The sequence below is a fragment of the Methylobacillus sp. genome (assembly GCF_036844465.1).
Lineage (GTDB): Bacteria > Pseudomonadota > Gammaproteobacteria > Burkholderiales > Methylophilaceae > Methylobacillus.
On sequence record NZ_DAIUFW010000003.1, the window covers coordinates 140,487 to 253,957 of the forward strand.

Annotated in this window: 118 protein-coding genes (1 of these 118 only partly in view); 63 read left to right on the top strand and 55 right to left on the bottom strand. The window is 54.4% G+C overall.

The window, feature by feature from the left end:
* Together V7Z75_RS05025 and V7Z75_RS05030 are read left to right on the top strand one after the other, a co-directional pair.
* The coding region (locus V7Z75_RS05025; protein ID WP_334107527.1) for a Fic family protein at positions 1–289 on the top strand (289 nt) is incomplete at its 5' end.
* Entirely contained in the window at positions 290–1,768 is a 1,479-nt protein-coding gene (locus tag V7Z75_RS05030; protein ID WP_334107528.1) for a class I SAM-dependent DNA methyltransferase, read from the top strand.
* An 82-nt stretch (positions 1,769–1,850) separates the two neighbouring features.
* On the opposite strand, the gene V7Z75_RS05035 is transcribed toward V7Z75_RS05030, so the two are convergent.
* The 6 genes from V7Z75_RS05035 to V7Z75_RS05060 all read right to left on the bottom strand — a co-directional run bounded on the left by V7Z75_RS05035 (position 1,851) and on the right by V7Z75_RS05060 (position 6,651).
* Positions 1,851–3,023 carry a pseudouridine synthase gene (locus V7Z75_RS05035; protein WP_334107529.1) on the bottom strand — a complete coding sequence of 391 codons (1,173 nt, stop codon included), beginning with the start codon at positions 3,021–3,023 and terminating at the stop codon, positions 1,851–1,853.
* 69 nt (positions 3,024–3,092) lie between these two features.
* Positions 3,093–3,644 carry an SMC-Scp complex subunit ScpB gene (scpB, locus tag V7Z75_RS05040; protein ID WP_334107530.1) on the bottom strand — a complete coding sequence of 184 codons (552 nt, stop codon included), beginning with the start codon at positions 3,642–3,644 and terminating at the stop codon, positions 3,093–3,095.
* 3 nt (positions 3,645–3,647) lie between these two features.
* Entirely contained in the window at positions 3,648–4,448 is an 801-nt protein-coding gene (locus tag V7Z75_RS05045) for a segregation and condensation protein A (protein ID WP_334107531.1), read from the bottom strand.
* A 65-nt stretch (positions 4,449–4,513) separates the two neighbouring features.
* Positions 4,514–5,155, bottom strand: coding sequence for a site-2 protease family protein (locus V7Z75_RS05050; RefSeq protein WP_334107780.1), 642 nt, complete (start codon positions 5,153–5,155; stop codon positions 4,514–4,516).
* A gap of 2 nt (positions 5,156–5,157) precedes the next feature.
* The gene (locus V7Z75_RS05055; RefSeq protein ID WP_334107532.1) at positions 5,158–5,787 is read right to left on the bottom strand and encodes an L-threonylcarbamoyladenylate synthase; all 630 of its coding nucleotides are present in this window, start codon (positions 5,785–5,787) and stop codon (positions 5,158–5,160) included.
* A gap of 6 nt (positions 5,788–5,793) precedes the next feature.
* Positions 5,794–6,651: a 3',5'-nucleoside bisphosphate phosphatase gene (locus V7Z75_RS05060; protein WP_334107533.1), complete on the bottom strand. Its 858-nt coding sequence runs from the start codon at positions 6,649–6,651 to the stop codon at positions 5,794–5,796.
* A gap of 109 nt (positions 6,652–6,760) precedes the next feature.
* On the opposite strand from V7Z75_RS05060, the gene V7Z75_RS05065 reads away from it, so the two are divergent.
* From V7Z75_RS05065 to V7Z75_RS05110, 10 genes are all read left to right on the top strand, one after another.
* Positions 6,761–7,306, top strand: coding sequence for a septation protein A (locus V7Z75_RS05065; RefSeq protein WP_334107534.1), 546 nt, complete (start codon positions 6,761–6,763; stop codon positions 7,304–7,306).
* Complete coding sequence (locus V7Z75_RS05070; RefSeq protein WP_334107535.1) at positions 7,306–7,608, top strand: YciI family protein; 303 nt, start codon at positions 7,306–7,308, stop codon at positions 7,606–7,608. The genes V7Z75_RS05065 and V7Z75_RS05070 overlap by 1 nt, the downstream gene beginning before the upstream one ends.
* Before the next feature lie 13 nt (positions 7,609–7,621).
* Positions 7,622–7,900: a BolA family protein gene (locus V7Z75_RS05075; RefSeq protein WP_334107536.1), complete on the top strand. Its 279-nt coding sequence runs from the start codon at positions 7,622–7,624 to the stop codon at positions 7,898–7,900.
* A gap of 53 nt (positions 7,901–7,953) precedes the next feature.
* Positions 7,954–8,763: a peptidylprolyl isomerase gene (locus V7Z75_RS05080; RefSeq protein ID WP_334107537.1), complete on the top strand. Its 810-nt coding sequence runs from the start codon at positions 7,954–7,956 to the stop codon at positions 8,761–8,763.
* Positions 8,764–8,845: 82 nt separating this feature from the next.
* A complete protein-coding gene (locus tag V7Z75_RS05085; protein WP_334107538.1) occupies positions 8,846–10,600 on the top strand; it encodes a M61 family metallopeptidase in 1,755 nt (584 codons plus the stop codon).
* Between the two features lie 48 nt (positions 10,601–10,648).
* Entirely contained in the window at positions 10,649–12,583 is a 1,935-nt protein-coding gene (locus V7Z75_RS05090) for a cytochrome c/FTR1 family iron permease (RefSeq protein ID WP_334107539.1), read from the top strand.
* 557 nt (positions 12,584–13,140) lie between these two features.
* Positions 13,141–13,491, top strand: coding sequence for a DUF3147 family protein (locus V7Z75_RS05095; protein ID WP_334107540.1), 351 nt, complete (start codon positions 13,141–13,143; stop codon positions 13,489–13,491).
* 141 nt (positions 13,492–13,632) lie between these two features.
* Positions 13,633–14,178, top strand: coding sequence for a hypothetical protein (locus V7Z75_RS05100; RefSeq protein ID WP_334107541.1), 546 nt, complete (start codon positions 13,633–13,635; stop codon positions 14,176–14,178).
* 85 nt (positions 14,179–14,263) lie between these two features.
* Positions 14,264–14,593, top strand: a complete 330-nt coding sequence (locus V7Z75_RS05105; RefSeq protein ID WP_334107542.1) for a hypothetical protein — start codon at positions 14,264–14,266, stop codon at positions 14,591–14,593.
* Positions 14,594–14,694: 101 nt separating this feature from the next.
* The gene (locus V7Z75_RS05110; RefSeq protein ID WP_334107543.1) at positions 14,695–15,174 is read left to right on the top strand and encodes a hypothetical protein; all 480 of its coding nucleotides are present in this window, start codon (positions 14,695–14,697) and stop codon (positions 15,172–15,174) included.
* 111 nt (positions 15,175–15,285) lie between these two features.
* Here the strand turns inward: V7Z75_RS05110 and V7Z75_RS05115 are convergent, their stop codons facing one another.
* The 6 genes from V7Z75_RS05115 to sucC form a co-directional block, all read right to left on the bottom strand.
* Positions 15,286–15,666: a VOC family protein gene (locus tag V7Z75_RS05115; RefSeq protein ID WP_334107544.1), complete on the bottom strand. Its 381-nt coding sequence runs from the start codon at positions 15,664–15,666 to the stop codon at positions 15,286–15,288.
* A 126-nt stretch (positions 15,667–15,792) separates the two neighbouring features.
* Positions 15,793–16,131, bottom strand: a complete 339-nt coding sequence (locus tag V7Z75_RS05120) for a P-II family nitrogen regulator (protein ID WP_334107545.1) — start codon at positions 16,129–16,131, stop codon at positions 15,793–15,795.
* A gap of 44 nt (positions 16,132–16,175) precedes the next feature.
* Complete coding sequence (locus V7Z75_RS05125) at positions 16,176–17,783, bottom strand: NAD+ synthase (protein ID WP_334107546.1); 1,608 nt, start codon at positions 17,781–17,783, stop codon at positions 16,176–16,178.
* Between the two features lie 48 nt (positions 17,784–17,831).
* The gene (locus V7Z75_RS05130) at positions 17,832–18,785 is read right to left on the bottom strand and encodes an ankyrin repeat domain-containing protein (RefSeq protein WP_442919874.1); all 954 of its coding nucleotides are present in this window, start codon (positions 18,783–18,785) and stop codon (positions 17,832–17,834) included.
* A gap of 37 nt (positions 18,786–18,822) precedes the next feature.
* Positions 18,823–19,701 carry a succinate--CoA ligase subunit alpha gene (gene sucD / locus V7Z75_RS05135; protein ID WP_334107547.1) on the bottom strand — a complete coding sequence of 293 codons (879 nt, stop codon included), beginning with the start codon at positions 19,699–19,701 and terminating at the stop codon, positions 18,823–18,825.
* A 3-nt stretch (positions 19,702–19,704) separates the two neighbouring features.
* Positions 19,705–20,868: an ADP-forming succinate--CoA ligase subunit beta gene (gene sucC / locus V7Z75_RS05140; RefSeq protein ID WP_334107548.1), complete on the bottom strand. Its 1,164-nt coding sequence runs from the start codon at positions 20,866–20,868 to the stop codon at positions 19,705–19,707.
* A gap of 159 nt (positions 20,869–21,027) precedes the next feature.
* On the opposite strand from sucC, the gene serB reads away from it, so the two are divergent.
* Positions 21,028–21,894 carry a phosphoserine phosphatase SerB gene (serB, locus tag V7Z75_RS05145; protein WP_334107549.1) on the top strand — a complete coding sequence of 289 codons (867 nt, stop codon included), beginning with the start codon at positions 21,028–21,030 and terminating at the stop codon, positions 21,892–21,894.
* Positions 21,895–21,904: 10 nt separating this feature from the next.
* Positions 21,905–22,459, top strand: coding sequence for a peptidylprolyl isomerase (locus tag V7Z75_RS05150; protein ID WP_442919875.1), 555 nt, complete (start codon positions 21,905–21,907; stop codon positions 22,457–22,459).
* A gap of 61 nt (positions 22,460–22,520) precedes the next feature.
* On the opposite strand, the gene V7Z75_RS05155 is transcribed toward V7Z75_RS05150, so the two are convergent.
* From V7Z75_RS05155 to fabA, 3 genes are all read right to left on the bottom strand, one after another.
* Entirely contained in the window at positions 22,521–23,945 is a 1,425-nt protein-coding gene (locus V7Z75_RS05155; RefSeq protein WP_334107550.1) for an aminotransferase-like domain-containing protein, read from the bottom strand.
* Positions 23,946–24,013: 68 nt separating this feature from the next.
* Positions 24,014–25,237, bottom strand: coding sequence for a beta-ketoacyl-ACP synthase I (gene fabB / locus V7Z75_RS05160; RefSeq protein ID WP_334107783.1), 1,224 nt, complete (start codon positions 25,235–25,237; stop codon positions 24,014–24,016).
* A 62-nt stretch (positions 25,238–25,299) separates the two neighbouring features.
* Entirely contained in the window at positions 25,300–25,815 is a 516-nt protein-coding gene (gene fabA / locus V7Z75_RS05165; protein WP_334107551.1) for a 3-hydroxyacyl-[acyl-carrier-protein] dehydratase FabA, read from the bottom strand.
* A gap of 262 nt (positions 25,816–26,077) precedes the next feature.
* Here fabA and V7Z75_RS05170 point away from each other — a divergent pair, with 262 nt between their 5' ends.
* The 6 genes from V7Z75_RS05170 to V7Z75_RS05195 all read left to right on the top strand — a co-directional run bounded on the left by V7Z75_RS05170 (position 26,078) and on the right by V7Z75_RS05195 (position 31,438).
* Entirely contained in the window at positions 26,078–27,097 is a 1,020-nt protein-coding gene (locus V7Z75_RS05170; protein WP_334107552.1) for an AAA family ATPase, read from the top strand.
* Entirely contained in the window at positions 27,094–27,954 is an 861-nt protein-coding gene (locus tag V7Z75_RS05175; protein ID WP_334107553.1) for a DUF58 domain-containing protein, read from the top strand. The genes V7Z75_RS05170 and V7Z75_RS05175 overlap by 4 nt, the downstream gene beginning before the upstream one ends.
* Before the next feature lie 77 nt (positions 27,955–28,031).
* Entirely contained in the window at positions 28,032–28,943 is a 912-nt protein-coding gene (locus V7Z75_RS05180; protein WP_334107554.1) for a hypothetical protein, read from the top strand.
* Positions 28,944–29,924 (top strand): vWA domain-containing protein, encoded by a 981-nt coding sequence (locus V7Z75_RS05185; protein ID WP_334107555.1) that lies wholly within the window; start codon positions 28,944–28,946, stop codon positions 29,922–29,924.
* Positions 29,915–30,451, top strand: a complete 537-nt coding sequence (locus V7Z75_RS05190; protein WP_334107556.1) for a hypothetical protein — start codon at positions 29,915–29,917, stop codon at positions 30,449–30,451. The genes V7Z75_RS05185 and V7Z75_RS05190 overlap by 10 nt, the downstream gene beginning before the upstream one ends.
* Before the next feature lie 9 nt (positions 30,452–30,460).
* Positions 30,461–31,438: a vWA domain-containing protein gene (locus V7Z75_RS05195; protein ID WP_334107557.1), complete on the top strand. Its 978-nt coding sequence runs from the start codon at positions 30,461–30,463 to the stop codon at positions 31,436–31,438.
* 185 nt (positions 31,439–31,623) lie between these two features.
* Here V7Z75_RS05195 and V7Z75_RS05200 read toward each other — a convergent pair whose 3' ends face one another.
* Positions 31,624–32,208, bottom strand: a complete 585-nt coding sequence (locus tag V7Z75_RS05200; RefSeq protein WP_334107558.1) for a DUF488 domain-containing protein — start codon at positions 32,206–32,208, stop codon at positions 31,624–31,626.
* Positions 32,208–32,417, bottom strand: a complete 210-nt coding sequence (locus V7Z75_RS05205; RefSeq protein WP_334107559.1) for a DUF2945 domain-containing protein — start codon at positions 32,415–32,417, stop codon at positions 32,208–32,210. Before V7Z75_RS05205 ends, V7Z75_RS05200 begins: the two co-directional genes overlap by 1 nt.
* A 347-nt stretch (positions 32,418–32,764) precedes the next feature.
* Between V7Z75_RS05205 and V7Z75_RS05210 the strand changes: the two genes are divergently transcribed.
* The 5 genes from V7Z75_RS05210 (at position 32,765) to V7Z75_RS05230 (ending at position 35,536) form a co-directional block, all read left to right on the top strand.
* On the top strand, positions 32,765–33,760 hold the full coding sequence (locus tag V7Z75_RS05210) for a DnaJ C-terminal domain-containing protein (protein ID WP_334107560.1): 996 nt from the start codon (positions 32,765–32,767) through the stop codon (positions 33,758–33,760).
* Positions 33,761–33,783: 23 nt separating this feature from the next.
* The gene (locus V7Z75_RS05215; RefSeq protein ID WP_334107561.1) at positions 33,784–34,101 is read left to right on the top strand and encodes a chaperone modulator CbpM; all 318 of its coding nucleotides are present in this window, start codon (positions 33,784–33,786) and stop codon (positions 34,099–34,101) included.
* Positions 34,102–34,197: 96 nt separating this feature from the next.
* Complete coding sequence (locus V7Z75_RS05220; protein WP_334107562.1) at positions 34,198–34,722, top strand: hypothetical protein; 525 nt, start codon at positions 34,198–34,200, stop codon at positions 34,720–34,722.
* A 27-nt stretch (positions 34,723–34,749) separates the two neighbouring features.
* Positions 34,750–34,950 (top strand): class I SAM-dependent methyltransferase, encoded by a 201-nt coding sequence (locus V7Z75_RS05225; RefSeq protein WP_334107792.1) that lies wholly within the window; start codon positions 34,750–34,752, stop codon positions 34,948–34,950.
* A complete protein-coding gene (locus V7Z75_RS05230) occupies positions 34,892–35,536 on the top strand; it encodes a class I SAM-dependent methyltransferase (protein ID WP_334107563.1) in 645 nt (214 codons plus the stop codon). The genes V7Z75_RS05225 and V7Z75_RS05230 overlap by 59 nt, the downstream gene beginning before the upstream one ends.
* 31 nt (positions 35,537–35,567) lie before the next feature.
* Here the strand turns inward: V7Z75_RS05230 and V7Z75_RS05235 are convergent, their stop codons facing one another.
* The 7 genes from V7Z75_RS05235 to V7Z75_RS14190 form a co-directional block, all read right to left on the bottom strand.
* Complete coding sequence (locus V7Z75_RS05235) at positions 35,568–36,005, bottom strand: DUF1841 family protein (RefSeq protein WP_334107564.1); 438 nt, start codon at positions 36,003–36,005, stop codon at positions 35,568–35,570.
* Positions 36,005–36,859, bottom strand: coding sequence for a bifunctional hydroxymethylpyrimidine kinase/phosphomethylpyrimidine kinase (gene thiD, locus V7Z75_RS05240; RefSeq protein WP_334107565.1), 855 nt, complete (start codon positions 36,857–36,859; stop codon positions 36,005–36,007). The genes V7Z75_RS05235 and thiD overlap by 1 nt, the downstream gene beginning before the upstream one ends.
* On the bottom strand, positions 36,860–37,948 hold the full coding sequence (locus tag V7Z75_RS05245) for an FIST C-terminal domain-containing protein (RefSeq protein ID WP_334107566.1): 1,089 nt from the start codon (positions 37,946–37,948) through the stop codon (positions 36,860–36,862).
* Positions 37,945–38,604, bottom strand: a complete 660-nt coding sequence (gene nth, locus V7Z75_RS05250; protein ID WP_334107567.1) for an endonuclease III — start codon at positions 38,602–38,604, stop codon at positions 37,945–37,947. The genes V7Z75_RS05245 and nth overlap by 4 nt, the downstream gene beginning before the upstream one ends.
* Entirely contained in the window at positions 38,601–39,257 is a 657-nt protein-coding gene (gene rsxB / locus V7Z75_RS05255) for an electron transport complex subunit RsxB (RefSeq protein ID WP_334107568.1), read from the bottom strand. Before rsxB ends, nth begins: the two co-directional genes overlap by 4 nt.
* A 117-nt stretch (positions 39,258–39,374) precedes the next feature.
* Positions 39,375–40,073, bottom strand: coding sequence for a flagellar brake protein (locus tag V7Z75_RS05260; RefSeq protein ID WP_334107569.1), 699 nt, complete (start codon positions 40,071–40,073; stop codon positions 39,375–39,377).
* Positions 40,074–40,242: 169 nt separating this feature from the next.
* A complete protein-coding gene (locus V7Z75_RS14190; protein ID WP_442919876.1) occupies positions 40,243–40,473 on the bottom strand; it encodes a hypothetical protein in 231 nt (76 codons plus the stop codon).
* 91 nt (positions 40,474–40,564) lie between these two features.
* Here V7Z75_RS14190 and V7Z75_RS05270 point away from each other — a divergent pair, with 91 nt between their 5' ends.
* The 5 genes from V7Z75_RS05270 (at position 40,565) to V7Z75_RS05290 (ending at position 45,046) form a co-directional block, all read left to right on the top strand.
* Positions 40,565–41,341 (top strand): elongation factor-1 alpha, encoded by a 777-nt coding sequence (locus tag V7Z75_RS05270; protein ID WP_334107571.1) that lies wholly within the window; start codon positions 40,565–40,567, stop codon positions 41,339–41,341.
* A gap of 85 nt (positions 41,342–41,426) precedes the next feature.
* On the top strand, positions 41,427–41,978 hold the full coding sequence (locus V7Z75_RS05275) for a YqiA/YcfP family alpha/beta fold hydrolase (protein ID WP_334107572.1): 552 nt from the start codon (positions 41,427–41,429) through the stop codon (positions 41,976–41,978).
* A 165-nt stretch (positions 41,979–42,143) separates the two neighbouring features.
* Entirely contained in the window at positions 42,144–43,016 is an 873-nt protein-coding gene (dapA, locus tag V7Z75_RS05280; RefSeq protein WP_334107573.1) for a 4-hydroxy-tetrahydrodipicolinate synthase, read from the top strand.
* Positions 43,017–43,045: 29 nt separating this feature from the next.
* The gene (gene bamC, locus V7Z75_RS05285; protein WP_334107574.1) at positions 43,046–44,248 is read left to right on the top strand and encodes an outer membrane protein assembly factor BamC; all 1,203 of its coding nucleotides are present in this window, start codon (positions 43,046–43,048) and stop codon (positions 44,246–44,248) included.
* A 24-nt stretch (positions 44,249–44,272) separates the two neighbouring features.
* A complete protein-coding gene (locus tag V7Z75_RS05290) occupies positions 44,273–45,046 on the top strand; it encodes an MBL fold metallo-hydrolase (protein ID WP_334107575.1) in 774 nt (257 codons plus the stop codon).
* 138 nt (positions 45,047–45,184) lie between these two features.
* On the opposite strand, the gene V7Z75_RS05295 is transcribed toward V7Z75_RS05290, so the two are convergent.
* The 3 genes from V7Z75_RS05295 to V7Z75_RS05305 form a co-directional block, all read right to left on the bottom strand.
* On the bottom strand, positions 45,185–45,412 hold the full coding sequence (locus tag V7Z75_RS05295) for a hypothetical protein (protein ID WP_334107576.1): 228 nt from the start codon (positions 45,410–45,412) through the stop codon (positions 45,185–45,187).
* Between the two features lie 185 nt (positions 45,413–45,597).
* On the bottom strand, positions 45,598–46,410 hold the full coding sequence (locus V7Z75_RS05300; RefSeq protein ID WP_334107577.1) for a secretin N-terminal domain-containing protein: 813 nt from the start codon (positions 46,408–46,410) through the stop codon (positions 45,598–45,600).
* 64 nt (positions 46,411–46,474) lie between these two features.
* A complete protein-coding gene (locus tag V7Z75_RS05305) occupies positions 46,475–47,638 on the bottom strand; it encodes a cupin domain-containing protein (RefSeq protein WP_334107578.1) in 1,164 nt (387 codons plus the stop codon).
* Positions 47,639–47,718: 80 nt separating this feature from the next.
* Between V7Z75_RS05305 and V7Z75_RS05310 the strand changes: the two genes are divergently transcribed.
* Both V7Z75_RS05310 and V7Z75_RS05315 read left to right on the top strand, forming a co-directional pair.
* The gene (locus tag V7Z75_RS05310; RefSeq protein WP_334107579.1) at positions 47,719–48,180 is read left to right on the top strand and encodes a peroxiredoxin; all 462 of its coding nucleotides are present in this window, start codon (positions 47,719–47,721) and stop codon (positions 48,178–48,180) included.
* Positions 48,181–48,194: 14 nt separating this feature from the next.
* Positions 48,195–48,674: an FKBP-type peptidyl-prolyl cis-trans isomerase gene (locus V7Z75_RS05315; RefSeq protein WP_334107580.1), complete on the top strand. Its 480-nt coding sequence runs from the start codon at positions 48,195–48,197 to the stop codon at positions 48,672–48,674.
* A gap of 120 nt (positions 48,675–48,794) precedes the next feature.
* Here V7Z75_RS05315 and V7Z75_RS05320 read toward each other — a convergent pair whose 3' ends face one another.
* Both V7Z75_RS05320 and mutS read right to left on the bottom strand, forming a co-directional pair.
* On the bottom strand, positions 48,795–49,043 hold the full coding sequence (locus V7Z75_RS05320; protein WP_334107581.1) for a hypothetical protein: 249 nt from the start codon (positions 49,041–49,043) through the stop codon (positions 48,795–48,797).
* 96 nt (positions 49,044–49,139) lie between these two features.
* A complete protein-coding gene (gene mutS, locus V7Z75_RS05325) occupies positions 49,140–51,665 on the bottom strand; it encodes a DNA mismatch repair protein MutS (RefSeq protein WP_334107784.1) in 2,526 nt (841 codons plus the stop codon).
* A gap of 318 nt (positions 51,666–51,983) precedes the next feature.
* On the opposite strand from mutS, the gene V7Z75_RS05330 reads away from it, so the two are divergent.
* Positions 51,984–53,354 carry a histidine kinase gene (locus V7Z75_RS05330; RefSeq protein ID WP_334107582.1) on the top strand — a complete coding sequence of 457 codons (1,371 nt, stop codon included), beginning with the start codon at positions 51,984–51,986 and terminating at the stop codon, positions 53,352–53,354.
* Positions 53,326–53,964, top strand: a complete 639-nt coding sequence (locus V7Z75_RS05335; protein WP_334107583.1) for a response regulator transcription factor — start codon at positions 53,326–53,328, stop codon at positions 53,962–53,964. Before V7Z75_RS05330 ends, V7Z75_RS05335 begins: the two co-directional genes overlap by 29 nt.
* A 215-nt stretch (positions 53,965–54,179) precedes the next feature.
* Here the strand turns inward: V7Z75_RS05335 and V7Z75_RS05340 are convergent, their stop codons facing one another.
* The 3 genes from V7Z75_RS05340 to V7Z75_RS05350 form a co-directional block, all read right to left on the bottom strand.
* A complete protein-coding gene (locus V7Z75_RS05340; RefSeq protein WP_334107584.1) occupies positions 54,180–54,821 on the bottom strand; it encodes a response regulator transcription factor in 642 nt (213 codons plus the stop codon).
* Positions 54,818–56,176 carry an ATP-binding protein gene (locus V7Z75_RS05345; RefSeq protein WP_334107585.1) on the bottom strand — a complete coding sequence of 453 codons (1,359 nt, stop codon included), beginning with the start codon at positions 56,174–56,176 and terminating at the stop codon, positions 54,818–54,820. Before V7Z75_RS05345 ends, V7Z75_RS05340 begins: the two co-directional genes overlap by 4 nt.
* Positions 56,177–56,569: 393 nt before the next feature.
* On the bottom strand, positions 56,570–57,376 hold the full coding sequence (locus V7Z75_RS05350; protein WP_334107586.1) for an inositol monophosphatase family protein: 807 nt from the start codon (positions 57,374–57,376) through the stop codon (positions 56,570–56,572).
* 123 nt (positions 57,377–57,499) lie between these two features.
* Here V7Z75_RS05350 and V7Z75_RS05355 point away from each other — a divergent pair, with 123 nt between their 5' ends.
* The 10 genes from V7Z75_RS05355 to fdx all read left to right on the top strand — a co-directional run bounded on the left by V7Z75_RS05355 (position 57,500) and on the right by fdx (position 65,688).
* Complete coding sequence (locus tag V7Z75_RS05355) at positions 57,500–58,252, top strand: RNA methyltransferase (RefSeq protein ID WP_334107587.1); 753 nt, start codon at positions 57,500–57,502, stop codon at positions 58,250–58,252.
* 38 nt (positions 58,253–58,290) lie between these two features.
* Positions 58,291–59,043 carry a serine O-acetyltransferase gene (gene cysE / locus V7Z75_RS05360; protein ID WP_334107588.1) on the top strand — a complete coding sequence of 251 codons (753 nt, stop codon included), beginning with the start codon at positions 58,291–58,293 and terminating at the stop codon, positions 59,041–59,043.
* Between the two features lie 99 nt (positions 59,044–59,142).
* Positions 59,143–59,613: a Fe-S cluster assembly transcriptional regulator IscR gene (gene iscR, locus V7Z75_RS05365; protein ID WP_334107589.1), complete on the top strand. Its 471-nt coding sequence runs from the start codon at positions 59,143–59,145 to the stop codon at positions 59,611–59,613.
* A gap of 20 nt (positions 59,614–59,633) precedes the next feature.
* Entirely contained in the window at positions 59,634–60,782 is a 1,149-nt protein-coding gene (locus V7Z75_RS05370) for a cysteine desulfurase family protein (protein ID WP_334107590.1), read from the top strand.
* 11 nt (positions 60,783–60,793) lie between these two features.
* The gene (locus tag V7Z75_RS05375; RefSeq protein WP_334107591.1) at positions 60,794–62,011 is read left to right on the top strand and encodes an IscS subfamily cysteine desulfurase; all 1,218 of its coding nucleotides are present in this window, start codon (positions 60,794–60,796) and stop codon (positions 62,009–62,011) included.
* A gap of 119 nt (positions 62,012–62,130) precedes the next feature.
* Positions 62,131–62,532: a Fe-S cluster assembly scaffold IscU gene (gene iscU, locus V7Z75_RS05380; RefSeq protein ID WP_334107592.1), complete on the top strand. Its 402-nt coding sequence runs from the start codon at positions 62,131–62,133 to the stop codon at positions 62,530–62,532.
* Between the two features lie 12 nt (positions 62,533–62,544).
* Complete coding sequence (gene iscA / locus V7Z75_RS05385) at positions 62,545–62,868, top strand: iron-sulfur cluster assembly protein IscA (protein WP_334107593.1); 324 nt, start codon at positions 62,545–62,547, stop codon at positions 62,866–62,868.
* A 66-nt stretch (positions 62,869–62,934) separates the two neighbouring features.
* Positions 62,935–63,468: a Fe-S protein assembly co-chaperone HscB gene (gene hscB / locus V7Z75_RS05390; RefSeq protein ID WP_334107594.1), complete on the top strand. Its 534-nt coding sequence runs from the start codon at positions 62,935–62,937 to the stop codon at positions 63,466–63,468.
* A 7-nt stretch (positions 63,469–63,475) separates the two neighbouring features.
* Positions 63,476–65,344 carry a Fe-S protein assembly chaperone HscA gene (hscA, locus tag V7Z75_RS05395; protein ID WP_334107595.1) on the top strand — a complete coding sequence of 623 codons (1,869 nt, stop codon included), beginning with the start codon at positions 63,476–63,478 and terminating at the stop codon, positions 65,342–65,344.
* A gap of 2 nt (positions 65,345–65,346) precedes the next feature.
* Positions 65,347–65,688 carry an ISC system 2Fe-2S type ferredoxin gene (gene fdx, locus V7Z75_RS05400; protein ID WP_334107596.1) on the top strand — a complete coding sequence of 114 codons (342 nt, stop codon included), beginning with the start codon at positions 65,347–65,349 and terminating at the stop codon, positions 65,686–65,688.
* A 33-nt stretch (positions 65,689–65,721) separates the two neighbouring features.
* Here fdx and V7Z75_RS05405 read toward each other — a convergent pair whose 3' ends face one another.
* Positions 65,722–69,102: a bifunctional diguanylate cyclase/phosphodiesterase gene (locus V7Z75_RS05405; RefSeq protein ID WP_334107597.1), complete on the bottom strand. Its 3,381-nt coding sequence runs from the start codon at positions 69,100–69,102 to the stop codon at positions 65,722–65,724.
* A gap of 392 nt (positions 69,103–69,494) precedes the next feature.
* Here V7Z75_RS05405 and V7Z75_RS05410 point away from each other — a divergent pair, with 392 nt between their 5' ends.
* Positions 69,495–70,160, top strand: coding sequence for a carbonic anhydrase (locus V7Z75_RS05410; RefSeq protein ID WP_334107598.1), 666 nt, complete (start codon positions 69,495–69,497; stop codon positions 70,158–70,160).
* 174 nt (positions 70,161–70,334) lie between these two features.
* Here V7Z75_RS05410 and V7Z75_RS05415 read toward each other — a convergent pair whose 3' ends face one another.
* The 3 genes from V7Z75_RS05415 to prfB form a co-directional block, all read right to left on the bottom strand.
* On the bottom strand, positions 70,335–70,883 hold the full coding sequence (locus tag V7Z75_RS05415) for a bactofilin family protein (protein WP_334107600.1): 549 nt from the start codon (positions 70,881–70,883) through the stop codon (positions 70,335–70,337).
* Between the two features lie 402 nt (positions 70,884–71,285).
* Positions 71,286–72,812: a lysine--tRNA ligase gene (gene lysS / locus V7Z75_RS05420; RefSeq protein WP_334107601.1), complete on the bottom strand. Its 1,527-nt coding sequence runs from the start codon at positions 72,810–72,812 to the stop codon at positions 71,286–71,288.
* 2 nt (positions 72,813–72,814) lie between these two features.
* Positions 72,815–73,919, bottom strand: a protein-coding gene (gene prfB, locus V7Z75_RS05425; protein WP_334107602.1) for a peptide chain release factor 2 whose coding sequence is annotated in 2 segments (ribosomal slippage) — positions 72,815–73,837 and positions 73,839–73,919 — 1,104 coding nt in all. Because the reading frame shifts where the segments join, the coding sequence is not laid out codon by codon here.
* A gap of 217 nt (positions 73,920–74,136) precedes the next feature.
* Between prfB and V7Z75_RS05430 the strand changes: the two genes are divergently transcribed.
* The 4 genes from V7Z75_RS05430 (at position 74,137) to pstB (ending at position 77,961) form a co-directional block, all read left to right on the top strand.
* Positions 74,137–75,159: a PstS family phosphate ABC transporter substrate-binding protein gene (locus V7Z75_RS05430; protein WP_334107603.1), complete on the top strand. Its 1,023-nt coding sequence runs from the start codon at positions 74,137–74,139 to the stop codon at positions 75,157–75,159.
* Positions 75,160–75,251: 92 nt separating this feature from the next.
* The gene (gene pstC / locus V7Z75_RS05435) at positions 75,252–76,193 is read left to right on the top strand and encodes a phosphate ABC transporter permease subunit PstC (protein ID WP_334107604.1); all 942 of its coding nucleotides are present in this window, start codon (positions 75,252–75,254) and stop codon (positions 76,191–76,193) included.
* A 4-nt stretch (positions 76,194–76,197) separates the two neighbouring features.
* Complete coding sequence (gene pstA / locus V7Z75_RS05440; RefSeq protein ID WP_334107605.1) at positions 76,198–77,136, top strand: phosphate ABC transporter permease PstA; 939 nt, start codon at positions 76,198–76,200, stop codon at positions 77,134–77,136.
* A 45-nt stretch (positions 77,137–77,181) separates the two neighbouring features.
* Positions 77,182–77,961, top strand: a complete 780-nt coding sequence (gene pstB / locus V7Z75_RS05445) for a phosphate ABC transporter ATP-binding protein PstB (protein ID WP_334107606.1) — start codon at positions 77,182–77,184, stop codon at positions 77,959–77,961.
* Positions 77,962–78,025: 64 nt separating this feature from the next.
* Here the strand turns inward: pstB and V7Z75_RS05450 are convergent, their stop codons facing one another.
* Both V7Z75_RS05450 and V7Z75_RS05455 read right to left on the bottom strand, forming a co-directional pair.
* On the bottom strand, positions 78,026–79,276 hold the full coding sequence (locus V7Z75_RS05450) for a D-amino acid dehydrogenase (protein ID WP_334107607.1): 1,251 nt from the start codon (positions 79,274–79,276) through the stop codon (positions 78,026–78,028).
* Between the two features lie 85 nt (positions 79,277–79,361).
* Entirely contained in the window at positions 79,362–80,555 is a 1,194-nt protein-coding gene (locus tag V7Z75_RS05455) for a glycosyltransferase (protein ID WP_334107608.1), read from the bottom strand.
* Between the two features lie 109 nt (positions 80,556–80,664).
* Between V7Z75_RS05455 and V7Z75_RS05460 the strand changes: the two genes are divergently transcribed.
* Complete coding sequence (locus V7Z75_RS05460) at positions 80,665–81,363, top strand: hypothetical protein (RefSeq protein ID WP_334107609.1); 699 nt, start codon at positions 80,665–80,667, stop codon at positions 81,361–81,363.
* Positions 81,364–81,367: 4 nt separating this feature from the next.
* Here the strand turns inward: V7Z75_RS05460 and V7Z75_RS05465 are convergent, their stop codons facing one another.
* The gene (locus V7Z75_RS05465) at positions 81,368–81,736 is read right to left on the bottom strand and encodes a diacylglycerol kinase (protein ID WP_334107610.1); all 369 of its coding nucleotides are present in this window, start codon (positions 81,734–81,736) and stop codon (positions 81,368–81,370) included.
* 146 nt (positions 81,737–81,882) lie between these two features.
* Between V7Z75_RS05465 and V7Z75_RS05470 the strand changes: the two genes are divergently transcribed.
* Positions 81,883–82,701, top strand: coding sequence for a zinc dependent phospholipase C family protein (locus tag V7Z75_RS05470; protein ID WP_334107611.1), 819 nt, complete (start codon positions 81,883–81,885; stop codon positions 82,699–82,701).
* Between the two features lie 607 nt (positions 82,702–83,308).
* On the opposite strand, the gene V7Z75_RS05475 is transcribed toward V7Z75_RS05470, so the two are convergent.
* From V7Z75_RS05475 to rlmE, 5 genes are all read right to left on the bottom strand, one after another.
* Positions 83,309–83,848, bottom strand: a complete 540-nt coding sequence (locus V7Z75_RS05475; RefSeq protein ID WP_334107612.1) for a phosphatase PAP2 family protein — start codon at positions 83,846–83,848, stop codon at positions 83,309–83,311.
* 107 nt (positions 83,849–83,955) lie between these two features.
* Positions 83,956–85,317, bottom strand: a complete 1,362-nt coding sequence (glmM, locus tag V7Z75_RS05480) for a phosphoglucosamine mutase (protein WP_334107613.1) — start codon at positions 85,315–85,317, stop codon at positions 83,956–83,958.
* A gap of 39 nt (positions 85,318–85,356) precedes the next feature.
* Positions 85,357–86,196 carry a dihydropteroate synthase gene (gene folP / locus V7Z75_RS05485; protein WP_334107614.1) on the bottom strand — a complete coding sequence of 280 codons (840 nt, stop codon included), beginning with the start codon at positions 86,194–86,196 and terminating at the stop codon, positions 85,357–85,359.
* A gap of 79 nt (positions 86,197–86,275) precedes the next feature.
* Positions 86,276–88,171 (bottom strand): ATP-dependent zinc metalloprotease FtsH, encoded by a 1,896-nt coding sequence (gene ftsH, locus V7Z75_RS05490; RefSeq protein WP_334107615.1) that lies wholly within the window; start codon positions 88,169–88,171, stop codon positions 86,276–86,278.
* Between the two features lie 71 nt (positions 88,172–88,242).
* Positions 88,243–88,866 carry a 23S rRNA (uridine(2552)-2'-O)-methyltransferase RlmE gene (rlmE, locus tag V7Z75_RS05495; RefSeq protein ID WP_334107616.1) on the bottom strand — a complete coding sequence of 208 codons (624 nt, stop codon included), beginning with the start codon at positions 88,864–88,866 and terminating at the stop codon, positions 88,243–88,245.
* A 42-nt stretch (positions 88,867–88,908) separates the two neighbouring features.
* Between rlmE and V7Z75_RS05500 the strand changes: the two genes are divergently transcribed.
* Positions 88,909–89,196 carry a YhbY family RNA-binding protein gene (locus V7Z75_RS05500; protein WP_442919878.1) on the top strand — a complete coding sequence of 96 codons (288 nt, stop codon included), beginning with the start codon at positions 88,909–88,911 and terminating at the stop codon, positions 89,194–89,196.
* Between the two features lie 70 nt (positions 89,197–89,266).
* On the opposite strand, the gene V7Z75_RS05505 is transcribed toward V7Z75_RS05500, so the two are convergent.
* From V7Z75_RS05505 to carA, 4 genes are all read right to left on the bottom strand, one after another.
* On the bottom strand, positions 89,267–89,725 hold the full coding sequence (locus V7Z75_RS05505; RefSeq protein ID WP_334107617.1) for a DUF4149 domain-containing protein: 459 nt from the start codon (positions 89,723–89,725) through the stop codon (positions 89,267–89,269).
* Between the two features lie 11 nt (positions 89,726–89,736).
* Positions 89,737–90,213, bottom strand: coding sequence for a transcription elongation factor GreA (greA, locus tag V7Z75_RS05510; protein WP_334107618.1), 477 nt, complete (start codon positions 90,211–90,213; stop codon positions 89,737–89,739).
* A 138-nt stretch (positions 90,214–90,351) separates the two neighbouring features.
* Positions 90,352–93,558, bottom strand: a complete 3,207-nt coding sequence (carB, locus tag V7Z75_RS05515) for a carbamoyl-phosphate synthase large subunit (protein WP_334107619.1) — start codon at positions 93,556–93,558, stop codon at positions 90,352–90,354.
* A gap of 5 nt (positions 93,559–93,563) precedes the next feature.
* The gene (gene carA, locus V7Z75_RS05520; protein WP_334107620.1) at positions 93,564–94,694 is read right to left on the bottom strand and encodes a glutamine-hydrolyzing carbamoyl-phosphate synthase small subunit; all 1,131 of its coding nucleotides are present in this window, start codon (positions 94,692–94,694) and stop codon (positions 93,564–93,566) included.
* A gap of 459 nt (positions 94,695–95,153) precedes the next feature.
* On the opposite strand from carA, the gene V7Z75_RS05525 reads away from it, so the two are divergent.
* The 4 genes from V7Z75_RS05525 (at position 95,154) to V7Z75_RS05540 (ending at position 99,600) form a co-directional block, all read left to right on the top strand.
* Positions 95,154–95,474 carry a c-type cytochrome gene (locus V7Z75_RS05525; protein WP_334107621.1) on the top strand — a complete coding sequence of 107 codons (321 nt, stop codon included), beginning with the start codon at positions 95,154–95,156 and terminating at the stop codon, positions 95,472–95,474.
* A gap of 112 nt (positions 95,475–95,586) precedes the next feature.
* Positions 95,587–96,453, top strand: coding sequence for a PEP-CTERM sorting domain-containing protein (locus tag V7Z75_RS05530; RefSeq protein ID WP_334107622.1), 867 nt, complete (start codon positions 95,587–95,589; stop codon positions 96,451–96,453).
* Positions 96,454–96,519: 66 nt separating this feature from the next.
* Positions 96,520–97,257: a PEP-CTERM sorting domain-containing protein gene (locus V7Z75_RS05535; protein WP_334107623.1), complete on the top strand. Its 738-nt coding sequence runs from the start codon at positions 96,520–96,522 to the stop codon at positions 97,255–97,257.
* A 132-nt stretch (positions 97,258–97,389) separates the two neighbouring features.
* Entirely contained in the window at positions 97,390–99,600 is a 2,211-nt protein-coding gene (locus V7Z75_RS05540; protein WP_442919887.1) for a TonB-dependent receptor, read from the top strand.
* Positions 99,601–99,692: 92 nt separating this feature from the next.
* Here the strand turns inward: V7Z75_RS05540 and V7Z75_RS05545 are convergent, their stop codons facing one another.
* The 5 genes from V7Z75_RS05545 to V7Z75_RS05565 form a co-directional block, all read right to left on the bottom strand.
* On the bottom strand, positions 99,693–99,935 hold the full coding sequence (locus tag V7Z75_RS05545; RefSeq protein ID WP_334107625.1) for a hypothetical protein: 243 nt from the start codon (positions 99,933–99,935) through the stop codon (positions 99,693–99,695).
* Positions 99,936–100,079: 144 nt separating this feature from the next.
* Positions 100,080–100,883: a 4-hydroxy-tetrahydrodipicolinate reductase gene (gene dapB / locus V7Z75_RS05550; RefSeq protein WP_334107626.1), complete on the bottom strand. Its 804-nt coding sequence runs from the start codon at positions 100,881–100,883 to the stop codon at positions 100,080–100,082.
* Between the two features lie 38 nt (positions 100,884–100,921).
* Positions 100,922–101,725, bottom strand: a complete 804-nt coding sequence (locus V7Z75_RS05555; RefSeq protein ID WP_334107627.1) for an outer membrane protein assembly factor BamE — start codon at positions 101,723–101,725, stop codon at positions 100,922–100,924.
* 118 nt (positions 101,726–101,843) lie between these two features.
* Positions 101,844–103,502: a DNA repair protein RecN gene (recN, locus tag V7Z75_RS05560; protein ID WP_334107628.1), complete on the bottom strand. Its 1,659-nt coding sequence runs from the start codon at positions 103,500–103,502 to the stop codon at positions 101,844–101,846.
* Positions 103,503–103,521: 19 nt separating this feature from the next.
* Positions 103,522–104,385: an NAD kinase gene (locus tag V7Z75_RS05565; protein ID WP_334107629.1), complete on the bottom strand. Its 864-nt coding sequence runs from the start codon at positions 104,383–104,385 to the stop codon at positions 103,522–103,524.
* 169 nt (positions 104,386–104,554) lie between these two features.
* Here V7Z75_RS05565 and hrcA point away from each other — a divergent pair, with 169 nt between their 5' ends.
* The 7 genes from hrcA (at position 104,555) to V7Z75_RS05600 (ending at position 112,070) form a co-directional block, all read left to right on the top strand.
* On the top strand, positions 104,555–105,577 hold the full coding sequence (gene hrcA / locus V7Z75_RS05570; protein ID WP_334107630.1) for a heat-inducible transcriptional repressor HrcA: 1,023 nt from the start codon (positions 104,555–104,557) through the stop codon (positions 105,575–105,577).
* A gap of 65 nt (positions 105,578–105,642) precedes the next feature.
* Entirely contained in the window at positions 105,643–106,686 is a 1,044-nt protein-coding gene (hemH, locus tag V7Z75_RS05575; RefSeq protein ID WP_334107631.1) for a ferrochelatase, read from the top strand.
* Between the two features lie 84 nt (positions 106,687–106,770).
* A complete protein-coding gene (rfaD, locus tag V7Z75_RS05580) occupies positions 106,771–107,754 on the top strand; it encodes an ADP-glyceromanno-heptose 6-epimerase (RefSeq protein ID WP_334107632.1) in 984 nt (327 codons plus the stop codon).
* A 20-nt stretch (positions 107,755–107,774) separates the two neighbouring features.
* Positions 107,775–108,341: a D-sedoheptulose 7-phosphate isomerase gene (locus tag V7Z75_RS05585; protein WP_334107633.1), complete on the top strand. Its 567-nt coding sequence runs from the start codon at positions 107,775–107,777 to the stop codon at positions 108,339–108,341.
* 18 nt (positions 108,342–108,359) lie between these two features.
* Positions 108,360–109,829, top strand: coding sequence for a bifunctional D-glycero-beta-D-manno-heptose-7-phosphate kinase/D-glycero-beta-D-manno-heptose 1-phosphate adenylyltransferase HldE (hldE, locus tag V7Z75_RS05590; RefSeq protein WP_334107634.1), 1,470 nt, complete (start codon positions 108,360–108,362; stop codon positions 109,827–109,829).
* A complete protein-coding gene (gene waaF / locus V7Z75_RS05595) occupies positions 109,829–110,872 on the top strand; it encodes a lipopolysaccharide heptosyltransferase II (protein WP_334107635.1) in 1,044 nt (347 codons plus the stop codon). The genes hldE and waaF overlap by 1 nt, the downstream gene beginning before the upstream one ends.
* A 4-nt stretch (positions 110,873–110,876) precedes the next feature.
* The gene (locus V7Z75_RS05600) at positions 110,877–112,070 is read left to right on the top strand and encodes an O-antigen ligase family protein (protein ID WP_334107636.1); all 1,194 of its coding nucleotides are present in this window, start codon (positions 110,877–110,879) and stop codon (positions 112,068–112,070) included.
* Between the two features lie 49 nt (positions 112,071–112,119).
* Here V7Z75_RS05600 and V7Z75_RS05605 read toward each other — a convergent pair whose 3' ends face one another.
* On the bottom strand, positions 112,120–113,178 hold the full coding sequence (locus tag V7Z75_RS05605) for a CgeB family protein (RefSeq protein WP_334107637.1): 1,059 nt from the start codon (positions 113,176–113,178) through the stop codon (positions 112,120–112,122).
* On the bottom strand, positions 113,175–113,471 hold the 3' portion of the coding sequence (locus V7Z75_RS05610) for a glycosyltransferase family 9 protein (RefSeq protein ID WP_334107638.1). The gene runs 762 nt beyond the window's last position; 297 of the gene's 1,059 nt are visible here — the last part of the coding sequence; its start codon lies off the right edge, out of view — the gene reads right to left on this strand; the stop codon is at positions 113,175–113,177. The genes V7Z75_RS05605 and V7Z75_RS05610 overlap by 4 nt, the downstream gene beginning before the upstream one ends.

Genomic DNA, 113,471 nt, shown 5'->3' on the forward strand with positions numbered 1-113,471 from the left:
AGTAACCGAACAAGTAACCGAACAAGTAACCGAACAAGTAACCGAACAAGTAACCGAACAAGTAACCCGCTTGTTGTCCACTTTGAGCACAAGGGCCATGGGCACCAAAGATTTACTCAAGCAACTTGAGCTGAGCCATCGCCCAACGCTTATCCAGAATTACTTGCAGCCTGCTTTGGCACAAGGCCTGATCGAAATGACCCAGCCTGATTCGCCGCGCAGCCCCACGCAAAAATACCGTTTAACCGAGCAAGGCAGGCAAGCGCTTGCCGATAAGGATCAGTACTGAATGAATGCGTCTTCCATTGTTTCCAGAGTCTGGAGTTTCTGCACCACCCTGCGTGATGACGGCGTGGGCTATGGCGACTATTTGGAGCAGCTCACTTACCTGATCTTTTTGAAGATGGCGGACGAATACGGCAAACCACCCTACAACCGCGATATGGGCATTCCGGCGCGCTATTCGTGGCAGGCGCTGAAAAACACCAAGGGCGCCGCGTTGGAAGTCTTGTATGTGGAAATGCTGCGCGAGCTGGGCAAGCAACGCGGGATGTTGGGGCAAATTTTCACCAAGGCGCAGAACAAGATTCAAGACCCGGCCAAGCTGTACCGGCTGATCGACATGATCGACAGCACGGGCTGGCTGGTGATGGGCGCGGATGTGAAGGGCGACATCTACGAAGGTTTACTGGAAAAGAACGCCGAGGACACCAAATCCGGCGCGGGGCAATATTTTACGCCCCGCGCCTTGATTCGGGCGATGGTGGAATGCGTGCGCCCGCAACCAGGAAAGACCATTGCCGACCCGGCCTGCGGTACGGGTGGTTTCTTCCTTGCTGCATATGACTTTCTTGCGGTGCAGCCGCTGGATAAGGAACAAAAAGCGTTCCTTAAGCACCACACCTTTTATGGTAACGAGATTGTCGCCAACACCCGCCGCCTGTGCTTGATGAACATGTTCCTGCACAATATCGGCGAGATGGACGGCGACAGCCTGATTTCTCCCAACGATGCGCTGATTTCCCCCAGCCCGGTGAGCGTGGATTATGTTCTGGCCAATCCGCCATTCGGCAAAAAAAGCGCCATGAGCTTCACCAACGAGGACGGTGAGCAAGAAAGCGACGACTTAACTTACAATCGGCAGGATTTTTGGGCCACCACATCCAACAAACAACTTAACTTTGTGCAGCACATTCGCAGCATGTTAAAAACCACTGGCAAGGCTGCCGTGGTAGTACCGGACAACGTGCTGTTTGAAGGCGGTGCGGGCGAGATCATTCGCCAAAAACTGTTGGACAATACTCGGCTGCACACCATCCTGCGTTTGCCCACCGGCATTTTTTACGCACAAGGCGTCAAGGCCAATGTGCTGTTTTTCGACAACCAGCCCGCCAGCCCGGAGCCTTGGACGAAAGAAGTCTGGTACTACGACTACCGCACCAACATTCACCACACATTGAAGAAAAAACCACTACGCTTCGAGGATTTGGCAGAGTTCATTCAGTGCTACAACCCGCAAAACCCTGCCGACCGCGTCGAGACTTGGCACGCAGAGAACAACTCCGAAGGGCGCTGGCGCAAGTACAGCTATGAAGACTTGATCGCCCGCGACAAGACCAGTCTTGATCTGTTCTGGCTTAAAGATAAAAGCCTTACTGATTTGGACAACCTGCCGGAGCCGGATGAGTTGGCAGAAGCCATTATCGAAAATCTAGAGGCTGGCTTGAACAGCTTTCGGAAAGTACTCAGCGGGCTTGCTGCAAAATAGCGCCAACTCACCTGATACATACTTGCACGTGAGTAAAAAGCGGCCACAAAGGCCGCTTTTTAGTGTGCTCACAGTTTGATGCCTATCTGCTCCTTCGCTTGGGCGCGGCAGGAATATCCGACGCCTGGCGCACGCGACGGCGCTGAGGTGGCTTTGTTGTCCGGGAGCTTGCTGGCCTGGCTGTACTTTCACGGCGTGCTGGGTCTTCACTGGCCTGCCTGCCTTCCCCGCGTCGGTTTCTGCTATTCCTGCGGCTTTCCGGCGTTTGCTGGACGAACTCCTCGCGCATGGCTTCTTCCCGCGTCTTGGTCACGCGGTGCGGGCCGCGGGCTTCCAGTCTGGTTTCAGGGTCGAAGCGGGATTTTCTGGCCTTGGGCGTGAAGGTTTTGCCGAGGTTTTCCTTTTCTCTGGCAGAAAGTTGTCGTGGCGGGCCTTTCGGCAACTCCAGTTCGGCCCATTCCATCAGGCCAGTAATTTCTTTAGGGCTCAGATGCATCATCTGGCCACGCTTGAGGCGCGGCGGCAGGCTGACGGGGCCGAAGCGTACACGAATGAGGCGGCTCACGGGCTTCTGGAAGGCTTCGAACAGGCGGCGCACTTCGCGGTTGCGGCCTTCGCGCAGGATGACTTCATACCAATGATTAGCACCCTCGCCGCCTTGCGGCCTGATGCTATCGAAATTGGCGGGACCGTCGTCCAGCTCAATGCCATAGGTCAGTTGCGCCATTTCGCCTTCGGTCAGCTCGCCGAAGATGCGCACGGCATATTCGCGCTCGACCTCATAGCGCGGATGCATGAAGCGGTTGGCAAGCTCGCCCGAAGTGGTGAAGATGAGCAGGCCGGAGGTATTCATATCCAGGCGGCCAATGGCAATCCACTTGCCGTTGCGGATGCGCGGCAGCTTCTCAAACACGGTGGCGCGTTTTTCCGGATCGTCCTGGCTGACGATTTCGCCTTCCGGCTTGTGGTAGAGCAGCACCTGCGGCAGTTCGGGTTCGAAAGGCAAACGCAGCGGACGGCTATCCAGCCGGACGACATCGCTAGGCACGACGCTTGCGCCAACTTCAGCAGTCTTGCCATTGATGGTAATGCGCCCGCTGGCAATCAGGGTTTCCATTTCGCGGCGCGACCCCAGCCCAGCCAGCGCCAATAGCTTGTGCAACCGTTGCGGCACGGCATTGGGATCAGCTGCTATAGGCTGGCTGGGACGGGAAAGACGGGGATTGCGTGGTTGTTGCTTGAACTGACGTGCCATGAGGTCGACCTTGAGGATATTGCGCGTATTATAAGCCAGAGCATGGCTATTCCGCCGGCCTGATTCAGATTAGTTATCGAGCGGGATTTCCTGCTGCACGAAATGCTGCATGGGCGGCAACTCGGACAAGGAGCGCAAGCCGAGATCATCGAGGAAGGTTTTGGTCGTGGCATAAAGCGAAGGCCGTCCCGGCACATCACGCTGGCCGACCACGTCGATCCAGTTGCGCTCGATGAACTGGCGCATGATATTGGGGTTGACCGCGACACCGCGGATTTCCTCGATATCGCCGCGCGTCACCGGTTGGCGATAGGCAATGATCGCCAGCGTTTCCAGCGCAGCGCGGGAATAGCGCACTGGCCGCTCGGGGTTGAGTCTGGCGATGAACGGTACCAGATCAGTGCGCGCCTGGAAGCGCCAGCCGCTCGCCACCTGCATCAGTTCCATACTGCGACCCTGCCACTCCTGGCGCAACTCGTCCAGCAACATGCGCAAGGTGGCACGCTCCATGCGGCCTTCAAACGGGCGCAACAGCATATCCAGCGACAGAGGTTCTCCAGCCGTCAGCAGCACAGCCTCAAGCACCTGCTTCATTTCATTGATATTTTGCGCTGCGCTCATAGCTTAGTTGACGCTCGTCAGCGGCATATCTGCCGCCTGTAGATAAATCGGGCTGAACGGCTCCTGTTGTGTGATGCGCACCAGCCCTTCGCGTGCCAGCTCGAGGATTGCCAGGAAATACACCACCAGCTTGGGCAGGCCATCCTGTGCCACGTCAAACAGCGCGGTAAATTCCACTAAGGTATCCTGCTGCAGGCGGCGCAACACCAGGCTCATGTGCTCACGCACCGAAAGCTCCGCACGTCCCACCTGATGATGCTGAAAATGGCTCGCGCGCTTGAGTACGGATTGCCAGGCCGCCATCAGCTCATCAAAGCCGACTTCGGGCCAGTTCGTTTCGGCGATTTGCTCATAATAGGCGCGCGCCACATGAATATCCCGGCCAGATTGCGGCAAGGCGTCCAGCCGCTCCGCTGCCAGCTTGATCGCCTCGTATTCCATCAGGCGTCGTACAAGTTCGGCACGCGGGTCCTCCTCCTGCTCGATCGCCTCTGGCCGTGGCAGCAGCATGCGCGACTTGATCTCGATCAGCATCGCGGACATCAACAGGTATTCCGCCGCCAGTTCCAGCCTGTGCTCACGCATTTTCTCGACGTATTCCATGTACTGGATCGTCAATTGCGCCATGGGAATATCGAGGATGTCGAGATTGTGCTTGCGGATCAGGTACAGCAACAGATCCAGCGGGCCCTCGAAGGCTTCGAGATAGACTTCGAGCGCGTCCGGGGGAATGTAAAGATCCTGCGGAATGCTATCGAGCTGCTCGCCGTAAATACGGACGTCAAATGCGAGCTGGGTCGCCATTATCTGACCGCTAATGTAGAAGATGCATCCATCATGCCCCTATCCAACGACACATCCATCACCGCTCAACCAAACAATCCGGCAAACATGCTCAGCAGCAGCACGATGAACGGCATCATAATCTTGGACAGGATGCCAGTGAACATCAGCACCAGCAGGATTATGAAACCGTAACGCTCGATCTGGGCAAATTTGTACGCCATATGGTTGGGCATCAGGCTGACCGCAATACGACCGCCGTCCAGCGGCGGCAACGGCAGCAGGTTGAGCACCATCAACACCACATTCACCAGGATGCCTGCCTGGCCCATGAGGCTGAGCGGCATGGCGAAATCGCCAGTCATCGTGGTAGAGAACTTGTAGACCATGGCCCAGAAAATCGCCATGAGGAAATTGGATGCAGGCCCGGCGGCAGCCACCCAGCGCATATCCCGCTTGGGGTTGCGTAGCCGCGAATAATCCACGGGCACGGGCTTGGCCCAGCCGAACAGGAAACCAGTACCGGAGAACACCAGCAGTGCAGGCACCAATATCGTCCCGATGGGGTCGATATGTTTGACCGGGTTGAGCGTGATACGGCCCAGGCTTTCCGCCGTGGTATCGCCAAAATAGCGGGCAATATAGCCGTGTGCGGCTTCATGCACGGTGATAGCAAAGATCACCGGCAAGGCATAAATGGCGATTTTCTGGATCAGGGTCAATTCCATCATCATGCTTCCAATCCGAACGGTGCAGGGTCACCAGCTCCCAGGCGGACCAAGCTTGGCGTTTCCCCCGTCAGGTCAATGACCGTCGTGGGTTCAAGCACGCAAGCTCCCGCATCAATCACCAGCTCCAGCTGATGCTCCAGTTGATCGCGGATTTCCCAACCCTCATTCAGCGGCATTTCATCGCCGGGCAATTGCAGGGTCATGCTCAGCATAGGCTCGTCCAGCGCTTCGAGCAGCGCCTGGGTGACAATGCGCTCCGGTACACGCAAGCCTATGGTGCTGCGCTTGGGATGCTGCAAACGGCGCGGCACCTCACGCGTCGCCTTGAGAATGAAGGTATATTGCCCCGGCGTGTTGGCCTTCAACAACCTGAACTGGCTGTTGTCCACCTGGGCATAGGTGGCAAGCTCGGCCAGGTTGCGGCAGACCAGCGTGAAATGTCGGTTTTCATCCACGCCGCGAATAGCGCGGATACGGTCCTGCGCATCCTTGTTGCCGATCAGGCAGCCCAATGCATAGCTGGAATCCGTGGGATAAGCGATCACGCCGCCATCGCGCAGGATGGCCACCGCCTGACTAACGAGGCGAGTTTGCGGGTTTTCAGGGTGGATTACGAAATATTGCGCCAAATTGCTCTACCTTAAATTGTTTAGTGATTGAGTTTCAGGCCAGTCCTGCCAGACCGGAATGCAGCCGCGCGGCAAATCGGGCAAACGCCCCATTTCAAGATAACCGCCTGGGCCGTGGTAATCCGAACCCATGGAAGCCTTGAAGCCGAACATATGCGCCAGCTTGGCATATTCCTGAAACTGGTCAGTGGTATGGCTGCCGGTCACTACCTCGATTGCCGTACCGCCGAGATTACGGAATTCTTCCAGCAACAACAGCATATTGGTACGCCCGATGTCATAGCGTCCCGGATGGGCCAGCACCGCCACGCCGCCACTGCCGGCAATCCAGGTAATCGCCTCCTCCAACGTAGCCCAGTGATGCTCGAAATAACCGGGCTTGCCTTTCACCAGATAACGCTTGAACAGGCTTTTAAAATTAGAGGCGTATCCCTGCTCGATCAGGTAGCGCGCGAAATGCGCGCGACTGATGATACCCTGGCTGGCATGCGCGTAAGCGCCTTCCAGGCTGCCTGCAATGCCGAATTTCTCCAGACTGGCGGCGATGCCTTGTGCCCGCACATGCCTCCCTGCGCGGATTTTTTCAAGCCCATCACGTAGCGGCGCATGGTCAGGATCGATACGCAGCCCTACTACATGGATGGTGCGCCTGCGCCAGGTCACGGAAATTTCCACGCCATTGACCAGCTGCATGCCATGTTCCGCCGCCACCTTGGCGGCTATTGCCAGCCCTGCCGTATCATCATGATCTGTCAGGGATAATACCTTGACACCCTGCGCGGCAGCATGTTCCACCAACGCCTGCGGCATGAGCAGGCCGTCAGAAACCGTGGAGTGGCTGTGAAGGTCGATAGGGGATGGCATGGAAATGGACAGGGGTACGGCTTGTTAGTCTTGACGAATCATAGCAAAATACCGCATTAACTTAAAATTCAACCTCCATGCACCTGAGTGCGCAGCTTGCGGACAATACATGAAGTTTCTCTACGACTTATTCCCGGTTATCCTGTTTTTCATCGTCTTCAAGCTATTTGGTATTTATGAAGCCACTGCTGTAGCCATTGCCGCCACCATCGCCCAGATCGCCTGGGCCAAGATCAGAACCGGCAAGGTGGACGGTACTCTGATCATGAGCGGCGTGATCATCGTGATCTTCGGCGGCGCCACGCTCTGGCTGCACGATGAAAGTTTCATCAAGTGGAAACCCACCATTCTCTACTGGCTGTTCACCATCGGGCTGCTGGGCAGCCAATGGCTGTTCAAGCGCAACCTGATCCGCAAACTCATGGAAAAGCAGATTGCCATGCCCGATCCGATATGGAGCCGCCTCAACCTGGCCTGGGCCATGTTCTTCCTGTTTCTCGGCTTCCTGAATCTTTATGTCGCATTCAATTTCTCCACCGATCTTTGGGTGGATTTCAAGCTGTTTGGCACCATGGGATTGATGTTTCTATTTGTCATTGCGCAAACCCTGCTGCTCAACAAGCACATGACCGAACAGAAACAGGATGAAGAATAATGTGGTACGCCATTATTGCCGAAGATAGCCCCAACAGCCTGGAAAAACGCATGGCTGCCCGGCCGGCCCACCTTGAGCGCCTGCAGGCCATGCAGGATGCTGGCCGCCTACTGCTGGCAGGCCCGTTCCCGGCCATCGACAGCACAGACCCCGGCCCGGCTGGCTATACAGGCAGCCTGATCATCGCCGAGTTTGACAGCCTGGAGGCAGCGCAGGCCTGGGCCAATGACGATCCTTTCGTGAACGCCGGTGTCTATTCCGCTGTCACAGTGAAACCGTTTCGCAAGACCTTGCCAGCCTAACACCGCACACGACATGACTTTGATAGAAGAAATCCGCAGCAGACTCTCCGCTCTGGAGCCAATCCAGCTGGACATCCGCGATGATAGCGCCCTACATCAGGGGCATGCTGGCAACAGCGGCGGCGGGCATTTCTTCCTGACCATTGTCAGCGCGCAGTTTTCCGGCAAATCGCCGGTCATGCGGCACCGTCAGGTTTATGCAATACTGGGCGACCTGATTCCACAAAGAATACACGCCCTCAGCATCCAGGCCTTTGCGGCAGATGAACATCAACCTGCCACAAATCACTAAATATATAACAACACTTTTTCACCGTACTTCATTTAACTAGTCAAGGAATTTTCATGAAACTTACCACCAGCGCCCTGATCGCTGCGCTTGCCTTCAGTGTTCTGCCACCCGCCATGGCTGCCGACAACAGCGTCGCCACCGTCAACGGCAAGCCCATTAAGCAATCCTTGTACGACTATATCGCCAAGGAGGCTTCTTCCCGTGGCCAGGCTGTCGATGACAATGTCAAGAATGTCATCATCAACAAGCTGATCGGCAGCGAACTGATCTACCAGGAAGCGCAGCGCACCGGCCTGGACAAGCAACCTGACTACATCGCCAAGGAAGACCTGACCCGCCGCGAGCTGCTGGTCAACACCTTCCTGCAGGATTACATTAAGAAGCATCCAGTCAGCGAAGCCGATACCAAGCTGGCCTACGAGAAATACAAGCAGGAACTGGGCGACAAGGAATACAACGCCCGTCATATCCTGGTAGCGACAGAAGCCGAAGCCAAGGACATCATTGCGCAATTGGGCAAGGGTGGTGATTTCGCCAAGATCGCCAAGGAAAAATCCAAGGATCCAGGCTCACAAGAAAAAGGCGGCGAGCTGGGCTGGTTCTCTCCGGCTGGCATGGTCAAACCCTTCAGCGACGCAGTCGCCAAGCTGCAAAAGGGCAAATACACCACCGCTCCGGTACAAACGCAGTTCGGCTGGCATGTCATCAAGCTGGAAGATAGCCGCTCCACCCAGGCGCCATCCTATGATGACGTCAAAGATGCCCTGCAAAAGCAATTGCAACAGCGTCACCTGGAAAAACTCCTGACCGACCTGCGCAGCAAGGCCAAGATTGAGGCTCCTGGCGTCACGATCGCCAAGTAATCATCCGGTCCGCAAACCGGCAAGCCCGCCCCGCGGCGGGCTTTTTTCATATTGAAACTGACCTATATCGAGCCTGATTCCAATGAAGCCACATGCCATCCACTATGACGTGCGTTTCAATACTCCGCAAAGCCATTTGTTCGAACTGGAGTGCCATATCGCCCGCCCCAACGCCGAAGGACAGCGCCTGTCGCTGCCTGCCTGGCTGCCGGGCAGCTATCTGGTGCGGGATTTCGCCCGACATATCGTCAGCATCGAGGCCAGCAGCAAGGGCAAACCCATCCAGTTGCGCAAACTGGACAAGCACACCTGGCTGGCCGCGCCCTGCAAATCCGCATTGGTAGTCCGCTACCAGGTATATGCCTACGACCTATCGGTACGCACCGCCTACCTGGACCACACCCGCGCCTATTTCAACGGCAGCAGCCTGTTTCTGCAGGTGGCAGGTCAGGAGGAAAATGCTTGCAGCATCGCCATCCATCATCCCGGCAAGATTGCTGCTGGCTGGCAGGTAGCCACCACGCTGCCGGCATGTGGCACCGACAAACACGGTTTTGGCCTTTATGAAGCAAACAACTACCAATCTCTGATCGACTACCCTGTCGAAATAGGCACGCTGGCGATTGCGGAATTCAAGGCCATGGGCGTGCCTCACCGATTGATCGTGTCCGGCAGGCATCATGCCGACCTCAAGGCCATCAGCCGCGATCTCAAAAAAGTCTGCGAGCACCATATCCGCTTTTTCGGCGCTGCGCCGTTCCAGCGCTATGATTTTCTGCTCTATGCCGCTGCCGACAACCAGTATGGCGGCCTGGAACATTGTGACTCCACCAGCCTGATCTGCCCGCGCAGCTGGCTGCCGGTCAAGCATGAAAAGCATGACCAACAGCAATATCAGGATTTCCTTGGGCTATGCAGCCATGAATATTTTCACGCCTGGCACGTCAAGCGCATCCGCCCCAGCGTCTTCGCCAACCCGGACCTGGGCCGCGAGGCCTACACTCGCCTGCTCTGGGTGTTCGAAGGCTTCACCGCCTATTACGATACTCTGGCGCTGGCACGCAGCGGGCTCATGAGCGAGCAGGAATACCTGGCTGCCTTGAGCAAGGATATCAACCGCCTCCTGCGCACGCCGGGGCGCAAGGTGCAGCCGCTGGAAGAATCCAGCTTCGATGCCTGGATCAAGCTGTACAAGCCTGACGAAAATACCCCCAACAGCCAGATCAGCTACTACCTCAAGGGCTCGCTGGTCGCGCTGGCCATCGACCTCAGCCTGCGAGTCAAGGGCCGGTCACTGGACGAAGTCATGCTGGCCCTGTGGCGGCGCTACAACGACGGCGTATTGGCCGATGAGGGCAGCATGCAGACGCTGATCGAGGAAACCTGCGGCGACAAACTCGCCGCCATGTTCCGCGATTGCGTGCAAGGTTGCGAAGACCCGCCGTTGGAAAAGCTGTTGTCCAAATTCGGCATCAGCTTCGACTCGCCGCCAATCGGCGATGTCGACCTGTCGCGTGAGTGGCTGGGCCTGCAATTCGCCAATGATGACACCCGCATCAGCCACGTCTACACCGGCAGCGCCGCTGAAGAAGCAGGATTGGCAGCAGGCGATGTATTGATCGCTCATAACAACCTCAAGGCCAGCATCAAGAGCATTAAACAGCAGCTCAAGCGGGGAAATCAGCGCCTGCACCTGCATTTCTTCCGGCGCGATGAACTCATGACGGCCAGCATCAAGCCACGCCCGCATGGTCTCGCGAACGTCTCGCTTGCCCTCAGTGAAAAACGTAAGCCGGAACAGGATCAATTACGCCGGGCCTGGCTCTCGATAAATTGATAAAATAATAAATCGCATTTGTATTCACCATGTATAGGTAATCCCATCATGTCTATCGCCCTGCCTCTCCCCTCACTTCGCGCATTCGCACTGGGGAGCCTTATCTGGCTGGCCGGCCTCCATTCCGCCTTCGCCGTCACCAATGAAGAAAAAGCCCAGACTGCGATACACATGCTGGATTACGTCAGCGTGGATTACCCTGAATTTGTGCAAAACGGCGAAGTGCTCAACCCTGACGAATACGAAGAACAACTTGAGTTCGCTACCCAGTCCGCCAACCTGATCGGGGAATTGCCCGCCGTTGCCCAGCAGGCAGAATTGTTGAAACAAGCTGCGCAATTGCGCGAGCAGATATTAGCGAAAACCGAGGGCGAAACCGTTTCGACGACTGCCAATACCCTGCGCCTGGCCGTTATCCAGGCTTACAAGGTGACAGTCGCTCCCAAAGATGTGCCAGACCTCAACCGGGGCGCGCAATTGTTTGGCGAGACCTGCGCCGCCTGCCACGGCACCACCGGGCGTGGCGATGGCCCGCTGGCACAGGGTTTGGAGCCGGAACCGAGCAATTTCCACAGCCAGGACCGCATGCGCATGCGCAGCATTTATGGCCTGTACAACACCATCACCCTGGGGGTGAACGGCACAGCCATGCAGCCCTATACGCAACTGTCAGAAGCTGATCGCTGGAACCTAGCATTCTATCTATCCGCATTGCGCCTGACCGATGAACAAAAGACCGCAGGCGCGCAGGCATGGCAAGCAGGACAAGGCAAAACCGCGCTGGGCTCCATAAAAAAGCTGGTGATGCAAACACCAGCCGAGCTTGAACAGGCTGGCCTCGCCAACGTGCATGCCTATCTCACCGCTCACCCTGACGCCTTGCAGTTACTGGCGGGCAACCCGCTCAATATCACCCGCAACCGCCTGGCAGCCACATTGGATGCCTATCGCGCTGGGGATTACGGCAATGCGCGCCAGCATGCCATCAGTGCCTACCTCGAAGGCTTCGAGCTGATCGAGAACGGCCTGGATAATATCGACAAACCCCTGCGCCTCAATATCGAGCGCCACATGATGGACTTGCGCACGGCGATCGCCAACAAGGTCAGCACTGAAGATATCGCCGCCCATATCGGGCAAATCAACCACCTTCTGGATGAAGCCGACGACAAACTGGGCACCAGCAGCCTCACCGGCACCACAGCCTTTGTCAGCTCCCTCCTGATCCTGCTGCGCGAAGGGCTGGAAGCCATCCTGATCCTGGCTGCGCTGAGCGCTTTCATCAGCAAGACCGGCCGCCGCGATGCCCTGCCCTATTTCCACCTGGGCTGGATTTTCGCTGTCATCCTGGGCTGCGCTACCTGGTTCGTGGCAAGCTACATGCTCACCATTTCTGGCACCAGCCGTGAAATGACGGAAGGCATTACTGCGCTGATTGCCGCCGGCATGCTGCTCTATATCGGCTACTGGCTGCACAGCAAATCCCATGCGCAGGCCTGGCAGCAATTCATCAATACCCATGTCACTGCCGCCCTCAACAAACGCACCTGGTGGGCGATTGCCGGGGTTTCCTTCCTGGCGGTCTATCGTGAGCTGTTCGAAGTCGTCCTGTTCTACCAGGCGCTATGGGTACAAGCAGGCGAAGAAGGCCAGGGTGCGGTTATTGGCGGCATCATCGCAGCCGCCATCCTGCTCGCCATCATCGCCTGGGTAATCCTGAAATACGGCATGCGCCTGCCGCTGGGCAAATTCTTTTCCTCCACTGCCGCCCTGCTTGCATTGCTGGCCGTGATTTTTGCCGGCAATGGCATCAAGGCCTTGCAGGAAGCCGGCGTGGTCGACGCTGACCGCATCAACTTCATCAGCGTACCACTGCTGGGCATCCATCCCAGCGTGCAAACCCTGACCGCCCAGGCAATCACGATCGTGCTGATCGCCGCCTGCATGCTGTGGAGCCGAGATCAGCAAAAGCAGCGGCATTAGCCCCGGCCAGTCGGGGTTCGCCACGCCCATCTGAACCAACCTCGACCAGTCGCCAGTATGATAGTTTTGTACTATCCTCTCGTCTTTTGCCACAAGTCGATCGGCCCATGCCCAACAACATCAGCGAAAGCGCAATCCTGACAATCAAGGAAGACGCCGAGTACCTGACTGCTCGGCAGTTTCCTCGCAACGAGCATTACGCCGTATTGTTATGTTCTTACATGCGGCGCACTACAAGCGAGTACGCCCTACGCTTGCCTCGCCATGTCTTGCGGATGACACATACCATGAAAAGGTATAGCGTTTAATCCAATCGACATCAACCTGCTCTGTACGTAAACTATCATGTTTGAGTCGCAACTTATCACGCACCATCTCCAACAACCTGGACGCTTTTTCTGTGGTGTCATTATGTGAAAAATTAGGGTGTGTTTTAATATTTAAAAATAATGAAAACAATTACTTACAAAACAATAACCAGTTTATACACCCAAAAGGTGCATTTCTTGTGTATTTTTAGGGTGTCTACTACTAGTTAGGCGTCAAGGAGAGAAACCATGTCGTGGCTCTTTACCAAGTATTTCATTACAGCCGCAGTTGTTGTGCTTGTATCTGAATTGGCAAAGCGCAGTGACAAATTAGGCGGTTTAGTGGCGGCGCTGCCACTGGTTACAATTCTCACGCTAATTTGGTTATACGTTGAAAACCAACCAACATCCAAAATTGCCAATCATGCGTGGTATACATTTTGGTATGTTGTTCCAACGCTTCCTATGTTTCTTGTGTTTCCAATAATGTTACCGCGCTACGGTTTTTGGCCTAGTTTGTTAGCGTGTGTGTTTATCACGGTTTGCAGCTTTGCTTTGTTTGCGGTAATTGTTCGTCGCTTTGGCATAGAGTTACTCTAGCAATGCCGCCTAACAAGTCGCTCAAGGTTCGTTCCTCGCTGCGCTTCGTCACGGACAGCCCCAATCGGCGCATGCTTCGCATTTTATGCGCCGCTTGTGTCTGCCCCTTAGCTCTGCGTTATGCGTCTAGGAGACAAATGTATGACACCTGAAAGAAGAGCAATTCTCGCAACGTACTCGGGATGGACAGCCTTGTCCGCACTACGATCAGGAGCGCCTTTAAAAAGTCGGGAAGATATATATCCACTCATTGCTCAGATAGATTTCAGTCCGATTCTCGACACGACAAAAGGGCCAATCACGAAGGAATCGTTCGAGCAGTGGCACAAGGGCGCGCTTGATAAGTTGGTGTCGGCCACCCCGAAACTTAAAGATCAGTATGGTTGGGCCGCGAAAATCATCAACGTTTACCTGAAGACATATTGTTATGTGGGTGAGGGTGGCAGGGAGGGTATTAGAAGCGTTCTTCACCCGCCAATTGATTCAGGTCTGTGGAGCGGTGTGGGCCGCAAATTTAAGAACAAGAACAAGATTTTGGCTGACTCTCATATAGTCACCAAAATCAAAGACATCTCCACTCATGCCAAGTATCTGCAGATAATCAAAGGCCTTAAAGCTGCAAGCGATGAGCTTGGCTGCACACTCATAGAAATCGAGCAACTATGGGAGGGTGCGGGAGACGCATAACAATTCGCTGCAGGCACGACGGCCCTGACGGGCCGCGGCCTGAGCTCAAACGTTAGGCACCTTCTCGACACTGCATGGAATCAACATGAATAGATGGAACATTCCTCAAGCCCTAGAAAATGAAATAATTTCTAGAGATAAAAATTGCGTTTATTGCGGTGTCAAGTTCGGGATTTGTGGCACAAGAAAATCAAAGGAATCTTGGGAACACATAGTCAACGATGAAAGAATAATCACACGGGAAAATATTGCCTTATGCTGCATGTCATGCAATTCAAGCAAAGGTGCAAAACTTCTCGAAGATTGGTTAAATTCAAAATACTGTGTGAAACGCAACATCACAAAAGATTCAGTTGCAGAAGTTATTAAAAATGCGTTAAAAAATCCACCAAAGCTAGAAACAAAATGTGCCTAACCCTTCAATCAAGCAGGGACGGCCAAAAGCAAGCTTTTGGCTCCCCTCGCCTGCGGCTCGGCGCCCCTTATTTCAAACGTTAGCCGGAAGGAGAAACGTTCGTGGACAAGTGGGATATCTACCTGCAAGAAGCTAAGATACAGGCAGAGTTCGCAAAGAGAACCTATCTTGCGTTCCGCGAAGCTGAGAAAGAGTCCTTAGTGTTCGACGTCTTCTTTCATCTCCACCATTTTCTCGTGCATGCAACGAACATTGACCGCATCCTCGACACCAAACCAGGAAGCGAACGACACACGATTTTAACAGGTCACATAGACTTGTCAGATATCGACCTCAAGCCGTTCCGGCGGTTGAGAAACCATCTTGAGCACTTTGATGAACGGCTGGATCGGTGGGTGCGTGATTTCGAAGGTCACGCTTTCTTCGACATGAACATCGTAACTGGTGCGAAGGGATTTCCTGAGAAAGCCTTTCTCCGGGCGCTCGACGGCAACACATTCAAGTTTCATGGCGAGTCTTACAACATGGTGGATCTCTATGATGCGGTGTTGGAGATCGACCGCCGGCTAACAACAGCTTAAACTCGGACCGGCTTTTCCGCTGGCGCTCCAAAGCCGGCCGGTTAAGCTGAGCGTTAGGAAACTAAGGAGATCTTCGTGCTTTTGGCATCGCTCAGTCTATCTTCACTGAGTTCAGTCCATTTTTACTGAGGAAAACTCCAGCGCATTACCATCAGGGTCACGGCAGAACAAGGCCGCGCGGCCAGACATGCTCATGGTGTAAGGCACGCCAGCCTCGTCAAAGGCTTGTTTGATCTGCATCACGTCATCCACGGCAAAAGCCACATGATAGTCACGTCCGCCATGGGCAGGCAGCTCGGCTTCCGCATAGGGATTGGGCACCACCATCAGGTGCAGTTGATTGATGCCAATGTCATACCAAATCCCTTCAAAGTTCAGCGGTGGGCGCTTGTTGCTTGGCACCAGTCCCAGCAGTCCTTCATAAAAGGCACGGGACCGCGCAATATCCGCCACGATAATCCCGGTATGCAGCATCTGGTTGATCTTGATCATTTTTTACCTTTATGCAACTTATTGGTCAAATTGAACAAAACTGCAGTCACAATCCTATCCTGCAAGAGAAGGTACGACGCAGCCCGCCCTATTGAGGGCAACACCACTCGCCAACGCCAGCCCCGACTAGATAGCGGATTCGTCAGTTTCGCCTGTACGGATGCGGATAATTTGCTCAACAGGCGTGATGAAAATCTTGCCGTCGCCGATCTTGCCGGTACGCGCAGCTTTGATAATGGATTCCACTGCTGAATCCACCATGTCATCACTGACCACCAGCTCCACCTTGATCTTGGGCAGAAAATCCACTACATATTCTGCGCCGCGATAAAGTTCGGTATGCCCCTTCTGGCGGCCAAAACCCTTCACCTCGGTCACGGTCAGGCCGTTCGCGCCAAGCTCGGACAAGGCCTCACGCACTTCATCAAGTTTGAATGGTTTGATGACTGCTTCGATTTTCTTCATCTCGCGTTCCTTCTCTTTAAAATTGTTTGATTTCCATTCCAGGACTATCCCTTGAATAGAAACTTATTAGTCAAGGGATAGCGCCTGTCCTTGCCAAACGCGCGCTTTGTCACCCTGACGCCAACCGGCGCCTGGCTCCGCTTGTATTCATTCCGGTCGATCAACTGCGTAACGCGGGCAACATCCTGCTCCCGGTAACCTTGGGCAATGATGTCTTTCCGGCTGTCATCATGCTCGACATAAGCCTCCATGATGGCATCCAGCACCGCATAATCCGGCAAGCTGTCCTGGTCTGTCTGCCCATGACGCAGCTCTGCCGAGGGAGGCCGCAGGATGATGCGTTCGGGAATGACCGGTTTGATCTGGTTGCGATACCGGGCAAGCTGGTAGACCAAGGTTTTGGACACATCCTTGAGCAGGGCAAAACCGCCGGCCATGTCGCCGTACAAGGTCGAATAACCAACAGCGGTCTCACTCTTGTTGCCTGTCGTCACCACCATGTTGCCGAACTTGTTGGAGATTGCCATCAACAAAGTGCCGCGGATACGGGCCTGCAGGTTCTCTTCCGCCGTATCAAACGGTTTTCCGGAAAATTCTTCGGACAAAGCAACGCAGAAAGTCTCAAATATGGGCGCTATCGCGATCTCGCTGTAGCGGACATTGAGCCCTTGCGCCATGGTGCGCGCATCCTCCAAGCTAATGGAGGCAGTGAATTCAGAAGGCATCATCACCGCCTGTACCTTGTCTGCACTCAGCGCATCCACTGCAATGGCCAATGTCAGCGCAGAATCCATACCGCCCGACAAGCCCAGCAGCACGCCGGGAAAATTATTTTTCAATACATAATCCCGCAGGCCCAGGGTCAGTGCTGCGTAAACGGCGGGCTCCAGCTCAGGCACCAGCACGATTTCAGCAGGCTCCGGCCCGGTGTCGCTGACATTGACGATCCCCAACGCCTCTTCAAAAGACGGCAATTGCTGGGTCAAGGCTCCTTCGTCGCTCATGACAAAGGAAGCGCCATCAAACACCAGCTCGTCCTGTCCGCCTACCAGATTGGCATAGATCACAGGCAAACCGGTTTCCGTGGCACGGCTGCGCGCCACTTCATGGCGCTCCTGTTGCTTGTTGATGTGATAGGGCGAAGCATTCAGCACCAGCAGCAACTCAGCACCAGCCTCCTTTGCACGGCGGGCAGGCCCTGGCATCCAGACATCAGCGCAGATCAGGATGCCCAGCTTATGACCCTGATGATCAATGACCAAAGGCTCACTGCCTTTGTTGAAATAGCGCACTTCATCGAATACGCTGTCGTTCGGCAGCAATGCCTTGTGATAGATATGACGGATTTCCCCGGCTTCCAGCACAGCGGCAGCGTTATAGTGTTTGCCAAGATATTGGCGGGGATAGCCGACCACAACTGTCAGCGCGGGCGGCAATGCCAGTGCCAGCGACTGCAACGCTTGCTCGCAGGCAAGGAGGAAATCATCACGCAGCAAGAGATCCTCGGGAGAATAGCCACACAATGCCAGCTCTGGGCACAGCAGCAAGCTCGCTCCAGCTGCCTCGGCACGCTTTGCCTGTTCAATGATGCGAGCAGCGTTGCCCTCCAGGTCGCCAGCCGTGACGTTGATCTGGGCAATCGCGATCTTCATTTCACGCCCGGGCTTCGCAAGGAAAGATTGTTCATATTGTGGCGACAGTTAGTAGCTTCCGCCCGCGTCCTTGATCAGCTGCACAATCTCGGGCTTCTTGCCCTTCAAGGCATACACCAGCGCAGTCAAGCCATATTGGTCGCGAGCTTTCACATCTGCACCGCTGGCCAGCAGCAGCTGCACCAGTTCGACATTGCCTTCGCTCACTGCGTATTGCAGCACGGGCGTGCCCTCGGAATCCTTATGGTTGACGTTGGCACCCTTCTCGATCAGTACCTTGGCAGAGGCTGTCTGCGATTTTTTGACGGCCCAGGACAGTGCGGTCCATTTGGTCTTGTCCTGCGCATCCACCTTGGCGCCCTTGTCTAGCAACAAGGTTGTGGCTTCAACATTGCCTTCCCGCGCGGCATACATCAGCGCAGTCAAGCCGAAACGATCACGCGCGGAAATATCGGCACCTTGCGCCAACAAGGTGGTAATGGTTTCCAGGTCACCGTTGCGGGCTGCATACATCAGGATGCTCTTGCCGTCATCGCTCTTGCTGCTGGGGTCAATCCCATGCTGCACCAGCAAGCCGACCATCTCGCTATAGCCCGAGGTTGCTGCCATGCCCAGCGCGCTCCAGCCGGACTCATCACGCACCTTAGCATCGGCGCCATGCTCCAGCAGCACCTTGGCGGTGGCGACAAAATTCTTCTTGGCGGCAAACATCAACGCCGTCCAGCCGCCCGCATCCTTGGCATTCACATCCGCGCCCTTCTCCAGCAAGGCGCGGGCAACATCGGCCTTATCCTTGCGCGCGGCATACATCAGGGCGGTAATGCCATCTGCATCGCGGGTATTTGGGTTCACACCACTATTCAGGAGCGACCTGACCGTCGCCAGGTCGCCCTTGGAGGACACCGTCAGAAGGTAAGGCACCTGGTCTTGTGCCAATGCGGGCGCAGCCAACGCCCCGAGCAATACGCTGCACAGCATGGCAGCAGTCAAGCGACGCAACATAGAAATTTCCATGAGTTTGAATGATTTCACTGAATATTTACTGTTTGGCCTCAATCGCGGCCTGCACTGCTTCGCCCAAACCAGCCGGAGAACTGGCAACAACAACGCCAGCCTGCTCCAGCGCCTTGATCTTCTCTTCCGCCTTGCCGCTGCCGCCGGAGATAATCGCACCCGCATGTCCCATGCGCTTGCCGGCCGGAGCAGTCTGTCCGGCGATGTAGCCCGCGACAGGCTTGGTCACGTGCTGCTTGATATATTCCGCAGCGGCTTCCTCATCACTGCCGCCGATTTCACCGACCATGATGATGGCCTCAGTTTCGGGATCGGCCTGGAACAACTCCAGGCAATCGATGAAGTTCATGCCGCGGATCGGGTCGCCGCCTATGCCGACACAGGTAGATTGTCCCAAGCCCAGCGCCGTGGTCTGATGCACCGCCTCATAAGTCAGCGTGCCGGAGCGGGAAACGATGCCCACCTTGCCGCGCAGGTGGATGCTGCCGGGCATGATGCCGATCTTGCACTCGTCCGGCGTGATAATCCCGGGACAGTTGGGACCGACCAGCCGTGCGCCGTTGGCATTGAGCGCGGCCTTGACGTTGAGCATGTCCAGCACCGGGATGCCCTCGGTGATGCAGACGATCAGTTCGATACCCGCATCACATGCCTCAAGGATGGAATCTGCCGCAAACGCGGGCGGCACGTAGATCACCGAGGCGTTCGCACCGGTTTCAGCCACCGCGGCCCGCATGGTATTGAACACAGGCAGGTCGAGATGGCGTTGGCCACCCTTGCCCGGCGTGACGCCGCCCACCATCTGGGTGCCATAGGCCAGCGCCTGTTCGGAATGGAATGTGCCCTGCTTGCCGGTAAAGCCCTGGCACAGCACCTTGGTATTCTTGTTGACCAGTATTGCCATCGTTTACGCCTTTACTGCCGCTACTGCTTGCTGCGCGGCATCGGTGAGCCCGGCAGCAGAGATAATCGATAATCCGCTTTCGCTCAGCATCTTGCGGCCAAGCTCGACATTGGTGCCTTCCAGCCGCACCACCACGGGAATCTGGATGCCCACTTCCTTCACGGCAGTGATGATGCCCTCGGCAATGATGTCGCAACGCATGATGCCGCCGAAGATATTGACGAGAATGGCCTTGACGTTGGGGTCGGCAAGAATGATCTTGAACGCGCGTGCGACCGTCGTAGCAGTCGCGCCGCCGCCGACGTCGAGGAAATTGGCGGGCGCGCCGCCATGCAGCTTGATCAGGTCCATGGTCGCCATCGCCAGCCCGGCGCCGTTCACCATGCAGCCGATATTGCCGTTGAGCGCAATGTAATTGAGGCCCGCATTATGCGCCTCGGCCTCCTTCGCGTCGTCCTGGCTCCAGTCGCGCTGCTCCGCGAGCTCGCGGCGGCGGTAAAGCGCGTTGTCGTCCACGCTCATCTTGCAATCCAGTGCAACCAACGCGCCTTCCGCAGTGACGATCAACGGGTTGATCTCCAGCAATGCCAAGTCGTTTTCCTTGAACAAGCGATATAACCCCTTGGCAAGCCGCGTGAACGCCGCGATCTGGTCGCCCACCAGCCCCAGCGCGAAAGCAATGTTACGCGCCTGGTAATCCACCAGGCCGTTGAGCGGGTCGCAGACTTCCTGCAGAATTTTCTCCGGGCTGACCTTGGCGATCTCCTCGATCTCCATGCCGCCCGCTGCAGAAGCGACCAGCACTACACGCTCCAGCGAGCGGTCCACCAGCATGGACACATACAGCTCGCGCGCGATCGGCAGGGTTTCCTCCACCAGCACCTTTTCCACGGGCTGGCCGTCCGGCGCGTTCTGGTAAGTCACCAGGCGCTTGCCCAGCAGGCTCACCGCCACATCCTGGATCTCGTCCAGGCTACGTACCAGCTTGACGCCGCCCGCCTTGCCGCGCCCGCCCGCATGCACCTGGGCCTTCACCACCCAGGCTTCTCCTTCCAGCGCGCGCGCGGCCTCTATCGCCGCCTGTGCCGTTTGCGCCACCTGGCTGCGCGGTACAGCCACGCCATAACGCTGTAACAAGGCCTTGGCCTGATACTCATGCAAATTCATGTGTGTACTTTTTTGATAGATTTAAAAGATTAGCTGCGTATTTTCGCGCAATTCCTGCTATTGCGCCAGCTTGGACAAGCTGCACTTACCGGGAACATGGATGTAAGGTGCATGTATAATAAGCAGCATTTTTCAATCCATACTCAACAGTATTTGCACATGCGTCTCGTCATCCAGGGCTCTGCCATCCGCCTACAACAACTCACCCACATCCACCAGCTCGCCAGCGCCCAACAGCAGCAGTTCATCCAGGTCGGCGAGCAAGCCTATCTGTTGCCGAACCAGCAGGAGATTTCACTGGAGCTGCGCGCGTTTTGCCAGGAGCAGCAGATCGATGTCGCCCTGGTACATGACCAGCACAACCTGAACCATCTCGGGCTGGCGGTAATGGACATGGATTCGACGCTGATTACCATCGAGTGCATAGACGAGATTGCGGATATGCAGGGCCTGAAGCCGCAGGTAGCTGCGATTACGGAAAGCGCGATGCGCGGGGAGATCGAGTTTGCCGAGAGCTTGCGCCGCCGCGTAGCGCTGCTGCAAGGGCTGGAGGCTTCCACCCTGCAGCGCGTGATCGACGAGCGCCTGCAGCTTTCGCCGGGCGCTCAGGAATGGATTGCCGCCTGCAAGCAGCACAATATCAAGACCATGCTGGTGTCCGGCGGCTTCGATTTCTTTGCCGAAAGGGTCAAGGCCATGCTGGGGTTGGATGTGGCGAAAGCCAATTCGCTTGAGATTGTCGATGGCAGGCTGACAGGCCGCCTGCTGGGAAATATCATCGATGCGCAGGCCAAGGCCGATTATCTGGAACGATTCCGCCAGGAGCTGGGTCTGCGACAGGATCAGGTCGTCGCCATCGGCGATGGCGCGAACGATCTCAAGATGATGTCGGCGGCGGGCTGCGGCGTGGCCTACCATGCCAAGCCGGTCGTGCAGCAGCAGGCCAGCTATGCGCTCAACCATGTCGGCCTGGAAGGACTGGCGCACCTGTTTGCGCCGTTATCCTCGGCTTCAACCTGTCATTAAGGAATAATTTATGTTGTCGAAATACTTGCGCCTGACCGCACTGTTGTTGATTGCAGCCACTTCATCCGCCATGGCGCAGCCCACAGCGGAAATCCAGACCAGCCAGGGCTTGATCGTGGTTGACCTCAATAGCGAGAAAGCGCCGAATACCGTGGCCAATTTCATCCGCTATGCCAAGGAAGGACATTATGCCGGAACGATTTTCCACCGCGTCATTGCCGGGTTCATGATCCAGGGCGGCGGCCTGGACAGCAACTTCGAGCCCAAGCCTACCCACGAACCGATCAGGAATGAAGCCGATAACGGCCTCACCAATGCAACCGGCACCATTGCCATGGCGCGCACCAGCGACCCGCATTCGGCATCCGACCAGTTTTTCATCAATGTGAACAACAATGCCTCATTGAATTTCAGCGAGCGCTCCAACACCGGATGGGGCTATACGGTATTTGGCCGCGTGATCAAGGGCATGGATGTGGTGCAGCGCATTGCCCTAATGCCGACCGATGGCGGCGATGCGCCCTTCCAGAATATCGTGATCGAATCCGTCACCATCAAGGAATAATCAGCCACACCACTCGCGCCGCGCAGCACGTGGTTGCGCGGCACTTCTTCCTCATTCAGGGTTACATGGCGCTGATCAAGCTGCCTAATGTCCTGAATGCCTGCTCGACATCCGCATCCACCGGCTGACTGTAATTGATACGCATGCAATGACGGTATTTGTGCCGCGCGGAGAAAATCGGGCCGGGCGCAATGCTGACGCCCTGTTGCAGCGCCTGATGGAATAATTGCAGGGTATCCACATGATCAGGCAACGCCACCCAGAGAAAATATCCGCCATGAGGACGGGTAACTTGTGTATCGGCAGGAAAGTATCGCGCAATCAAGTGCAGATATTGGTGTTGCTGCATCTCGAACCGAACGCGCAGTTTACGCAAGTGCCTGTCATAGCCCCCATGTTGCAGAAAATCGGCGATGGCTGCCTGGGCAATGGTGCTGGTCGACAGCGAGGTAATCACCTTGAGCCGCTCCACTTCGCGCTTGAAGCGCTGGGGCAGCAATACCCAGCCGATGCGGTAACCAGGAGCCAGGCTCTTGGAGAATGAGCCGCAATGCATGACATAGCCTTCATCATCATAGGCCTTGGCAGGCCGGTGCTCCTGCATGCCAAAATACAATTCGGCATAGACATCATCCTCGATCAGCGGCACCTGGTGGCGGGTCAATAATGCTACCAGCGCCTGCTTTCTTTCTGCCGTCATGGTCACGCCCATCGGATTCTGGAAGCTGGTCATGCACCAACAAGCCTTGATGGGCCGCTGCTCCAGCATTTGCTGCAAACAATCCAGATCCAGCCCCTGCACAGGGTCCACCGGGATTTCCACCGCCTTGAGCTGCAAGCGTTCCAGCGCCTGCAAACAGCCGTAAAAAGCCGGGGATTCTATCGCCACCAGGTCTCCTGGCTTGGTCATGGCCTCAAGACATAGATTGAGCGCCTCGGATGCGCCGTTGGTGATAACAATGCTATCCACATCCGCCTCTATGCCGCACATGAGATAGCGCCGTGCTATCTGCCTGCGCAGCCCATGGTTGCCCGGCGGCAGGGATTCAACAATTTCGGCAGCGCCCATCCCCCGCGTGGCATGCGCCATTGAACGCGACAGTCGTTCAAGAGGAAACAGCGCAGGCCAGGGAAAAGCAGAACCCAGGGATACGGTACCAGGATCCTTGATAGCGCCGAGGATAGAAAAAACCAAGTCAGAAATGCTGACAGCTGTACTTTCCGGCTCGTGAGCAGGCACGTTCGTGGACGCCAGCTGCTTAACAGCATGGTTGCTGACGTAATAGCCGGATTTGGGCTGGGCACGAATCAGGCCCATGTTCTCCAGCTCGTAATAGGCCCTGAATATCGTTGCCGGGCTGAGCTTGTAATCCTGGCATGCCTGGCGCACGGAGGGTAATTTCTCTCCCGAAGCCAACACACCGGAACGTATGGCAGCCGCAATATCATGCACCAGTTTTTCGTAGCGCTTCATTTCCGCTGCCATGGGCTGACTTTCCTTATTTTTCGTACATCCATACGACAACGGGGCCATTGGCCCCGTCGAATCGTTCGTCAGACAAGATGCCTTCGTGAAAAGGTCAGGGTAGCATTGGTGCCGCCAAAGCCAAAGCTGTTGGAAACCGCAGTCTGGATCTTGGCATTGTCGATACGCTCGCGCACGATGTTGAGCCCCTCCGCTGCCGGATCAAGGTTTGCAATATTGGCGGAAGCGGCGATGAAATTGTTTTCCATCATCAGCAAGGTATAAATCGCTTCATTGACACCCGCGGCGCCAAGCGCATGACCGGAGAGAGATTTGGTGGAGGCAATCGCCACATCGCTGCCGCCGAACACGGCACGGATGGCTTCCAGCTCCTTCACATCGCCGACCGGAGTGCTGGTGCCATGTGTATTGATGTAATCCACCGGCCCTTCCACTCCCTCCAGCGCCAGGCGCATGCAGCGCTCCGCGCCCTCGCCGCTCGGGGCCACCATGTCATAGCCGTCGGAGGTCGCGCCATAACCAACGATTTCTGCATAGATTTTCGCGCCACGCGCCTTGGCGTGCTCGTACTCCTCCACAACGAGGATGCCGCCGCCGCCGGAAATAACGAAGCCGTCGCGATCCACGTCATAGGTGCGCGAAGCTTTTTCCGGGGTCTCGTTGTATTTGCTGGACAATGCACCCATCGCATCGAACATGAAGGACAGTGTCCAGTGCTCTTCCTCACCGCCGCCCGCAAACACGATATCCTGCTTGCCGAGCTGGATCTGCTCCACGGCGGCGCCGATACAGTGCGCGCTAGTCGCGCAGGCGGAACTGATGCCGTAATTAATTCCCTTGATCTGCGCGCCAGTGGCGAGGCAGGCGGAAACACCGCTCGCCATGGCCTTGGTCACCATATAAGGCCCGACACGGCGCACGCCTTTTGCGCGCAAGGTATCGATACCGGAAAGAATGTTTTCATGCGATGCGCCGCCCTGGCCCACGATCAGGCCGGTGCGCACATTGGAAACCAGCTCGGGCGGCAGCTTGGCATCAGCGATCGCTTCCTGCATTGCCAGCCAGGCATAAGCGTGACCCTTGCCCATGAAACGCAACAACTTACGGTCGATCAGGGCTTCCAGGTCCAGGTTTTCGATAGACCCGGCCACATGGGAGCGCAGCCCCTGATCCACATATTCCTGCTGGAAACGAATGCCGGACCGGCCTGTCTTCAGGCTATCCAGAACTTCAGATTTGTTGTTACCGAGACTGGACACCACGCCCATCCCAGTGACGACGACACGGCGCATTGCGTGTTCTCCCACACTAAATTCATTAATACCAGAAATACTATTCTGGCAGGATCATCCTGCTAGAAATTGTCGGTACGCGTAAACAGACCCACGCGCAAATCGTTGGCGGCATAAATCTCGCGACCATCGATTTCCATGTGGGCATCGGCAATCCCCATCACCAGTTTGCGCATAATCACGCGCTTGAGGTCAATACGGTACGTAATCATTTTACCAGTAGGCAATACCTGGCCAGTGAACTTCACCTCACCAGCGCCCAGCGCGCGACCACGGCCCTTGCCACCCATCCAGCCCAGATAGAAACCCACCAATTGCCACATGGCGTCCAGGCCCAGACAACCTGGCATCACAGGGTCACCTTCAAAATGGCAGTTGAAGAACCAGAGATCCGGCCTGACATCCAGCTCCGCAATAATCTGCCCGTTACCATACCTGCCACCTTCCTCGGTGATGGATACGATGCGATCGAACATCAACATAGGCGGCAACGGTAATTGCGCATTGCCCTCGCCAAACATTTCGCCACGTCCACAGGAAAGCAGCTCTTCAAAGGTGAAACTATTCTGTTTTTGCATTTATTTATTCTAAATTGACCAATATTGTTATTTTCGCCTGAAATCCTGTTTTACAAAAGCCCTATCCAGAGAAAGTATTAATAAATATCCTCATAAAATCGCATCTTATCTGTGCCAGGCTCGCCTCAATATCATCCTTATCCATAGGCGTACATGACACGCAGCACACTATACCGATCTGTTTACACCATGAATTAAAACACCTATCATATGGGAAAAATTCCCCAAATCATCCAATCTAACTTCGTACTGGAATTCATGAATGAGTGACCGTCAACTGGCCGACTGGCGTGCGCAGGCGTTGCAACTTGAAAATGAAGTCAATCAGGTAGTCGTCGGCCAATCTCGTGCCATACGCTTGATCACCACCGCCATTTTTGCCCGCGGACACGTGCTGCTGGAAGGCGATGTCGGCGTGGGCAAGACTACCCTGTTACGCGCCTTCACGCGCGGCATTGGCGGCGGCTACCAGCGTATCGAAGGCACCATAGACCTGATGCCGAACGACCTGGTATACCACACCTATCTAGGTGACGATGGCCGTCCGCACGTCAGCCCCGGCCCGCTGCTCTCGCATGGCACCGACCTGTCCGTGTTCTTCTTCAACGAAATCAACCGCGCCCGCCCGCAGGTGCACTCCCTGCTTTTGCGTGTGATGGCAGAGCGCACCTTGTCCGCCTTCAACCGCGAACATATATTCCCTCACATGCTGGTATTTGCCGACCGCAATCAGGTGGAAAAAGAAGAGACCTTTGAAATCCCTTCGGCGGCGCGCGACCGTTTCATGATGGAAATCCCGATTACTGTGCCAGCGGATCTGGAGATCATGGAATCGTTGATTTTCGATACCCGCTTCCATGATGTTGATGCCCTGGTGGATAAAGTCGCCCCAGGCATCCTGCAGTTTGACGGCCTCAACCAGATCGCTGCGCTGATTCAGTCCAGCGTGCAGGCGAGTCCTGCCTTGCGTCGCTATGCGCTCGACCTTTGGCTGGCAAACCGCAGCCCGGTTGATTTTGGCCTCAAGGTGGAAGGTGTCGACATCAAGCGCCTGATCGTGGCAGGCGCCAGTCCGCGCGGTATTGCCATGATGATGCGTGCCGCCCGCGTCAATGCTTGGCTCAATGGCCGCGACGCGGTAGTGCCCGAGGATATCCATGCCGTGTTCCACGAAACCATTGCGCACCGTCTGGTATTCAACCCGATTTATGAAATGCGCCGCGCCGAGATTGGCCGTGAATTGCTCAACCAGGCCCTGCACACCATCAACGCTACCTCATGAATGCACTAGCCAAGGAATTCAGCTACCAGATCGGCTGGCGCTCACGCGGCCGTCACGCAGGCCGTCACGCCAGCGCGCAGCGGGGACTGGGCATGGATTTTGTCGGGCATGCGCCCTTGATCTCCTATCCTGATCCGCGTCGCATCGACCTGCGCCTGACCTTGCGCGACCCGATGGAGCAGGTCTATGTGCGCATCTACAACCAGCGTAGCGCCGTGCCTGTATTTGTCGCCTGCGACCTGTCGGGTTCCATGGGTTTTTCCGGCCATACCAACAAGCTCAGGATTGCCGCGGAAATTACCGCTTCCGCGGCGCAATCCGCTTCGCGCGTCAATGACCCTTTCGGCTTTATCGGCTTTGACGAGCAAGTTCGCGATGACTGGCGCGTGCCATCCAGCACCCGCGTGCAATCAGCTTATCTGCTGGCCGATGAATTGCAGCATTATCGTCCGCCTCATGTCGGTGGCCAGGGCATCCTGGAAGTCAGTCACTATCTGCCGCGCGAACGCTCGTTGGTGCTGCTGATTTCGGATTTTCACATGCCGCTGGAAACCCTCGAAGAAGCGCTGATTGCCATGCAGCGGCACCATATCGTCCCCATCGTGCTGTGGGATGCCGCCGAATACAGCGCCATTCCAGAGTTTGGCTTAACCCACGTGACGGACAGCGAAACCGGCGAAAAACGCACCTTGCTGCTGCGAAAATCAACCCATGCCCGCATCCAGTCTGCATTTGCGGAACGCCGCGCCGCACTGGATGCGCTGCTCATGCGTTATGACCGGCCCCCATTTTTTATCGAGCAAGGCTTCGATGCGGACGCCTTGACCGAGTATTTCTACCAGTTTGTCACGGCATGATCATGATGACCTTTTCCAGCTTCAAGCAACTCCCAGAGCCTGTTCGCCATCTTTTCATAGGATGCGTTGTTCTGACCATGATGCTGGCATCCTCCCTGGGCTGGGCCACCGAGAAAGATGCGGATCAGAAAAAAGACGACCCGCCAGTCGAGATCAGCGCACGCAATCCAGCCCGCGATGTTGGATATCACGTCGGTGACGTCCTCACGCGCACCGTTACGCTCAAGGTGGCGGACCAATACAAGTTATTACCGACCTCCCTGCCGATTCCTGGCAACCAGAAACGCCGCCAGAACCAGGCTCAAGGCATCGAGCTATATGCCAGCAAGATCAGCGAATCGCATCACAACGGCCAGAATATCTATACATTGACCTTGAGCTACCAGGTATTCACTTCCAGCATTGTTGCCAAGCCAGCCGCGCTGCCGCCTGAATTCATCAAGTTTTCCGGCAACGGCAAGCTGTTCCAAGCCCGTATCCCAAGCTGGAATTTCCGCATTTCTCCCCTTGCAGTTTACGGCTCCGTCACTGTCAGCAAGGACATGAGTCCCTTGCGCGGCCCTCTGCTCATCAGCGACCAGCAGCATCGCTACACCATGTACGCCACGCTAGGCGTGTTCGGGTTCAGCCTACTCGGACTTCTGTATATCTTCGGCAACCATGCCTGGCTGCCGCGCATGGGCGGCCCGTTCGCCAAGGCTTTTCGCACGATCAAGAAAACTGCACCGAATGACAATGGCCTGCAAGCCGCCATCAACGACCTGCATCAGGCATTCAAGCAAAGCTGCGGACAGAGCGTGTTTTCCGCTGAAGAAATCATCCATATCAATCCGGCATTCCTGCCTATTGCCGACGAGATCAGGCAATTTTTCCTGTTATCCCGCGCCGTCTTTTTCGATAGCACCGAGCAGAATATCCCGGCACAGCCCCATCAATGGCTACGCCAGTTTAGCCGCCGTTGCCGCGATATCGAGCGAGGGATGAAATAAGTGAATTTCGCACATCTCTGGCTGCTCCTGCTGCTGCCGCTCAGCCTGGTTCCATTGCTGCTTGACCGCCAGCATAGCCGTAGCTACTCCTGGCTGGGCCTGCTACCGCGCGACCGCTTGTCCGACCTATTGGGCATCCTGCTGAAAGTGCTGGCAGCGCTGGCCCTGTGCTTCATGCTGCTGGGTGCGGCCGGTCCAGCGACGGACGCGCAATATATCGAACGCATCGGCCAGGGCGCTCAACTGGTGCTGGTCATCGACCGCAGCGCCAGCATGGACGAGCCTTTCGAGGGTGCGGAAGTCAGTGGGATTGCCGGTGAATCCAAAGCCGCCGCCGCTGAACGCCTGATCACCCATTTTGTGAAAGAGCGCAGCAATGACATGTTCGGTATGGTGACCTTCAGCAATTCCGCCATGCATGCGCTGCCGCTCACTGAAAACCGTGAAGCGGTGCTGGCCGCCATCCGTGCCGCAGGTGGGGCTGCATTGTTCCAGACCAACATCGGCAGCGGCCTGACGAGCGGGCTCGCTGAATTCGACAAAACGCCGGATTCCGGCTCGCGCGCCATCATTCTGCTATCCGATGGCGGCGGCCGCATGGATGCACATACACAACAGAAAATCCGCGATTGGCTGGAACGCATGAATGTCACCCTATACTGGATTGTCTTGCGCCAACCGGGCGCCATCAGTATTTTCGATACCGAATACGTGCCACCCGAAGACAAACCACTGCCCCTGGCGCTGGAGCTTAATTATTTCTTCAAGACCTTGCGCACCGGCTACCAAGCATATGAAGCCTCAGACCCGAAATCCCTGGCTGCCGCCATGGAAGACATCAACCGCAAGGAGAAGAAACCCATCCGCTATCGCGAGGAAATCCCGGGGCGGGATTTTGCGCCCTATTGCTACACCATTGCAGCGCTGTTGCTATCCTTGCTGCTGCTCGCAAAATTCATCGAGGTAAGAACATGGCACTAAGCGCTAGAAAACTAAGCTGGTCGCTCGCGCTGCTGGCGCTGGCATCCGCCGGGGTTGCCGCATGGCAGGCTTACCAGATTGAGGATATCCGCGCCTTCAACCAGGCCATCTCCACCGGCAAGACACCAGCCACGCGCCAGGACAGCTACGAAGCCAAGTTCGCCGTAGCGTACTGGCAAGCAAGCAACGGACGCTACCAGGAAGCGACACGACTCTTCAGCCAACTGCAGGATCAGGGTAGCAACGCGCAGAAATCCGCCGTGCAATATAACACTGGCAACATTTTTTTCCTGCGTGGGCTGGAGATCAACGGCCGCGACCTTACCGTGCGCGACGAGGCAGTATACCTGCTGACACAGGCCCGTACCGCCTATGAGCAATCCCTGCGGCTGGATCACAGCTTCTGGGATGCACGGCACAATCTGGACCGTATCCTGAGCATGTTGCCGTCAGAGCCTTCGCCTGGTGTAGGTGATTCTGATGCACCCGGGCTCATCATGGGCAATATCCCGGTCGGGTTGCCGTAAAGGGACGACATGACTGCGCTACACCGACTCAAGCCTTATCTGCACCGCGATGTCCTGTTGCCGGCCATTGCCCTGCTATTGCTGGTCATTGCCGCATTCAAGCCCACTATCCCTGTACCGCGCAATATCTACAGCACCATGCTGGTCATCGACATCAGCCAGAGCATGAACACCAAGGGCATGAGCTGGCGCGGCGAAGACATTTCACGCCTGGAATACGCCAAGCATCTCGCGCATGATCTGGTGGCGAGCATGCCTTGCGGCAGCCGGGTCAGCTTGGCGTTCTTTGCCGGACTCAGCGTAGCCGCGCTTTATACCCCAATCGAGGTTTGCGGAAACTATGCCGTAATCCAGGAAACCATCTCCCATATAGAATGGCGCCAGGCATGGTCAGGCAACAGTCGCCTGCGCGAAGGCGTGGACTCGCTTGCCCGGCTGTTGCGCACCATGCCGGAACCCACACATGCTATCTTCATGACCGATGGCGAAGAAGCCCCACACTTGCATGCTTTCAATACTCGCGATCTCACCAACTTCCAGGCAGGTAGCGATTGGCTGCTGGTCGGTATTGGCAGCAAGGAGCCACACCCTATCCCCAAGTATGATGAAAACAACAAAATGCTGGGCTACTGGTCAGCAGAAAACTTCGTGCTGCAGCCTGGCGTCGCCCAGATATCACAGCAGAACATCGGCACCCGCGACAAAGGCACCGCCTTGTCCGAAAACGACCGCTATCTTTCCGTGATGGACGAGGAATACATGATCCAGCTCAGCCAGGAAATCGGCGTCAACTATGTCAACGGCGACAACCTGGAAGCAGTCAAATCCGCCATGAACCAGATGAAACCTAGCCGCCGTGACCTTTCCCCCATGAATATCGATTGGCTACTGGCCCTCGCTGCTGGCGGGCTAGTGCTCGCCTCCTACACGCCGCAACGGTTGAGAAAACTGCTCAAGCGCGTCTTGCATCGTAAGCCAGTCAAATAACAGCTCATTTCCCTGACTACGATAACCAGCAATTTCCAGCATCCCAGTTGACCAATATCAGATGCCATAGAACGAGCTGCACGACTCACTGGTAATTATGAAGCTTGGTTTTCTCAGGGACATTCTGACTGGAATTAGTTTAGAAATTTTTCCAATGCTGAGAAAACACGTATGCGGGCAGCCTATTACAGGGAATAGCCAGGGTAAACCACCGTCCTATCCTCACGAATAATCGCAGCTGGTGTCAACGTGGCTGTCTCGATCCGCTCCAGGCCCATGATATGAAATACCGCGCGGCCATGAGCAAGCAGATTGTCGGCAACGAGCCTTCGGTGACAGCGCCACCACACGGCTTCTGCACACATGATGGCGCAGCGTTGCGTTTTTCCCAGTGCCAACAGGTGTTGCAGCCCTGCATGAAATGCGGGAGATAGCGCGTAGTCTGCGTAACGGTGAAAGCTGGCGTTGCGCCAGTACGCGTTCAGGTTTTCGGGCACCTCGTCCCTTTTACCGCGCAGACCACCGAGTGCGGCCAGATGCACATAGTCAACACCTGCCTGGGCCAACACTACAGACAGGCTGGTTTCGTTAAACTGCGGGTTGGCACGCGAGCGGGTAAGCTTGCGCACGTCGACCAGGCACGCTATTTCCGACTGCTGCAACAAGGCCAGGAACTCGTCCAGCGGACGGTTTGAATGCCCGATGGTGAAGAACGGACAGCCATCCGCTTGGTCCTGCCGCAGTTCCGTCACAGCCGACTCGCCGCCCATCAGATCCGCTGCAGGGCGCTACCCTTGTGTGCCGCGATGTGATCTGTCTTGTCACTTTTGATCTCGTATTGGGGTTGTGCAGGCGAAGCGTGATGCCTATAACCCTTGAAGTCAAAGTCCTGCGTATGGCAGGCGATAATCGTCCCCGAGACCCAACCTGCTTCGGAATTCCAGCGTACATGGTCGCCGATCTTGAATGAATTCTGCATTGACACCTCCATACAGTCAGACTCGTGGACAAACCAATTTCCCCTACCATTAATCATGGCCGGACGGCACTCTGCATGTATTGTATCAGGCCAGACGCCAGCCGAACGGAGCTAGAAAACAATGGATGTCCGACAGTGTTCGGGGCCGCTCTGGCGCGGAACGCGTATAGAAGTTGCATGGCGCCAGAACAACTACAATCAGACCGTCATTATCCACGCCCAAGCCTCGACAAACATATCTTCGGCCAGTATGCTAACCTGCAGCGAATCAACCATACAGTAAACGGGCCACACAAGCCCAAGACTGGAAAGTCACTCACCGCAATACATCGAGGCAACTTTAATTTATGGAATTCAAGGACTACTATCAAATCCTGGGCGTGGACAAATCAGCCAGCGCCGACGATATCAAGAAAGCCTTCCGCAAGCTGGCCCGCAAATACCACCCCGACGTAAGCAAGGAACCCGATGCCACCGAGCGCATGGCCGAGGTGAACGAGGCCAACACCGTACTCTCCGACCCTGAGAAGCGTGCAGCCTACGACACTGTGGGTGCGCAGAACTGGGCGGCGGGCGCCCGCTCGGGTGACGATGTGCGGCCGCCACCGGGTTGGAACGAGGGTTTCGAGTTCTCTGGCGGCGATGGGAACGCCGAGGCCTTCCGCCAAGCCTTCCATGGCCAGTTCGGCGAAGCTGGCGAGCACAGCGATTTCTTCGAGCAATTGTTTGGCCGCGCCGGTCGCGCTCAGGCTGGACACCGCCAAGGCCGAGGTTCAACCCAGATACGCGGCGAAGATCGCCATGCCCGTATCGAACTGGAACTGAGCGACGCCTACAAGGGCGCTGAGCGCGGCATCACGCTGCGCGGCGTGCGGCTGGATGAGCACGGCCAGCCCGTACCCGAGGAGCGCACCTTGCAAGTCAAGATTCCGAAGGGGGTGAAGGAAGGCCAGCTCATCCGGCTGACGGGCCAAGGCAGCCCCGGCTTCGGCGGCGGTGCTGCAGGTGATTTGTTCCTGGAAGTGCATTTCCGTCCTGACACGCGCTGGCGTATCGAAGGCCGCGACGTGACGCAAAAGCTGTGGGTCTCGCCTTGGGAAGCTGCGCTGGGCGGCGGCGTGCAGATCGCCACGCCCGACGGCGCCATGGTCGAGGTCAACGTGCCTGCCGGCTCCGGCAGCGGGCGCAAGCTACGCCTGAAGGGGCGCGGCATTCCTTCGTCCAGCGCCCCAGGCGATTTGTACCTTGAGCTGGATATCGCCGTGCCCGGCGCCGTCACTGATGAACAGAAGGCCGCCTGGAGCGCCCTGGCTGCCGCCTACCCTGGCTTCAAGCCTCGCTGAACCTTAATCTGTGGAGCTATCCCATGACCACTAACACCCCTACTCTCGTGCCAGATGATCTAACTGAACTGCTGGAGGATGCCGCGCTGACGCTGGAGCAACTGGCGAGCGGTGCACGCCAGGCTCCCGAATGGGTGCTTACCCATGTCGAGGCAGGCGTATTGCACCCTGCTCATGGCCAGGCTGCCGCCGAATGGCGCTTTGCCAGCGCCACCCTGCTGCGCGCCCGCCGTATTGCCGACCTTGAGCACAGTTTCGATGCCGACCCGCAACTGGCTGCGCTCGCGGTCGATCTGATGGAAGAGGTAGCTGCGCTGCGTCGACAACTGGAACAACTTTGAATTTCCAGTACTGTAGCCCCTCTATTTCTGCGTGGCCCGCAGCGGCGCAATCACCAATAGTCTTGCGCTGAACCATGCCCACAATGTTGATTATAGGTGGAACATACCGTTACCCAGGCCGCGCAGCAGCTCCTTGTTCAAGCGACGAATAAATACTGTCGGCAAGCAGCAATCTCAAGCATTCTCGCCAATGCATTACAATCAACGCCTATTTCATTGCAGGAACTAAGTATGAAACTGTTTGCCCTTGCCTTGTCGGTTTGCATGATGGCCTTGCAAAGCCAGGCCCACGCCGCCTCCTATACGGATGGGAAAATATTCGAGGAGGATGCAAAGCAGGATATATTTAAAGATCAATCCCGCTCCCGCTGGCAAAACATTCAATTTCGCGGGTTGATCGTGACAAGGTTCGACGATAGCCTGAATCTCTGCGGTGAGATCAATCAATCAGGTGAGCCGGAATGGTCACGCTTTATCAAGGTGTTTGATCAGGAATCCGAACGTTTTAACTCAGTATGGATAGAACCAGCGGAGATCAGGTCAGAAGTAGAAGAGTTCAAACAAGCGCAATTTGATGCCTATTGGGATCGCCGTTGCTCAAGCCTCTACTCTATTCACTAAAACCAATTACTTAGGATGTGATACGGCATGACGACCAGCCAAATCCGCTTTAACGACGGTACCGCCTATGAGCGCTATATGGGCAAGTGGAGCCAGCTCGCAGGAAAAGTCTTTCTTGACTGGATCGCTCCTGAACCGGGTCAGCGATGGCTGGACGTAGGCTGTGGCAATGGCGCCTTTACCGAGATGCTTTTCGAGCGGTGTGAACCCCTCGGTGCATGGCCTTGATCCGTCTGAAGAGCAGCTTGCCTATGCGAGGGCGCGGCCCGCATTGCAGGCGGCCCAATTTGCGCAAAGGAATGCAATGGCGCTGCCTTACCCGGATGATATGTTCGATATTGCCGTCATGCCCCTGGTGATATTCTTCGTTCCCGATCCCGCCCAAGGCGTGGCAGAGATGAGGCGGGTAGTTTGTCCGGGCGGCAGCGTTACCGCTTATGCGTGGGATATACTGGATGGCGGTTTTCCCTATGCGGCATTACAGGCAGAAATACGCGGGCTTGGCATTGCGGTACCGACCCCTCCAAGCCCGGAGGCATCGCGTATAAGCGTCATGCAAAGCTTATGGGCCGATGCCGGCCTGAATACTATTGAAACACGGGAAATCACCGTCCAGCGGACGTTTGAGAGTTTTGACGATTTCTGGACGACAGCCCTGGGAGCGCCAAGCGTTGGGCAGACATTGGCAAAGATGGCGGCAGAGGATATCGCGATTCTGCAAATGCGGGTACGCGCGCGGCTGTCGGCAGAGTCTACGGGTCCAATCACCTATAGCGCCCGCGCCAATGCGGTAAAAGGCCACATCTCCCGTTAGGTGATATTTCACACTGCCCGCATCCCGGCAATCAAGCCGTTGCCCTGGCCTGGATATTGGCCAGATAAGCCTCCGCATCCAGCGCGCCGCCTTGCCGCTGCGCCTGCCAGATAGTCTCAGCCAGACATTCCATCAGGATATGTTGTGCCTCTACTTCATTGCCATGCTTGCGCCACAAGGTGTGATAAGCCGCGTTGATGCCTGGCGGCTGGTTGATGGACACCTGTTCCATGACGGATAGATGCAGGCTCATATGCAGGAAGGGATTGGTTTCGCCCATTTCCGGAAAATAGGACTGCTCCAGATAGCGCTCTGGCGCATTCAGCACATGGTGGTATTCAGGATGCAATTGCATGATATCGACCGCCATTCTCTCCAGGGCAGTCAATGCCTGCTGTTGTCCGGACTTGGCCCAGGCATCGAAGAAAAATTGCCGCACCTCGTCGCGACTGGGATTGAACAAGGCCATCAGGCTGCCTGCACTTTCATGGCCTGCGGCGCAAAGCCATGGTTCAATGGCCCAACGCCAGTACCCGTCTTGACGTTCGCACCTGCATCCAGCGCAGAACGCACATAGGCTCTGGCAGACTGTACAGCTTCTGGCAAGCTAAAGCCCAGCGCGAGGTAAGCAGCAATCGCCGACGACAGGGTGCAGCCGGTGCCATGCAGGTTGTGCGTAGAGATACGCGAAGAATGTAACTTGTGCAATACGCCCGCTTCTCCGGCAGTACCGGCTTGCACCAGAATATCAAGCACTTCATGTCCAGGCAGGTGACCGCCCTTAAGCAGCACGGCATGGGCGCCCTGCCGGAGCAGTTCCTGCGCCGCCCGTTCCAGTTCGTCCGTTTCCGTTAGTGGCCTGCCCAACAGCAATGCGGCCTCATCCAGGTTGGGCGTGACCACCAGCGCGCGCGGGAACAGTTCGCGCACCAGCACATCAATCGCTTCGTCGGAAATCAGCTTGGCGCCATTGGCCGCGACCATGACAGGGTCGAGCACCACCTGCAGGAGCCCGTGCACATCCAGCGCTTCCGCCACTGTCATGACGACTTCCGGCGAATGCAACATGCCGATCTTGACCGCATCCACGCCGATATCTTCCACTACGGCATCGATCTGGTCGCGCAGCATGGTAGCTGGCACGCTGTGAATCGCGCGCACGCCTTGCGTGTTCTGCGCCGTCAAAGCGGTAATAGCTGTCATGCCGTAGCATCCCAAGGCAGAAAAGGTTTTGAGATCGGCCTGTATACCCGCGCCGCCGCTGCTATCAGAGCCGGCAATGGACAATACGCGCGGATAACGGTTCATGGATGTATTCATCATTCAACTTTCAGCAGTAAACAAGCCCAGCACGACAGATTGCTGGCACAGGACATTCCGGCCATGAATGGGTGCAATCTCGCCATTGCCATAGAACCCGATCAGTGGCAGGCCTGGATAGTCACGTTTCAACAGGGAAATTTCCTGCTCTACCCCGTCATACAAATGCGGTCCACGCGCGAGGCAAGAAAACACCAAGCCAAAGGCAGGTTTTCCCTGCAGCCTGGCGTTGATGGACTGGACCGTAGCAGCCAGTTGCTGCTGCGCCGCATCACGATCCAGCATCCCCCAGGTCAGCCAGGTACCCGATGTCATTTTTGTTGCCAAGGTAACGGATTGTGCCTGCATATCAGCACTGACCAGCGGGACGGGATGATACTCTTCCTGCCAATATGCTTCTTCGCTTTCCGCCAGTATGGCTACCAGACGATGATAAGGTATGCCCTGGTCATGCGACACGCCATGGTCATCCAACGTATTGACCAGATTCATCCACGCAGGTTGTCCGGATATCTCCAGCACATCAAACCCAGCGATATAGCCCACCTGTTGTGGCATTCCAAGCGGTTTGATGGCATGTGCCACATCCACAACGCCCCGCACGCCTTGCAGTAGCAAATCTGTATACCCGGACGGTATTCCCTTGCCATTTGTCCATACCGAAAATTGCCCATGTCCGGTTGCATCGCCCGCTACGCAGCCAAAGCGTTTCCCCGGCCATTGCAACCAGGAGGCATTGAGCGCATTCGGCGCTGCCAGGGTCAACAGCAAACTATTTTCTTCATGACTTCTCACTGTGGAGATACCAGCACCATCTCCCAGCACCAGCGCTGCTGCGGCAGAACCATCGAGCACCCATTCATCCTGCGTGAAAATCCCCGGTGCGGAACAACCACTGACCTGCATAGTACTCGCGGCTACGGCGGCGGCCTGCAATGCCGGTTGCGGATTCTGGGCAAAATCCTCGCTCAGAAACAGCAATACTCCATTGGCGATGTCCAGCCCTGCACGATCCATGGCCTGGCTGACTGCCCATGCAGCCAGCTCCGGCACCGGCTGGCACCCTTGTGCAAAGCCTGTCCCGACCTTCACCCTTGCCCCACGGCAGCAGGCCCCAAGATAGTCTTGGCCTTGAATTCGCAGAGATCCTTGATCACGCACTCCCAGCATTTGGGCTTACGCGCCACACAGGTATAACGCCCGTGCAGGATCAGCAAATGGTGCGCGTCCTGCAAATATTCTTTGGGAACGACCTTCATCAGCTTTTGCTCTACTTCAAGGGGCGTTTTGCCAGGTGCCAGGCCGATGCGGTTGCCCAGCCGGAAAATATGCGTATCCACCGCGATGGTGGGCTGACCAAATGCTGTATTCAGGATCACGTTTGCCGTCTTGCGGCCCACTCCTGGCAGGCTCTCCAGCGCTTCACGCGTATTCGGCACCTCGCCGTTATACTGCTCCACCAGCATGCTGCAAGTGGCAATCACATTCTTGGCCTTGCTGCGGAAAAGGCCAATGGTCTTGATATAGCTTTCCAGCCCCTCCACACCTAAGGCAAGAATAGCTTGTGGAGTATTGGCAACGGGGAACAGCCTGGCTGTAGCGATATTCACCCCCTTGTCAGTAGCCTGAGCAGAGAGAATGACTGCGATCAGCAGCTCAAACGTACTGTGATGGACCAATTCCGTAGTGGGTTCAGGAATGGCAATGCTGAGCCGACGGAATATCTCCTGACGTTTTTCTGCGTTCATGTGTTTCCTGGTGTATCTGTCCGCTTGGAGCGTGCGCGCGCCATGGCGGCGGCCAGCGCGGCCTTTCTTGCAGCCACAGCATCCCTGCTTTGAGAGTCGGTTCTCCCGGCCTCATGATGTTCAGGCAACGGATTGGTGGAAACACGAGCACGTTCCAAACGCTGCAACCGCGCCTGATAGCGGACGCGAGCAATATCAGCCGCCCGGCGGGCATGACTGGTGGGCTGGGTGTAATCCCAATCCTGATTTTCCAGCGGTTGCATATCGATGCAATCGACCGGGCAGGGCGCCACACACAACTCGCAGCCGGTACATTCACCCGTCAGCACGGTGTGCATTTGCTTGTGCGCTCCGAGGATAGCATCTACAGGGCAGGCCTTGATGCACAGGGTGCACCCTATGCACCTTGCCTCGTCGATGATGGCAACCATCTTGGGGTGAATAGTTCCATGGGCAGGATTGAGCGGCACATAAGGCCGCACCAGCAATTGGGCCAGTGCTCGAATGCCGGAATCGCCGCCAGGCGGACACTGGTTGATATCAGCCTCGCCAGCAGCCAGCGCTTCCGCATAAGGACGACAGCCGTCATAGCCACACTGGGTACATTGAGTCTGCGGCAAGATGGCGTCAATATGCTCTACGAGTCCGGTCATTCTGTTGCCTGTTTTCACGAATCACAGAATTATACCCGTAGCCTGGATAAGCGTATTACGCTGCCTATACTTTAAACCAGGCATTGACAGGAGCTCCTGCGCTGCCAGATGCAAGCTTCAAACCAGGTTTTGCCGCTTCTCCACCAGCCGTTCATACACATAATGACGTATACTGAATTGTATATTGCTGGCCACGGTCACGAACTCCAGGCCAACCAGAAAATCTCCCGGCTCTCCCCCGCCAGCAATATTTCGCACCTTGGCTGTCAGTGTAATGTCCGATATATCTTCAGATAACTTGAAATTCAAGGCCATCTGGTCATCGACCATGCCAATGTCACGACCCACTGCAAGCTGGCACCCTGTTGCGCTGAGATTGGTCAGCCGCACCGGTACAGATGATCCATCAATCAGGACAAGGTGGGCTTCAATATCCACCTTGATTCGCATTTCCCGACGAATTTTCTTGACATGGATAGCATGGGGAAAGGTAATGCACAAGCAGTTGAGCGGATGATGGAAGGTTTGGACCACACTTGCATCAAAACTACTGATCATGATCCCGGAAAATACACGTATCGTGATCTTTTCCCCATCATAAAATGTCATGAAACTCCCTTGCACCCTAGGCAAACGGACCAACAGATATTCATTGCTTTCCATACCAACGAATGTGGAAAGATGTTGCGCTGGCACATAGCCGCGGTGTGTCAACAGCTGCAGCTTTGTGCCAGGCTGAAGATTGACATCCTCGAACCCGATGGTTTCGAGCTCCCCATTCTTCGTTTCGGTCGAATTTTCTATTATTTCTGTCATATTGACTTATTTTTATACTCTATAAAGTGCAAGTTGCTGTTATAGATGGATTATTGCTAATATCAGACAACTACACAATACAGCATTTTCAATGCTCCTCAGAGGCATTATCCATTAATTAAAAAAGGTCTTTACCGCTTCCTCAACTACGGCGTATCATATCCATATACTAATTATGGTTAATGTAAACAATTGTAAATTCAGGAAGGAAAACCATCATGCTTAAAGTGTTATTTGGGTCATGGGTCGGCATCATCTCCATCAGCACTATCATTTTGACCATTGCCGTCGCCTCTTTTTGGATAGGTTTCTGTATTTTCAAAGCACGCAAGGTGTAGAAATAACCAATCCCATCCTCATCAATTCGCTCAATACACCTTTGCTGCAACGGCAAAGGCATGAACCGACATAACCCTACTAAATATAGGTGCAATGCCTCAATTTGAGGTATGCTTGCGTTGCCTCTATTTTTAACGCTAGACGAGACACCCATGAAAGATACATCGGTCAGCCTGCCTTGGCTTAACCTTCCCAATCTACCCGCCTCCGTCAAAACCCTGTTTGTCGGCTATCTCCTCGTCATCGGCATTGGCCTATGTATGGCCGGCCTGCAGATCATGCTCACGCATGGCATGGCCGATGGCAAGCTGGGATTATCCAAGGACGATATTGTCTACAGCTACTACGGCGACCGCAGCGGCAGCAAGATCGAAAGCAAACTCAATGGCTCGATGCAACCTTTCGCACCGCCTGAAGTTCGCCTGGACATCATCAAATGGGTCCGCGATGGCGCGCCGGAAGATCAATGGGAAAATCACTTCAAGGGCGTATTCGCCGAGCGTTGTGTTATGTGTCATAGCGTCACTCCCGGCATCCCTGACTACAGAACCTATGAAGGCGTCAAGCAAGTCACGGCCGTCAACGAGGGAGCCAGCATCCAGAGCCTGACACGCGTATCGCATATTCACTTGTTCGGTATCTGCTTCATCTTCTTTATCATGGCTTTCATCTTCAGCTTTGCCGTGAATGTGCCGCGCACATTAAAAATCCTGGCCATTGCCTTCCCGTTTGCCTTCCTGATCGTGGACGTCCTGTCGTGGTGGCTGACAAAATTGAACCCTGGCTTTGCCTGGCTCACTATCATCGGCGGTGTAGGTTATAGCATCGCATCCACCTTCATGTGGTTCACCAGCATGTACCAGATGCTGATCCTGTCGCGCAACGGCAAGGTGTATGGCAATGCCTGGGCAGCAGACCTGAAAAACTGAACAATTTAACGCGCAACATCACGGGGGCAATTGCCCCCGTGATTTTTTGTAGTCCTGCATCCTGAAAAAGCATAAGGTCCTTAGCTTGAACATCGTTTACCTGCCAGGTTTCAACTCCAGTCCAGCGAGCGAAAAATCATCGCTGCTGCAAAAGCACTTTCCGCAAATCATCATCCCTAAATACAATACTTGGGATCCCACAATTTCTTATGCACAACTCGAGAAAGTCATCCAGCCGTTGCTAGCTGAAGGCATGTTGCTCACCGGTTCCTCGCTCGGTGGTTTCTGGGCCTATCAATTCGCATGCCGCTATCAGCAGCAATGCCTGCTGATCAATCCATGTATGCACCCCGAACACAGCTTGCGCCGCTATCTTGGCGAAGTAGAGAATTTCTATACCCATGAACAAGGCTGGCTTGGAGAAGCCCAGCTTGCTCAATATGCGCAATACCGGTTCAGCGGCAGGCCGCACCGTATCACCGTATTGCATGAGCAAGGCGATGAACTGATCCCTTACATGGAAAGTGTGAGGAACTTTTGCGGCAAGGCAAGGCTCATTCTGCCAGGTGGCGGTCATCACCGGTTTGCCAGAACCGACCTGATTGTGGAAAGTATTTCCCAGATGCTGGCTGTGTAACAAATGGCAATGCCGCGACATGAATGCAACCTTGGAAAGAAAGCTCAATCTACCCTTGTTTCACCTTTCCCCGCACAAGCGCCAAAGGTGAGCAAATTCATATTATGATCACGCCAGTTTCAGTTAGAATAGATGGGTTTAATCATTAAATCAGGTCGTATAACCATGCTGCAAGGCAGTCTCGTTGCCATTGTCACTCCCATGCACGATGATGGCAGTCTGGATATCCAGGCATTACGCTCACTTATTGATTTCCATGTCGATCAGCAGTCTGATGGCATCGTTGTCGTGGGCACCACTGGTGAATCTCCTACTGTCAACTTCGATGAACACGCGCTGCTGATCAAAACCACGGTCGAGCACAGCGCTGGCCGCGTTCCGGTCATTGCCGGCACAGGTGCCAACTCTACCAGTGAAGCCATAGACCTGACTCGCAAAGCCAAGGAGTTGGGCGCCGATGCCTGCCTGCTGGTCGCTCCTTATTACAACAAACCCACCCAGGAAGGCTTATACCAGCATTTCCGCGCTGTTGCCGAGGCAGTGGATATCCCGCAGATACTATATAACGTACCAGGCCGTACCGGTTGCGACCTGCAGAACGACACCGTGCTGCGCCTCGCGGCCATCAAGAATATCGTGGGCATCAAGGATGCGACAGGCAATATCGAGCGCGGCACCGACCTGCTCCTGCGCGCACCGGAAGAATTCGCTATTTACAGCGGCGACGATGCCAGCAGCCTGGCGCTCCTGCTACTCGGCGGTCACGGAGTGATTTCGGTCACTGCCAATGCTGCTCCCAAACTCATGCATGAAATGTGCAAAGCTGCGCTGAACGGCAACATCAAGATTGCACGTGAATGCAATGCCAAGCTATTCGCCCTGCATCAAAAGCTATTCGTTGAAGCCAACCCGATTCCTGTGAAATGGGTTGTGCAGCAAATGGGGCTCATCCAGGGTGGCATACGTCTGCCGCTTGTGCCCCTGTCATCCCAATACCATGACACGCTGCGCAGTGCCATGAAGCAGGCCGCCATTTGACGTCACTGTTTATCAGTCAAAGAGACACCATGAATCGATTTACCATCAAACCAGTCATACTGGTCACCTTGTTTACCATCAGCGGATGCTCCCTCCCGTTCCTCGATACCGGTTCCGATTACAAGGCCGCCGGGCGAGCAAGACCCCTGGAAGTGCCGCCTGATCTCACCAATATCTCAGCTAGCGATGCCTATGCCCTGCCTGGCGCAGCGACCAACTATTCTGACTACAGCCAAACCCTGAATGCCGATGGCCAGGTAGAAAACGAGCAACAGAAGATCCTGCCGAACGCCGATGGCGTACGCATGGAGCGTGCCGGCGCCCAGCGCTGGCTGGTAGTTAATGCGCCGCCAGAAAAAATCTGGCCGGTCATTCGCGATTTCTGGACCGACCTGGGTTTTGCCGTGCAAGTGGAAAATCCGCAAACCGGCGTCATGGAAACCGAATGGGTGGACCCTAGCTCGCTGGATGTCGGTGATAAATCCTATCTGGAAAAATTTCAGGGTTGGCTGGATAAGCTCAACAGCCTGCAAAACCGCCAAAAATTCCGTACCCGCATTGATCACGGCACGGAACAAGGTACTACCGAAATCTACATGAGCCACCGTGCTGTCAGCAACGTGCCGGATGACGGCAAGGTCAAGGTGCGCACCATCGCCGGCGAAGTAGATATGGGTTACGTGCCGACCAAGACCAAGCGGACTGGCTCGGACGAATCCCGCGCCATCGCTGAAGATATTGATGCCGAACTGTTGCGCCGCCTCATGGTGCGCCTGGGCGTGGAAGAGAAGAAATCCCGCGCCATCATCGCCAACCCTGCACCTGAGCTGCGTGCCAGCGTCAACAAGGAAGCCGATGGCACGCTCAGCCTCAGCACCAACGATGCATTTGACCGCGCTTGGCGCCGTGTCGGCCTAGCACTGGACCGTATCGGCTTTATCGTCGAGGACAGGGATCGCTCCAGCGGCGTCTTCTACGTTCGCTACTCTGACAATGATATTGATGAACTGCCAAAGGAAAAGAAGGGCTTGCTGGATTCCTTGAAGTTTTGGGGCAATGATACCGACAAGGATGGTAACAAGAAGCGCAAGACTGGTGAAAACCAGTACCAGGTCAAGGTCGAGAACGCAAGCTCCGGCTCCCTGGTCACCATCACTGACAAGGATGGCAAGCGCGAACACACCAGCACTGCCAACCGCATCATCAATCTGCTGTTCGAACAACTCAAATAAGTATGCCAGCCTGCGCCTGCTGATATGCGATTTGCTTCACTTGGCAGCGGCAGCGCAGGTAATGGCCTGATTGTCGAACAAGGCACCACCCACCTGTTGCTGGATTGCGGCTTCGGCCTGCGCGATGCCGTACATCGTGTCGCCAGGCTGGGTCTGCAACCCGATGAGATTAACGGTATTCTCGTGACGCATGAGCATGACGACCACACCAGCGGCGTATTCAAGCTTGCCAACAAATACCGCATCCCGGTCTGGCTCACACATGGCACTTATGTCATGAGCCAGAAGCTCATGCCCAAGGAACTTGGCTTTGAGCTGCATATCATCGACAGCCATCAATCATTCAGCATCGGCGATTTGCAAATCCAGCCCTACCCCGTTCCGCACGATGCCCGCGAGCCTGTGCAATATATCTTTGAAAATGGGCAGCACAAACTTGGCATCCTCACTGATGCAGGCATCTCAACACCACATATTGAAAGTGTGCTCAATGCCTGCCATGCCATGGTGCTGGAATGCAACCATGACAAGGATATGTTGCTCAACGGCCCTTATGTGCGCTCACTCAAGCAGCGCGTAGGCAGCCGCCTGGGACATCTGGATAATCAAAGCGCGGCCAATCTGTTGAGCAAGCTGGATAACAGCAAATTGCAGCATGTCGTAGCCGCACACCTCAGCGGGAAAAACAATGAGCCAGCCCTGGCCAGCGCTGCTCTAAGTCGCTCGCTCAATTGCGAAGAACATTGGATAGGCATCGCACAACAAACAGAAGGTTTCGATTGGCGCGAAATCCTTTAGCTGCTATTGATTTATGGCAACGCCCAGCTTTAATTAAGTTAGTCAGCACACGTCATAAATCATCAATGCGACAGGCAAAAAAAGCCGACATAGTCGGCTTTTTATCAATTCAAAGCTGGCGCGAAGGCCAGCGTTAAATTACTTAGCTTCTTCAGCTGGTGCTTCTGCAGGAGCTTCTTCAGCAGGAGCAGATTCTTCAGCAGCAGGAGCGGCTTCTTCAGCAGGAGCCTCAGCTGGCGCTTCTTCAACTGCAGGAGCAGCTTCTTCAACAGCTGGTGCTTCTTCAACTGCAGGAGCTTCTTCCTTTTGACCACAAGCAGTCAGAGCAAGTGCGAGCAGAGCGGCAAGCAGAGCGGAACGTGTCATTTTTTATCCCTATAAAGATGTAGTGTAGACGATGGAACTAAAAACCAGTTACGGTTAGCCTTCAAACCAACCGAGTGGCAAAAATTCTACCATCTCCGGCAGGAAATACCAATGCTTTTTCGGTATTTACCCTTAATTTAGGCCTCGATTTCTCTGCTTTTTTTAGAATATTCCACGTATATCGTTCATTCATCCACCTTGATTCGCAAACGGGTATTATTGCCTTCCTCACGCTGGCTCTGTAAGAAGATTTCCCGACTGACCTGGTCGCGATTCTGCATGAGCCCGCCAATGTCGAGCCATTCCCCTCTCGCCACGCGCACTGTCGTCGTCAATTCATCGAAATCAATGAATCCTGCCGCATTCAAGCGCGCGATACGTGGAGTGATCTCGACCTCCACCTGATTGCCGATATAACGGGGACGCACGGCAAAGCCGGTGGTAATGTCGTGAAATTCCGTAGTCTCTTGCATATTCAGGTATTGCGCCGTCAATACCATCCATTGCTGGGTAAATGGCACAGATTGTCCTACCCGGATAAATGCACGCTCGCCATCCAGCACGGTCAAAAATTGCTCACTCCCTTGCTGCATGATGCTTCGGCCACTATCTATATTGAAGCGTACACTGCCCTGCTCTTCCGCATACCTACCGACACCTATTTCAATATCGCCATGGCGTATCATACCGTCCGCGCCAATGGCATCCCTGCTATCCATTTGCTGGTTGTCATACCGCACGGTGATCCGCAGATTGCGCCTGGCCGTATCCAGTTTTTCGACTAACGCCTCGATGGCTGCCATTTTCTCGGGTGCCGCCCGTACCACCAAATGTTGATCTATCGCAGAAACCGAGCCTTCGGGACCGGCCAATTGCTGCACGGCAGGCAATACATCCTGCGGGAAACGATGCTGCAAGGTAATCATCTTGAAATCCAGCCCTGCCGCCTGCACTGATAAACTCAGCAGCAACACCATTAACCACCATGCCTGCATCATGCCTGCTATTGGCCAACGCCTCTTGCTACTCCACACCATTATGTCCATATTCAGCATCAGCGGCTCACTCGTCCATGAGGTATAAATACCCTGCCAGATACCATTCGCGCAATTTGTGCAACAGTACCGTATCCTGTAGCACAGTAGCATCGAAACAAGTTGCATTGAGTTGGCGGTCATCCGCCAAAGCTATAAGAATATCCTGGTGTTGCTCTCCGGCAGTCCATTGTTCGCCATTCATGAAGAATTGCCGCCCATGGAACAACATCTGGCTCTTGCCAGACAAGACAATCCCATGCCGGGCAAGTTGCTGCGTAAACTGCTTCAGGCTTATGTCCTCGTTTTCATCGAACAGGATATGCAGCTTGGGCTCGGAAAGATAACGTCCGAGAAAAACAGCAATATCTTCTCGTTGCCAGCGGATCTTATCCAGCATCGTGCCTACCTTGTCCAACATACCACTGCCGATTTCCGCCGGATGCGGTTGATATTGCAAATCCGGGTCGGTATACATGCCGGATAGATTCAATTTATCCTGCAGATAATCAAGAAACACACTACCCAGCTCCTGTGCAGCAGGCGCCCTGAAGCCTATGGAATAAGTCATGGCATTACCCACCGCAATCCCCCAGTGGGCAACATGAGGCGGCAGGTACAGCATATCTCCTGGCTCCAGCACCCATTCCTGCTCAGTATTGAAGTTTTGCAGGATGCGCAATGGCGCACCTTCCACCAATGAGAGGTCATCCTGCTCACTAATGCGCCATAGGCGTTTGCCCTCTGCCTGCAGGAGAAACACGTCATAGGAATCAAAATGCGGGCCCACGCCGCCCTCATCAGGGGCGAAGCTCACCATCAAGTCATCAAGCCGCGCGTAAGGCACAAAGGAAAACTGTTGCAGCAGCTCCTCTGCCTCGGGCAAATAATGATTGACGCCCTGCACCAGCAAAGTCCAGTCACGTTCGGGCAAGCTGGCAAACCGCTCTTCCTCGAACGGTCCGTTTTCCACATGCCACTGTTCGCCCTGGAACAAAACCAAGCGTGCTTGCACCTCCTCCTCACACGATAATCCTGCCAGCTCATTCGGGCTCAACAATCCATTGAAGCCGGGAATAGCCTGGCGAATCAGCAAGGGTTTTTTCTGCCAGTATTCGGCAAGAAACTGCTCGGCGCTCAAGCCACCCAGCAGAGTCAATGGGATAGTATGGGGTTGCTGTTGTTTTTTCATGTTCGCATCATAGCGCATTGCTTACGCTGCATAGAATTTGAGGTAGAATCTTTTCCGTCTTTTCCACCGCAAGGCAAGCCATGCTGCAGCCCGATACGCCAGCCCCTGACTTCTCCCTGCTTGATGCAGATCTTGAAACCGTCACCCTTGCCGACCTGCGCGGACATAATGTGGTGATCTGTTTCTACCCCAAGGACAACACGCCCAGTTGCACCCTGCAGGCTATTGAATTCAGCGACCTGGAAGATGAATTCATGCGCCACGACACCATTGTGATCGGCATTAGTCGGGATGATTGCATGAGCCACGCCAATTTTCGCGACAAGCATGGTCTGGCAGTGCAATTACTTGCCGATGATGACGGTGCAGTATGCAAGCAATATGGCGTATGGCAGGAAATGGAAAAGGACGGGCTCAGGAGAATGGGCATAGTCCGCTCAACATTTGTCATCGACCGGACTGGAGTGGTACGCTTGGCACAATATAACGTCGTGGCTAAAGGCCATGCCACAGAAATTCTCCATTTCATCCAATCACTTTAAACGAAGGATTCTTCATGCAGATTGCCATGAACACTGTTGTTACCATCACTTATGAGCTGCGCGATAGCGATGGCAACGTCCTGGAAGCCAGCCAGGAACCTGTCACCTACCTGCATGGCGGCTACGACAATATTTTCCCCCGTGTCGAGGAAACGCTGCACGGCAAGACGGTCGGCGACTCCATCGAACTTACCCTGGAGCCTGCGGATGCATTTGGCGACTACGACGAAGAATTAGTGCAAATCGAGCCTGTTTCCGCGTTCCCAACAGAAGAGCTCAAGGTCGGCATGCAATTTGAAGGGGAAGACGAAACTGGCGATGTCATACTTTACACCGTCACCAATATCGAGGACGGCAAGGTCATTGTTGATGGCAACCACCCCTGGGCTGGCGAACGCGTACTGTTCAAGGCATCTGTAGTCGCTGTGCGCCCCGCAGGTCATGAAGAAGTGGAACACGGCCATGTACATGGCCCAGGCGGCCATCACCACTAATACAAAACTCTCGCGCCAAGCCATCATTGGCTTGGACAGCAGCACAAAATCAAAAGGCAACCAATAGGTTGCCTTTTTGTATTCGGGCTATTGCCTTCTTAAGAAACAAGGCTTATTGCATTACACGCACGGCGCACGACGAAATGTCTTTTTTGCACGCACGCGCTTGCGTTGAGCAAGACGCTCACTGATGCGTGACTGGCGCATCGACAATGTCCAACTATAGCTGGTCCAACTGATTGCAGCCGCCAGCGCAACACCACCGGCAACCATTGCGCCCACCTTTTCACCAGCAAACCAGCCGAACATAGCGGCAAAAGAGGCAAATACCACGGGGATCACTATCTTGATGAAATACTCGACAATCATAATTTCCTTTTGGGATTTAATTAACTGAATTGCAACCCCGGTAAGGGTTACGCTTCACATTATGACGTAGAGTTGTTTCAGAATTATGTCTAATCGCTAGACTAATTTTTTCAATTTGTACAGTTCATCCAAGGCTTGCCTAGGCGTCAGCTCATCAGGATCCAGGTTTTCCAGCATCATGACCACCGGGTGAATCTCAGGCTCCGTCTCGACATCAGCCACAATAAACATATCTCCTTGCCCATTCGTTGACTGCTGCGCCACCTGGCTTTGCTCCAGCTGCACCAGCTTGCGCCGTGCCGCACTCACCACCGAACGCGGAATACCTGCCAGTTGCGCCACCTGCAAACCGTAGCTTTGGCTGGCCGGCCCCTCTTCCACATTGTGCAGAAACACAATGCCGTTGCCATGCTCCACCGCATCCAGGTGTACATTTGCTGCGTGCTTGAACTCCTCCGTGATTCTGGTCAGTTCGAAATAATGCGTGGCAAACAGGGTATAACTATGATTTTTCTCCAACAACTGCTTGGCCACAGCCCACGCTAGCGACAACCCGTCGAAAGTCGATGTGCCACGCCCGATCTCATCCAGCAACACCAAGCTTTGCTCTGTCGCATTGTGCAAAATATTGGCGGTTTCCGTCATCTCCACCATAAAGGTGGAGCGTCCACCGGCCAAATCATCCGATGCGCCGATACGGGTAAAGATACGGTCTATAGGGCCGATCCGGGCGGATTTCGCAGGAACAAAGCATCCACAATGCGCTAACAGCACGATCAATGCAGTTTGGCGCATATAGGTGGATTTACCACCCATATTCGGGCCCGTAATCAGCAATAACTGGCGATAAGGCGACAAGGAAACACTGTTGGCGATGAAAGGCTGTGCCAGTTGCTCAACCACGGGATGACGTCCATCGACAATGATTAACCCGGCTTCTTCCGTGAATTGTGGCGCGACATACTTCAGGACATCTGCACGTTCGGCAAATGATGCCAGCACATCCAGTTGCGCTACCGCTTCCGCGTTACGTTGCAAAGTAGTCAAAGCCGGCTGCAATTGCTCCAGCAACACATCGAACAATGCCTTTTCACGCGCCAGAGCACGTTCATTGGCCGAAAGCACCTTATCCTCGAATGTCTTAAGCTCCGGCGTAATGTAGCGCTCCACGTTTTTCAGCGTCTGGCGACGGCGATACTCGGCAGGCACATTCTCGGATTGCGCGCGGCTGACTTCGATATAAAAGCCATGCACGCTGTTGTATTCCACCTTGAGATTGCCGATACCGCTACGCTCGCGTTCCTGCGCTTCGAACTCGAGCAGGAACTCGCCGCAATTGCTCTGGATGCCGCGTAACTCATCCAGCTCAGCATCGAACCCATCAGCAATCACACCACCTTCGCGCAATACGGCAGCAGGCTCATCCTTGATAGCAGTTTGCAGCAACTCCAGCGTCGCGTACGGCGCATCCAGCTGCTGTTGCACGGTGTGCAGCAATGTCGATTCCTGTACCTGGATTGCCTGCTGTAACCAGGGGAACTGTTGCAAGCTGTCACGCAAACCGGACAAATCTCGAGGTCGAGCGGTTTTCAGGGCTATCCGGGCACTGATGCGCTCGATATCCCCAATATTGCGCAATACCGGGCGCAGCCCGTCATATTGCGCCTGCAAACTGGTCACTGCCTGCAAACGCTCCTGAATAGCTTTCTGTTGTTGCAAGGGGTGATGCAGCCATTGCCTGAGTAAACGCGCGCCCATCGCCGTCACCGTAGTATTCAACAACGAATACAAGGTGGGCGATGCCTCGCCGCGCAGGGTCTGGTCAATTTCCAGATTACGGCGTGTCGCGGCATCCAATTGGATAAACTGGCTGGCCTGCTCCACTACCAATCCCTGAATATGCGGCAGGCTGGTACGTTGCGTATGCTTGACGTAATCCAGCAAAGCGCCAGCGGCCTGGATCGCCGCTGGCATGTCTGCGCAGCCAAACCCGCCCAGGTCATAGGTATCGAACTGTTTGGTCAATGTCTGCATGGCAGAATCCAGATCAAACTGCCAGGGCGCCAGGCGCTTTCTGGAGCATTTCACCATTTCCAGCGCAGGATGCGACCAATCATCCGGATAAAGGATTTCCGCCGGGCTGATACGCTCCAGCTCCTGCGCCAGCAAATCCGGCTCGATTTCGCTGAGGATAAAGCGCCCCGAGGCAAGATTAATGCGTGCCAGACCCAATAGGCCATCGCCATGCATGAGCGCCAGCAGCAAGTTGTCGCGCGTGTCATCCAGCAGCGCTGCATCGGTCAAAGTGCCCGGCGTGAGGATGCGCGTCACTTGGCGATCCACCGGCCCTTTGCTCTTGGCAGGATCACCGACCTGCTCGCAAATGGCGACAGCTTCGCCCAGCTTGGCGAGCTTGGCCAAATATTGCTCAACCGAATGGAACGGCACGCCAGCCATGCGGATCGGCTCACCATTGGAACTTCCGCGCTTGGTAAGCGTAATGCCGAGCAGGCGCGAGGCTTTCTCCGCATCGTCATGAAACAGCTCGTAAAAATCCCCCATGCGATAAAACACCAGCATATCGGGATATTGCGCTTTGATGCCCAGGTACTGGCGCATCATGGGGGTATGTTGCTCCAGGGAAATAGTGTCGGGATTGCTCAAATTGATTGCCTGCCTAGTTGTGCTCCCACTTCAAGGAGCGCTTAAATCGCAAACGATAATTATACTGCTGTCGCAGGCTTAGCTCATCACGCAAAATTTCTGGCAATACAACCGCACGGACAAGCCAGCCTGTTTCACAAACAACCCAGTAAGTCCGAAAAAAGCATACAAGTTTCTGCCTCAGACCAGGAAAAAATCACAAAACCACGCCCAGCAAGTGATTTCAGGAAAAAATCACTTCCCCCTAATGAGTCTCATCTGCAGAATACCGCTACAATGAACTCCAATGAAAACCTCCTCCCCCCTGGTACGTTCTGGACACGCATTTCCCAGTCTTCCCGTGACTTATGCATTGCATTGCTGATTATTGCGGGTGTATTTCTCGTTTCCGCCAGGCTGGATCTTTCAGAAAAATTCATTGAATGGGCATTGGCGCATGAATCATTGCAGCTAGATGAATTCCCGCTGGTGCTTTTTGCGGCCGCCCTGGTATCTGTCTGGTTCTCACATCGCCGCATGAAAGAAATGCTCACCGAGGTCGATCGCAGGCTGGAAGCAGAACACGCTTCCCAGGAAAGCCAACGCATGTTCAAGACCTTGTTTGACCAAGACTTATGCGGCAATTTTGTTGCCGATGCCAAAGGTAACATCCTACTCTGCAACCCTGCATTCAGCGCCATGTGCGGCCACAATGAAACAACCCTCAATCTCCAGCAAGCCATCGGTAGGCGCTGGGAAGAACTATGCGCCAAGCTGCAAACAACCGAGAAAATCGATATCGCCGAACTCATCATCCGACACCCGGATAATGTGCCTTGGGTAGTCATGGCCCGACTGACAAAAGCATTGGACAACCAATCATCCCCGGACAGAAGGATTCATGGTTTCTTCACTGACATTACCGAGCAACACCTGGCCGAACGCGAACTGGCGGTTCTGCTCAAGGAAAATCAATCACTTGCTCGCCATTCCATGCAAGTTCAGGAAGAAGAACGTCGCAATATTGCCCGGGAAATCCATGATGAAATGGGACAATATCTCACCGCCATCCGGCTGGAACTCGCGGGGCTGCCCAAGGAAGGCGCCCAGGCCCTCGCTGAATTTGCAAAGCGCATCAGCTCGCATGTAGAGCATATCCAGCAGGCGGTTCGCGGCCTGATCCATCGCCTGCGCCCAATGGCACTGGATGCGCATGGCCTGGTTGAAGCTATAGAGCAACTGGTCAAGGAATGGAAAAAGCAACACCTGGACATTGATTGCCAGCTTGCATTGGACAAGCCCTGCCCGAACCTGCCGGAAAAAACCAGTATTGTCATTTACCGGATTGTCCAGGAATCCCTCACCAATATCGCGCGCCATGCCCATGCGAATCATGTTTCCATCAAATTGACGCGTATCCGCGGCATTTTGTCAGATATCTTGAATATCGAAATCAAGGATGATGGTGTCGGATTCAATCTTCACTCCACCAAAAAAGGCTTTGGCCTTTCCGGCATGCGGGAACGCGTCGAAGCGGAAGGCGGCACTTTTAATATCCATACAGCAGGCAAAGGCGTGGTTATTTCAGCCACTCTGCCTGTACACGCAATATCCCAAGGTAATTCAGGAAAGTTGATCAATGGTTCAGAAAATACTGTTAGCAGATGATCACGCAGTAGTTCGCAGCGGTTTACGCACTTTATTGGAGAACGCGGGCTATCAGATCATCGCCGAGGCAGAGAATGGCGAACGCGCCTGCACCTTGTGGCAGGAACATCATCCCGATCTCGGGATTCTGGATCTGGACATGCCCGGCATAGGGGGCTTGGAAGCCCTGCACCGCATCATTGCACGCGACCCGAACGCCCGCCTCGTCATTTTCAGCATGCATAGCGACAATATCTATGCAGTGCGCGCCATGCAGGCGGGGGCAAAGGGCTATGTCGTCAAGACGGATGCACCAGAAGTGCTGCTGGATGCGGTCAGGCAGATATTACGCGGTGGACGCTATATCGGCCATGAGTTGGCTCAGCATCTGGCCATGGATCGGTTCTCACCCACTGAGAACCCATTGGAAAAACTTTCCCCGCGGGAGTTTGAGGTATTCCGGCGAATTGCCGAAGGGGTATCGTTGAGCGGCATCGCCGAGCAATTGCATATCGGCTACAAGACAGCCGCCAATATCCAGACCCAGGTACGCCAGAAGCTAAACGTGCAGACTACAGGGCAACTGGTACACCTTGCCATCCGCTTCGGCATTGTCCAGCAACACGATTAACAATTGGCAGGCTTCAAGGATAAAAAAAACCAGGCAATCGCCTGGTTTGGATAATCCTTAGTGGTATGGAGTTGAACAACAGGCTTGACGAAAAACATATAACTGGAAATCAAAGCTGTTAGATAGCATCGTATGCTCAAGCCTGCTCATCAACCATTGCATTAATTCCTAAAGATTGCCGGGATTTTCTCCCGACATTTCCTATCACCACCTACTCAACTATCAATCACGCCATGTTTGATAGCCAGGCGCACCAATTCGATGGGGCTGTTGATACCCAGTTTTTGCTTCAGCAAGGTCTGGTAATTGGCTACCGTTTTCTGGCTGATTCTCAAGGTAGAGGAAATTTCGTCTATTCCTTTCCCTGCCGCCAACAGCCGGAATACCTCAAATTCACGCGCAGACAATAAGCGGGTCGGGTCATCGCTTCCCGACAAGGTTTGCAAGGCAATCTGCTGGGCGATGCCGGCACTCAAATACCCTTTGCCCTGCGCGACCTCACGCACCGCTTGAACCAAGTCATCAGCCGCACCGGATTTGGCGACATATGCTCTTGCCCCCGCGCTTAGCGCCTGTGATGCAAACGCCGCATTTTCATGCATGGAAAAAATAATGACGCGCGCCTGCGGATAACGCGCGATGATTCTGCGCAGAGCTTCCAAACCACCCATGCCTGGCATGGACATATCCATTACCACCACATCCGGCAGGCATTCGCCATAAAACTGATAGGCCTGTTCCCCACTCTCTGCTTCCGCAATCACCTCCACGCCATCATTCTGCTCCAGCAACCGACGCAGGCCGGAACGGACCACCTCATGGTCATCCACCAGCATGATGCGAATATTGATACTCATTGCTCTCCCCCTAGCGATTCCTTCAATGGCAGCTCAACCTTGATCCGTGTTCCCGCAGCCAGCGTGCTTTCCAACAGGCAACGTCCACCCAGGCCCTCTGCCCGCTCGCGCATACCAGCCAGCCCGAAACCGGATGGTAATTGCGCTGTGTTGAATCCACATCCGTTATCCTCAATATCAATACTGAGCATAATGTTTTCCACCCCAATCCGTATATCAACTTTGCTGGCATGCGCATGTCGGGTCACGTTGGTCAGGCATTCCTGCACGATGCGGTATACCGTAATTCTGGTCGTTTCATCCTGAATGGTATCCAGTCCTGGTGCAATATCCAGATGCACTTCTACCTGCCGGTTCCGCTGTTGCCAGGTATTCACCAGATCCGTCACCGCAATCGTCAACCCGAATGTATCCAATCCGGACGGTCGCAGCCTTTGCAGCATATCATGCACAATATCCATCATCTGCCGCGCCACTGTGCTGATTGCCTTTGCGCTTTCCTGCGCACTTTCCATGCTCTTGGCATTGAGGATAGCTGAAGCATCCACATGTACGGCAGTCAGGTATTGGCCGATTTCATCATGCAGGTCACGCGCCAGGTTTTTGCGCTCATCCTCTTGCAAGCGGATCATCTGCTGAGTGAGCTGGTGATTGTTATGGATACTTTTTTCCAGCGTTTCCGCCATGGCATTGAATTTACGACTAATGCCCGCCAGCTCTGGTAACTCGAATTCCGGCAACCGGGCTTTCAGGTTCCCCTGCTCCAACTCGTTCAGCGCCGTCATGATGCTGTCCACCGGCCTCATCGCGCGACCAACAGCCCAATATACCAATGCATTGACCGCCACAAAGAAAATCGCGACTAATGATAGCAGGCCCATGATGTCGCCCAGCACCTCTTCAATCTCATACCTGGGATCAGGTGTCACGACCAGCTCGCCTATCATGCGGCCATTGGCAAATATCTGGCGACGAATCTCTGGCATGGCAGGTGTAATCCACGCCATCGCACGGACAAGCCACGACACAGATTTTTGCTCATTATCTTTGAGATTGCTATCGCGCAAACGTCCATGGGCATCAAAGAACTCGATGCGCAGATGGCGCACATTGCCCAGGCTATGCAAGCGGAATATCGAATCGGATGGTATCTTCTCCGCTCCATGCAACCAAGTGTAGTCAGAGGTGTAATGCAGGATTTCCGCATCCAACAGGTGCATGGCCAGCGTTGCCGTTGATTGCACTTCTGCACGTACATCATCACGCGCATTGTGAACCATCATGACGGCAGCAAGCAGCAGAATCAATGCCAATAGCAGGGTAATGATCAGGTTGAGGCGTAACTTCAGGTTCATTGGCGAACTGGATCGTCTGGACGGTTGCGGGTGATTGCGCAATTTAAATCAGTTCTCCGAAAACAGAAACGGGAAAAAGTCCCGACACTTGCGTGCACAGCACAAAAATCTGATGAACAATTCCCCCGACGAGAGTGACTCATTCCTACAGTCACCCGACAAACCTTACTTTAGTATTTGATACTGAAGTTAGCTTCAGTTGCTGTTTTTAAGTACTGGTTTACCAGATTTAATCTTTAAAATACATAACTGAAGTAAAAAGTTCACTCCATGTTCTTTGCAACTTCTCCATAGTGTTTGCCAGCGTGGTTTTCCACGCTGGCTTTTTTATTTGTGTCACATGAGAAGTAGTAATTGAGTGAAAAAATGGACAGTGCTACTGTCCAAGATAGATTATTTCACTGGTGTTTTCAGAGCATCGGTCAAGTGCGGCGTCAGCACTTGCAGCATCTGCACAAAAACCTTAGGGTTAGCCGCCACGATATTACCGCTTTCCAGGAAGCCTTCGTTACCTTCAAAATCGCCGACCAAACCACCTGCTTCATGCACCAACAGAGAGCCGGCCGCAATATCCCAGGTAGAAAGACCGATTTCCCAGAAACCATCGAACCAGCCCGCAGCCACGTATGCCAGGTCAAGTGCCGCAGAACCTGGCCGGCGTAGTCCAGACGTCTTTTTCACCATGTCCTTGAACATGCCCATATAGGTTTCAAAATGCGTGAAATCGCGGAATGGAAAACCTGTGCCGATCAAGGAGTCCTGCAATTTAGGACGGCTGGTAACGCGGATGCGCTTGTTGTTCAAGAATGCACCACCACCGCGAATGGCGGTAAACAAATCATTGCGGCTAGGGTCGTAAATTACGGCGCGCGTGATTTGCCCTTTTTGCCTTAGCGCAATGGAAACGGAATATTGCTGAAAACCATGCAAGAAGTTAGTGGTGCCATCCAGTGGATCGATAATCCAGACATTCTCGGCATCCTCATCCTGCTTGCCGCTCTCCTCGCCGAAGAACCCATGGTCGGGATAGGCATTCTTCAGCACATCAATAATGGCGGCTTCGGCATTCTGATCAATTTCACTGACAAAGTCGTTGTAATCCTTGCTGCGCACAGTGAGGGCGCCAATGTCCAACGAACCTCGGTTGATGATATCGCCGGCACGGCGGGCGGCCTTGACCGCATTATTCAAGAAATGCATATGTTCTTTCCGTTTTTACTGATTTCCCGGCAGGCCGGGCTGGTTTTTAAAGAGCTGGGATAGGGACACGCTTTTCAAGAGCATGCCCAAAACTGATAAAATGGCATTTTAAGCCTTATTGCCATGACATCCAATCCCAACCTGCTAAGCCAGATCCGCATCGTCCTCTGTCAAACCAGCCATCCGGGCAATATAGGCGCCGCGGCGCGCGCCATGAAAACCATGGGCATTTCCCAACTGGTGCTGGTCAAACCCAAATCCTTTCCTCATGCAGAAGCAGTGGCCATGGCTTCGGGTGCGACAGATATTCTGGACCATGCAATTGTGTGCGATAGCCTGCCAGAGGCATTGCATGGCACCACACTTGCCATCGGCATGAGCGCGCGGCGGCGCGAGCTTTCGCATGAGCTTGTGGCAGCGCGCGAGGGTGTGCAGCGGGCGATTGCTACAGCACGCCATAGTCCTGTTGCGCTGGTGTTCGGGACGGAAATGAGCGGGTTATCAAATGCCGAACTGGACCATTGCCAATTGCTCGCCATGATTCCTGCCAATCCCGCGTACTCCTCATTGAACCTTGCCGCTGCTGTGCAGGTGCTCAGTTACGAGCTGCGCATGGCCGCGCTGGACGACCCGCAGCCAGCCGATAATGAACCAGTGCCGCTGGCTGCCAGTGAAGAGATAGAGCGTTTTTATATCCACCTGGAACAAACATTGGTCGAGATCGGCTTTCTCAATCCGGACCAGCCCAAACGGCTGATGCAACGACTGCGCAGGCTATATGGTCGTGCCGGACTGGAAAAAGAGGAAATCAATATCCTGCGCGGCATCCTGAGTGCGACCCAATCTCCCCACCCGCCGCGCTCTACTACTTTTTGAGCGTATTGCTCGCATTTAAATCAGAGTAAAATACTCAAATGTTCAGTCATATCAAAGAAGACATCAATGTTGTTTTCGAGCGCGATCCCGCCGCTCGCACCCGCTGGGAAATCCTCACCACCTATCCTGGCGTACATGCCCTGCTCATCCACCGCTTTTCCCACTGGTTATGGCAGCAGCGCTTGTACTGGCCGGCAAGATTATGCTCTCACATCGCGCGCTGGCTGACCGGTATTGAAATCCACCCAGGTGCCGTAGTGGGTCGACGTGTCTTCATTGACCATGGGATGGGCGTTGTCATCGGCGAAACTGCCGTCATCGGCGATGATTGCACTCTGTATCATGGCGTGACGCTGGGCGGCACTTCCTGGAACAAAGGCAAGCGTCACCCAACTTTGCAGGATGGTGTGGTAATCGGCGCAGGCGCGAAAGTACTGGGCCCGATTACAGTAGGAGTCAAGGCCAAGATCGGCTCCAATGCCGTCGTCGTCAAGGATGTGCCGGACAACGCCACGGCAGTAGGTATTCCCGCAAGAATTGTGGACCCGGAAAAACCACGCCAACAAGACGATAGCTCAGAAAAAACCGGTTTCTCTGCCTATGCAGTCAGCGACAATATGAACGATCCCATGAGCAAGGCCATTCATGCATTGATGGATCATATTTCGCGGCAGGATTCCCAGATTCAGGAAATGAAAGAACAGCTTGCCAAACTAGGAGCTGATATCGAAACAGACACTGAGGTAGGCCAGGCATTTGATGTGAACTATATCAACAAAATAGTTGACTAAAGCATTAAGGTATTATAGAGTTTTCATCAGAGATTTATTGCCTAAAACCGCATCAACTACACAATAGATGCGTCATTCGAACAACCTCAGGAACCGAATATGCGATTAACCACAAAAGGCCGTTTTGCAGTGACCGCGATGCTGGATCTGGCGCTTCATGAAGAGGAAAAACCAGTCACGCTCGCCGGTATCAGCGAGCGCCAGGGCATTTCTCTTTCCTATCTGGAACAGCTTTTCAGCCGTTTGCGTCGTAACGGTTTAGTCAAAAGTGTGCGTGGCCCAGGTGGCGGTTATCACCTGGCAAAAAACCATCACGACATTTCCATCTCTGACATCATCACCGCCGTGGATGAGCTGATCGATGCCACACAATGCGGTGGAAAGGAAAACTGTCACGATGGCAAGCCCTGCATGACTCATGAGCTATGGTCCAGCCTGAATGCCAAAATACTGGAATATCTCTCCGGGGTTGCGCTGGCAGACCTGGTGACTTCTCAGCGCGAAGGTAAGGAAATCCGCTTTGTGGCACGCCGCGAAAGTGTGCGTCCACAGGCGCAGGTAGCCGCCTGACCAACAACAGGACACTGAATATGAGCCGCCCCGTTTACTTTGACAATAATGGCACCACTGCCCTGCATCCAAAGGTGTTGCAGGCTATGCTGCCCTATTTGTCGGAGCAACAGGGTAATGCAACCAGCCGCCATATTTATGGCCGCTCGGCACGCAATGCCATTGACCAGGCACGGGAACAGGTGGCCGATGCTGTCGGAGCGCATACCTCGCAAGTGATTTTTACCTGCGGCGGTACAGAAGCCGACAATCTCGCAATCACTGGGGTGGCAGGCGCACTGGGGAAAGGTAGGATTGCCATCAGTAGCATAGAGCACCCTGCAGTTTCCAGGCCAGCCGAAGCACTGAGGTGGCAAGGTTGGGAGCTTGACTTGATCGCATGCAACCAGCATGGGCAGGTTGAAAAAAGTTCGTTCGTGGCCATCTTGGAAAACAGGCCCGACATCGTGTCGGTCATGCTCGCGAACAACGAAACCGGTGTGATCCAGGATGTCGCAGCGCTAGGTGAGCTCGCCCGTCAGCACAAGGCTTATATGCATACCGACGCGGTGCAGGCGCTGGGCAAATTGGACCTGAATTTCACCGATCTGAACGTGCATGCCATGAGCTTGTCCTCGCACAAGATCAATGGCCCGCAAGGTGCCGGCGCGCTGATTCTGGACAAACGTATCGACATACAGCCATTGCTTTACGGCGGTGGCCAGGAACGAGGGCTCAGAAGCGGCAGCGAGAACATTGCCGCAATCGTAGGTTTTGGTACCGCCTGTCACCTGCTTGCTACCGAGGTAAGAACACACAGGAACAAGCTAGTTGGCTTGCGCGAGCATCTTGAGCACGGCCTATGTCAGTTAGGAGCGATTATTTTTGGCGCTGAAGCCGAACGCCTGCCCAATACCAGCTTCTTCGCCTTTGAAGGTATAGACGGTGAAACCATGGTAATGGCGCTGGATAAACAAGGCTTTGCCATTGCCAGCGGCTCGGCCTGTTCCAGCGACAGCAAAGAACCCAGCCATGTGCTGCTGGCCATGGGCATCCCACCCGATATCGCCCGTGGCGCGATCAGGGTCAGCTTGGGTAATGACAACGAATTACATGAAATAAATGCCTTCTTGCAAACGTTGGAGCGCGAGCTGGCCAGATTGAGAAAATTAACTGCAGTTGCAGTGTAGGAAAATAGAAAATGACAGTACATACACCAATTTACCTGGATTATTCAGCCACTACCCCAATTGATCCACGGGTAGCGGAAAAGATGATCCCTTACCTCACCGAGCATTTTGGTAACCCGGCATCGCGCAGCCATGCCTTCGGCTGGACTGCGGAAAAAGCTGTGGAGAACGCCCGTGAGGAAGTCGCCAAGCTGGTGAATGCCGATCCGCGTGAAATCGTCTGGACTTCTGGCGCGACGGAATCCAACAACCTGGCGATCAAGGGTGCGGCCAATTTCTACAGCCCTACCAAGGGCAAGCATATCGTGACTGTGCAGACCGAGCACAAAGCGGTGATCGACACCGTGCGCGAACTGGAACGCCTGGGGTATGAAGCTACTTATCTCACGCCTGAGCCCAACGGCCTGCTTGACTTGGAAAAATTCAAGGCAGCCCTGCGTCCGGATACCGTTCTGGCATCCGTCATGCTGGTAAACAATGAAATCGGCGTGATTCAGGACATCGAGGCCATCGGCAATATCTGCCGCGACCAAGGCGTAATCTTTCATGTGGATGCGGCACAGGCAACTGGCAAGGTGCATATCGACCTGCAAAAACTGCCAGTGGACCTGATGAGCTTCTCCGCTCACAAGACCTACGGCCCCAAGGGCATAGGCGCACTCTATGTACGTCGTAAACCACGCGTGCGTATCGAGGCGCAAATGCACGGCGGCGGCCACGAGCGCGGCATGCGCTCCGGTACCCTAGCAACCCACCAAATCGTCGGCATGGGCGAGGCTTTCCGTATCGCACGCGACGAGATGGATAGCGAAAATGCACGCATCCTCAAACTGCGCGACCGCCTGCTCAAGGGTTTGCAGGAAATAGATGAGGTGTATGTCAATGGCGACCTTGAACACCGTGTGCCTCAGAACCTCAACATCAGCTTCAACTTTGTCGAGGGCGAATCCCTAATCATGGCGGTCAAAGATATTGCCGTGTCCAGCGGTTCGGCCTGTACTTCTGCAAGCTTAGAACCTTCGTATGTGCTGCGTGCCCTGGGTCGCTCCGATGAACTGGCACATAGCTCAATCCGCTTCTCGATTGGCCGTTTCACCACCGAAGAGGATATTGATTACACGGTACAACTGATGAAGGGCAAGATCGGCAAACTGCGCGAACTGTCGCCGCTCTGGGAAATGCATATGGAAGGCATAGACCTGGCCACGGTAGCGTGGGCAGCACACTAACCAACCTCCGATGTCCAGCAGGCTGGGTATCGGAAACAGCAAGAATTCATACACCTGTCAGCATGCCATGCAGGTGATGCAGTAACAGCGGCATGTTGGAAATTTTGAGGAGTAGAAAAATGGCATATTCAGACAAAGTACTTGATCACTACGAGAACCCTCGTAACGTGGGCTCCCTGGACAAAAACGACCCTTCCGTCGGCACTGGCATGGTAGGCGCCCCGGCTTGCGGCGACGTAATGAAGCTGCAAATCAAGATCAACGACCAGGGCATCATTGAAGACGCCAAGTTCAAAACCTATGGCTGCGGCTCTGCTATTGCCTCCAGCTCGCTCGTGACTGAGCTCATCAAGGGAAAATCCCTGGACCAGGCTATGGAGATCAAGAACTCCGACATCGCGGCAGAGCTGGCGTTGCCACCTGTCAAAATCCACTGCTCCGTACTGGCAGAAGACGCGATTCGCGCTGCAGTGGAAGATCTCAAGGCCAAACAAGGTATCAAAGACGAACACGCGGCTTAAGGAGGTACAGGTATGGCAATTTCGCTCACAGAAACCGCTGCCAAGCGTGTGGAGAAATTTCTTGCCAACCGCGGCAAGGGTATCGGCCTGCGGCTGGGCGTCAAGACTACCGGCTGCTCCGGCATGGCATATACGCTGGAGTTCGTAGATGATCTCAGCTCCGAAGACGTAGTGTTCGAAAGCCATGGCGTCAAGGTGATCGTGGACCCCAAAAGCCTGGTCTATATCGACGGCACGGAGCTGGATTTCACCAAGGAAGGCCTGAACGAAGGTTTCAGGTTCAACAACCCCAACGTCAAGGATGAATGCGGCTGTGGCGAAAGCTTTACCGTCTAGCCCATTGCATTGATCTGCCAGGCAGTTGGCGCAAGCCGGCTGCCCTGTTCGAGCTACCCTCTGGATATGTCTGACCTGAAGAACAATCACTTCGAGCTGCTTGGTTTGCCAACCCGGTTCGCGCTGGATATGCCACTGCTGGAGCAGAACTACCGCAAGCTGCAGGCAGAAGTGCATCCTGACCGCTTTGTAGCCTCCTCCCCCAGCGAACGCCTGCAATCCATGCAATGGGCGACGCAGGTCAATGATGCATATCAGACGCTCAAAGCCGCTACTCCCCGCGCACGCTACCTGCTGCAACTGCACGACATTGATACCGAAGAGGAAAGCAACACCGCCATGCCTGCCGATTTCCTCATGTTGCAAATGGAATGGCGCGAGGCTGCGGAAGAGGCGTTTGATGCCAGCGATATTGCTGCCCTGGATAACTTGCTCAAGGAAATGCACTCTCAAGGCAAGGCGCTGGAACAATCCCTGATTAACATGCTGGATCAACAACAAGCATGGAAGCAAGCGGCAGGCGTGGTACGCAAGCTGAGTTTTATTGACAAGATATGCAGTGATGTCGAATATAAAATAAGCAAACTGGAAGACGAATAACCGCACGATGGCTTTATTACAGATATCAGAACCGGGCATGAGCACGGCCCCGCACCAGCACCGCCTGGCAGTGGGAATAGATTTGGGAACGACCAATTCCCTGGTGGCCACCGTGCGCAGCGGCCTCAGCACTATCTTGCTTGATGAAGCCGGCCACTCTCTGTTGCCTTCCGTGGTGCGTTATACGGTCGACCAGCAGGTAGAGGTAGGTTATCCGGCCCAGATACAGCAAAGCCAGGATCCGCAGAATACTATCGTCTCTGCCAAGCGTTTTCTTGGCCGCGGCCTGCGTGACATTGGCGATACCGGACACTTGCCCTATCGTTTCGTTGAAACCCCTGGCATGGTGCAAATCGAGACTCGAGCTGGTACCAAAAGCCCTGTCGAAATTTCTGCTGAAATCCTGAAAGCCCTCAAGGCACGTGCCGAGCAAGCCCTGGGAGGCGAACTCGCCGGGGCGGTGATTACCGTCCCCGCCTATTTTGATGACGCACAGCGCCAGGCCACCAAGGACGCAGCCCGCCTTGCCGGGCTCAATGTATTGCGCCTGTTGAACGAGCCAACTGCCGCTGCAGTCGCTTATGGCCTGGACAATGCCGCCGAAGGAATCTACGTGATTTACGACCTGGGTGGCGGCACTTTTGACGTTTCCATTCTGCGCTTATCCAAAGGCGTGTTCGAAGTTCTTGCTACCAATGGCGACTCTGCATTGGGTGGGGACGATTTCGACCGTCGCATTTTCTGCTGGATACTGGAGCAAGCGCGTTTGCAACCGCTCAACCCTGCCGATACCCGTTTGCTGATGACCAAGGCCAAAGAAGCCAAGGAATGGCTGACCGACCATGCAAGCGCCAGCATCACTGCCGTACTCAGCAATGGCGATGTCATTGACCTCACATTGAGCCAGACCGAGTTCCATACGCTCAGCCAGCAATTGCTCAACCGCACCTTGATCCCGATCCGCAAGGCATTACGCGATGCTGCGCTCGTCATTGAAGAAATCAAGGGAGTGGTTCTGGTGGGGGGCGCCACCCGCATGCCACAAGTGCGCCAGGCCGTCACCAGCTTTTTTGGTCGTGAGCCATTGACCAATCTCGATCCTGACCAGGTAGTAGCCTTGGGAGCGGCCATCCAGGCCAATATCCTCGCCGGTAATCGCAATGACGACGACCTGCTGCTGCTTGATGTGATCCCGCTCTCGCTTGGGCTGGAAACCATGGGCGGGCTGACCGAGAAAGTCATTCCGCGCAACTCCACCCTGCCAATCGCACGCGCCCAGGATTTCACCACCTTCAAGGACGGCCAGACTGCTATGAGCATCCACGTCGTGCAGGGAGAACGTGAACTAGTGGCGGATTGCCGTTCTCTGGGCCGTTTCGAGCTGCGCGGCATTCCACCCATGGCTGCTGGTGCCGCCCGTATCCGTGTGACATTCCAAGTGGATGCCGACGGCCTGCTGTCAGTCTCAGCACGCGAGCAAACCAGTGGCGCCCATGCCGATATCGTGGTCAAGCCTTCCTACGGCTTGGGCGAGGACGAGATCACCCGTATGCTGCAGGCCTCGTTCACTTCTGCCGAAGCGGACAAGCATGCGCGCTCCCTGCAGGAAGCCAAGGTAGATGCCGCCCGTTTGCTGGAGGCAATCGAAGCTGCGTTGCGCCAGGATGGCGATATACTCCTGAGTGCTGAGGAAAAAGCGGAAATCATCGGGCAGATGGAGCAACTGCGCTTGCTGGCGCAACAAAATGATAGCGACGCTATTAACAAGGCTGCGGACGCGCTCAACCACACAACCGAAACCTTTGCGGCCCGCCGCATGGATGCTTCCGTCAAGCAGGCTCTTGCCGGACAATCACTGAATACCCTGGAACTTTAGGCATGGCAAAAATTACCGTTCTACCCCATCCGGAATACTGTCCTGAAGGCAAGACTTTTGAAGCCCAGCCCGACAGGTCCATCTGCCATAACCTGCACAAGCAGCATATCGAGATTGAAAATGCTTGCGGCGGAGTATGCGCATGCAGCACCTGCCATGTCTATATCCAAAAGGGTTACGATTCCCTGTCTGAACCCAGCGAAAATGAAGAGGATATGCTGGACCAGGCATGGGGATTAAAAGCCAATTCTCGCCTGTCCTGCCAGGCCATCGTCGGGGATGAGGATATCGTTGTGGAAATCCCGATCTACTCAGTCAACCTGGCCAAGGAAGCACCGCACTAGCCACTTGCACGCTGTAGCCAGTCAACTTGACGATCATACTGCCAACCCGTCGATACGGGTGCGCCCAGAACGCTTGGCAGTATCAAAGCGCAGTAATTCAAGGAAATTATCCGCGTTGAGCGGCGGGCTGAACATATAGCCCTGCAACTGGTCGCATCCCTGCTCGCGCAGGAAATCCAGTTGCTCTTGCGTTTCCACCCCTTCGGCCACTACTTTCATCTTGAGACTGTGCGCCATGGCGATAATAGCCTGTGTAATCGCCATATCATCACTGTCCTGCGGAATATCCCGCACGAAGGAACGGTCAATCTTCAACGAATCGATGGGGAACTGCTTGAGGTAGCCCAGAGATGAATAGCCGGTGCCGAAATCATCAATCAGTACATGGCTGCCAAATTTGCGGACATTCTCCAGCATCTGGCTCGCACGCTCAGCATTCTGCATGATCATGCTTTCCGTGATCTCCAACTCCAGGCAGTCAGGTGTCAAACCACTTTCCTCCAAAGCTGCGCTGATGACTTCGGTCAGGCTGTCCTCACGGAATTGCCGCGCCGAGATATTCACTCCTACCCGTACCGGACGGCCCGCGATTGCCTGCCATTCGCAGGCATCCTGGCATGCCTGTTTCAGCACCCAGGCACCTAGTTCGATGATCAGGCCTGTTTCCTCCGCAATCGGGATGAAATCTTCCGGCGATACCATGCCCAACTCCGCGCTATCCCAGCGCAGCAATGCCTCAGCGCCTATAATGCTCTGGTTAGCCAGGTCGAGCTTGGGCTGATACCACAAGGAGAATTCGTTGCGCTCCTGCGCGCGACGCAAGTTGTTTTCCAGGGCCAGGCGGCTGACGCTGTTAGCACTGTTTTCCGCCGAGTAGAAATGGAAGGTGTTTTTGCCTGCGTCCTTGGCGCGGTACATGGCCACATCCGCATTCTTGAGCAACGAGAAAATATCCATGCCGTCCTCGGGATAGACACTTATACCGATGCTCGCACTGATATACAGCTCCTGCTGCATCAGGATGAAAGGCTGGGACAGCGTAGCCATGATCTTGTTGGCCACATTCGCCAAGTATTGCTGCTCGGTGAAATCCTCCACCAACACCACAAATTCGTCTCCACCCTGGCGCGCAATAGTATCTGTCTGCCGCAGGCATTCCTTGAGCCTGCCCGCTGCCTCCTGCAACAGCATATCGCCTACCTGATGCCCCAAGGTATCGTTGATAATCTTGAAGCGGTCGAGGTCGATGAACAACACGGCAATCCGCTGGTGATAACGCTGCGCCCGCAGCAAGGCCAGTTCAGTGCGTTCCTGCAGCAAGGCGCGATTGGGCAAGCCAGTAAGCGCATCATGCGTTGCCAGGAATTGTAATTTTTCCTCGGATTGCTTGCGCTGGCTGATGTCGGTGAGCACCACGATATAGTTCTGCAGCATGCCGTTGCCATCATGAACAGTGTTGATGGAAACCCATTGCGGGTAATATTCCCCATTTTTCTTGCGAGCCAGCAGCTCGCCTACCCATTGGCCATCTTGCTGCACCAGCTTGCCAATCATCGTCTGTGCAGCCTCATCCATTTCATCCAGCAAGGATAAGCGCATGCTGACTGCTTCCTCATGCTCATACCCTGTCATGGTCAGATAAGCCTGATTGACTTCCAGAATGTTACGTTCCCGGTCTGCGATCAGGATAGCCTCGCTGGTATTGTCGAACACCTGCTTGGAAAGACTAAGGCTGGATTCCGCCAGCTTGCGCTCGGTAATATCCAGCATCACCCCCAGTAATTCCTGCGGCTTGCCGAAACGGTCCGCCATCACGCGCACAATATCCTGAATCCACACCACACGGCCATCGGCAGCCATCATCCTGTATTCAAATACGTGATCCTTAAGATGCTGAGTTTCCCAGATACAGAAATTCACCACCCACTCCCTGTCGTCCGGGTGAATTTTACTTACCCAGAAATTGGGTTTGCCTATCCATTCCTCCACCGGATAACCAAGCAAGCTCTCCGCCTCCTGGCTGACAAAAGTAAATACGGCATCCGTGGTCGCCCGCCACACCACAGCCTTCACCGATTGCACCAGGTCGCGGTATTCGGCACGGCTTTGCAGCAAGGCAGCCTCTGCCTGCTTGCGGCTGCTGATATCAATGATCAATACGACAACGCGATCACTACCGTCACGGAAATTCGCCACCGCCAACTCTATCGGGATGGATTTGCCCGATTTGCTCAGTGCTACCGTCTCATAGCGATTGGGCGTAGTTTCGCCGCGCATGCGCCGCTGATGGTTGGCTGTCACCATCTCACGCCCACTGGGATGAATCAGACTGAGAAAGTCTGACCCCATCGGAATATCACGCGCATCATAGCCGCCGACTCTCCACACTGCCTCATTGGCATAGAGAATCTTGCCATGCTCTATGATCAGCACACCTTCTCCCGCATCGGACTGCGCATTGCTCAAGGCATTGTAAAGCGTCAACTGCCGCCTCAACTTCTCATCTGCCTGTACCCGGCCCACATGCAGGCTGGATAAGCCCACGCCCATGGATACCGTAATCAGCGCAAACAACCAGTAATTGAACAGATCAAGGTTTCTGAGTTCCATGCTGAAATAACCATGCTGGCCGCCATCGCCCCATAAGGCTGCGACCACGATCAGCATGGAAGCAAGCGCCGCTCCCCGCTGATGGAAACTCAATGCCGCCCAGATCACTAAAGGAAACACAAGAATCGTCCTGATCTCCAGGGTGCCCGATTTTGATAGAAAATCACTGAATGACATCAAGCACAACGCCAGCAGCAGACCGGTCAATACAACGGCTTCCAACACCCTCGCCTTGGTCCAGCGTATAGGAGCAGAATGGAAATACGCAAGGATCGCCGGTGTCAGCAGAAGTATGCCCAACCCATCACCCAGCCACCATTGCAGCCAGGTACTTGGCAACAATGCATCCGGCACAATGCCAAATAATTTTAGGATCACGCAACCAAACGTGGCGCTGATCCACGGCGTGAACATGCCCCCTACCAGCATGATGCCCACCAGATCCCGCAAACGGGTCATTTCAGGCTGGAAATTGACATAACGGTCAAGCAAATAATAGCCCAGCACAGTGCTGATCAGCGTACCGCTACCGATGCTCAACGCAGCAAAAAAGGGAAGGCCAGCAGTATATTGCGTTACCACTGCCCCCACCAGCAAAGCAGGTAGGAAACGCACACCGCCCAAGATCAGGATAGCCAGCGCAAACCCGGCAGCAGGCCAGATAAAGGTAGCGTAGACTTGGGAAATCCCGAGTTGCATGGTGCTATGCCCCAGCAGGAAATATCCCAGGGCAACCGCCACGGAAATCAACAGATATCGAAGCAGCTTATTTTTCTCAGCAGACTGGTGACTGGATATATACATGATCTGCGCATTGTAGTAGCAAACCATCACGTTGTCGGAGAAAAATCTTCGAATAAGCAAATCAGCGTCATCACGCACTGTCCCCGCAGAACGCCGGAATAAGCGTCTATGGATATGCATATTGACTATTGTTCAGATGCCGCCAATTACCACAGTCGTCATGATCAATTTCCCTGCTGGTGTCACAATCCCTTAAAATACTGTCTATTCAATCGCGCAAAGTGCATGGAGCACCGGCAGATCACGGTGAGTTCCCACAAGCTCACGGCAGAACATTCACGCACTCCGGATCCAAATCATGTCACAGGGCAATGTTCATATATTGATGAGGTCATGATGAGTAATCTGCGCGAATCGATGAACTCTCAATTGATTTCAGGAGAAGCTATTTTATGTACAAACACCCATTAAAAGACCGAGACAAAATGTCACCACAAGAAGCATTGGACATCCTGATTGAAGGCAATGGCCGTTTTACCCAGAACATTTCCGCTCATCGGGATTTGCTGAATGTCGTCAACATCATTAAAGACAAGCAGCATCCATTCGCCGCCATCCTGAGCTGCAGTGATTCCCGCACTGCAGCAGAGCTGATTTTCGACCAAGGCCTGGGCGACCTGTTCAGCGTGCGGCTGGCAGGCAACATTGCTTCACGCAAAGCCATCGGCAGCCTGGAATATTCCTGCAAATTTCTTGGCAGCAAGCTGATCGTCGTGCTGGGCCACTCCAGCTGTGGCGCAATCAAGGCAGCCTGTGACGGCTATTCCGGCGGCCATATCGGTGAAATCACCAAGATGATTTTTCCTGCTGTCGCGGCGGAAACCACCATCACGGAAAACCGCTCAGCCTCTAACGATGCGTTCGTCGCTCACGTTTGCGAGCTCAACGTCAAAACCCAGATCGACACCATCTGGAACTCCAGCGAGATTCTTCGCGCCATGCTCGATCAAGGTGAAATCGGCATTGTCGGCGGTGTGTACGACTTGAAAACCGCTACCGTCACCTTCCCCGAGGCTTATCAGATTTTCAGTTCCAATCACCCTCTCATCCAGAATTAGATAGCCAGATAAACTCACGGGTAAAACAATAAAAAACGTGATGGGGTTGCTACTTTCATCATAGCGATGGCTGATCCACATTCCAAAAACAATAACAGCCCCGGCTGGGGCTGATTTATTGCTGATGCGCCAACCGCTTCAAAAGGCTGGCAGCACTCAGCGAACACTCCTACTTTAAGCAGACTGGATACGCTTGACCTTGCTGGTATGATCTTCTGCGGTCATGGAAGCCACATCGCCAGAAAGCTCACCGCCTTCCTCAATCAAAATCTTGCCGTAACGAATTTTCCCACTTACCTTGCCAGTGGCATGGATAATCAATTGGTGGCGCGCAGTCAATTCACCCTCGAAATTTCCGTGGATCTCGGCCACATCAATACCCACCTTGCCCGAGAAGGAGCCACGCTCGGCAATCTGGATCACGCGGCTATCCATCGTCGCTTCCACTCGGCCTTCCACGACGAGGATATCGCAATCCTGGATTTCTGCCCCTTTCAGCTTGACGTCCGGCCCTACGATCAGACGGCTGCCGGTCTGCGCCTGCAAGCCCGCAACGGATTCTTCTGCCTTGACTGATTCAGCAGCGTTGGCTGTTGTTGCATGCGATGGCACTGCAACTGGTTCAGGCCGGGAGTTGAGTGGAGTCGAAACCGGGTTGACGCTGGAGCTGGAGGGCTGGGAAGTGGGAGAAGTACGGCTGAATAGACCTTGCTTGTTTAACATGAAGAACACCTCTTGATGGATATGACAGATCAGCTCATGGAGTGCCTGAGCCAAGACCATTTCAAGATAGCAAGGTATATGCCACTACCAATTAACAAATAAAAATCATTGGCTTATGAAAATAAATTTACATTCAACTTGAGAATGGAAGGAAAAATGTCGCCGATGGCTGACACTGCAAACCTTATGCGCCATCTAATCTCCACCAAAACCTCGAAACGATAGCGGTCAATAACAACGCACGATCGCCCTGTCACTATGCGATTATATCCTGCTGCCGAATACCCGTTAGCACGCTCAAACGCCTTGTCGTTGCCTGGCAACAATGACGCCAGACAATAAACACAATAAATAAAAAAGGCCGGAGAACCGGCCTTTAATGTGTATGGATAAATCAGCTTTTTAGTGCTCTGGCCGCATATGCGGGAACAGGATTACGTCACGGATGCTGGGGCTATCGGTCAACAGCATTACCAAACGGTCAATGCCGATGCCGCAACCGCCGGTTGGCGGCATGCCGTATTCCAGCGCGCGGATGAAATCAGCATCGTAATACATGGCCTCGTCATCGCCCGCCTCCTTGGCCGCAACCTGCGCATGAAAGCGCGCGGCCTGGTCCTCGGCATCATTGAGCTCGGAAAAGCCGTTGGCAATCTCGCGGCCGGTAATGAACAGCTCGAAACGCTCGGTAATCTCTGGATTGGTATCCGAAGCGCGCGCAAGCGGCGATACTTCTACCGGGTAATCAATGATATAGGTCGGGTTCCAGAGCTGGCTTTCCGCAGTCTCCTCAAACAACGCCAGTTGCAGCGCGCCCAGACCGACATGGGCGAAGGCCTCCACACCGAACTTCTTGAGCTCCTGGCGCAGGAAAGCCGCGTCACCCAATTGTTCCAGCGTGTATTGCGGCGCGTATTTCTGAATTGCGCCGACGATGGTCAGGCGCTCGAACGGCTTGGCAAGGTCGAGCTCGCGCTCCTGATATTGCACCACGGCGCTACCGCAGGCGGCAATCGCCGCTGCACGGATGCAGTGTTCGGTGAAATCCATCAGCCACTTGTAGTCCGTATAGGCCGCATAGAATTCCATCATGGTGAATTCCGGGTTGTGGCGCACGCTGAGGCCTTCGTTACGGAAGTTGCGGTTGATCTCGAACACACGCTCGAACCCGCCTACGATCAAGCGCTTGAGATAAAGCTCGGGCGCGATGCGCATGTACATCTGCATATCCAGCGCGTTGTGATGCGTGATGAACGGTTTGGCCGCCGCGCCGCCGGGGATCGGGTGCAGCATGGGAGTTTCCACTTCCAGGAACTCATGACCGAGCATGAAGGCACGGATCGCCGCGACGATCTTGCTGCGTGCGATAAAGGTTTGGCGCGTTTCATCGGACACGATCAGGTCGACATAACGCTGGCGGTACTTGGTCTCCTGGTCGGCCAGACCATGGAATTTCTCGGGTAACGGACGCAATGATTTGGTCAGCAGGCGCAATTCGCTGACCTTGACCGACAACTCGCCTGTCTTGGTTTTGAACAGCACTCCACGCGCAGCGATGATGTCGCCCAAATCCCATTTCTTGAAAGCATCGTAGGTTTCATCACCAATATTTTCCTTGGTGATGAACACCTGGATGCGGCCGCTCTTGTCCTGCACGGTGGCAAAGCTGGCCTTGCCCATCACGCGCTTGAGCATCATGCGCCCGGCAATCGCCACTTGCAGTGCTTGCGCATCCAGTGTTTCGCCTTCTACCGCATCATAGCTGTCATGCAGGCTTTGCGCGGCATGCTCGGGTTTGAAGTCATTGGGAAAGGCTACGCCTTTTTCACGGATTGCCTTGAGCTTCTCGCGACGCTCGGCGATCACATGGTTTTCATCCTGCACACTGGCTGCTTCATTTGCCGTCTTGGAATTTTGCGCGTCACTCACCCTTAGACTCCCTGCTTCAAACTTTCAGAAATAAATGGATCCAGGTCGCCGTCGAGCACGCTCTGGGTATTGCCGATTTCCACGTTGGTGCGCAAATCCTTGATGCGCGAATTATCAAGCACATACGAACGGATCTGGTGTCCCCAGCCAATATCGGTCTTGGCATCTTCCATCGCCTGTTTCTCTTCGTTGCGCTTGCGCAGCTCCAGCGCATACAGTTGCGCCTTCAGCATATTCATCGCCTCATCCTTGTTGCGATGCTGCGAACGGTCGTTCTGGCACTGAACGACCGTATTGGTCGGCAAGTGGGTGATACGCACTGCGGAATCGGTCTTGTTGATGTGCTGCCCGCCGGCGCCGGAGGCACGATAGGTGTCGATACGCAAGTCGGCCGGATTGATTTCCACCACAATGGAATCATCCACCTCGGGATAGACGAACACGCTGGCAAATGAGGTATGGCGGCGGTTGCCGGAATCAAACGGCGACTTGCGCACCAGGCGATGCACGCCGCTCTCGGTGCGCAGGAAACCGTAGGCATAATCGCCGGAAATTTTCAGCGACGCGCTCTTGATACCCGCCACATCGCCTTCGGATTCTTCCAGCACCTCAACCTTGAAATCTTTGTTCTCGCAATAGCGCAAATACATACGCAACAGTATGGAAGCCCAATCCTGCGCTTCAGTGCCGCCCGAACCGGCCTGGATATCGAGGAAGCAATTGTTCGCATCCATCGGGTGGGAGAACATGCGGCGGAATTCCATTTCCGCCACGATCTTTTCCAGCGCCTGTGTGTCAACATCGATGCTTTGCAGGGTATCGTCGTCGTTTTCTTCGCGCGCCATCTCGAACAGCTCGCGGCTGTCGCGCACGCCATTATCGACTTCGGTCAGCGAGTTGACGACGAACTCCAGCTCGCGCCGCTCCTTGCCGAGCCTCTGCGAACGCTCGTTGTCGTTCCAGATGTTAGGATCTTCCAGTAGTTGAGAGACTTCTTCCAGGCGCTGATGCTTGGTTTCGAAGTCAAAGATACCCCCGTAATGCCTGGTGACGCTCCGCGAGGTCATCCAGCCGGTTGGCGATGAGATTAAGTTGTTCCGCTTCCATGCTGATTATCCGAACTTGCTAAATTCAAAGCGCATAATTATACATTAATGCCCGATTGCCCGTGGCCGCCAATCTCCTCTGCACTGCCTCTCACTAACCAATGTTTTATTATTTGTCACAAATATGAAATATTCACCCTTTATATTTGCGAGGTTGCCGAGAAACGGGCTCAACCGAACCAGCCCAGGCAGCATTCGATTACATCCACGGAGCCTATATGCAATCTCAATTTGTTCCCAACCAGATCCTTAAGGCAGCAGGTATTGCCGTTCTCGTTGCGACTGCTTTCTCCATGCCACATGCAGATGCCGCACCAAACACAAACGATATTATCCGTATCGATGGCTCCAGTACGGTTTATCCGATTACTGAAGCGGTTGCTGAAGAATTCCAAAAAGCCAAGAAAATCAAGGTCACGGTCGGCATTTCCGGCACTGGCGGCGGTTTCAAGAAATTCTGCCGCGGCGAAATCGATATCTCCGAAGCTTCCCGTCCTATCCTTGCCAAGGAAATGGAAGCCTGCAAGGCAGCCGGTATCGACTATATCGAATTGCCTGTAGCCTATGACGCGCTGACTGTCGTAGTCAATCCCAAGAACACTTTCATCAAGAGCTTCACTGTCGAAGAACTGAAGAAGCTATGGGAGCCAGAAGCACAAGGCAAGGTCAAGACCTGGAAGCAAGTCAACTCAAGCTGGCCTGATACCCCCGTAAAACTGTTTGGCGCGGGTTCCGACTCCGGTACTTTCGATTACTTCACTGAAGCCATCGTCGGCAAGGCCAAGTCCAGCCGCGGCGACTTTACCGCCTCCGAAGATGATAACGTGCTGGTACAAGGTGTAGCCAGCGATGTGGCCGCCACCGGTTATTTCGGTTATGCCTACTATGAAGAAAACAGCAGCCGCGTGAAGGCCGTACCTATCGTGGCCAAGGCTGGCGCACCTGCCGTATTGCCATCCCGCGAAACTGTGATGAACGGTACTTATCAGCCACTGTCCCGTCCGTTGTTCATTTATGTCAGCGCTCAAGCTGCCAAGAATAACCCCAACGTCAAGGCATTCATTGATTTCTACCTGGCAAACAGCAAGGAATTGGTGGAAGAAGTGAAATACGTTGCCCTGCCAGCCAATGAATATGCCGCTGTGGCAGAACACTGGAAGGCCCAGAAGGTAGGCACCGGCTTCGGTGGTGAGCCTGAAGTCGGCGTCAAGATCACCGATCTGCTGAAGCGCATCAAGTAACTGGCAAATCGCGTGAAGCCGATATTATCCGGCTTCACGCCATCGCCCGCCCTGCTTCATTCCATTACAATGCACGAATCATTCACCTGATCATGGTCTCTCAAGTGTTACAAAAACCTGCAGAACTTACTATCAGTGCCCGTCTTGCCAAGAATGTGCGCCGCCACCTCTTGGAAAGAGTCATTGAATTTATCCTGATGCTGGCAGCGCTTTCCGCTGTTGCCACCACCATTTCGATCGTCGTGATTCTGCTGTATGAATCCTTCACTTTCTTTGAGCATGTATCAGTGTGGGAATTCCTGACCGATACACAATGGACACCTTTGTTCGAGAATGCCCATTACGGCATCTTGCCACTAGTTTCCGGCACATTGACCACTTCAGCTATCGCGCTGGCAGTCGCCATCCCGCTCGGTACCATAGGCGCGATCTATCTCTCGGAATTCGCTTCGCACCGTACCCGTGAAATCGTCAAGCCCATTCTGGAGCTGCTGGTAGGCGTACCTACCGTGGTATTCGGCTACTTTGCGCTGCTGTTCGTCACGCCGCTGCTGCAAAAGATTTTCCCTGAACTGCCGGGCTTCAATATGTTGGGCCCAGGTATCGTCATGGGCATCATGATCATCCCATACATCAGCTCCATGGCGGAAGATGCCATGCGCGCCGTGCCCATGAGCATGCGCGAGGGTTCCTACGCCATGGGCGCCACCCACTTCCAGACTGCTGTCCGTGTCGTAACGCCTGCCGCCATCTCCGGCATCATCGCGGCCTATATCCTGGGTATTTCACGCGCGGTTGGTGAAACCATGGTGGTCGCGCTCGCCGCAGGCCAGCAGCCTAACCTGACCTTCAACCCGATGGAAAGCGCCGCCACCATCACCGCCTATATCGTACAGGTGGCAATGGGCGACCTGCCGCATGGCAGCATTGGCTATCAAAGTATCTTCGCTGCCGGCCTGGTGCTGATGCTGATGACGCTTGCGTTCAATATTCTCGGCCACATTACCCGCAAGAAATTCCGCGAGGCATACTAAAATCATGACAACACAAGCAACCGTACTGGAAAATCTCGCCGAAGTGCGGGCCATGATCCGCAAACACAAACGCAATGACCTGATTTTCTCCATTGTTGGCCTGATGGCGTTGATGATCGGCCTGCTTACCCTACTCACCCTGTTTATCGACCTGGTGGCAACTGGCTATCCCCGCTTCAACCTGGATTTCCTCACCAACTACGCATCGCGTCGCGCCGTTAGCGCAGGCTTGCTGGCCGCCTGGGTGGGCTCCCTGCTGGTGATGCTGGTTACTTTTTTCTCTGCAGTACCCATGGGGGTGGCCGCTGGCATCTACTTAGAGGAATACGCGCCCAAAAACTGGTTTTCCGACCTGATCGAGATCAACGTCACAAACCTGGCTGGTGTCCCTTCCATCGTCTATGGTCTGCTGGCGCTCGGCTTATTCGTCTATGGCCTGGGCTTTGGTGAAAGTATCCTCACTGCAGGCCTGACGCTGGGCTTGCTAATCCTGCCTATCGTCATCGTCACCACCCGCGAATCCATTCGCGGCATTCCGGTTTCCATCCGTGAAGCCGCCTATGCCGTCGGGGCGACCAAATGGCAAGTGGTCTTCCACCATGTGCTGCATTATTCATCAGGCGGCATCCTGACCGGTATCATCATCGGCATGGCCCGGGCTATCGGCGAAACCGCACCTATTATCACCATTGGCGCGCTGACCTTCATTGCGTTCCTGCCGCCAGCTCCAGTGACTGATGTCGCACCTTTCATCAATTTTGAATGGCTGCAATCCGGCTTCACCGTGCTGCCTATCCAGATGTTCAACTGGCTTTCGCGCCCCGATCATGCCTTTCACATCAATGCTGCGGCCACAGGCGCGCTGATCATTGTCGTGACCCTGCTCATGAACGGCACGGCGATCTGGCTGCGCTACCGCATCCGCAAGAACATCAAGTGGTAAGCCGTCCATTACACAGAATAAATTCAGAATCAGGATATCTACATCATGGTAACAACATCCAGCCCGGTCAAAGCCGAATCACGCAACCTGAACTTCTACTACAATGGCGGCCACAAAGCCCTCAAGGGCATCACCATGCCATTGTATGAAAAGCGCATCACTGCCCTGATCGGCCCGTCCGGTTGCGGCAAGTCCACCTTCCTGCGCTGTTTCAACCGCATGCATGATCTCTACCCTGGCAACAAATATGACGGCCAGATCATCATGCACCCGGACAACACCAACATCCTCGACAACGGCGTGGACCCGATCGAGGTACGTATGCGCATCAGCATGGTGTTCCAGAAGCCTAACCCTTTCCCGAAATCCATCTACGAAAACGTAGCCTACGGCCTGCGCGTGCGCGGCGAGCGCAACAAACGTGTGGTGGATGACAAGGTGGAAGAAGCGCTCAAAGGCGCAGCATTGTGGGATGAAGTAAAAAACCGCCTGCACGATCTCGCATTCAACCTTTCTGGCGGTCAGCAACAGCGTCTCTGTATTGCCCGCGCATTGGCGACCGATCCTGAAATCATGCTGTTTGATGAACCGACCTCCGCACTGGACCCGATTGCTACTGCCAGCATTGAAGAACTGATGTCGGAACTACGCAACAAGCTGACCATTCTCGTGGTGACCCACAACATGCAGCAGGCTGCCCGCGTCTCTGATTACACCGCTTATATGTACCTGGGCGAACTGATCGAATACGACGATACCGACAAGATCTTCACCAATCCCAGCCGCAAGGAAACCGAGGATTACATCACCGGCAAGTTCGGTTAAGCATGAACAATTAATAATATCCTGTACCCAACTTACAGCCGGATCTATCCGGCTTTTTTATGCGTCAGGCATATCGATCCAGGCTCAGGTCGTCATAGCGAATATCGGTTTCGTGTCCCGAGATAATATCCGCCAGCAACTTGCCCGAGCCGCAGGCCATGGTCCAGCCCAAGGTTCCGTGACCGGTATTAAGATATAGATTAGGAATCGTGGTTGCACCGACGATAGGTGTGCCATCCGGCGTCATGGGTCGCAAGCCGGTCCAGAAACTGGTCTGGCGCAGATCGCCCGCGCCGGGAAACAAGTTGTTGACGACCATTTTCAATGTACCTTCACGCCGGCTGCTCAAGCGGCGGTCAAAACCCACCAGCTCCGCCATGCCGCCCACCCGGATACGATGATCAAAGCGTGTCACGGCAATCTTGTAAGTTTCATCCAGCACCGTGGAAACCGGCGCGCGCGTTTCATCCAGAATAGGCACGGTGATCGAATAGCCCTTGACCGGGTACACCGGTAAATCCAGCATGCCTTTGAGCAAATCCGTGGAATATGCAGCAAGCGCCACCACATAGGCATCGGCCCGCAATAGCTGCCCGTTGGCGATTACACCTGCCACTTTGGCGCTATCCATCTGCAAGCGCTGGATTTCCTGGCCATAAAGAAAGCGTACGCCTTGTCCGGCTGCCAGCGCGGCAAGGCGCGTGGTAAAGAGATGGCAATCCCCGGTTTCATCATGCGGCAGCCACAAGCCGCCAGCGAGATGGTGGCGGGCTTGTTGCAAGGCAGGCTCCACCTTGCCCAGCGCTGATTGGCTTAATAGCTCATAAGGCACATGCGCCTGTTGCAGCACTTCGATATCCCGCGCAGCGGCATCCAGTTGGGATTGGGTGCGAAAAACCTGCAAGGTGCCACGCTGCCTGCTTTCATATTCAACTCCGGTATCACGGCGTAGCTGGTCCAGGCAATCACGGCTGTATTCGGCCAGACGCACCATGCGCGCCTTGTTCTGCTCATAACGCGTATCAGTGCAGTGTTGCAGCATTTGCCACATCCAGCGCAATTGCTGCCAAGTGCCATCCGGTTTGATGAATAAGGGTGCATGGCGGCGCAACATCCATTTGAGCGCCTTGAAGGGAACACCAGGCGCAGCCCACGGGCTGGCATAACCGGGCGAAACCTGCCCGGCATTGGCAAAACTGGTTTCGAGCGCCGGTCCAGGCTGGCGCTCCAACACGGTCACCTCATGCCCCGATCGGGCAAGATACCAGGCAGTGGTTACGCCAATGACGCCGCTGCCCATGACGATAATGCGCACAGCCTCTCCTCATCATGCAAGATGAGCCTAGCTTAGCATCAAGCCATCCGCTTTTGTTGGCAGCGCTTACAGCCTGTTCACGGCCTTAAATCTTAAGATAATCGATATTCAGAGCATGGAAAGCGCTGCGGTTTTGCACGCGCTGATAAAACTGCAGCATGCGCTCGGCTTGCAAGCGGGCCGTCCAGCGCTTGACGGCATATTGTTGCGCCGCCTGCCCCAACTTGGCGCGTTTGCCTGGATTGGCAAACAAGCTGAATACCTTGGAGGCAAAGATGCGTTCATCCTCGGGCGCAATCATCGCGCCCTCGCCTTCGATCAAAATGGACTTGGTACCCATCTCGGCCAATGCCACCACGGGCACACCTTGCGCCATGGCCTCCAGTAGCACCAAACCCTGGGTTTCGGTCCTGGAAGCGAACACGAACACATCTGCCGCCTTGTAGCAGGCATTGAGCTCGGTGTTACGGTCCAGATAGCCGATGAACTTGATATTCTCGCTTAGTCCAAGTTGTCGGCTCAATTCTGCCAAATGTTTCTGCGCCGGGCCTTCGCCTGCCACCACCAATAGCATGTCCGGCTGTTGCCGCCTGAGCTCGTGCGCCATGCGCAACAGGAAATCAATATTCTTTTCATGAGCCACCCGCCCGACATACAGGGCAACCGGACGCTGACGCGCAATTCCATAGCGATCGCGGAACGCTTCGCCATCCGCCATTTCAAAGCTTTTTTCCTGCAACCCAGTGGGGATCACCTCCGCACTGGTCTTGACGCCATAGCCGCGCAAGGCGCTGAGCATGGGCTGCGAGGGCGCGACCACGGCATTGACGTCATTGCATTGGCGCCTCGAAATATTGATCGCCATCCTACGCGCCATACCTTTCGGTATCCATGGCAGGTAATGGTGCATATAGTCCTCAAAAAAGGTGTGATAAGTCTCTAGGCAGGGAATGTCCAGCAGGCGCGCCAGCTTGATTCCCAGGTAATGCGCCACGAACGGCGTATGGATATGCACGATGTCGTAATTCTCGTCACGCAATTCGGGCAACAACTTCAGCGCCGCGCGATAGCGCATCAGCCTGTCTTCCGGGTCAAAATAAAGCGTGCGCGCGGGAATGCGCCTGATCCAGGCTTCATCTGTCGTCGCCACGCCATAATCAGGAGCGATCAGGTGCACTTCGTGGCCCAGCGCCTGCATCTGGGCGGCAAATGTACGGATCGAGGTGGACACCCCATTCACGCGGGGAAAATAGACATCTGAGATGAATAATATCTTCACGCACTCTGCTCCAAATCTTTGAGAACTCACATCAATGAAGATACGCGAGGATTATGACGCTTCCATGACTTGCCATGAGAACGTCACAGTTTTTGGTTAAACTTGCAGCATGTCTGATTTCCGTGCACTTTACCTGCTATTGACCGCGCTGCCTTCGGTAGCACTCGCAGCCCGTCCCATGATTACCGATGATGCGCGCGTGGTGGATACCCACAGCTGCCAACTGGAATCCTGGGTGAAGCACAACCGCAACAGCAATGAATATTGGGCATTGCCAGGTTGCAGCCCGGCTGAGAATACCGAACTGACACTGGGCGGCGCAGTAACGCGTGAGGACAGGCAATCGCAGAACAGCGACCTTATGTTGCAAGCCAAGGTGTTGTTCAAGCCGCTGGAAACCAACAGTTACGGTTATGGCCTGGTAGTTGGCTATGCCCAGCATCCCCGGCTGGATAACAACTCCAGCATGATAGGCAATACCTATGCCTATATCCCGGCCAGCGCTTCATTTTTCAGCGACAAGCTCATCCTGCACACCAACCTGGGCGCATTGCACGACAGGGAAAAACACCGGACTGACTTCACTTGGGGCCTGGGATCGGAAATCCCGATGTCAGACAAGGTGGAATTGATTGCGGAAACCTATGGTGATCACCGTTCCCGTGCCTTTTACCAGGCAGGGATGCGCTATTGGGTCGTGCGCGACCGGATACAGGTGGACACCACCTACGGTAACCGCATGCAGAATAATAGTGACGAGCGCTGGTTCAGCATAGGCTTGCGTCTGCTGTCCAGCCCGCTCTGGTAAGACTTTATCCCAAAATCAACAAGGCCCAGACCGCTGCGAGGTTGATTAGGGAAACCAACACCGCGGCGCTGCCGATATCCTTGGCGCGCTTGGCTAATTGATGGTTCTCAAGGGAAATACGGTCCACCGTCGCTTCGATCGCGGAGTTGAGCAGCTCCACCACCAGCACCAACAGCACACTGCCTATCATCAGCGCCTTGGCGATGCCATCGTTGCCGAGATAGCAGGCGAGAGGAATCAGGATCACCGCCATCAGCACCTCCTGACGGAAGGCATCTTCATTGCGGTAAGCTGCCTTGAGCCCATCAACAGAATAGCCAAACGCGTTGATCAGGCGGCGCAAACCGGTCTTGCCCTTGTATGGACTTTCCATGAATTCCTCGGAACAGTATGTGGGAGATTGAGCGCGGCAGTATAGCAAATTGCCCATGCCCCCTGCCATTGTCACGATAACATCATGGAGTTTTCATACTTCATTCATGCCCGGACGCCAGAGTATGCCGCATGAAGACCGGAAAAATGCTAACACCATTGCTGTGGCTAACCCCGCTTGCAAGCTATAGCGCAGACGCCTCCGCCTGGGGCCTGGTCACCCATGTATATTTCGCCCACTCACTGCTCTGGGCCATGCCCTTGCTGGACCCACGCCTGCAACGCGCCATCCGCCGCTTCCCGCAACTGGTGATGGCAGGGTCCTGCCTGCCGGACCTTGCCATCGTATCGCCGCGTTTCAGCCCTAGCCATTATTGGGAAAACGCCCACCAAATGCTGGCCAATGCCCGCACTGATGAAGAAACCGCGATTGCCATCGGCTACGCCAGCCATTTATATATAGACGTCATCGCGCACAACCACTTCGTCCCGGCCCATGAAGCCATGTGGATGAAAGGCAGCATGATTACGCACATCGGCGCAGAATGGGCCATGGATGCCTACCTGGCCCCCTTGCTGGAACATACTCCCGCGGAATTGCTGCTCAACCACAAGCACACGCTGGGACACTTCATTGCTGCTTACTTCAATTGCAGCCCGGCAAAAGCCACCCGCACCATCTCCAGATTGGGCCAGGCCGACCGGCTGTTACGACTATCGCGCCTGCCCGGCATGATCTATCGCGGCATGCGTCTCATGGACAAACGCCTGTTCCGCAACTTTACCTTCTACATCGCCAGAACCCAGACGGCGCTCGGCCATATCGGCACCTTGCTGCAAGGCGGCAGACCGCATTGGGAGCCGGAACTCAACCATATTCCCAGCGAACAAATGCAACGCTGGCGCAAACGCTGCCTGACTGATCTCAAACGCAGGCTCAATAGCCCGATCGAGTACTTTTACTGACCTATCCTGCAAGGGCGAGCGCAGCGAAGCCAAGTCGACGTTGCTTTTGATGTTGACTTCCCCGTCTAGCTGCGCCGAGTAGTACAGCTTTTAATGGAAATAGGACTGGCGTCTGTCTGAGCGCAGCGAGTTCAGCCAGTCGCCATTAAAAGCGAGCAGCGCAGGTTACCCGGAGCAAAGCTCTGGGTCGCAGACAATCGGGTCGCCTTTTCTTTCGTATCCGTCTTTTGGCGAAGCAAAAGAAAGATACTCGCCCGGCGAGACAAAACCTATCCTCGCGCAATCACAGCATGGATGCAGACTAAAAACCGTTGAGTTTGATGGGGTTGAAGATTAGGGCTTGGATAGTGAATTAAGCAACCATAGTCTTGACCACTATCGTAGGTGATTGACCCGTTGCCTTTCGCTTGCCAGCGAGTTCCTTTATTTTGCTTCGCCAAAATAAAGGAACCAAACAAAAGGCGACCCGGAGTCTACGCCGGGAGCAAGCTCCCGGTCCCCTGCGTTGCTCGTGCTGGATGGCACAGCCAGACGGGAAACCAACGTCAAACCCATACTTGGTTTCGCTGCGCTCGCCCTTGCGATAATGTGAGAAAAATAGAAACAGCTAGACGAATAAGAAAGAGATCGAAGCGATCAAAGCGCCAATTGTAGCCCCTGCCAGCACATCGCTCGGATAATGCAACCCCAGCACCACGCGCGACATCGCCACCAATACGGCAAACGGCAAAATCAGCATGCTAAGTTCCGGGTAATAGGCCAAGGCCACCATACTGAATGCCACGGCATGCAAGGTATGGCCCGACGGAAAGCTGAACTTATCGAGGGGTTTTCCCGCCAGCCAGATATCCTGATGCACTTCATATGGCCTTGGGCGCAGGGTTTTGCCTTTCAGCCATTTGTAGATCAGTGTGCCGACCAGGCCCACGGCGATCATATGCAGACAAGGCAGAACGCCCGCTTGCCCTTGGGTCATGACAATACCGAGCATGACGGCATACCAGAACATGCCATCGCCCAGACGGCTCACTATGCGAAAGCTCCAGCGTACCAGCCGATAATGGCTGCTGCGGTTGACCTTGATGCACAGCGCACTATCCAGGGCGCCGATGCGTTGCAGATAATGTGTCAGGATTCGGTTTTGCATGGGAGCAGATTGGCAACCCCTCATGACAACACCGTGTCATTGCGTTGAATTTATGATGACAGCGGCACACCTGCCGATGTCATCACGACACCTATAGAAAAGCCCATCTAGCTACCAGCAACTTGCCGCACCATGGCGGCAATGTCTTCCGCCAGCTTTTGCACCAGGTTGCGATCCTGGCCCTCGACCATCACGCGAATCTTGGGCTCAGTGCCGGAAGCTCGCAGCAGGACACGGCCACTGCCATTCAGTGTTTCTTCTGCCGCCTTGACCGCGGCTTGCAGTTGAGCATTGCCGTCCAAGTCGATGCGCTGCGCGACCTGGACGTTGATGAGCACCTGCGGATAGAGCGGCAGGCGCTTGCCCCAATCCGTCAATGTCGTCCCGGAAGCGCGCAGGGCATGCAATACTTGCAGCGCGGCAATAATGCCGTCGCCGCTGCTGTGCTTGTCCAAGCTGAGAATATGCCCGGAATTTTCCCCGCCCAGTTGCCAATCATTGGCATTAAGCAGTTCCAGCACGTAGCGGTCACCTACCTTGGCACGCTGGAATGGGATGCCCTCTTTGCCCAGCGCATGTTCAAGCGCCAGGTTGGTCATCAGGGTACCAACCACCCCGCCACCCAATTGGCCATACGCATGGCGATGATGGGCAATGATGTAAAGCAGTTGATCTCCATCCAGCAGTTGCCCTTGACTGTCCACCATGAGGACCCGGTCGCCATCGCCGTCGAATGCAATCCCAAGGTCGGCCTGGTGCTCCACTACTGCTTTCTGCAATGCCTCGGGATGCGTGGAACCGACATTCAGGTTGATATTGAGGCCATTAGGCGCGGTACCGATACTGATGACTTCCGCGCCCAGCTCATGGAATACCGGCGGAGCAACATGATAGGTTGCGCCATTGGCGCAATCGAGCACGATCTTGAGGCCACGCAGGTCCAGTGCATTGGGGAAGGTGCTCTTGCAGAACTCGATGTAACGGCCTGCGGCATCGTCAATCCGTTTCACCCGGCCAATCTGCTCGGTAGGAACCAACTGCATGGGCTGATCCAATTCAGCTTCGATCGCCAGTTCTACCTCGTCAGGCAGCTTGGTGCCCTGCGCAGAGAAAAACTTGATGCCATTGTCATCAAACGGGTTATGCGATGCCGAAATAACAATGCCTGCCTGCGCGCGCTGCGCGCGGGTCACATGGGCAATCGCAGGGGTAGGCAACGGGCCAGTAATACGCACATTGACCCCGCCTGCGCAAAGGCCAGCGACCAATGCCGTCTCGAACATATAGCCCGAGATGCGGGTATCCTTACCGATAATCACCAGCGGCTTGGTGCCTAGCGCCAGATGATGGTCCATGCGCGTCAGCACGCGGCCGGCTGCGTAACCCAGGCGCATGACAAAATCCGGAGTGATCGGGAATGTCCCGACCTTGCCGCGCACACCGTCCGTACCAAAATATTTTCTGCTCATTCTTGATTTTTCCCTTTTGATTCTTGATTCTGATCATTCTCAGGCATTAATCACCGCATTGACTACCTTGAGTGCATCCACGGTAGCCTTTACATCATGCACACGGACAATACGACCACCCTTCATCGCGGAAATCACCGAGGCCGCCAGGCTGGCGTGCAGACGCTGATCGACATCACTGCCGATGATCTGCCCCAGCACGGATTTGCGCGACAGGCCAACTAATAAAGGCCTGCCTAGTTCGAGCAATTCCGGTAATGCATTCAGCAAAGCAATGTTATGTACCGTACGCTTGCCAAACCCAAAGCCTGGGTCAAGCACGATACGCTCTGCCGTAATGCCAGCCGCCAGGGTAGCCTGCATGCGCTCCAGCAGAAAGCTTTTTACTTCCTGTACTACATCTTCATAAACAGGATCCTGCTGCATGGTCTGCGGCACGCCCTTCATGTGCATCAGGCATACTCCGGCATTACCTTCTGCGGCAACTTCCATCGCTCCTGGCTCCTGCAACCCGCGCACATCATTGATAATTGCGGCACCAGCATTGACCGCCTCACGCATTACCTGCGGCTTGTAGGTATCTATCGAAAGTGGCACATCCACCTCCTTTGCCAGCCGCTCAATGACCGGAATCACACGGCTCAACTCTTCATCCAGGCTGACCGGCACGGCATTGGGCCGGGTGGATTCGCCACCAATGTCCAGAATATCAGCACCGGCTGCCACCAGTTGCATGGCATGTTCCAGCGCCAATTGTGACGAGGCATAGCGCCCGCCATCCGAAAAGGAATCAGGTGTAACGTTGACTATCCCCATGACATGAGGACGCGTGAGATCGAGGTGATATCTACCACAAAGGAATTGATTGGAATTCGACATGGTTACTCAGAAAAGATAAAGGCCACAAGCCCCGAATGATTGCTTTCGAGTTACTTGTGGCCTGGTAGGTTAGTCAGTCTTAGATTTTGGCAGCTGGTTGTGGTGCAGGCTCGGTAGTTGTGCCGCCACCATTGCTGCTGCTGTCGGTTGCAGATTTGTTGCTAGTTGGCGCTGGCTTGGGCGGACGCGGTTGCTTGCCTTCCATGATGTCCTGGATTTGCTCGGCATCAATGGTTTCCCATTCCAGCAAAGCCGCCGTCATGGCTTCCACCTTGTCGCGATTGTCTTCCAGCAGCTTGCGCGCCACGGCATATTGCTCGTCCAGAATCCGGCGGATTTCCGCATCCACCTTCTGCTGGGTCGCCTCGGATACCGTCTTGGCCGACATGCTGCCAAAGAACGAATCCTGCTCGTTGCCCGCATAAACCATGGTACCCATGACATCGGACATACCGTACTTGGTGACCATGTCGCGCGCAATCTTGGTCGCACGCTCAAAGTCATTCGAGGCGCCAGTAGACATCTGATTCATAAATATTTCTTCCGCAATGCGCCCACCGAACAGGATGGAGATTTCCTCCAGCATCTTGTCCTTGTAATTGCTGATGCGGTCATGCTCCGGCAATTGCCAGGTCAGGCCCAGCGCCCAGCCACGCGGCATGATGGTAACCTTGTGCACGGGGTCTGCATGCGGCAGCAAGGCGGCCACTACGGCATGGCCGGATTCATGATAGGCCGTATTACGGCGCTCTTCCTCGCGCATGATCATGGACTTGCGCTCGGGACCCATGAAAATCTTGTCCTTGGCATCCTCAAAGTCCTGCATATCCACAGTGCGTTTGTTGCGGCGCGCGGCAAACAAAGCAGCTTCGTTCACCAGGTTGGCAAGGTCGGCACCGGAGAAGCCAGGGGTACCACGAGCCAGGATATCCGCCTTGACATCCCCATCAATCGGCACCTTGCGCATATGCACCTTGAGAATCTGCTCGCGGCCACGGATATCGGGCAAGCCCACCATGACCTGGCGGTCGAAACGTCCTGGACGCAGCAATGCTTTATCCAATACATCGGCACGGTTGGTCGCAGCGATCACGATGACGCCGGAGTTAGCTTCAAAGCCATCCATTTCGACCAGCATCTGGTTCAGGGTTTGTTCACGCTCGTCGTTGCCGCCGCCAGTGCCTGCGCCGCGATGACGGCCAACCGCATCAATTTCATCAATAAAGATGATGCAAGGAGAGTTTTTCTTGGCCTGCTCGAACATATCGCGCACACGCGCCGCGCCGACGCCGACGAACATTTCAACAAAATCGGAACCGGAAATCGTGAAGAACGGCACCTTGGCTTCACCGGCAATTGCCTTGGCAAGCAAGGTCTTACCAGTTCCGGGAGGGCCTACCATCAACACGCCGCGTGGGATACGGCCGCCCAGTTTCTGGAATTTGGTTGGGTCGCGCAGGAATTCAACCAGCTCGCCTACTTCCTCCTTGGCCTCGTCACAACCGGCTACATCGGCGAATGTCGTGTGATTGGAGTTTTCGTCCAGTTGGCGCGCCTTGCTCTTGCCGAACGAGAACGCACCGCCCTTGCCACCGCCCTGCATCTGGCGCATGAAGAATACCCATACGCCGATCAGCAACAGCATCGGGAACCAGGACACAAAGATACTCATCAGGATGGAAGGCTCTTCGTCAGGCTTGGCCTCCACCGTGACATTGTTCTTGAGCAGGTCGGACACCATCCACGGGTCGGAAGGCGCATAGGTCGTAAACTTGCGGCCCTCGTTTGTCACGCCGCGCAACACCCGGCCGTCAATCATAACCTTGGCAATTCGGCCCTCTTTCACCTCATTGATGAACTGGGAATACACCACCTGGCTTTCCGCAGTGCTCTTGGGGCCGAACTGATTGAAAACCGTCATCAGCACCAGCGCCACAATCAGCCAGATAGCAATGTTCTTTACAATGTTATTCAAAGTCCTGATCCTTATTCAATGGACATTAACTGCCTTATTCTAAACCTAATTGCCCTGTCATGCCCCAATAATCAGGCAATCTTGTGCTTCAGGCCCAGAAGAAACACTTCACTGCTACGGTCTCGCGATGCCTTGGGTTTGCGCGTCACCACTTTTTCAAAACTTTCGCGCATTGCCAGCATGATGTCATCAAAGCCAGAACCGACAAATACTTTGACCAGGAAATTGCCGCCCGGTTTCAGCCAGTCCCGGCTGAATTCCAGCGCCAGCTCGGTCAGGTGCGCCGCTCGCGCCTGGTCGACATCGCTGATGCCACTGATATTGGGGGCCATATCGGCAATTACAAGGTCCACCTGCTTGCCATTGAGGCTTTTTTCAAGCTGAGCCAGCACTTCATCCTCGCGGAAATCACCCTGGATGAATTCCACGCCAGGTACCGGCGGCATTTCTAGGATATCCAGCGCAATCACCCGCCCTTGCCCACCAAGGCGCTGCATCGCTACTTGCGACCAGCTTCCAGGGGCAGAACCCAGGTCAACTACCGTCATGCCCGGCTTGATCAGCTGATCCTTGTCATCGATCTCGAGCAATTTATAGGCTGCGCGGGCGCGATAGCCATCCTTTTGCGCGCGTTTGACGAATTCGTCATTCACATGTTCCTGCAACCAAGCTTTACTGGTAGGTCGGCGTTTCATCTGTTAAACTGCGAGCCTTTTTGAATCAACAAGATAAATCAATTGAATTCCAAACAAATCAGTTTTCTACGTGGCTTGGGCCACGACCTGAACCCTGTTGTAATGATCGGTAATAACGGACTGACAGAGCAGGTTTTGAAGGAAATCGAGGTCAGCCTGAAATCCCACGAACTGATCAAGATCAAGGTATTTGGCGATGATCGTGCAGCACGCGTTGCCATGCTGCAGGAAATCTGCGAAAAAACCAATGCAACTCCGGTGCATCATATCGGCAAGCAGCTCATCATCTATCGTCAGGCAGAGCAGCCAAAAATCGTTATCCCAAAATAATAAGCATGAATTGCCATCATTAAAAAACCGCAAGACTGATCATCAGTATGCGGTTTTTTTAATTGGCTTCTTATTGTCGGGACTTGAAGATCAGCACCACACCCAGCAGACTCTGCACTAGATATCCGACACTGGCCACCCCATGAACCACGCTGAATTGCCCCGCAAAATCACTCTGCATCACATCCAGAGGTAATGCTTGCGCCTTCAGGTCCGCCATCATTGGCTGGATATAGTACTGCCCACCTACCGCAATCAGAAGCATCACAACCACTGCCCAGAAAAATCCCTGCCTGAAGGCTGACCAGCCCGACCGCAGCAATCGCTGCACAATCAGGAAGAACGCGCTGGCAAAGCCTATATAAGCCACCAACTCAAACAACCGCCCTGCCAGGTTACCAGCCAGCTGCTTATCTGAGGCAAGCTGGCTGAACAGGCTGGGCGCGACAACATAGCCGACTACCCACAAAGCTCCCACCCACAAAGTGATCACTAACCATGCCAGCTTATCGGACCATGTCATCATCATGCGCTCCGTCGTTAGATATACTGCACATCAAGCACTTCGTAGGAACGGATACCACCGGGAGCCATGACTTCCGCCACATCGCCTTCCACCTTGCCGATCAGGGCGCGCGCAATCGGCGAGCCGATGGAAATCTTGCCGCTCTTGATATCAGCCTCATCATCACCGACGATCTGATAAGTGGATACATCGCCACTGTCCAAGTCTTCCAATTCCACTGTCGCGCCGAATACGCAACGGCCTTCCGCGTTCAGCGTGGTGGGGTCAATGATCATGGCATTGGAAAGCTTGGCCTCGATCTCGGCAATACGGCCTTCGATAAAGCTTTGGCGCTCCTTGGCAGCATCATATTCCGCATTTTCGGAAAGGTCTCCCAACGCGCGTGCTTCGGCAATCGCCTGAATCACATCAGGCCTATCTACGCTACGCAAACGTTGCAATTCGGCCTTAAGAAGTTCAGCGCCTTTAACTGTAATTGGAATTTGATTCATGTTCTATTTCCTGGAATTCCATAATTGATACAAAAGGCATGCACTATCCGAAAAACCGGACGACTCATGCATGCCATGAACAAAAATAAAAACCACACCTGTGCGATACAGGCGTGGTTTGATTCTGGGGTTATCTTATTACTTAGCGAGTTGTTTATGCAAGTTCTGCAGGGATTCAACTTCCAGCTCTTGCATGTGACCCATGCCGATGCAGGCAGCCTTGGCGCCCGCCAGCGTGGTGTAATAAGTCACCTTCTGTTGCAAGGCGCTGCGGCGGATTTCATAGGAATCCGCAACCGCACGCTTGTCTTCGGTCACATTGACGATAAAGCTGATCTCGCCGTTCTTGATCATGTCCACGATGTGCGGACGGCCTTCCGCTACCTTGTTCACAGGTGTTACGTTCAAGCCAGCTTCGGTCAATGCGCCAGCGGTACCGCGCGTGGCGACCAACTGAAAACCGAGATCGGCCAATGCCTGGGCGATTTCCACCACGCGCTCACGATCTTCGCGGCGCACGCTAATGAAGGCCTTGCCGCCCTTGGGCAGCTTGGTGCCTGAACCGAGCTGGGATTTGACAAAGGCTTCGGCAAACGTTTTCCCCACACCCATCACTTCGCCCGTGGACTTCATTTCCGGACCAAGAATGGTATCCACGCCCGGGAATTTGATGAACGGGAATACGGCTTCCTTGACAGAGTAATACGGTGGCACCACTTCCCGGGTCACACCCTGCTCCGGCAGACTGCGTCCAGTCATGCAACGTGCGGCAATCTTGGCAAGCTGCAGACCGCAGGCCTTGGAAACAAACGGCACGGTACGCGAAGCACGGGGATTCACTTCCAGCACATAGACGGTTTCACCTTGAATCGCAAACTGCACGTTCATGAGGCCAACCACGCCCAGCGCCTTCGCCATCTTCACAGTCTGGTCGCGCAGTTCGTCCTGCATCGCGGCGGTCAGGCTATAAGGCGGCAATGAACAGGCGGAATCGCCTGAGTGCACACCAGCCTGTTCCACGTGTTCCATGATGCCGCCAATGATGACGTTCTCACCGTCGGACAAGGCATCCACGTCCACTTCCAACGCATCATTAAGGAAACGATCCAGCAGCACGGGGGATTCGTTGGAGACCTTCACGGCCTCGCGCATGTAGCGCTCCAATTGAGCCTGTTCGTGCACGATTTCCATCGCGCGGCCACCCAAAACATAAGAAGGGCGCACTACCAGTGGATAGCCGATTTCCTGGGCGAGGCGCAATGCTTCTTCCGGCGTGCGCGCGGTGCGGTTCGGCGGTTGCTTGAGGTTCAATTCCTGCAGCATTTGCTGGAAGCGTTCGCGGTCCTCAGCACGGTCGATCGCATCCGGGCTGGTGCCAATGATGGGCACGCCAGCCTTTTCCAGATCACGCGCCAGCTTGAGTGGCGTCTGACCGCCATATTGCACGATCACGCCTTCCGGTTTTTCCAGTGCCACGATTTCCAGCACATCTTCCAATGTCAGCGGCTCGAAGTAGAGGCGGTCGGAAGTGTCGTAATCCGTGGAAACAGTTTCCGGGTTGCAATTGACCATGATGGTTTCATAGCCATCTTCACGCATGGCGAATGCAGCATGCACGCAGCAATAGTCAAATTCAATCCCCTGACCGATACGGTTAGGTCCGCCGCCCAATACCATGATCTTTTTCTTGTTCGTGGGATTAGCCTCGCACTCTTCCTCATATGTGGAGTACATATAGGCAGTATCGGTCGCGAATTCGGCAGCGCAGGTATCCACGCGCTTATAAACCGGACGCACGTTCAATGCCTGACGATAGGCGCGAACAGCGTGTTGGTCGGTACCCAGCAGTTTGGCAAGACGCTTGTCGGAGAAACCGCGGCGCTTGAGCTGGAACAGGGCATCACGGTCAAGGTCGGCCAACTGGCGGCCTTTCAATGCCTGCTCGCGCTTGATGATGTCTTCGATCTGCACCAGGAACCAGCGGTCGATCTTGGAAAGATCGAACACCTGGTCTATAGTCAGACCCGCGCGAAATGCATCACCGACATACCAGATACGCTCAGGACCGGGCTCACCCAGCTCCTGCTGGATTTTATCCAGATCAGTTGTCATTTCATCCAGACCGTCCACGCCCACTTCCAGACCGCGCAAGGCTTTCTGGAAAGACTCCTGGAAAGTGCGGCCAATCGCCATCACCTCCCCAACGGACTTCATCTGGGTAGTCAGGCGGGAGTCGGCCTGCGGGAATTTCTCGAACGCGAAACGCGGCACCTTGGTAACGACGTAATCAATGGTAGGCTCGAAGGAAGCTGGAGTCGCGCCACCGGTGATTTCGTTGCGCAACTCGTCCAGCGTGAAGCCGACTGCGAGTTTGGCCGCCACCTTGGCAATCGGGAAGCCAGTCGCCTTGGACGCCAATGCGGAGGAACGCGACACGCGCGGGTTCATCTCGATGACGATCATGCGGCCGTCATCAGGATTGATTGCGAACTGCACGTTGGAGCCGCCGGTGTCCACGCCGATCTCGCGCAGCACTGCCAAAGAGGCGTTGCGCATGATCTGGTATTCCTTGTCGGTCAAGGTCTGCGCAGGGGCTACGGTAATGGAATCGCCGGTATGCACGCCCATCGGGTCAAGATTCTCAATGGAGCAGATGATGATGCAGTTGTCCTTGCTATCGCGGACCACTTCCATCTCGTATTCTTTCCAGCCCAGTAGGGATTCTTCGATCAGCAATTCGCTGGTAGGGGAAGCTTCCAGCCCGCGCTCGCAGATGGCGATGAATTCCTCGCGGTTATAGGCGATGCCGCCGCCGCTGCCGCCCATGGTGAAGGACGGGCGGATAATCGCGGGATAACCGATGGAAGCCTGCACCTGCAGAGCCTCTTCCATGCTGTGCGCCACGGCGGAACGCGCAGAACCCAAGCCGATCTTGGTCATGGCGACCTTGAATTTCTCACGGTCTTCCGCCTTGTCGATGGCTTCCTTGGAAGCGCCGATCAACTCGACATTGTATTTTTCCAGCACGCCATGCTTGTCCAGGTCCAGCGCGCAGTTCAGCGCCGTTTGGCCGCCCATGGTTGGCAGCAATGCGTCGGGGCGCTCGATCTCGATGATCTTTTCCACCACCTGCCAGGTCACCGGCTCGATATAGGTTGCATCCGCCATTTCCGGGTCAGTCATGATGGTGGCAGGATTGGAATTCACCAGAATGACACGATACCCCTCTTCACGCAGCGCCTTGCATGCCTGCGCACCGGAGTAGTCGAACTCACAGGCCTGCCCGATCACGATCGGGCCAGCGCCTATGATAAGAATGGATTTAATATCAGTACGTTTTGCCATGGTATTTATTGCTTTTGCTGTTCCATCAGGTTGATGAAGCGGTCGAACAGATAGCTCATCTCGTTCGGGCCAGGGCTCGCTTCCGGATGCCCCTGGAAGCTGAACGCAGGTTTATCGGTGCGCGCGATGCCCTGCAGGCTGCCATCAAACAGAGAAACATGCGTTGCCTTCACGTTGGCTGGCAGCGTGTTCGCATCAACCGCGAAACCATGGTTCTGACTGGTGATGAGCACACGCTTATCCTCCAGATCCTGCACCGGGTGGTTGGCGCCATGGTGACCAAACTTCATCTTCATGGTCTTAGCACCGCTCGCCAGCGCCAGCAATTGATGGCCCAGACAGATGCCGAACACAGGAATGCCGCTATCTACCAATGTGCCGATCGCATTGATGGCGTAATCGCAAGGCTCCGGGTCGCCAGGGCCGTTGGAAAGGAAAATACCATCCGGCTTTAGCGCCAATGCCTCTTCCGCAGTTGCTTCCGCAGGCAACACTGTTACCTTGCAACCACGCTCGACCAGCATGCGCAGGATGTTCTGCTTGACGCCGTAATCGAAAGCCACCACGTTGAATTTGGAATTCTCAGACGTGATATAGCCTTCACCCAGCTTCCATTCGCCCAGCGTGAACGCACCCTTATCCTTGCGGCTCACCACCTTGGCCAGATCCATGCCGGCCAAACCAGGGAAGCTGCGTGCCAATTCCAGCGCTTTCGCTTCATCCACCTCGCCAGCGATGATGCAACCAGCTTGCGCGCCTTTTTCGCGCAGGATGCGGGTCAGCTTGCGGGTATCGACCTCGGCAATCGCCACGACATTGTTTTCAACCAGATATTCGGAAAGGGATTTTTCACTACGCCAACTGCTGCTCAGCAACGGCAAATCACGGATGACGAGACCGCTGGCAAACACATGCCCGGATTCGACATCTTCCACATTCACCCCGACATTCCCGATGTGCGGGTATGTCAAGGTTACGATTTGCTTGGTATAGGAAGGATCGGTAAGAATCTCTTGATAACCGGTGATCGAGGTATTGAACACCACCTCGCCCACTGTTTGGCCCAAGGCACCGATTGAAATGCCCCTGAACACTGTCCCGTCTGCGAGCACAAGTACGGCTGGGGTTTGCGGCAATTCTAACTCCTTGTAACTATTTGATATTCCATGAAAATATAAGCATGGAATGCAGATATGCAAAGCGGGACGGGCCATCGCCCACCCCGCTTGAAAATTTTTAGAATTATAGCTCAAAGCGCTTTTGCCTTCAACGCGAGCCTGAAGAATTTTTCAGGCTCAAGCAGGTGCATCTGCGCATCCCCTCTTGCAATCTCCGTCACTTCTCTCAGTTACCAGTAGAGCCTAGACCACTTTCCCATACGACAGAGATAAAAGCGCTCATATCGCTATGTCCATCAATCATGCTATGAGCGATATTCCTTAATACCGATACCAAAATATTGTTGTGACAATTTGTCACGCGGCAATATGCCACATTTCTATTTTCAGGCTCTGCTCATATATTTCTGGGCAACACACTGACCAACCACACTTGGACAGTATCCCTAATACATAAAAAATAACCTGGAGAAAGATATGAAAAAATTACTTGTCATCCTGTTAACAGCACAGGGAATGTTGACTGCGAATGCATATGCAGCAGATGCCAAAACAGCACAGGCATTGGCTCAAAAAAGCGGCTGCCTAGCATGTCATGGCATTGAAAATAAGATTGTCGGTCCAGGATATAAAGAAGTAGCTGCAAAATATAAAAATGACAAAACAGCGGAGGCAAAAATGATGTCAAAGATTAAAACTGGTGGAAGTGGCACATGGGGCCCCATGCCAATGCCACCTAACGCGCACGTCAAAGATGAGGATATTAAAACGATAGTAGAGTGGATACTTTCGTTGTAACTAATATCAATAGATCATATTCATTTGACCCTCATCATAGTCCATGCAATATGGACTGTGGTTTTGAAGCTGATTTCTTGCTGGAAATCAGCTTTTTTTTAGCTTGAGATCAATGCGACAAATTGTCGCGCGGCAATGTGTCACATTTTCATTTTCAACCCCTTTCCCTATATTACAGCACGGCGCTCATAGCCAATTGCTCTTAAATATTGAAAGGGAAAAATTAATGAAAAAGATTCTTTTGCTGGCGGGCATTCTTGCCAGCCAAACCGCCTTTGCCCATGTCAGTTACACAGGGCGTGATTTTGGCGTTTTTGATGGCCTAACTGACCAATCGGTCACCATCAGCAACCAAACTACCCGCAGCCATGGCTGGGCTGACGCAGCCGATGCAGATTGGGGAGATACTCACCAAGTCAAGTGGTTTACTTTCAGCATCACAAACCAGGCACTGGTCACTATTTCCGCATCTGCACTCGCTAATGCAACAGCCACTTCTCTTGATGGCCTCTTACCAGGTTTTAGCCTCTATGAAGGCAAAGCACCCGGAGCAGCTTATGACTCATCCGCAGTCACATCCGCATATCGCAACACATTGGGTTTTGATACCGAAGGCGCATTGAATGCATTGGGCAACTTTGAGATTGGTAATGATGCTGGCGTCATCAGCAAACTGAGTTTTGTTGGTTATGCAGCCGATGGAACTTCCAATAATTTGGGCAATTTGCCCGCTGTTATTGGGGATGGTACTGCTGATGGTTTTGTCAGCAGCAGCTTCCTGCTGAACGCAGGCACCTACACCCTCATCATAGGAGGCGCTGACTACGCTTCTCAGAACGACCCGCTATCGCTGGCTTACAACTATGGCCTGTCAGCCACCGTCAGCGTGGCAGCTGTTCCCGAGCCAAGCACTTATGCCTTAATGGTGCTAGGGCTGGGCATCATGGGTATCGCAGTGCGCAGTCATATAACACGCTAACCTCATCACCAACCCCTGAAAATGGAAAGTCCATACGGCTTTCTGCTTCTCAACAAGGAGAACGAAATGAATTGCAACAAGCAATATATTATCTCTGCAATATCCGCAGTATTGATGGCAACTGGTGCGAGCCAAGCCATGGCTGCTATTGATTCCTACACTATTGAAACCATTTGGCACGAGCCCGATACCCAGCCTCGTGACACTATTTTCCTTGGCAGTTTTGACTATGACAACGCCACCAAAACTGTTTCTAATCTGAAAGGGATATTGTCCGAATCGATGACAGGCAATTCAGTTGCCTATCCTCATGACAACATGACCTGGCTGACTTTGGATTATCAACTCGTATCCTGGTATGACAGTTCCCTTGGCGGCACTTTTGCCGCCACATTCAAGAACAACAATACCAACACCTTCTGGACCGGGATGGGTGGCGATGGCTGGAGCCCGCAATCCGGCGTGGATGCTGGCGGTGTTTACTATGGTTTCCCGCGTGCGGGCAATAATCCTGGCAATGCCTATGCATTGGTATTTATTCCTGATGATCCATTGCAAACATTGTCACAGACCCAGATCAATTATCTCGCTTATGCCGATTGCGCGGCAGGGGGCATGATGGGGGCAGTGTGCATGACAGGCACTAGCGCTCAAGCCTATGGCTCAGTTGGCACGATGAGCGGCTACCCTGTTTCCCAATCCATCTCTGCAATTGCAGCCGTTCCTGAACCCAGCGCTTATGCAATGCTGGGCATTGGCCTGGGACTGATAGGCATGGCAGCACGCCGTCGCCGTCAGGGTTAAAACACGTCAAGTATCAATCCTCACAATGGCAGGTGTGCAATACACCTGCCATTTGCACTCTGGAAACCTCTCATGAAAACGCCCAGCCCGCTCAGTATTGCCATCTCGCTTGCATTTATCTCTACCACCAGCATGGCAGACACGACATCGACTCAAGAGCCTGTCGATAAGCTGCTTTACCCGGTGCTTCCCCTTATTGAGGTCAGTGCTGACCGCATCGAAGACAGCGCATTTACCGGCGAGGATATTGCATCACGAAGCTTGCGTAGCCATACCAACGACACAGCCCGCCTACTTGAGCATATTCCAGGAGTAAACACCTATGGCGCTGGAGGAATTTCCAGCCTGCCCACGATGCGCGGCTTTGCCGATGATCGCATCCGCACCCAGGTGAATGGCATGGATCTCATGAGTGCATGCCCTAATCATATGAACCCGGCTCTTTCATTTGTGGATCCATCCAGCATTGAGAGTATTCAAGTATATGCTGGTATTACCCCGGTCAGTGTCGGCGGTGACAGTATTGGCGGCACCATCCAGGTCAATTCGGCAAAACCCAAATTTGCAAAAGAAGATCAGGCACTACTCACTACAGGCAGCATAGGAACATTCTACCGAAGCAATGGTGCGGCAAGAGGCGGCAACGTGGCTCTGTCCGTGGCAAGCCAGAATCTCAGCCTGGCATATACGGACTCATACTCTCAAGCCAATAACTACAGAGCTGCTGGAGATTTCAAAAAACCAGGGTTATGGACAAGGCAAATTAGCCCGCTCACGGATAGAATCACCGACAAGACCGTGGCTGGGACAGCATATCGAGGCTCACGTCACAGGGAGCTGGGTATTGCACTGAAATTATCAGAGCAGCATCTGCTTGAATTGAAACTTGGTGAGCAATCGATCGACTGGGAGGGTTTTCCTAACCAGCGCATGGACATGGTATCCAGCTACCCCGATCTCGATAACCCAGGCATGCAGATACTCAACCTCAAGAAACCTGCAAATGTGAATCGCACCATCAATCTCCACTACACAGGGCAATTTGATTGGGGCGAACTGGAAGCACGTTATTTCCGGCAAAAGCTGGATCATTCCATGGATATGCTACAAAGCCGCTCCGGGGGTATGTATATGCCCATGCTTTCCGAGGCAACCACCCATGGAGGTTTGTTAAAAGCGACTGTGCCGATCAGTGACCAGCACCTTGTGCGCGTAGGTGCAGATTTTCAATATTACCGGCTGGATGATTGGTGGCCCTCCATTAATGATGGAGGAATATCTATGTGCTGCAACGATTTTTGGAATATCCGGGATGGGAAGCGTGATCGTATCGGTATATTCAGTGAGTTGGAAACACAGTGGAATAATAAATGGACCACCCTGCTTGGCTTGCGTACTGATCGCGTCACTTCCAATACAGGCCGCGCACAAGGTTATTCCAACACATATGGAAGTGATGCAAATACATTTAATTCGCTAGACCACAGCCGTGAAGATTATCACTACGATCTGACCGCCTTGACCCGATTTAAACCAGCAGAGACTCAGCACTATGAGTTTGGGTTTGCGCGGAAAACCCGCTCCCCGAATTTATATGAGCGTTATCCATGGTCTCGAAACGCAATGGCCGCGCTCATGAACAACTTTGTCGGTGATGGCAATGGTTATATAGGCAATCCTGATCTCAAGCCAGAAGTGGCCTACACGCTCAGCGCCAGCGGTGACTGGCATGATATTGCCAAGGAGAAATGGCAGGTAAAAGCCACGGGGTATCTTACCTATGTTGAGAACTATATTGATGCAGCACGCCTGCCTGGCTATCACCGAAACGACCAATATATGTTGCTGCAATATACCAATGCAGATGCGCGGCTTTATGGAATTGATGCTTCAGCAAGCTATAAGCTGGGACATATTGCCAATATCGGCAGCTTTACAGTCAGTAGCATGGTCAGTTATGTGCGAGGCGAAAACCGCACCACAGGCGATAATCTTTATCACATGATGCCGCTGAACGGAAAATTTGCACTGGAACATCAACTAGGCAACTGGACCAACACCCTGGAAATGCACCGCGTCACGGAAAAAGACAACATCTCCCAGGTGCGCAATGAAGTGTCGACACCCGCTTACACATTATTCAACCTGCGCAGCAAACTGGAATGGCAACGTGTCCGCCTGGATATGGAAGTGGAAAACCTGTTCAATCGCTTCTACTATTTACCGCTTGGCGGTGCATATCTTGCACAGGGCTATGCCATGACAACTGGGGGTATTCCTTGGGGCATGACGGTACCAGGCCGTGGAAGATCCATCAATATTGCCTTGACTTATACATTCTGAGAATACGCCAGCCAGCCCTATTCCCACTCAACAAAACTCACACACAGCCTGATCAGTTGATTTCTCCAGCCTGTGTTTGTTGAGCAGGGCTTCTATGCACTCATTCGCGTCTGTGCCAATTCAATCGCAACCTGAATCGCAGCACGCGCCTGCGGGCTGTTTTTCCAGCAGGTAGAACCCAGCATAGCGGCTGCCTGTGCAACGATATCCAATGTATTAGCCTTGCTCAGATGTGACAACGACTCATATCCCAGTTGCTCAAGGCGCGTCACCACAGTGGGGCCGATGCCTTTTACATTCAGCAATGCCTGACGCTCTTCTGGAGAAAATGGCACGTAGTTTCCTTTTAAAAGTCTTTATTCAGTAGATACGGCAATTCAGAGCAGTGCCTTGCAAATATCCTGACTCATCTTAACAAAAGCACAAAATAATAAAGGGGTGATTTCCACCCCTTTATTACAATTACCAGCATTGATCTTTTATTTCCTCAACCCCAGCACATCCTGCATGTCATACAACCCATGTTTGTGAATTGCCAGGAATTTGGCGGCACGCAGTGCGCCGAGTGCAAATGTGGCGCGGCTGGATGCCTTGTGCGTCAGCTCTACGCGTTCGCCAATGCCGGCAAACAGGACAGTGTGATCTCCCACCACGTCTCCGCCGCGCACGGTAGCAAAACCTATGGTATTGGCATCACGCTCGCCAGTGACACCTTCGCGGCCATAGACCGCGCACTCGCGGAGGTCGCGTCCCAAGGCTTCCGCCGCAGCTTCGCCTAAACGCAATGCGGTGCCGGAGGGGGCATCCACCTTGTAGCGATGGTGCGCCTCGATGATTTCCACGTCGTAACCCTGGTTCAGCACCTTGGCTGCGGCCTGCACCAAATTGATGAGCAGAGTCACGCCCACGCTCATGTTGGGGGCGAATACGATAGCGACATCCTGCGCGGCGCGTTCGATTTGCTGTTTTTGTTCAGCAGTAAACCCGGTGGTACCGATCACCAGTTTGACGCCAGCTAGGCGGCAGGCTTCGAGGTATTGCAGGCTGGGCTCGGGGCGAGTGAAATCCACCAATACATCCGCGCCCTGCAAGGCTGCCGTCAGGTCTGCGGTGATTTTCACGCCAGTATTGCGGCCAAACTGCTCTCCTGCATCGCGCCCGATCTGCGGGCTATCCGCGCGGTCCAGCGCACCATGCAACACCAACTCGGCATCATTGAACACACCATCCAGCAGGGCATGACCCATTCGGCCTGAACATCCGGCAATCACTATCTTTTGCATTTCAACACCACATTCTTTTATTGAATCAAATTACCCTGCTAGAAACCGATTTTTTCCAGCATGCGCTCAAAATACCCAGGTTCATCTTCTGGCGGCAAATCGTCGTCATCGTCCTCTGGTTCCTGTGCTGATTTGGACGCCGGCGCTGGTTTGGCTGCTGCAGCCCCCGCAGCAGGTTTTGCCACAGCCTGGGCTGGCGCTGACTGCGCAGCAGGTTCGGATAGTGTCGTAGCAGGCGCAGATGGTGTCACCGCTGGCTGAGCCTGTGCCGGCACAGCAGCAGGAACCGCGCCTGGCGCTGCCAGTTCGGGAACCACTTTTCTTGGCGCGGCAGCATCTTCCTGCACAATCGGGGTGGTTGGCTTGGTATCGTAATATTCAGCCCCGGCTGGCGCTGCCTGCTCGTCGTCGCTCTTCCAGAACTTCAGCCGGTCAAGCACGCCCTTCTTTTCTGGGGCTTTGGGTTCGATCACGACAGGCGCAGCAGGCGGGGTTGCCACGATAGCGGTATCCTCCGGCGAGGCGGGGATGACATCGCCGCGCACGCGCTTCAGGGCATCGCCCTCGAACTCCATGATGACGCGGCGTTGCTCGATGATCTTGCCACTCTTGCGCATCTGGTAGAAATAATCCCAGCGGTCACGGTGGAAACTGTCCTGTATCAAGGGCGTGCCCATGATGAATCGCACCTGCGACTTGGTCATGCCGGGCCGCAATTGCAACATCATTTTGGATGTCACGACATTACCCTGCTGAATGTCCATCTTGTAAGGCTTGAAAGAAGGCAGCGCGGAGCTGCAAGCCACGCACAGCAACGCAGCGAAGAGGATTATATGACGCATTACCACGACTCTGACCGGAAATGGCGTAATATACCACGACATTAAAGTCGGCTTTCAGGCATATTCACGCCATTGTCGATTTTTTACTTGTAAAACCCGGGAGATAGCCTGATACGGCTCAGGCTCCGGCAGCCAGCATCTCGCTGGCATGCTGCAATGTAGTTTCCGTGATTTCCACCCCGCCCAGCATGCGCGCTACCTCATCCACCCGTTGCGCATGGTCCAGCACCTCAATCCGGCTCAAGGTTTGTCCTTCCTGCATGCGCTTGCTGACGCGCAGGTGCTGACTGCCCTGCGCTGCCACTTGCGGCAGATGGGTTATCACCAGCACTTGCCGCTGATGGCCCAATGTCTTGAGCAACTGCCCGACCACCTCGGCCACACCGCCGCCAATGCCGACATCCACTTCGTCGAAGATCATGGTCGGCACATCGCCCTGCTGCGCCGTCACCACGCGAATCGCCAGGCTGATGCGGGACAACTCGCCTCCCGACGCCACCTTGGATAAAGGCCGCGGTGCAACACCAGCATGACCGGCGACGAGAAACTCCACCTGTTCATTGCCATGCGCAGCAGGCTCCTGCGCGGTCAACGCCACGGCAAAACGCCCGCCGCTCAATGAAAGCCGCTGCATCTCGGCGCTGATCTTTTCTCCCAGACTCTGGGCAGCCTGCGCACGGCTCTCGCTCAACTTGCTGGCCAACACGTCGTATTGCGCCCTGGCCTTGGCTTCATCCTGTTGCAACTGCTGGTTGTCATGGCTGCGCTCCAGCTCGCCCATGCGCAATTGCCAGGATGCCAGCAGGCCAGCCAACTCTTCCGGCCGGGTACGATATTTACGGGCCGCTGCATGCAACTCCTGGATACGGCTTTCCACCTCCTGCAAGCGCTCGGGGTCAAGGTCGGCACGTTGCAGGTAGCGGTTCAGGAAACGGTCTGCTTCATCCAATTGAATCAGCGCCGAATTCAGCGTATCCAGCGCTTCCTGCAAACCGCCATCATAAGCCGTCAACTCCTGCAGCTTATGCTGCACGCGGCTCAACTGGCGCACGGCGGCCAGCTCGCCCTCGCTCAGCAGGTCACGGCATTCCTCCCCGCCCGCCAGAATGCTCGCGCCATGGGAAAGCCGCACATGCTCCTGCTGCAATGGCTCCCACTCTTCCTCACCAGGCGCCAATGCGCTCAACTCCCGCACCTGGTCGCGCAATTCGGCCAACTCGGCGGCATAAGCTTCTGCATTACGCTCAGCATCGATACGCTGACGATACAGCACCTGCCAATCCCGGTAGGCTGCCGCCACTTCATTCAGCAGCGACTGCAATCCGCCATAGGCATCGAGCACCTGCCGCTGGGTTGCGGCTTTAAGCAGGGAGTGATGTGCATGCTGGCTATAGATATCCACCAGAAATTCGCCTATCTCACGTAATTGCTGGATGGTAGCGGGCGAACCGTTGATGAAGGCACGCGAGCGCCCGTCGGCGTAAATCACGCGACGCAGCAGCAATTGCGCATCATCGATACAGATTTCGCTTTCATCCAGCCAGGCGCGCAAGTCTGCCAGCGTGCCAATGTCGAATACCGCGTTGATTTCAGCCTTTTCACACCCGGCGCGAGTAATGCCGCCTTCGCCGCGCGCGCCCAGCACCAGGGATAGCGCATCAATCAGGATGGATTTTCCCGCCCCGGTTTCGCCAGTGAGCACGGTGAAGCCGGGCCTGAATTCGAGTTCCAGCCGGTCGACAATGACAAAATCACGTATGGAAAGTGTTTGCAGCATGCTTGTTTGCCTTTACGCCCTAGCCCCAATGCAGCTTTTCGCGCAGCACATCAAAATAGTTATGCCCGGGGGGATGCAGCAATGTGAGGGTATTTTTCGCCCGTTGCACCTGCACCTGATCCCTTGGCTGCAACGCCATTTTCCGCTGGCCATCAAGATGCACGCTGGCGTCCTCAGCATGCACCACCTCGATCACCACCTTGCTGGCGCTATCAATTGCAATCGGACGATTACTCAGTGTATGTGGACAGATAGGCACCAAGGCAATGGCATCCAGCGTGGGATGCAGGATAGGCCCACCTGCAGAAAGCGAATAGGCGGTAGTGCCGGTCGGCGTCGCCACGATCAGGCCGTCGGAACGCTGGCGCTGCACGAAATGCCCGTCGATATGAACTTCCAGCTCGATCAGGCGCGCCATGCCGCTTTTGTTGACGACGACATCATTCAGCGCGTACCCCTGCCCGATAATTCCGCCAGCGCGCACAATGCTGGCCTCCAGCAGGATGCGTTCCTCGGTTTCATATTGGCCGTCCAGAACACCCGTGACATTGTCGAGCATGCGGTCCGAATCAATATCGGTCAGAAAGCCCAATCGGCCACGATTCACACCCACCAGCGGAATCTTGTAATCCACCAATGCGCGGGCCACGCTCAACATGGTGCCATCGCCGCCAATGACAATCGCCAGATCGGCATATGCGCCTATCGCGCTCATTTTCAGGGTGGTATAGCCCTTGATCTCGGCGCTCTGCGCAGTTTGCTCTTCGATGAACACGCCGACCTGCCGCTCGTTAAGAAACCGTGCCAAGGCAAGCATGTGCTCCCGGTTTTCCGGGCTCATGTACTTGCCTATCAGTGCAACTGTCTGAAACACATTTTTCATGGCTGGCATTAAATCATAGAAGATAGACGCATAAAACCCTCGTCGCCATTATCCCGGTAATAATTGATTGCGCGGCACCAGTCTGTATCGGATAATTTTTTCATTTCCTTGCCAGGCGGCCGTTTTCAATATTGAATTAGCAACGACCGATCCCCAATTTATACCTACCATGTTAGACAAACGCGCCCAAATATTGCTGAAAACCCTGATCGAACACTATATCAGTGACGGTCAGCCTGTGGGTTCGCGCACCTTGTCACTGGCCTCCGGCCTGGATCTCAGTCCTGCCTCCATCCGCAATATCATGTCGGAGCTTGAGGAACACGGCTTCATCGCCAGCCCCCATACCTCTGCTGGCCGAGTGCCGACCCAGCGCGGCTACCGCTTGTTCGTGGACACTCTGCTCACAATACAACCGTTGCAGAATCAGGAAATCCGCAAGCTGGAACATGTACTGTCCTCGCCCGACCCGCAAGAATTGATCAATACCGCCGCCGACCTGCTATCCAGCCTGACGCAGTTTGCCGGGCTAGTAATCATTCCCAAACGCCAGAGCACCGCGTTCCGCCATATGGAATTTCTCCCCCTGTCAGACAAGCGCATCCTGGTCATCATCGTCACAACAGACGGCACGGTGCAGAATCGCATCATCCTGGCCGACAAACCCTATAGCGCCGCCGACCTGACGCAGGCGAGCAACTTCTTCAACCAGCACTATGCAGGCAATACGCTGGATGAGGTCAAACAGAAGCTGCACAATGAACTCAAGCAGATGCAATCGGACATGACGCGCCTGATGGCCGCGGCATTAGAAGCCAGCAGCAAAACGGCAGCCAACAGCAAGGACAGCGTGGTGATTGCCGGCGAGCGCAACCTGCTGAATGTGCATGACCTTTCGACCAACGTCAGTTCGCTGCGCAAACTGTTCGAGATATTCGAGCAGCGCACCTCGCTCATGCAGCTCCTGGACCAAAGCCAGAAAGCCAGCGGCGTGCAGATTTTCATTGGCGGCGAATCTGGCTACCTGCCGCTGGACGAATGCAGCATGGTCACCGCCCCTTACGAAACCAACGGCGAAACCATAGGTACGCTGGGCGTGATCGGCCCTACCCGCATGGCATACGAACGCGTGATCCCGATTGTGGACATCACCGCGAAACTCCTGTCCAATGCATTGTCCAACACACACTGAACCGCCCAGCCAGGCTTGCAGGCAGCAACCGTCACTGTAGCGTCACGCCAACAAAAGGAAGATGCATGTCTTTTTACCTGAAAGAACCGGATATTTCACCACAAGAGCCAGACCGTACCGGCATCCTGGTCATGAACCTCGGCACGCCAGAAGCACCTACCGCCAAGGCTTTGCGCCCCTATTTGCGGCAATTCCTCAGCGACCGGCGCGTGATCGAGATTCCGCGCTTCATCTGGTGGTTCATCCTCAATGGTTTCATCCTGGTATCAAGGCCGCGCCAATCCGCCCACAAATACGCCACCATCTGGGGAAACGAAGGCTCTCCGCTGCTGGTCAATAGCCGAAAACAGGCCAGCTTGCTGGAAGGCTACCTGGGCGACACCATCGCCTCGCCTTATACCGTCGAACTGGGCATGCGCTACGGCCAGCCATCCGTGCAATCCGCCATTGCCAACCTGAAGGCCAGGAACTGCAATCGCATCCTGCTGTTCCCGCTCTATCCGCAATATGCAGGCAGCAGCAGTGCCTCCGCCATTGACGAAGCCATGCGCGCCCTCCTGCGCGCGCGCAACATGCCGGAAATCCGCACCATCCGCGATTACCACGCGCACCCGGCCTATATCAACGCGGTAGCGGAAAGCATACGCCTGCACTGGCAACAGCACGGCAAGCCGGAAAAACTGGTGATGAGCTTTCACGGCGTGCCACGCCGCACCTGCGACCTGGGCGACCCTTACTATAAGCAATGCCTGACCAGCGGAAAATTAATTGCACAAGCGCTCGGCCTGACAGAAGACCAATATTTAATTGCCTTCCAGTCGCGCTTCGGCGCAGCAGAGTGGCTGCAGCCCTACTTCGCCCCCGAGATAGAAGCCCTGGGTAAGCAGAAACTGCGCCGCGTGGATGTGGTCTGTCCCGGATTTTCCAGCGATTGCCTGGAAACGCTGGAAGAAATCGCCATGGAAGGCAAGGGCCTGTTTCTTGAAGCAGGTGGCGGCGAATACCATTACATCCCTGCACTAAATGACAGCGACACCTGGATCAAGGCCATGCGCGAGATCGTCATGGACAACCTGCAAGGTTGGGTTACCCCGCGCTCGGCTGCATAAGAGCCAGTCCCAAGATTCCAAACCCTGCCATCAGGCCAGCGGCTTTTGTTATACTTTTGGATTAGCTAGAAACGGACGCAAACAATGATAGTCATCACCGGCGGCGCTGGCATGATAGGCAGCATGATGGCATGGCACCTCAACACCGTGCATCAACGCGAAGACATCGTGATCGTGGATCGCATGCACCATCCCGATCAATGGCAGAACCTGTGCCACAGGCGTTATGCCGATTATCTGGACAAGGACGAGTTGCCTGCCTGGCTGGCCCGCGCATCCGAAACCATTGACGCCGTGATCCACATGGGCGCCATCAGCGCCACCACCGAGCGCGATTTCAACAAACTGGTGCAGGACAATATCCGCTACAGTCAATCGCTGTGGCAATGGTGCGCGGAAAACGAAGTGCCTTTTCTCTATGCCAGCTCAGCCGCCACTTATGGCGGCGGGGAGTTTGGTTACGATGACGAAGAGTCCGCCATCGACCAGTTGCGCCCGCTCAACGGCTATGGCTATTCCAAGCAATTCTTCGATCAGTGGGCGTTGCGCCAATGCGCCGAAGGCCTGCCCACTCCGCCGCAATGGTGCGGCTTCAAGTTTTTCAACGTCTATGGCCCGAACGAATACCACAAGGAACGCATGGCGAGCGTGGCGTTCCACACTTTCAACCAGTTCCGCGACCAAGGCAAGGTCAAGCTGTTCAAAAGCCACAAGGAAGGCTATGCGGACGGCATGCAACTGCGCGATTTCGTCTACGTGAAAGATGCCGTGTCGGTCATGGCGCACTTTCTGGAGCAGCCGCAGCATTCCGGCCTCTATAACATTGGCACCGGCGAAGCCCGCGCCTTCAAGGATCTGGCCACTGCCGTCATGGCCAGCATGGGCCGCGAACCCAATATTGAATACATCGACATGCCGCAAGACCTCATGGGCAAATATCAATATTTCACCGAGGCCAACATCAGCAAACTGCGCAACGCGGGTTACACCACGCCTTTTCATACGTTGGAACAGGGCGTGCAGGACTATGTCCAACAATACCTCATGCAAGCCGACCCTTATTGCTGAGCGAACAACCGGAGAACCTCATGAGTGCTGTTGACACCCTGAAACAAGCCATCGCCGAACACCAGGCCGTGATCGCAGCGCTGGAACCGCTGCTGCCGGCCATTGCCAAGGTAGGCGAAGCCATGCGCGCCTGCCTGGCGCGCGGCGGCAAGATACTGTTGTTCGGCAACGGCGGCAGCGCCGCCGACAGCCAGCATATCGCTGCCGAGATCGTCGGACGCTACAAGAAGGAACGCCGCGGCCTGCCTGCAATTGCCCTGACCACCGATACATCCATCCTGACCTCGGTCGGCAACGACTACGGCTTCGATTTCATCTTCTCGCGCCAGGTGGAGGCGCTCTGCACGCCCGCCGACCTGGTGGTCGGCTTCTCCACCTCAGGCAACAGCCGCAATGTGGTGCTCGGCATCGAGAAAGCCCGCGAGATCGGCGCCGTCACGGTCGGCATGACCGGCGGCAGCGGCGGCAAGCTCGCCAACCTGTGCGACCATGTCCTCATCATGCCCACCAGCGACACGCCCCGCATCCAGGAAGCCCATATCCTGATCGGCCACAGCCTGTGCGACCTGGCGGAAGCCGATTACTAGCCTTTAATTCATTCCAGTATGCGCGAATCACTCATCCATACCGTACAACACCGCTTTGGCCATGACCCGCTCTGGATACTGGTCATCGGTGACCTCATGCTGGACCGCTACCTGTTCGGCGATGTGCAGCGCATCTCGCCCGAAGCGCCCGTACCCGTGGTGCTGCTCAAATCCCAGGATGAACGCGCAGGTGGCGCGGCCAATGTCGCCGCCAACCTAGTCGGCCTGGACATCAGCACGCGCATCATTGGCGCGGTAGGCGAAGACCATGAAGCCACACGCCTGCTAGATTTACTGGATACAGTTGGCATTGATACCCGCCATATCTATCGCAGCCCCTTGCGCCCCACGATCACTAAAACACGGATTCTGGGTGGCCACCAGCAGATGATGCGCCTGGATCAGGAAAATGCCGCACGCTACACCACTGAGGAAGAAACCGCGCTGCAGAGCGCTATCGCCAGCGCCCTGCATGACCGGCCAGCCGCGATCATTCTTTCCGATTATGCCAAGGGCGTATTGAGCGACACCTTATGCCAGCGCATCACGCAGCAGGCACGGCAGGCAGGCATTCCGGTACTGGTGGACCCCAAAGGCCGGGACTACAGCAAATACCGTGGCGCGACCGGCCTCACCCCAAACAAGCGCGAAACTGCGGAAGCCTGCAATGTCACCATCCATGACGCGGATGCTTTGCTGAATGCCGCTGAAACCCTGCGCAAACAACTGGAACTCGACTTTCTCGCTGTCACGCGCGGCGAGGAAGGTATTACCGTGCTCAACGCCAAGGGCAGCGACCACCTCACTGCCACGGCGCGGCAAGTGTTTGATGTCTCCGGCGCGGGCGATACCGTCATTGCTACCCTTACCGCTGGCCTGGCGCACGGCTTGCCGCTGCATGAAGCGATCGAGCTCGCCAATATCGCCGCCGGCATCGTCGTCGGCAAGGTTGGCACCGTGCCTGTAAGCAAGGCAGAACTGGAAGCAGAACTGCATTCACAACAAACTGCCGCGCAAGCCGACAAGGTCTGCCCGACGCTGGATGCCCTGCTGGCCCGCGTCACCGCCTGGCGCAGCAAAGGAGAGCGCATTGTGTTCACCAACGGGTGCTTCGACCTGCTGCATGCAGGACACGTCACCTATCTCGAAGCTGCGCACAACACCGGCGACCGCCTGGTACTCGGCCTCAATACCGACCGTTCCGTCAGCGCCCTGAAAGGCCCGACCCGACCCGTGATTCACGAACAGGACCGCGCCCGCGTCCTCGCCGCGCTCGAATCCGTGGATGCCGTCATCCTCTTTGACGAAGACACACCTATCGAACTCATCAAGGCTGTACGCCCGGATGTAATCGTCAAGGGCAGCGACTACACCGAAGAGCAAGTCGTCGGCGGCGCGGAAGTCAAATCCTGGGGCGGCAAGGTCGCCCTCATTGATGTCGTGCCGGGACGCAGCACCAGCAACATCATCCAGAAGCTCGCCTCCTGATGGCTGCGGTGCGTCAGATGACCCATGCACGACAGCAAGAAAAAATTCTCGTCATGGGCCCCTCCTGGGTTGGCGACATGGTCATGGCGCAAAGCCTGTTCAAGGTGCTCAAGCAGCAAAAATCCGATTGCATCATCGACGTCGCCGCGCCTGCCTGGACGCTGCCCCTGCTGGATCGCATGCCCGAGGTCAATTCAGGCATCGCCCTCCCCTTCAAGCATGGCGAACTGGCATTGAAAGAACGCATCCGCTTCGGCCTCAGCCTGAAAAACCACGGCTACACCCAATGCATCATGCTCACCAACTCGCTGAAATCCGCCATCCTGCCCGCCGCCACCGGCATCAGGCGACGTACCGGCTTTCGTGGCGAAATGCGCTACGGCCTGCTCAACGACATCCGCCCACTGGATAAAAGCAAACTGCCGCGCACCGTGGACCGCTTCGTCGCCCTCGGCATAGAAGCCGATTCTCCGCTACCAGCCATCCCTAACCCGCATTTAGCGGCCAGCCGCGACAACGCACTGGCATGCTTGGAGAACATGTACATCCCAGCGCCAACCGCCCCGGTGCTGGGACTCTGTCCCGGCGCAGAATACGGCGAAGCCAAGCGTTGGCCGCTGGAATATTACGCCGAGGTCGCGCGTGCGGCGCATGAGCATGGCTGGCAAGTCTGGTTGTTCGGTTCGGAAAAAGATGTGCCGTTCACCGCGGAAATCAATCGCCTGAGCAACATGGCCTGCCTAGACCTGGGCGGCAAGACCAAGTTGGGCGACGCCATCGACCTCATGTCGCTCTGCGATGCCGTCGTCAGCAACGACTCCGGCCTCATGCATGTCGCCGCCGCGCTGGACAAGAAACTCATCGCCATCTACGGCTCCTCCGACCCGCATCACACGCCGCCGATGAGCAGCAAGGCGGTGATTGAATATCTTGGCCTGGAATGCAGTCCGTGTTTTCAGCGGGAGTGTCCGCTGGGGCATTTGAATTGTTTGAAACAAATACTACCTCAACAGATTATTCAAAATTTATTTAAAAGAATTTAAACAAATGCAGTTCCTGAATAAAAAATTTTTCAGTAAAAGTGAAAATATTCTTTTCTCTCTTTCATTATTGTGGTTATCAGGATATTTTTTACTTCCTTCTAGCAAACTTCACCAACAACTATTCATCTTTATCTTTAGCCTTTCTGGTATTTGGCTAATTTTTAAAAACAGTTTCAATATAAAAGAATTAAAATCCTCTAATATTTTTCTGCTATCCGTCTTATATAGCGCTTATTATCTGATCAGCTTATTATGGGCCTCACATGAGGAATTTAGTGATTATTTAAGTGAAGTTAAAAGGGTAATATTTTTCTTTTTCTTTTCGATAACTTTAATTTTCTGGATGAAAAAATCTAATGAAAAATTAGCATTACTAATAAAAGTACTCACGAGCATCGCACTCATTAGCATTGTTATTAATGGCATACTCTTCTATGGAGTCAATGGACTGAGTCTAGCCGATCGCTTTGTAGGAATCGGGAGATTATGGAATGCCTTGTGGTCGGGTGCCATATATGGGGCATTTGCAGTTTTAATGTTTGGGTTACTGAACTGGCAAAATATCAATATGAGCAAGCAGCACAAGATATTTTACTTTTTTGCTTTTATTGTCTTTTTTATCGCTACAGTTCTCACCCATAGCAGAGGCCCGATTGGTGGCATGCTAATCGCATGTAGCATTATATTTTTAACAAACCATTGGAATGTAAAGTATAAATTAGCAATATTAATATTAGCGGGAATATCTTCTTTACTAGTATTTTATTTAATGCAGCACTCTTTTGGCGCTGATATTGAGAGAGGACAAAGCTATAGGCTAGATTTATGGCAAGGATTCTTAGAGCGAGCAAAAGAGCACCTCATTTTTGGATTTGGCGCCGGAACACAAGTGTTTATCCATGCTCCTGGAGAGTTTGTAAATGAATGGCGCCACTACCATAGTGTCTATATTGGTTCCTTGGTAGAGTTGGGCCTCATTGGCTTACTGCTGCATTTAGCCTTATGTGCTTCCGTCCTCAGAGCAGGATGGAATTATCGGCATAATTTGTATGCCTGCATCGCACTGATATTATTTATTTATACGATGATTATCGGCATCACATTTGGTCAGGGCATCATCACCAGACCAAATGTACAATGGATTCTTTTCTGGCTTCCAGCGATTACTTTAGCTTCCATTGAAATCAAAAGTAATTAATAGTAGAGCTTAAATTCTTAAATAGAATCTATTTATTGCTATAGAAACATTAGAGTCCCATAAGCTTACTCATTTTCAGAGCACAAGCATTCCAGGTAAATTTCCTTTGGAATGCTTCATGTCCTTGCTTCGCAATTCTGATTCTCTCTTCAGGATAGTCAAGGTAGAATTTAACTTTACGCTTCAAATCCTCAATACCATCAAAGGTTTCTATTTCCTCGCCTATATTAAATAGCTCGGCGATTTCGTCACAGTAATCTGTGATCAGAAAGCAGCCTGCTGCCAGCGCTTCAAAAATTCTCAGGTTAACGCCAGTACCAGCAGCGTAATAGGGACCACGCGTGATATTGAGGACAATTTTTGAGCTTGTCAGTAATTGATGCAGATTCGGGCCCCAAACCTGATGGTCATCCACGCGCCTGATCAACTCCGGCGACATCAATGGAAAATTACGCTTCCAACGATTGCCAAAAATGGAAAGATGGTCACGTATGCTTTCTAGGATAATAATTCTGCGCAAATCACCACTTCCCACGAACAAGACTTCGTGCTGCTTGTCAGCATCTGTTCCGCTTGGTGCAGTGATAAAATTCGCCCCAAACGGCACAAAACTAGCGTCCAGCTTCTTAGTATCGCTGAAGAAATCCGCTGTCACCTTAGAGCATGAGAATATTTTTTTATAGATTGGCAACTCCTGTTCCAAGAAAAAAATAAACTCGCGACGCTTGGTATAGAGATTACAGCTATCCGTATCATACAAATACAAATCGACCTGATGCCGCTGCGCCAAGGCCTGTAGCGCAGTCGGCGCAATGAATTTATAGATAAACCCAACGACCAGTATTGCTTCCGGCTTGAGTTGCTCTATCAATGCCTGAATAGACGCAAGATTGCCCTTGGGCAGATAAAAAAACGCATCACCACTACTATCCCGGGCACGATTGACCAGCTTGCTAATCGCAGATTTCACTCCATATAAGGGAACCTTCGGCATGCCTAGCAAGTTGTAATAACTAGTATCAATGCCGATATGACGAAAAGCCTGAGCTAACTCTGCACCGAGAGGCACACCAGAGATGCCATCCAGCACTAACCATTTTTTCATCATGAAGCTTTTCCATTGGTGAATATTGTGTCTTGATTGTCGAGCAATGAGGTCAATGCAACCAATACATCTTCAGGCCGAATGAAAGGTCGCCATATACCCCCGTTGAACCAAGGCAATATAAATCGCGGAATGACCACGCTGCCGCTACCCCAAGCAGGACGCCAGCAAAATTGACGATTCCGTTTTCTGTAAATGGTCACTACTGGAATTCGCAATATTGAAGCCAGGTGGCCTCCACCCGAATCATTGCCGATCAATGCACCAGACTCATAAACAAAGCTCGCAAACTCATT

Excerpts from the sequence above, each read along its gene's own strand:
- V7Z75_RS05330 (WP_334107582.1), top strand. The coding sequence starts at position 51,984 with ATGAACTCCAATGAAAACCTCCTCCCCCCTGGTACGTTCTGGACACGC.
- V7Z75_RS05340 (WP_334107584.1), bottom strand. The coding sequence starts at position 54,821 with ATGAGTATCAATATTCGCATCATGCTGGTGGATGACCATGAGGTGGTC.
- V7Z75_RS05205 (WP_334107559.1), bottom strand. The coding sequence starts at position 32,417 with ATGCAGAATTCATTCAAGATCGGCGACCATGTACGCTGGAATTCCGAA.
- scpB (WP_334107530.1), bottom strand. The coding sequence starts at position 3,644 with ATGAGCGCAGCGCAAAATATCAATGAAATGAAGCAGGTGCTTGAGGCT.
- V7Z75_RS05095 (WP_334107540.1), top strand. The coding sequence starts at position 13,141 with ATGTCGTGGCTCTTTACCAAGTATTTCATTACAGCCGCAGTTGTTGTG.
- V7Z75_RS05125 (WP_334107546.1), bottom strand. The coding sequence starts at position 17,783 with ATGAAGATCGCGATTGCCCAGATCAACGTCACGGCTGGCGACCTGGAG.
- V7Z75_RS05310 (WP_334107579.1), top strand. The coding sequence starts at position 47,719 with ATGCTGCAGCCCGATACGCCAGCCCCTGACTTCTCCCTGCTTGATGCA.
- iscR (WP_334107589.1), top strand. The coding sequence starts at position 59,143 with ATGCGATTAACCACAAAAGGCCGTTTTGCAGTGACCGCGATGCTGGAT.
- V7Z75_RS05225 (WP_334107792.1), top strand. The coding sequence starts at position 34,750 with ATGACGACCAGCCAAATCCGCTTTAACGACGGTACCGCCTATGAGCGC.
- V7Z75_RS05465 (WP_334107610.1), bottom strand. The coding sequence starts at position 81,736 with ATGGAAAGTCCATACAAGGGCAAGACCGGTTTGCGCCGCCTGATCAAC.
- V7Z75_RS05085 (WP_334107538.1), top strand. The coding sequence starts at position 8,846 with ATGAAGCCACATGCCATCCACTATGACGTGCGTTTCAATACTCCGCAA.
- V7Z75_RS05180 (WP_334107554.1), top strand. The coding sequence starts at position 28,032 with ATGATGCTGGCATCCTCCCTGGGCTGGGCCACCGAGAAAGATGCGGAT.
- V7Z75_RS05065 (WP_334107534.1), top strand. The coding sequence starts at position 6,761 with ATGAAGTTTCTCTACGACTTATTCCCGGTTATCCTGTTTTTCATCGTC.
- mutS (WP_334107784.1), bottom strand. The coding sequence starts at position 51,665 with ATGATGCGCCAGTACCTGGGCATCAAAGCGCAATATCCCGATATGCTG.
- V7Z75_RS05320 (WP_334107581.1), bottom strand. The coding sequence starts at position 49,043 with ATGATTGTCGAGTATTTCATCAAGATAGTGATCCCCGTGGTATTTGCC.
- greA (WP_334107618.1), bottom strand. The coding sequence starts at position 90,213 with ATGAATCAAATTCCAATTACAGTTAAAGGCGCTGAACTTCTTAAGGCC.
- waaF (WP_334107635.1), top strand. The coding sequence starts at position 109,829 with ATGGCTGCGGTGCGTCAGATGACCCATGCACGACAGCAAGAAAAAATT.
- glmM (WP_334107613.1), bottom strand. The coding sequence starts at position 85,317 with ATGAGCAGAAAATATTTTGGTACGGACGGTGTGCGCGGCAAGGTCGGG.
- V7Z75_RS05410 (WP_334107598.1), top strand. The coding sequence starts at position 69,495 with ATGTACAAACACCCATTAAAAGACCGAGACAAAATGTCACCACAAGAA.
- V7Z75_RS05175 (WP_334107553.1), top strand. The coding sequence starts at position 27,094 with ATGAATGCACTAGCCAAGGAATTCAGCTACCAGATCGGCTGGCGCTCA.
- V7Z75_RS05270 (WP_334107571.1), top strand. The coding sequence starts at position 40,565 with ATGAAAGATACATCGGTCAGCCTGCCTTGGCTTAACCTTCCCAATCTA.
- V7Z75_RS05105 (WP_334107542.1), top strand. The coding sequence starts at position 14,264 with ATGAATAGATGGAACATTCCTCAAGCCCTAGAAAATGAAATAATTTCT.
- pstC (WP_334107604.1), top strand. The coding sequence starts at position 75,252 with ATGGTCTCTCAAGTGTTACAAAAACCTGCAGAACTTACTATCAGTGCC.
- rsxB (WP_334107568.1), bottom strand. The coding sequence starts at position 39,257 with ATGACCGGACTCGTAGAGCATATTGACGCCATCTTGCCGCAGACTCAA.
- V7Z75_RS05305 (WP_334107578.1), bottom strand. The coding sequence starts at position 47,638 with ATGAAAAAACAACAGCAACCCCATACTATCCCATTGACTCTGCTGGGT.
- V7Z75_RS05345 (WP_334107585.1), bottom strand. The coding sequence starts at position 56,176 with ATGAACCTGAAGTTACGCCTCAACCTGATCATTACCCTGCTATTGGCA.
- V7Z75_RS05075 (WP_334107536.1), top strand. The coding sequence starts at position 7,622 with ATGACTTTGATAGAAGAAATCCGCAGCAGACTCTCCGCTCTGGAGCCA.
- V7Z75_RS05525 (WP_334107621.1), top strand. The coding sequence starts at position 95,154 with ATGAAAAAATTACTTGTCATCCTGTTAACAGCACAGGGAATGTTGACT.
- V7Z75_RS05080 (WP_334107537.1), top strand. The coding sequence starts at position 7,954 with ATGAAACTTACCACCAGCGCCCTGATCGCTGCGCTTGCCTTCAGTGTT.
- V7Z75_RS05190 (WP_334107556.1), top strand. The coding sequence starts at position 29,915 with ATGGCACTAAGCGCTAGAAAACTAAGCTGGTCGCTCGCGCTGCTGGCG.
- V7Z75_RS05210 (WP_334107560.1), top strand. The coding sequence starts at position 32,765 with ATGGAATTCAAGGACTACTATCAAATCCTGGGCGTGGACAAATCAGCC.
- hldE (WP_334107634.1), top strand. The coding sequence starts at position 108,360 with ATGCGCGAATCACTCATCCATACCGTACAACACCGCTTTGGCCATGAC.
- V7Z75_RS05370 (WP_334107590.1), top strand. The coding sequence starts at position 59,634 with ATGAGCCGCCCCGTTTACTTTGACAATAATGGCACCACTGCCCTGCAT.
- dapA (WP_334107573.1), top strand. The coding sequence starts at position 42,144 with ATGCTGCAAGGCAGTCTCGTTGCCATTGTCACTCCCATGCACGATGAT.
- V7Z75_RS05170 (WP_334107552.1), top strand. The coding sequence starts at position 26,078 with ATGAGTGACCGTCAACTGGCCGACTGGCGTGCGCAGGCGTTGCAACTT.
- thiD (WP_334107565.1), bottom strand. The coding sequence starts at position 36,859 with ATGATGAATACATCCATGAACCGTTATCCGCGCGTATTGTCCATTGCC.
- V7Z75_RS05200 (WP_334107558.1), bottom strand. The coding sequence starts at position 32,208 with ATGGGCGGCGAGTCGGCTGTGACGGAACTGCGGCAGGACCAAGCGGAT.
- V7Z75_RS05100 (WP_334107541.1), top strand. The coding sequence starts at position 13,633 with ATGACACCTGAAAGAAGAGCAATTCTCGCAACGTACTCGGGATGGACA.
- iscA (WP_334107593.1), top strand. The coding sequence starts at position 62,545 with ATGGCAATTTCGCTCACAGAAACCGCTGCCAAGCGTGTGGAGAAATTT.
- V7Z75_RS05050 (WP_334107780.1), bottom strand. The coding sequence starts at position 5,155 with ATGGAATTGACCCTGATCCAGAAAATCGCCATTTATGCCTTGCCGGTG.
- V7Z75_RS05565 (WP_334107629.1), bottom strand. The coding sequence starts at position 104,385 with ATGAAAAATGTGTTTCAGACAGTTGCACTGATAGGCAAGTACATGAGC.
- V7Z75_RS05405 (WP_334107597.1), bottom strand. The coding sequence starts at position 69,102 with ATGTATATATCCAGTCACCAGTCTGCTGAGAAAAATAAGCTGCTTCGA.
- hemH (WP_334107631.1), top strand. The coding sequence starts at position 105,643 with ATGTCTTTTTACCTGAAAGAACCGGATATTTCACCACAAGAGCCAGAC.
- V7Z75_RS05460 (WP_334107609.1), top strand. The coding sequence starts at position 80,665 with ATGTCTGATTTCCGTGCACTTTACCTGCTATTGACCGCGCTGCCTTCG.
- V7Z75_RS05295 (WP_334107576.1), bottom strand. The coding sequence starts at position 45,412 with ATGACACGTTCCGCTCTGCTTGCCGCTCTGCTCGCACTTGCTCTGACT.
- fdx (WP_334107596.1), top strand. The coding sequence starts at position 65,347 with ATGGCAAAAATTACCGTTCTACCCCATCCGGAATACTGTCCTGAAGGC.
- V7Z75_RS05335 (WP_334107583.1), top strand. The coding sequence starts at position 53,326 with ATGGTTCAGAAAATACTGTTAGCAGATGATCACGCAGTAGTTCGCAGC.
- V7Z75_RS05115 (WP_334107544.1), bottom strand. The coding sequence starts at position 15,666 with ATGATCAAGATCAACCAGATGCTGCATACCGGGATTATCGTGGCGGAT.
- V7Z75_RS05070 (WP_334107535.1), top strand. The coding sequence starts at position 7,306 with ATGTGGTACGCCATTATTGCCGAAGATAGCCCCAACAGCCTGGAAAAA.
- V7Z75_RS14190 (WP_442919876.1), bottom strand. The coding sequence starts at position 40,473 with ATGCCTTTGCCGTTGCAGCAAAGGTGTATTGAGCGAATTGATGAGGAT.
- pstB (WP_334107606.1), top strand. The coding sequence starts at position 77,182 with ATGGTAACAACATCCAGCCCGGTCAAAGCCGAATCACGCAACCTGAAC.
- fabB (WP_334107783.1), bottom strand. The coding sequence starts at position 25,237 with ATGCGCCGTGTCGTCGTCACTGGGATGGGCGTGGTGTCCAGTCTCGGT.
- V7Z75_RS05150 (WP_442919875.1), top strand. The coding sequence starts at position 21,905 with ATGTTGTCGAAATACTTGCGCCTGACCGCACTGTTGTTGATTGCAGCC.
- cysE (WP_334107588.1), top strand. The coding sequence starts at position 58,291 with ATGTTCAGTCATATCAAAGAAGACATCAATGTTGTTTTCGAGCGCGAT.
- V7Z75_RS05430 (WP_334107603.1), top strand. The coding sequence starts at position 74,137 with ATGCAATCTCAATTTGTTCCCAACCAGATCCTTAAGGCAGCAGGTATT.
- bamC (WP_334107574.1), top strand. The coding sequence starts at position 43,046 with ATGAATCGATTTACCATCAAACCAGTCATACTGGTCACCTTGTTTACC.
- V7Z75_RS05090 (WP_334107539.1), top strand. The coding sequence starts at position 10,649 with ATGTCTATCGCCCTGCCTCTCCCCTCACTTCGCGCATTCGCACTGGGG.
- hscA (WP_334107595.1), top strand. The coding sequence starts at position 63,476 with ATGGCTTTATTACAGATATCAGAACCGGGCATGAGCACGGCCCCGCAC.
- V7Z75_RS05290 (WP_334107575.1), top strand. The coding sequence starts at position 44,273 with ATGCGATTTGCTTCACTTGGCAGCGGCAGCGCAGGTAATGGCCTGATT.
- V7Z75_RS05120 (WP_334107545.1), bottom strand. The coding sequence starts at position 16,131 with ATGAAGAAAATCGAAGCAGTCATCAAACCATTCAAACTTGATGAAGTG.
- V7Z75_RS05195 (WP_334107557.1), top strand. The coding sequence starts at position 30,461 with ATGACTGCGCTACACCGACTCAAGCCTTATCTGCACCGCGATGTCCTG.
- V7Z75_RS05415 (WP_334107600.1), bottom strand. The coding sequence starts at position 70,883 with ATGTTAAACAAGCAAGGTCTATTCAGCCGTACTTCTCCCACTTCCCAG.
- sucC (WP_334107548.1), bottom strand. The coding sequence starts at position 20,868 with ATGAATTTGCATGAGTATCAGGCCAAGGCCTTGTTACAGCGTTATGGC.
- pstA (WP_334107605.1), top strand. The coding sequence starts at position 76,198 with ATGACAACACAAGCAACCGTACTGGAAAATCTCGCCGAAGTGCGGGCC.
- V7Z75_RS05060 (WP_334107533.1), bottom strand. The coding sequence starts at position 6,651 with ATGCCATCCCCTATCGACCTTCACAGCCACTCCACGGTTTCTGACGGC.
- V7Z75_RS05530 (WP_334107622.1), top strand. The coding sequence starts at position 95,587 with ATGCGACAAATTGTCGCGCGGCAATGTGTCACATTTTCATTTTCAACC.
- V7Z75_RS05035 (WP_334107529.1), bottom strand. The coding sequence starts at position 3,023 with ATGGCACGTCAGTTCAAGCAACAACCACGCAATCCCCGTCTTTCCCGT.
- V7Z75_RS05030 (WP_334107528.1), top strand. The coding sequence starts at position 290 with ATGAATGCGTCTTCCATTGTTTCCAGAGTCTGGAGTTTCTGCACCACC.
- V7Z75_RS05540 (WP_442919887.1), top strand. The coding sequence starts at position 97,390 with ATGGCAGACACGACATCGACTCAAGAGCCTGTCGATAAGCTGCTTTAC.
- V7Z75_RS05470 (WP_334107611.1), top strand. The coding sequence starts at position 81,883 with ATGCTAACACCATTGCTGTGGCTAACCCCGCTTGCAAGCTATAGCGCA.
- rlmE (WP_334107616.1), bottom strand. The coding sequence starts at position 88,866 with ATGAAACGCCGACCTACCAGTAAAGCTTGGTTGCAGGAACATGTGAAT.
- V7Z75_RS05230 (WP_334107563.1), top strand. The coding sequence starts at position 34,892 with ATGGCGCCTTTACCGAGATGCTTTTCGAGCGGTGTGAACCCCTCGGTG.
- carB (WP_334107619.1), bottom strand. The coding sequence starts at position 93,558 with ATGGCAAAACGTACTGATATTAAATCCATTCTTATCATAGGCGCTGGC.
- hrcA (WP_334107630.1), top strand. The coding sequence starts at position 104,555 with ATGTTAGACAAACGCGCCCAAATATTGCTGAAAACCCTGATCGAACAC.
- V7Z75_RS05585 (WP_334107633.1), top strand. The coding sequence starts at position 107,775 with ATGAGTGCTGTTGACACCCTGAAACAAGCCATCGCCGAACACCAGGCC.
- V7Z75_RS05350 (WP_334107586.1), bottom strand. The coding sequence starts at position 57,376 with ATGCATTTCTTGAATAATGCGGTCAAGGCCGCCCGCCGTGCCGGCGAT.
- V7Z75_RS05505 (WP_334107617.1), bottom strand. The coding sequence starts at position 89,725 with ATGATGATGACATGGTCCGATAAGCTGGCATGGTTAGTGATCACTTTG.
- V7Z75_RS05535 (WP_334107623.1), top strand. The coding sequence starts at position 96,520 with ATGAATTGCAACAAGCAATATATTATCTCTGCAATATCCGCAGTATTG.
- V7Z75_RS05605 (WP_334107637.1), bottom strand. The coding sequence starts at position 113,178 with ATGATGAAAAAATGGTTAGTGCTGGATGGCATCTCTGGTGTGCCTCTC.
- rfaD (WP_334107632.1), top strand. The coding sequence starts at position 106,771 with ATGATAGTCATCACCGGCGGCGCTGGCATGATAGGCAGCATGATGGCA.
- V7Z75_RS05315 (WP_334107580.1), top strand. The coding sequence starts at position 48,195 with ATGCAGATTGCCATGAACACTGTTGTTACCATCACTTATGAGCTGCGC.
- sucD (WP_334107547.1), bottom strand. The coding sequence starts at position 19,701 with ATGGCAATACTGGTCAACAAGAATACCAAGGTGCTGTGCCAGGGCTTT.
- V7Z75_RS05215 (WP_334107561.1), top strand. The coding sequence starts at position 33,784 with ATGACCACTAACACCCCTACTCTCGTGCCAGATGATCTAACTGAACTG.
- recN (WP_334107628.1), bottom strand. The coding sequence starts at position 103,502 with ATGCTGCAAACACTTTCCATACGTGATTTTGTCATTGTCGACCGGCTG.
- V7Z75_RS05300 (WP_334107577.1), bottom strand. The coding sequence starts at position 46,410 with ATGATGCAGGCATGGTGGTTAATGGTGTTGCTGCTGAGTTTATCAGTG.
- V7Z75_RS05045 (WP_334107531.1), bottom strand. The coding sequence starts at position 4,448 with ATGGCGACCCAGCTCGCATTTGACGTCCGTATTTACGGCGAGCAGCTC.
- V7Z75_RS05375 (WP_334107591.1), top strand. The coding sequence starts at position 60,794 with ATGACAGTACATACACCAATTTACCTGGATTATTCAGCCACTACCCCA.
- V7Z75_RS05600 (WP_334107636.1), top strand. The coding sequence starts at position 110,877 with ATGCAGTTCCTGAATAAAAAATTTTTCAGTAAAAGTGAAAATATTCTT.
- V7Z75_RS05475 (WP_334107612.1), bottom strand. The coding sequence starts at position 83,848 with ATGCAAAACCGAATCCTGACACATTATCTGCAACGCATCGGCGCCCTG.
- V7Z75_RS05235 (WP_334107564.1), bottom strand. The coding sequence starts at position 36,005 with ATGGCCTTGTTCAATCCCAGTCGCGACGAGGTGCGGCAATTTTTCTTC.
- folP (WP_334107614.1), bottom strand. The coding sequence starts at position 86,196 with ATGTCGAATTCCAATCAATTCCTTTGTGGTAGATATCACCTCGATCTC.
- hscB (WP_334107594.1), top strand. The coding sequence starts at position 62,935 with ATGTCTGACCTGAAGAACAATCACTTCGAGCTGCTTGGTTTGCCAACC.
- iscU (WP_334107592.1), top strand. The coding sequence starts at position 62,131 with ATGGCATATTCAGACAAAGTACTTGATCACTACGAGAACCCTCGTAAC.
- nth (WP_334107567.1), bottom strand. The coding sequence starts at position 38,604 with ATGAACGCAGAAAAACGTCAGGAGATATTCCGTCGGCTCAGCATTGCC.
- V7Z75_RS05155 (WP_334107550.1), bottom strand. The coding sequence starts at position 23,945 with ATGGCAGCGGAAATGAAGCGCTACGAAAAACTGGTGCATGATATTGCG.
- fabA (WP_334107551.1), bottom strand. The coding sequence starts at position 25,815 with ATGCAAAAACAGAATAGTTTCACCTTTGAAGAGCTGCTTTCCTGTGGA.
- V7Z75_RS05260 (WP_334107569.1), bottom strand. The coding sequence starts at position 40,073 with ATGACAGAAATAATAGAAAATTCGACCGAAACGAAGAATGGGGAGCTC.
- dapB (WP_334107626.1), bottom strand. The coding sequence starts at position 100,883 with ATGCAAAAGATAGTGATTGCCGGATGTTCAGGCCGAATGGGTCATGCC.
- serB (WP_334107549.1), top strand. The coding sequence starts at position 21,028 with ATGCGTCTCGTCATCCAGGGCTCTGCCATCCGCCTACAACAACTCACC.
- V7Z75_RS05555 (WP_334107627.1), bottom strand. The coding sequence starts at position 101,725 with ATGCGTCATATAATCCTCTTCGCTGCGTTGCTGTGCGTGGCTTGCAGC.
- V7Z75_RS05355 (WP_334107587.1), top strand. The coding sequence starts at position 57,500 with ATGACATCCAATCCCAACCTGCTAAGCCAGATCCGCATCGTCCTCTGT.
- V7Z75_RS05130 (WP_442919874.1), bottom strand. The coding sequence starts at position 18,785 with ATGTTGCGTCGCTTGACTGCTGCCATGCTGTGCAGCGTATTGCTCGGG.